Here is a 115,343-nt window from a genome sequence, read left to right as displayed (position 1 = left end):
AATTGTGGTATCGGTGAAGACGCCGATTACCCGCAACGGGACGGAAAGACCCCATGCACCTTCACTATAGCTTAACATTGAGATTGGGTACAGGATGTGTAGGATAGGCGGGAGATGTTGAAGTGGCTTCGCCAGGAGTCATGGAATCAACCTTGAAATACCGCCCTTTCTGTATTCGGTTTCTAACTCGGTCTTACCGAGGACATTGTTTGGTGGGTAGTTTGACTGGGGTGGTCGCCTCCAAAAAGGTAACGGAGGCTTTCAAAGGTAAGCTCAGTACGCTTGGTAACCGTACGCGGAGTGCAATGGCATAAGCTTGCTTGACTGTGAGACCGACAAGTCGAACAGGGTCGAAAGACGGACATAGTGATCCGGTGGTTCTGTATGGAAGGGCCATCGCTCAAAGGATAAAAGGTACGCTGGGGATAACAGGCTGATCTCCCCCAAGAGCTCATATCGACGGGGAGGTTTGGCACCTCGATGTCGGCTCGTCACATCCTGGGGCTGGAGAAGGTCCCAAGGGTTGGGCTGTTCGCCCATTAAAGTGGCACGCGAGCTGGGTTCAGAACGTCGCGAGACAGTTCGGTCCCTATCTGTTGTGGGCGTTGGAAGTTTGAGTGGATCTGACCTTAGTACGAGAGGACCGGGTTGGACAGACCTCTGGTGAACCTGTTATGCCGCCAGGTGTACGGCAGGGTAGCTACGTCTGGAATAGATAAGCGCTGAAAGCATCTAAGTGCGAAACTAGCCACGAGATGAGACTTCCTTATAGGGTCGTAGAAGATGACTACGTTGATAGGCCATAGGTGTAAAGGTTGAGAGACCAAAGCCAAGTGGTACTAATAGCCCGAAGCTTTCTCAAGCAGACAGACACTGTTGTCTTCCTCTTTAATTTTTAAAATGATCTTTCAATATATATGTCAGTTGGTCTGATGTTCCGATAAGGAATCAGCCAATAAAGATTTTTAGGTGCCTATATCGGCGGTGTCTACCTCTTCCCATTCCGAACAGAGCAGTCAAGCCCGCCAGAGCCGATGGTATTGCCGTAACAGGTGGGAGAGTAGGTCGGTGCCTTTTTTTACACGGAAGCCCTTGCTGGAAACAGTCAAGGGCTTCTTTCGTTTATGTACTCCCGTACTTCCTTGTCTCTATCTTCTGTAATCTCCCCCTGATCCAGCACAGTACTAAGAAAGCAATGTAATGCCTCTTTATAGAAGTATGTCGATCAATTTAGCTCCAAATAGCAAGTGGTTATTGTTCATAGCTGAAATTGAAGTAAAGGAGCTCTCTTAGCCAATAGACAGCCTCCATCTCCATATTGCTTTTCTATAATTCTTGTATCTGTGTTTTTTGTATATTGCTGTAAATATTACTTACCGGCCATATGAGAAATTGTTTGATCATTGTTTTTCTTCTATTGTTTAATTTGAGATCAGGTATTTGCCAAGACGGACAGGATTACATTTTTATTTCTTATGAAAATTACCTTCCAACCCCCAAGATAGGTATTGTTGATTTTTATAGGCAGTTAAATGAAAAGTGGAAAGGCAATTGGCCTAATCTCAATTATGAAGCTCATGTTGGATTCGAGGTTTATAAGGATAGCACTGTCAAAGTTGTTTCCAGTAAAATTGGGCATATGGATAAGACAGATGAGATGAATCAGAAATTTTCGTCCATATCAAAGTGGATACCGGCAAATAAAGATGGTAGATCTGCCAATATAGCCCGCGAATATATTATTCATCTCGGGGAAAGATCTTATATAGGGGAGTTTGGTGCATATACAGGGAGTAAGGACACAATGGTCGTGATCGATCCAGGGCATGTCCGATTTACCGGCGGTAAATGGTTGAATGCACTGTATTATCAAACACTTGATTATTTTTATACAGATGGCAGGCTAAAGAAAATTGAAATATTGATTTCAAGAAATAAGAATAAGTTTTACCACTATTTGTCATTTAAAGAATTTGAACAATTTTTCGTTTTCTATTACGGTTTACCTACTTATTATGACAATTCTCCCAATTTAGCCGTTAAAAGGAGTTACTTTGATTTGGAGGATGCAGTTAAGCATAGTTCGTATAAATTATCTTGGAAAGATTTTCGTGATGGCCGGATCAGTTTAACATTTGATCCTGAGAAAGTAATGGTCACATATGATTTTTATTGAGTAACTTTGCAGCGCAATGGGTACATTATTGGACAACGGAATTAAACCGTATAATCATTACGGGGCTTATTTAAAGCAAAAGTATAACGGGCAGAAAGTGTTTAAAGTGATTGTGGATGGTAATTTTACTTGTCCCAATCGTGACGGTAGTAAGGGCTATGGCGGTTGTACTTACTGTAATGTGGACTCTTTTACACCGGATACTGCCCGCAAGATTCCTTCGATACGGGAACAGGTAGAATCGGGTATTGAAAGGGCACGTAATAGCTATGGTGCTGAGAAGTTTATTATTTATTTCCAGCCAAATACAAATACATATGCGCCGACTCATCTACTGAAGATGATGTATGATGAGGCTTTGAGTATCGATCCTGAAAATACCTTAGGTCTTTCTGTGGGTACGCGTCCTGATTGTTTGGATTTTGAAAAGATTGCATTGTTAGAGTCTTATACAGATCGTTACGATGTGGATTTGGAGATGGGGATGGAATCGATCTACAACGATACATTGGAGAGGATTAATAGAGGTTGTTCCCACGACGAATTTGTTCAGGCGATGGACATGCTGAAGGATACGCCATTGGAGCTTTGTGTGCATACCATCTTTGGCTTCCCATGGGAATCTGAGGAGATGATGTTAAAATATGCAGATGAAATCAACCGGTTTCCGCAGATCAAATTTGTGAAATTACATCACCTACATATTGTGGAGGGCTCCATTATGGGGGTCAAATATAAAAGGGAACCTTTTGAACTTTTCTCGATGGAAGGTTACACCGAATTCTTAGCCAAATTTATTCCTCGATTGCGTCCTGATCTAATCATTCAGCGTATTTTCGGGATTGCAGATAAAGAATTGTTAATCGCACCAAATTGGGGGTTTCCGAAGTCAGGTATTCAAACGTATATAGATAAAGGATTGGAAGCACGGCAGGTTGTGCAAGGAAGTCTTTTTGAATAAGGAGCTTCTTCTATATTTACCATATTATAGAGAGCAGTAGAGCAATTGATCTATCGCTGCAAAAACAAAATAAGGCTTCTTAAAAGAAGCCTTATTTTGTTTTCTGCAAGGAAAATTATAAGCTAGTTTTCCAGTTTTATTTATCCCTCAACAATCGTTTTTAGATCCGCTGGAGAGTAATTGATAGATTTTAACGTTTTATTGTCAGCTGTTCTGAATACCAGGAATTTCCCGTCAACTTCTTTGTAATAGGATTCTACACCTTTTAATTTATAGTGCTCCTGTGTAGCGATTGCTTCTGCCTCGTCTTTACATGCTTTGCTCATATTGGAACGTTGAACTTCATCAAAAAGTGCTGAGAATTTATCTTTTAAGCCAAATTCTAATACCGCTCCAGCAAGTACATATTGAATGTCACATAGTGCATCTGCAATCTCGACCAAATCTTTATCCTGGATGGCTTCTTCTAATTCTTTTAATTCCTCAGCGATCAACGATACCCGTAAGGCACATCTTTGTTCAGATGGGATAGTAGGCGTGTCTAGGATTGGATGTTGGAATGTTTTATGGAATTCCGCAACGGATGAAAGTGTTTTCGGATCAGTCATATTCTTTGTTTTATTATTTGAATGAGCAAATATAAAAAATAAAGGACGGTTAACTGAATGACCGTCCTTTATTTTTATTTATTATTAAGGAATTAAATCAGGTGCTTTAATTGCACGATTTCACGCTCCTCTAAATATCTCCAACGGCCACGTGGAAGATCTTTTTTCGTTAAGTTTGCATAAACTACACGGTCCAATTTAACGACTTCATATCCTAGTGACTCAAAAATACGACGTACAATACGATTTTTTCCAGAGTGGATTTGGATACCAACTTCACGTTTCGATCCGCCTTGAACATAGCTCAAGTCATCTGGTTTGATTACACCATCCTCTAATTCGATACCAAAGTTGATTTTGTTAAAATCGCCTTGTGTAAGGCTTTTGTTTAACTCGACATTATAGATTTTGCTGATGCTGTTGCGCGGGTGTGAAAGTTTTTCAGCAAGACTACCATCATTTGTCATTAGAAGTAGCCCCGTCGTGTTTCTGTCAAGACGACCAACAGGATAGATTCTTTCCTTTGTCGCTTTAGAAACAAGTTCCATTACGGTATGACGCTCCTGCGGATCATCTGTAGTCGTGATATAATCTTTTGGTTTGTTCAACAAAACATAAACATTTTTTTCACGTTTTAGACGTTCGTTGTTGTAACGGATTTCATCTGTTGCAGGATCTACCTTTGTACCCAATTCCGTAACAGGTTCTCCATTTACCCAAATGACACCAGCAGTGATAAGCTCATCAGCTTTACGTCTTGAACAGATACCAGCATTGGCGATATAGCGATTTAAACGAACTAAGCCGTCATCTTCTGCATCTTCTGCTTTTTTCTTTGGACGTTTAATATATTGTTTATCACCAAAGTTTTTGTTGTCGTCAAAATTTCTACTTCTTTCGCCGTCAAACTTTCTGTCAGTACGTTTGAAATTGTCTCTTTTATCAAAAGAACGCTCTGATCTATCGAATGATCTTGGGGAGTCATTTCTGTCTGAACGTTTAAAGTTATCTTTTTTGTCAAAAGAACGCTCTGATCTATCAAAAGATCTTGGGGCGTCATTTCTGTCTGAACGTTTGAAATTGTCTCTTTTATCAAAAGAACGCTCTGATCTGTCAAAAGATCTTGGGGCGTCTTTTCTGTCTGAACGTTTGAAGTTATCTTTTTTGTCGAAAGAACGCTCTGATCTATCAAAAGATCTTGGGGAGTCATTTCTGTCTGAACGTTTGAAACTATCTCTTTTTTCAAAAGGACGGTCAGATCTATCAAAAGATCTTGAGGAATCATTTCTGTCTGAACGTTTGAAGTTATCTTTTTTGTCGAAAGAACGTTCTGATCTATCAAATTTATTAAAGGAATCTTTTTTGTCAAAAGATCTTGAAGAATCATTTTTATCAAATGAGCGGCCTCCTCTACCAAAGGATTTTTCTGAATTATCTTTTGACCGGAAGGAATTGTTATCTCCTCGGAAGGAAGGTTTGTCTGAGAATTTTTTAGATCCGAATGATCTGTTCTCACGATTATCATCTTTTCTGAAAGAGCCTCTTTCAGATTGGTCATTTGACCCATATGATTTTTTTCCGAAACTATTGTTCTTATCGCCTCTAGATTTGAAGCTATCTGAGTTGCCTCGTGACTTTCTGGAGTTGTCATCACGACTGTTCCTTTTATTGCTGAATGGCATTGTGTTTTGCTAAAATGTGAACTACAAAGTTAGGGATAATTTTGGGTTTTGCGAAAAAATCCTTATCTTTTTGTCTTTTCTTAAATTTGCTGCGTTTTTACGCTAAAAAAGCCGCTTTAAGTTGTCTAGAATGTAACTATTTGTTTTTTAAATAAATAGTGTTTACCTTTGTACCCTTGAATTTGAACCAAGCTATTTTTTGATCGATTGGAGTCGTGGATAGGATAGCATTAAGGGAGTGAATGATAAGAAAGAAAGTTTTATGTAGTAGTTTGATTTTGTTTGCTTTATTGCTATCAAAATTATACTCAACCCCACACAACAACGCTTCAAACGGCGATAAGATCGTTGGACCGAAGCTCGTAGTAGTTCCCGCTCATCATGGGGACGAAGAAGAAAAAAAAGAAAAAAGCAATTCGTTTGAATCTTATATGAATTCATTGACATTTGCTGAAGATTCATTACCGATGGATCGTCCGCTAGTGGAGAGTAAATTGCGCAAATTTTTCAGTCGATTCTCGTTTAAAAAAACAGGATCATACGATATGCACAAAAAGGCAGAGACCTATTTGCCGATGATTGCAAAGATTCTTAAATCACATGGTATTCCGGAAGATTTCAAGTACATTCCATTGGTGGAAAGCGGCCTTAGTAAAGCTGTTGTTTCATCTAAGGGAGCTGGTGGCTATTGGCAATTTATGCCTGCAACAGCGCGTTTGTATGGGTTGAAAGTCAATGGTACGGTAGATGACCGGAAAGATCTTGTCAAATCTACGCATGCAGCTGCCAGATATCTCAAATACCTGTATGGTCAATTCGGGAATTGGACATTAGTTGCTGCAGCATATAATGTCGGTGACGGAAGTCTGAGAGGTTCCATAAGAAGACAGAAAAAAGACGATTATTTTGCATTGAAATTGAATAATGAAACGGGTTCGTATGTGTACAAACTTGTTTCAATGAAGGAAATTATCGAACATCCACAGAAGCATGGCTATTCGCGTTATGCAAACAAAGAAAGTGAGACGTTGGATAAAGAACCTAACATGCTGTAAAATGCTGTACTTCACAATAAAAAGGGCTTTCCACTAGTGGAAAGCCCTTTTTATTGTGAAGCCTTTAATCAGTCCTGTAGTATATGCTATATTTTTACCTCAGATCGACAACGTCGAAACCTTTGTAATCGTTTTTGTTGAATACGAATAGACTACTAGAAAGCGCTTTATTACCTTCCTGCGAAGTTAATGTATACGTATAGCGATTACCACTTTTATCAAATACAGTGGTATCATAGATCAAATTGCTTGCTTTGTTGATGCGCAGTTTTATTTTTGAATAGTTTTTCTTGCTATCAACTGGGCTTAATTCAACGACACTCAGTGTAAGCCCCTTTACCTTTTCTGTATTGGCCATGGCATATTTAAAACCAGTGGTATAGAAGCTGAATATGTTTGTTGGATTGATCTCGTTGGTTGAATTGCTTGCTTCTGAGATTTCAACTTCCTTTTCGGCTTTCATGATATTCCACTGTGTCTTGGAATCTGATATCAATACTTGATTTTTGGTATTGACCTGGTACTTGTTGTTACTCTTGTCCAGGTATATTGTTCCGGCGTCAGTATGCGAGCCACCATTAGCTTGTTTAATATCTAATGAGAAATTGGCCTGTATTGTTTTGTATGCATTGTACTTTTGGCTTACTTTCGTCAGTAGTGCTTTGGCAGCGGCATCATTTTGTGCATAACTGTTTTGGCTGTATGCCATGATTAGCAGACCTACAATAAACCATACTTGTTTTTTCATCTTAGTTGTCCTTTCTTAACGTCTCCAAAAATTGTTCTAATGAATATTCATCTGGATAAAGCACCTCGCGTGCCTTACTTCCTTCAAATGGACCTACAATTCCTGCAGCTTCCAATTGATCGATGATTCGTCCTGCTCTGTTATAACCCAATTTTAATTTACGTTGGATTAATGAAGTAGAGCCTTGCTGATGCATGACAATCAATCGGGCAGCTTCTTCGAACAACTGATCGCGGTCTTTGGGATCAAAATCTACACTACCAGAACCATCTCCGTTTTCGTCTACGTATTCCGGAAGCATAAATGCCGAAGGATAACCTCGTTGCGCACCGATGTAATCGGAAATCTGTTCAACTTCTGGTGTATCCACAAACGCACATTGAATACGTATCAAATCACTTCCAGTTGCTAGAAGCATGTCACCACGACCGATTAACTGATCTGCACCGCCTGTATCTAGAATGGTCCGTGAATCGACTTTCGATAATACACGGAATGCCAGACGTGCAGGGAAGTTGGCCTTGATTGTACCGGTAATGATATTGACGGAAGGACGTTGTGTCGCGATAACCAAGTGTATACCTACCGCACGAGCCAATTGGGCTAAACGTGCAATTGGTGTTTCGACCTCTTTTCCTGCTGTCATCATTAAGTCGGCAAACTCATCAACAATAAGAACGATATATGGTAAGAATCGATGACCCTCCTCAGGGTTTAATCTGCGATTGATAAATTTTGCATTATATTCCTTTAAATTCCGTACCTGCGCATTTTTTAACAAATCATAACGTTGATCCATTTCTATACACAGAGAATTTAAGGTGTTGATAACCTTCTTCGTATCGGTGATGATTGCATCTCCGTCGTCAGGCAATTTTGCGAGGAAGTGGCGCTCTACTTTTTTGAATAGAGAAAGTTCCACCTTCTTAGGGTCAACAAGGACAAATTTTAGTTCGGCCGGATGTTTTTTATACAGTAAGGAGGTCAGAATCGCGTTAATACCTACTGATTTACCTTGCCCGGTAGCCCCCGCAACTAGAAGGTGGGGCATTTTAGCTAAATCGGCAATATACACTTCATTGGAAATCGTTTTACCTAAAGCGATCGGAAGGTCCATGTCTGTTTTCTGGAACTTCTCCGTAGCAAGTACCGATCGCATGGATACCATTTCCGGATTGGAGTTTGGTACCTCAATACCAATGGTTCCCTTTCCAGGCATAGGTGCAATAATCCGTATACCCAATGCCGCAAGACTTAAAGCAATGTCATCTTCCAGATTTTTGATTTTTGAAATCCGTACACCTGGTTTTGGTATAATTTCATACAAAGTTACCGTTGGACCTATCGTTGCTTTGATGCTTTCGATCTCGATGCTATAGTTCCTCAGCGTATCAACAATCTTGTTTTTGTTCGCTTCGAGTTCCTGTTGATTGATCGTTATTTTACCTCCACCATAGTCTCTCAGTAAATCTAATGCAGGGTGTTGATAGCCAGAAAGGTCTAATTTGGGATCATACTGGCCAAATTGGGCCACGAGATCACTGGCGGTAATTTCTTTTTCCTCTTTAATATCTTCCACGACAAGGCCTGGAACCACATCATGTTCAATTGGCGGTTCCGGTTCTTGTTGGGGTGGAGTTACCACGACCGGTGGCTGATATTCGCGAATTAGTGGTAAGTCTTCGTCTTCAAAGTCTTCATTCGGCTGATCAATTGTAAAACTGATTGAAGGTGTATTCTCTGTTCGCTCCAGTGGACTGTCGTCGAATGAGAGTACCACTTTGTCTTTCGGATCAATTTGCACTTCAGGTACGGGGTGATGCGTAAAGGCGGGGCGCTGAAGTTCTTCCTGTACATCTTTGTCACGAGCAGCTTGAAATCGTTCATTGATTGATGTTGGCCGTTGAATAGATTCCCGTACAGATTGGATGGAATCATCTTCAATATGAATTTTGTTTCTGAGATTATGTGGAGCGTATTCATCCTCATCCTCTTCATCCATATCTTCGGAGAACGACTTGGATTTTCTGTTACTGAAGAGGACAAATTTAAAATCGAGGTTGTAGAGTAAAATTAATGTCGTCAGGTAAGCAAAAGCCAATATACAGCCAACGCCGACAATGCCAACTTGTGCTTCTAATAATTTATTGGTCCAAAAGCCAAATTTACCCTCGAGCATATGCGGAGTATCGGCCATAAATCCATGCAGAAAGCCCAATGTTACAGAGATAAAAACGATTGCAACAAAAGAATAAACGACTGTACGGTATAATGGAAGCAATGACTTTTTGAATAACAAACGATATCCTAAAATGAATAGTACGGGGATAAAAAGAAAGGATGCGACGCCAAACCATTCGTACATGAATTGATTGGCAAGCAATGCGCCAAATTTCCCTAGTTTATTATCGACCACAGGTAGATCAACAGCTTCGTCATGAATTTCTTCTGCAGATCTGAATAATGTCGACCAGCCGCCATTGGTCTTTGCGATATAGCTTTGGTCGTCTTCCCACGTGAATAAGTAGGAGACGAAAGCTGTCGCAAATGCCAATGAAAGTAAGATCAATAAAATCCCTAATATCTTGACAGCCTTTTGCTGTGCATCCGAATAATCTCTTGGTACACTGTTTTTTTGACTTTTTTCTTTTTTAAATGTTGTCGATTCCTTTTGAGGGGCACGTTTGCCGGAAACTGAATTCCCTGTCTGCCTAAATGTATTTCCTTTATTTGACATTGAAAAGCTCACAATTATACTGCTTACAAACTTAGTTATTTTGATAGTATTTTAAAGATGCTGATAGCCTATTATTTTAAGTTTGTCGTTTTTTATGAATGAATAAATTTAGATATAGCTAAAAAGCTTGATAGGTATAATGACTAGCAAATACTATGCCCTGCAAATAGGTTTGATCAAAGAATGTGGATATCTGTAGCGATTGTTGCTGTTTTGGTGTATTCTTTGGAGTTGCTGCAAAATATGTAGTTTTACGAATAAAAATAAGAGATAGGATGAACAAGTTTGAAATACGAAAAGCGACATTAGCTGATAAAGGACGGATTTGGGAAATTATACAACAAGCAATTGCCCTCAGGAAAGAACAAGGTAGCCGACAATGGCAAGATGGTTATCCGAATGAAGATGTCGTTCAATCGGATCTTGATAAAGGGTATGGACATGTCGTTGAAGTCGAGAATAGGATTGTAGGTTATGTAGCTATTATTTTTGATATCGAACCAGCTTATAATGATATTGACGGGAAGTGGTTAAGTGATGGTCAATATGTAGGTATACATAGACTGGCTTCCGCTCAGGATCCGCATGTTAAAGGTGTTGGCACAGGCGTTATGCAGGGGGTAGAGAAAATTGCGATCGATCATGGTGTCTATAGTATCAAGGTGGATACTAATTTTGATAACGGCGGTATGCTGCATGTATTTGACAAATTAGGTTATCAATATTGCGGTGAGGTACATTTTAGAGGAGCGTCGAGGAAAGCATTTGAAAAATTATTAAACTAATCAATGGTTGCAGCTGTAGAAGAATGGAAGCTGGCTGCATAAAAAAGTCCCTTTTGATTTGTTTAAAAGGGACTTTTTTATAGTTATGGATTATTAAATCAGGATACTGCTGATCATTAATCTGCGATTATCAAGTAGTAATTCTTTTTACCGCGTTGTGCAACAATATATTTATTGTTTACAAGGTGATTCTCCGTAATCGACTCTTCAATATCAGTTACTTTTTCTCGGTTGATCGAAACACCGCCGCCCTGAAGCATTTTACGAGCTTCACCTTTGGATGGGAATACCTGGGTCTGAACAGCAAGTAAATCAAGGATATTGATACCAGCCGCCAGTTCAGCTTTAGCGATCTGAAACTGCGGAATACCTTCAAACACCTCCAAAACAGCATCATGATCTAGGTTGTTCAAGAACTCTAAAGAACCGTTACCAAAAAGAAATTCAGAAGTTTTGATGGCAGTTTCGTATGCTTCTTCGGAGTGGGTACGAATGGTAATATCTTTTGCCAGTGCTTTTTGGACTAAACGTAAGTGTGGTGCTGCATCATGTTCTACAATGATGGACTCAATTTCTTCCTGAGGTTTTAACGTAAAGATTTTGATCCAGTTTTTCGCATCATCATCTGACGTATTCAACCAAAATTGATAATATTTATATGGAGAAGTTTTCTTTGGATCTAACCATACAGCACCAGATTCGGTCTTTCCAAATTTCTGCCCATCGGCTTTTTTGATTAATTGTGTCGTGATGGCATAGGCTGTTCCTTGATCCTGACGACGGATCATTTCGCTTCCCGTAACGATGTTACCCCATTGATCGGAGCCACCCATTTGAACTTTACAGTTGTGGTGCTTCCAAAGGTAGTAGAAGTCATACCCTTGAATCAATTGATAGGTAAATTCCGTAAAAGAAAGACCATTGTCGCCTTCCAGACGTTTTTTTACAGAATCTTTTGCCATCATATAGTTAACGGTAATCATTTTACCGATATCACGAATAAAATCCAAAAATTTAAAATCTTTGAACCAGTCGTAATTATTAACCATTTGGGCGTCATTTTCACCTTCTCCAAATTCAAGAAATTTGCCTAACTGTTTTTTCAGACAAGCTACATTATGTTGTAGGGTAGCTTCGTCCAACAAGTTACGCTCTGCAGATTTGAAAGAAGGGTCTCCGATCATTCCTGTTGCTCCTCCAACCAGGGCAACTGGTTTGTGGCCTGCATTTTGGAAGTGGATCAACGTCATGATTTGAGTCAAGTGTCCTACGTGTAGAGAGTCTCCTGTGGGGTCAAAACCGATATAACCAGCGACTTTTTCTTTATTTAGTAAGTCTTCAGTTCCTGGCATAATGTCTTGTAACATGCCTCTCCAACGTAATTCTTCTACAAAGCTCATTGTTAAATGGATTTAATTTTTTAATTTACAAGATGCAAAGATAGGAGATTAAGCGTATATTGAGCGAATAATTCCGTATAAAAGCACACGCTAATAAGCTGGTATGAATTTTTTATCACATTTCTATTTTGAGCGGTTTGCAACCAATCCCGAACGTATTGTGGGCGGATTGTTACCCGATCTATTAAAAAATGCTGATAAATCCTTTATGCTAAAGCCACGCCAGTATGAAGATGAGCTCTTGGACAATCCTTTACTGGAGCAATTGTATATAGGCTGGAACCGTCATATCGAGGTCGATCGCCTGTTTCACAATTCACCTTATTTTTTTCATCATACACATCAACTGAAATTAAAAATACAGTCTAGTTTAGTGGGACTGCCTATCCGGCCGTCTTTTATGGCCCATATCGCGTTGGAGCTATTGCTAGATCATATCCTAACACAAAACAAAGCTGTTTCGATTGATAAATTCTATGCTGCTTTGACCCATGTGGACGAAGATGCTATGCGGAAGTTTTTGAAAATAAATCAGCTGGATGATATTCCTAAGTTTGAAAAATTTTATCATCAGTTTATTGAGTGGGAATATATTTATGACTATGCACAGGTGGAAAAAATTGCTGGTGCACTTTTCAATATTTGTAAGCGATTGTGGCAATTTGAAGTTTCATCCGAGCAAAGACAGCTACTGACAGAACAGTTGATTTCCTATCTGCATACAGAGATGGCCGATTATCAAGAAATTTACCAGTATATTCAATATGAGTTGGTGGACTTTAATTAGTCTATCAGAAAATACCAATAGTATAAGACCTTGAAAATATTTATTTTCGCATAATTTTAAGTATCAAAAACTAATTTTACATGTCACATAGACTTTTTCGGAAGAAAAGTGTTGATCAGATTCTGCATGACACTCAAAAAGAGGGGGGGACAGGCCTTGCAAAGGTATTGGGGGTAACAGATCTGGTTTCGTTGGGTATCGCCGCTATTGTAGGGGCTGGAATCTTTAGCACAATTGGATTGGCGAGTTATGAAGGTGGGCCGGCAGTGTCACTTCTCTTTGTTTTTACGGCTTTTGCCTGTGTTTTTACGGCATTGGCCTACGCCCAATTTGCCAGTACAGTTCCGGTTTCGGGATCGGCATATACGTATGCATATGTGGCTTTTGGTGAGTTGTTTGCATGGATTATAGGTTGGGCATTGGTCCTAGAGTATGCTGTTTCCAATACGGTTATCGCTATTTCATGGTCGCAGTATTTTGTCTCCATGCTGGAGGGCTTTGGTCTTCATATACCGGCTTGGTTATCTATGGCCCCAGGCTATGCGTACGATGCTGTAGACAAGATGAACCAACATGGCGCGGCTGCCCTGACCGCAATCGACCAGCATGGTCTTGATGCTTTTAATAGTGCGCCACGAATTGGAGGACTGCCCATTATTTTCGATTTACCAGCAGGTGTCATTACATTTTTGGTCACTTGGTTGGTTTATATCGGAATCAAGGAGTCCCAGAAAGCGAGTATGATCATGGTGATGATCAAGGTGGCGATTATTCTGGCGGTAATTTTTGGCGGTATCTTTTTTATCAAACCCGAAAATTGGACACCTTTTGCACCGAATGGACTCAAAGGTGTACTCGGAAGTGTAGCTGCCGTTTTCTTTGCTTTTATTGGCTTTGATTCGATCTCCACAACTGCGGAAGAGTGTAAAAACCCACAACGCGATCTACCTAAGGCGATGATCTATTGTCTGTTGATTTGTACTGTATTGTATGTTGCTATTACCTTGGTATTGACGGGGATGGTTAACTATACCGAATTAAATGTAAAGGATCCGCTTGCTTTTGTGTTTAAATATGTCGGCTTTGACCATATGGCCGGAATTATATCCGTGACCTCCGTGATTGCTATTACTAGCGCCTTGCTGGTTTATCAATTGGCTCAACCAAGAATTTGGATGACGATGAGTCGGGATGGCTTGTTGTGGAAGAAATTTGCGACGATCCACCCGAAATATAAAACGCCTTCTTTTGCGACTATTGTAACAGGTTTGGTGGTTGCTATCCCTTCGTTATTTTTTAAAATGGACTTCTTTGTTGATCTAACGAGCGTCGGTACCTTTTTTGCCTTCATCCTTGTTTGTGCCGGTGTATTGTATATGGATTATTCGGGTTTATCTGCAAAATCCAAATTTAAAGTTCCTTACATCAATGGTAAGTATTTAGTTGGTGCAGGGCTACTGATCGCTATTGTGTTCATTTTTATCTATGCACAAGAGACGATACAGGAGTGGAAATCGCTTTCCATCCTTGAAATTATAGAACATAAAATGTTGGTCATTATATTTTGGTTAACCTGGCTTGGACTGGGTATTTATAGCTTTAAAATGAACTTTTCCTTATTGCCTGTCATAGGTATCCTGATCAATTTGTATTTGATGACGGAATTGGGTGCAAGTAACTGGATAATATTTGTGATCTGGCTGGTGATTGGATTGGCTGTGTATTTTATGTATGGCTATAAACATTCAAAGTTAAATAAACAGGCGCAGGCATAGTATAGGGAAGCGTCGTAAATAATGGATCAAAGAAAAGGAGCTATCTGATAAAAGATAGCTCCTTTTTTGAATATCATGGACTTATTAGAATCTCCATAAAAGGATCCGGCTTACCTTATTGCCTTGTTCCATGCGGATCACTTCGGTCTCTTTTACATTTATTTTCTTTAGTTTGTGTTGCAGAAAACGAATATCTTCACGATGGGCAACTAATGTAGTGAACCATTTTACCTGATCTTTGTGAAATTGGCTTTCAAAGATCATGCGTGACAAGAAAGCTTTCTCGCCACCATCGCACCACAATTCGCTTCCCTGTCCAGAAAACGCTTGTGTCACCGGTTTTTCGTCTATTTTAGCGTCTTTAATGCCTGTAGTTTTACGGATGGACTGTTGTAAAGCTTCGGTTTGAGAGCTAAAAAATGGTGGGTTACAGATCACCACGTCATATTTCTCACCAGGAAGGATAATATCTTTAAATATGGCTTTCGGATTATTTTGGAGACGGATTTGTATGCTCTTTTTTAAGCTCATATTTGTCCGTGTTATCTCGATCGCATTTTTGTATGCGCTTTTGATAATTTCAGATCCTACAAAACTCCATCCATACTCCTGATGCCCGATGATGGGGTAGATGCAATTTGCACCAACACCGATGTCGAGGACATGGATATTCCCACCTTTTGGAATTTCACCATTATTGTCTCTTGCAAGAACGTCTGCGATATAATGAATATAATCTGCCCGGCCCGGGATAGGGGGGCAAAGATTCTCTTTGGGAATATCCCAGTGTTGAATGTGGTAATATTTTTTTAAAAGTGCCTTGTTTAACGTTTTAACAGCATCGGGATTGTTAAAATCGATGGATTTTACTTTATAAGCATTTTCTATAACATAATCTTTGAGCGAAGGTTCCACTTTGCTCAATTCTTCAAAATTGTAGTTATCGAGATGTCTATTTCTAGGATGTAATTTCTTTTTTGGATTAGCGTCTGCCATGATGTATTATTTGCAACAAAAGTAATGCAATTCTATTGAATAAAAAAGGTGATGCTTTAGCATCACCTTGAGGAATATAAATCTTTTGAAGGGTATTAATCTTTACGTATGAGATGAACCTCTGAAGTTTGTGGAAAATTGAGCGGAACACGCTCAATTGTAACAAAGCTAGAATCCAATCCGAATCCTTTTTCTTCGGATAAACTCATTTTCTTGAGGTAGCCATAGATGTCCATAATAACCTTTTCTATCCATGTCATCTGATTGGTTTTGGAGAGTACTTTTTCCAAAACAACAAATTTAAAGTCGCCGGGGATATTGTGTTTACGTAAAGTGTCGTATTGACTTGTAATGTCAATTTCGCCTTTTTTTACCATTTCCTCAACTACTTTTCTGAACAATAGACTGATGCGCTGTTCTTCTCTAAAGCCAAGTTTAAAATCAACCCGTATTAATTTGCCCGGGATAAGCTGATCGATCGAATATTCTTTTGTATGTGGATGATCCATTACATCAACGTGGACGAGCCAATATACATCCGCACGTTTCGGTTTTTTATTAATAATTGAATAAATAATTTTAGCCTCTATCTCGGATTTGAAATTTGCACTTGTCAGATATACCAAATGCGATGCATAAGGAGGAACCGATTTGTCCTCGCTCAATTCGGAGATAATGGGGTAGTATTTATTGATATTGATGAAGTTAACGAAGCGATTTTTAATTTTTCGTGCCGTATACCAGCAATACATTGTTCCAAATAACGCCGTGGCAAGCAAAAGGGTTAACCAACCACCATGGGCTATTTTGACACCATTTCCTATTAAGAACGTTAATTCAATAACAAAATAAGCGATCAAAAATACTGCAATAAGTACACGGTTGACTTTTTTCATGGCGAGGAAGTATCCCATTAAGATTGTTGTCATCAATACCGTTAAATTGATCGCGAGACCATAGGCTGCATCCATTCGGCTTGATTCTTCAAAAACCCAGATGACAATCATACAGCCGACCCATAAAATTAAATTGATGGATGGTACATACAACTGTCCTTTATGTTCGCTTGGGTAGCGGATAGCCACCTTAGGCCATATATTCAAACGGACTGCTTCCGAAATTAGGGTATAAGATCCGGATATCATGGCTTGACTGGCGATGACCGCTGCAATTGTCGCGATGGCGATACCGTAACCGATAAACCAATCAGGCATAATTGAGTAGAAGGGATTTTCGCCACCAAGGACACGTCCTTCCTGTGTTAATAGCCAGGCTCCTTGTCCGAAATAATTTAGTATAAGTGTGATTTTTACGTAGATCCAGCTGATGCGGATATTGTTTTTACCACAGTGTCCCATATCCGAATACAAAGCTTCGGCACCAGTCGTACATAAAAATACAGCACCGATCAATAATAATGAATGGGGGTAGGTAATTAAAATATGGAAAGCATAGTAGGGGTTGATTGCTTTCATCACTTCCGGTGCAAGGTGAAGATGAGACAAACCGATAACCCCAATGATCGTAAACCAGATTGTCATCAACGGACCAAAAACTTTTCCTACAACAGATGTTCCAAATCGTTGAATAATAAACAATAAGGAAATAATAGTAACTACAATAGGTACTGTAGGTAATCCTGGGAATTTGAGATCCAAACCTTCAATAGCCGAGGATATGGTGATGGCAGGGGTGATCATTCCGTCCGCTAATAAGGTCGCTGCACCGATCATCGCCGGGAATATTAACCAAGGGGCTCGCTTGCGTACCAATGAATAAAGGGATAGGATACCGCCTTCACCCTTATTGTCCGCCCGGAGTGTGATCCAAACATACTTTACTGTTGTCTGGAGCGTCAGTGTCCAAAAAACACAGGATAGCCCGCCCAAGACTAAGTCTTTTTGAATGGCTCCTTGTCCCATGATTGCTTTGAAAACATACAATGGAGAAGTTCCGATATCTCCAAAAACGATTCCTAAACTGATCAATAATCCGGCGAAACTCACCTTATTGATACTGTTGTGATGACTGTTATCTGCCATTTATCAATTATTTTATTTCAAAATATACTGCAAAAATATACTTTTTGCCTGTACTTTAAGTAGGTACATTTCCTGCGCCAAATTTTAGCATTTCATTTGACATGCGCAAGAGCTGTTAAAATTTGTTAAAAGAAACTTAGAATGAATCTATTTGCTGAAAAACTTTTAAACAAAATACTAACTTTGTTGTTGATAATTCAAATAGTTAGCGTTATATTTGATTAAACCGTAACCAGTATTTGAAGTCTAATTTAACACTATGGGGAGAAATCTACTTAAAGCAGCTTGTTTAACACTTTTATCCGCACTGACATTGTGCAGCGGGGTGACTCGGGTGTATGCAAAGTCTCCTTATGACCATACTATTTCGCAACATATTTGGGACGGCAGTGAGGCATTCGGAGAAGACAACAATATCAAGGACACAGAGAAACTTATCAATAATGTAAAGGTTTTCTATAATCCTATTGCCGAACAAATAAATCTTTCTTTTAAGTTGGCAAAATCGTCGAGTGTGTCTATCAAAGTAATGGATGCATTGGGCAATGAGATTCTCCAATTAATGAATGGTAATCTGGATTCAGGAATTCAAAATCTTTCCTTTGAGCATGGCGGAAAATTAACTACAGGATTTTACTTTGTACGCGTAGTCGCTGGTTCAGAAACTGTGGTGAAAAGATTTTCTGTTCGATAAGAAGGTAACATATTTCGATTAAAAGGTAACTCGTCATGTAAGTTGACTCGTATACATAAAACAGCAAAGGGAATCATTTGATTCCCTTTGCTGTTTTATGTAAAGCTTCATTTGTTAATTCTAGTCTTGTTGTATTTCTTCGATCCACAGTCCATCATCTTGGATGATCTTGATCAATTCGTCTAAGGCATGTGCGGAACTCACATTTTTCTTAACGATCTGCTGACCTCTATATAGCGTCACTTTATCAGGCCCCGCCCCAACATAACCATAGTCAGCATCGGCCATCTCTCCAGGACCATTAACGATACAGCCCATGATACCAATTTTTAAGCCTTTTAAGTGATTTGTACGGCTTCGGATCATCTGGGTGGTTTCTTGCAAATCAAATAAAGTTCTGCCACAGCTTGGGCAGGAAATATATTCTGTTTTGGATATTCTGGATCGTGTTGCCTGTAAGATACCGAAAGAAAGTGAGGCGATGTTTTCCAATGCTGTTGCCGGAGAGTCAATCCAGATTCCCGAACCCAGACCATCGATTAATAATGCACCTAGATCTGTAGAAGCGTACAGTTGTATTTTTGATATCGGTTCTTCGGGATTCATAAAATCACCAATAGGTCCTGAGAAATCTTCTTCCAAATAAGAACGTTTGATAATGACAGGATTGTCGATGCCGATTTCTTGCAGATTTCGAAAGAACTGCCTTTGATCTGCCATACCATGCAAGTAATTGGTTTCTACTATGAATACGACAGTTTTGTCTAGCTGTAAGGATTCAAACAATGGGGTTAATAAATCTGAATTACTGATTTTGACCATATTCAGAACTTTATCCTTATTGTCTGATTTTACGAATTCGTCTAAGGTAAAGAGGGGATGGATATTGGTTTGATCGGTAAGTTTTGACCAGGTGTTATAGTTATATACTTGCTTCAGATTTGCCGGCATCGTAAAGGACGGCAAATTGTCTGCGAGATAGACAAAGTCTACAGACTGCTCACCCATGTGGTATTTATCTAATAGGATATCATAGCGATAGCCAACTTTGGAAAGGATCTGAGCGTCTTTCAGATTTTCTTTAGAAATGTCGACCACAATCCTTGGTACCAAAGAGCCTCCGATAAAGGTATTTACTTCTTGGCTGGAATAAGGAACATGTGGTGTCTCTGGAGAGAGCTGAACAATTTCTTGTTTGGGCTGATTCTCGATGTTTGCCTTTCTTTTGCTATATCTATTGACGAGTGCTATAGCGACCGGAGCTTCCCGTTCAGGCTCTTCGGTTAACGATACACGTACAGTATCGCCCAGTCCATCTTCTAACAGTGTTCCGATACCAACGGCAGATTTTACACGACCATCTTCACCGTCTCCAGCTTCGGTTACACCGAGATGTAGGGGATAGTTCATGTTTTCGGAAACCATTTTTTCGACCAGCAATCGATAGGCTTTGACCATGACCTGCGGGTTGGATGATTTCATTGAGATACAGAGATTGTAGAAACTCAGATCTTCACACATCCGGATAAACTCCATGGCAGATTCGACCATCCCTTCAGGGGTGTCACCATAATGACTCATGATCCTATCCGAAAGTGAACCATGGTTGGTGCCAATACGCATGGCGGTTCCATTTTCCTTACAGATATTTACGAGTGGAGTGAATTTTTGATAGATGCGCTCTAACTCGCGCTTGTATTCAGCATCGGTATAAGATAACTGATCAAACTTCTTCTTGTCTGCATAGTTACCGGGATTGACCCTTACTTTCTCGACGATGCGAGCAGCAACCTCGGCAGCATTTGGTGTAAAATGAATATCAGCAACTAAAGGGACCTTATAACCTCTTCTGCGAAGTTCATTTTTTATGTTAGCTAAATTTTGTGCTTCTTTAATACTAGGAGCGGTAATACGAACGTATTCGCAGCCCGCCTCAACCATTCGAATGGTCTGCTCAACTGAGCCCATCGTATCCATTGTATCTACCGTCGTCATACTTTGAATACGGATGGGATTATCGCCACCCATTGGGATATCACCGATCTGAATTTCCCTCGTTTTCCATCTCGAATAATCTACCTTGGAATTGCAATAGATTCCAGGTAATGTCAACATATTACTTGTGTCCATATCTAACACAAAGTTAGCTTTTCTTGACTAAAAATCGGGTGTCAATTAATATCTTCTAATTTTTATTGACGCGATGCCACCGTTGATGTCGAAATCGAATTTTTGAGCGGCAGAGTCGTAATTTGTCGATTTTACTTCGCCTTCACTTTTTAGGAAATCGCCCTCATAATCTGTCGATGACAATGCATTGTCACTTGTAATGCGACAAGCTGCATTTTTAGGGATTAAAATTTCAATAGAGGAAGCTCCTGCGTCCATAGAAATTTTAGTCATCGCTTGTGGCTGGCCTAATTTTAGTTTTAAACTTGTTGCGCCTGCATCAATATCTAACGTTTCGATTTTGTAAGGTGAGAGATCCAAATTCGCGTCGATAGCACCGACATCGAAATTTAAATTCCAGCGTATATTTGGATTTAAAGCGATGTAGGTGTTGTTATTTTTGCTGTTAAAATCCTTGTTTTTGAATTTCCCTTTCAGGTTGATATCGAGCTTGTCCGCAGACTCATCGTGCACGGTAACACCCAATAGGTATTCTTTTGAGGTGTTAAAGGCTGTAAAGATTTCTGATGTCGTACTGCTGTCATTTCGCAATGAAGTGGCTCCTAAATCCAGGTTTAAAGTCGCGCTATGGATTTTATCGTTAAGCGGTACCGTGAGTTTTTCTGTTGAATAGTTTGTTTTGTCATTGGGGTCGTCAATATTGATATTGACTCCTTTGTTTTTTAAGAGCTGTGTTAGCAGTGGCTCCTTTGGTGTCGACAATCCTATGTAAGTCAAAAAACCTAAAATCACTACGGTAGAACCGATGGCGACGAACTGACCGATCTGCTGATCTTTCGGAACCAGCATACGTATTCCAGCAAGGACAATAAATAAAGGCCAGTATCTAAAAATACCTACCCAGTTAAATGAGATTGTATTGAGCTGTGATAATAATAAAACAACTCCTATAAAGAGAATGGTGATACCAGTTGTTATTCTTCGTGTATTCATAACTAATTCCGTTTGTTAATATATCTCAAAAGTAAGTCGCTTTGGGAGATACCGTATGAATGTTTAGGCTATTATACATAAAAAATCGGTAAATGTGACTAATTGATCGGTAAGTAATTTTGTTTTTCGTATACTTTTTGGGTTTTAGCTTGTTTATATATTTGCTGGAATTAATTACCTTTAATGGATAGCTTGGCTTCGTATAGCTGTATAATTGGCGTAATACATTGAAAATAAATAGATAATATGATCTTTCATCACATTGGTGCATATCTCATACTCCTGAAATCAGTTTTTAAAAGACCGGAGAAAGGTCGAATTTATTGGAAGGAAACCGTGTTGGCAATGACCGATATTGGTATAGGATCTCTGGGGCTTATCGTCATTATTTCCACCTTCATTGGAGCTGTTATGACTATGCAAATTGCCTTTCAGATGGTTTCCGACTTGATTCCAAATTCTATTATAGGTTCGATCAACCGGGATTCAAATATTTTGGAATTGGGACCGACGATCTCGGGATTGGTCTTAATGGGGAAAATTGGGTCGTCTATATCTTCACAGATCGGGTCCATGCGTGTTACAGAGCAGATTGATGCCTTAGAAATTATGGGGATCAATGCTCCTGGTTATTTGATATTGCCCAAAATATTGGCGGGTATCACCATGATTCCGATGTTGGTGATTATTTCCATCGTGTGCGCCTTAGTGGGTGGTTTGTTAGGTGGATCCCTTTCGGGCGCTGTGACACAGGCAGATTATATTTTAGGAATTCAAGATGGCTTCAACGGCTTCACGGTGACCGTTGCCCTTGTTAAAGCTGTTGTGTTTGGGTTTATTATTACCTCGATATCAGCTTATAAAGGGTATAATGTGAAGGGCGGAGCGTTGGAAGTTGGGCAAGCTAGTACGGAAGCAGTTGTCGTTGGCTGTATAACCATTCTTGCTGCGGATTATGTGATAACGGCATTAATGCTTTAAAAAGATTTTATGATTCAAATCGAAGATATTAACAAGTCGTTTGGTGACAACCATGTTCTGAAGGGTATCAGTGCAAATTTCGAACCCGGGAAGGTGAGTCTGATTATTGGAGGGTCGGGTTCGGGAAAGAGTACTTTATTGAAATGTATCGTGGGCCTGCACCAGCCGGAAAAAGGAAAGGTGATTTTTGATGGCAAGGATTTTACTCGGATGAATTTTGAAGAGCGTGTTCCTATTCGAAAAGAAATAGGTATGCTTTTTCAAAATTCAGCGCTGTTTGATTCGATGACGGTTGAACAAAATATCATGTTTTCGTTGGACATGTTTACGGATATGTCCAAGGCGGAGAAATTAGACCGGGCAAATCATTGCCTGGAACAGGTTAATCTGGAGGGAAGAAATAAATTGTTCCCTGCGGAGCTTTCGGGAGGGATGAAGAAGCGGGTTGGAATTGCACGTGCAATTAGTATGAACCCTAAATATCTTTTTTGTGATGAACCCAATTCGGGATTGGACCCGGAGACTTCGATTGTTATTGATGAATTGGTGCTAAAAATTACGCAAGAATTGAAATGTACGACAGTCGTTGTTACACATGATATGAATTCTGTGATGGGGATCGGTGAATATATTTTGTTTCTCTATAAGGGAGAGAAATTCTGGGAAGGCTCCAATAAGGATATGATGCGGTCGGATGTAGACGAATTGAACAACTTTGTTTTTGCAAGTCCATTAATGAAAAGTGCGAAAGCTTCTATGGGGCAATAAGGGGTGAGAACAGGGCTTTATTGCGCGTAATTTTATGTGTTTGATCTAGGTTAGCATCATGTAGATTTCTTTTATATTGAAATTTAGCTTAGTTTTGTCGGAAAATTTTGATTTTGGCAGCAACAAATATACAACTATTGACCCCACAGCATTGGAAGGATTATGAACTCATTGATTGTGGTGATTTTGAAAAACTGGAACGTTTTGGTGATTTAATTTTAATCCGGCCAGAACCTCAGGCTGTATGGCCTAAGGCATTGAGTGATGCGGAGTGGAACAAGCGTTATCATATCAAATTCAAAGGTCGTTCGGCTACTTCTGGAGAATGGTTGAAGAAAAATCCTAAGGTCCAAGACCGTTGGCATATCGAATATAAAAATGAGGATGTGGCCATCAAATTTAGATTGGGCTTGACATCTTTTAAACACGTCGGGATATTTCCGGAACAGGCTGTAAATTGGGACTATATTTCGGAATCTGTTCGTTCATTTAAGACGGAAAAACCGAAGGTTCTAAATCTTTTTGCTTACACTGGTGGAGCATCTTTAATAGCAAAGGCTGCAGGCGCGGACACAACTCACGTAGATTCAATTAAACAGGTTGTTACCTGGGCGAATGAAAATATGGAAATTTCCAATTTGGATAACATTCGCTGGGTGGTTGAAGATGCTTTGAAATTTGTAAAGCGTGAGCTGAAAAGAGGCAATACGTATAATGGGATTATTTTGGATCCACCCGCATATGGGCATGGGCCGAAAGGTGAGAAATGGAAATTGGAAGATCACATTATGGAAATGATGACAGAGGTCGTTCAACTATTGGATCCTAAAGAACATTTCTTGATTTTGAATACGTATTCATTAGGGTTTTCCTCTGTTATTGTTGAGAATTTAATTAAGACCGCTTTTCCAAAAGTGGAAAACTTAGAAATAGGCGAGTTGTTTTTACAAGCAACGGCAGGACCAAAACTTCCACTTGGCGTATTTGGTAAATTCCGCAAAATAGCGAAGTAAGACTTGTCAAAAGATTCCTGATAACAACACGGGGCGCTTAATTAAGCGCCCCGTGTTTGTTTAAAATTATATTGGGGTTACATGTGTATGTTTTTTAAACGTAGTGATGCCAATTCAAGCTGTCTGGGTATCGCTGTGCTGATGTTGTTTGGAATAAGCGATAAGTGCTGGGTAAGTTCGTTGTAATAGGCTATTCCAGCTTGTAATTGTGCTTTAAATTTGGCTACATATTTTATCTTTTTATCGTTCATGATGTTTTTATTGTCTGTGACATATTTTTGAATATGATCGATGTACAGGTTGAGTTCGTTAATCATAACAAAAGGTCTGTTGTCATTTTCAAAAACTGAAATACGGCCATAGATGTGGTCGATCATTTCCCGTAGAGAATATTGTTTTTTGAACCAGACAAGATTTGGGCCCGGACAGATGGATACGGCGGTCTGTTCTTTGCTATTTTGGATATTGTACTTAAGATAGGCTGGTGCTGCAAGCCCTTCACAAAGACAGGTTTTTTCTGTAATGGCGTCAAAGGCTTTATCGTATTCCGCAGCGGACAGGTTTTGTTTTTGTAGTTCCTGGATCTTTTGATGTTGATATACGCGTGATGCGGTGCAGATCGGTTTATCACCAAACTCTGTGTTCGAAATAAGGTATTCTTTCTTACAAGGGCTACCCGGTCGACCTTTTTTTATACGTTCCAATCGTAAGTACTCCGCGCTACTTTGTCTGAAGTTATTAAAGGGAATTCCCAAGGGAGATGCTCCGCTACAGTAGAAGTCTTCTTTCTTGGCAAGTTCCAATGCTTTCAAGGTTTCTTGATCTACTGTGGTTGCTTCGGGGACCATCAGGAATGGAGATCCCCATCCTACGGCGTCAAATCCATAATAGTCTAACAAGAATTGATGTTCTGATGCAGTCCCTACACCTCCTTGGACTGTATATTTGATACGGGGAGGAGTTGTTAATGAGCGCTCTTGGGAAGTCCAATATTCGCGGTATAACTCGAAAAGTTCGGTTTTCAAACTTTCTTTTTTCTCTTTAAACTCTTGAAGGATTGGTCCTAGAAGAAAACCATCGGTTGCGAAAGCATGACCACCGCAGTTCAAACCGGATTCTATTCTGAATTCAGACACCCATACTCCGCGCTTAGCGAGATACTTTGCCTGGATGAGCGCCGACCGAAAGTCACTTACTTTCAAAACGACCTTTTTGTTAAATAAACCTCCATTATTCGGGAAGAAAGCTGGTAATTCAGCGAGGTAAGCATAGAGGTGTGGATTCATGCCTGCGGAAAGGATAAGAGAGGAATGCAAGTTGGAATTTGCAAAACCCCGCAAGGCTGCTAAAGCATCAGAATAACGCTGATCCAATAGGTGACCATCCTTGTAATTCATTTTGTCTACCTTGGACATGATATTGACATCGATGTCTCCCGGTTTCAGGTAATTGATCAATAGATCTTGAAGCTCCGTTTTAATAGCGAGATTGGTTTCAATCTCCATCGCATGATAGATCGGTTTTGAAGGGTGTGAATCGGGTAGAAGCTGAAAGTATTTGGTTACTTCTGAACTTTCGGTAAAAGGTTGTTGCTTTAAGACTGCTATTTGCCTGTTAACGACAAACTGTACAAGATTGAGATAGGCTGTAATTCTTTTTGCCCGGTAATCTTCTTCTGTTTTAGCAATCGGATGATAGGGGATTTGATATTGTCCGCAGTAATATTGGCGCATGCGCTCTATGAGTTCATCGTCAACAATAGACATTACGGAGGAAATTCCGTATTGTGCGACTTTGACTGCGGAGTCTATAGAGAAAGCCAGGCCTAGTACGGGGATATGAAAAGTATGCGTCATTCTTAAATATTTCTTTTACGAAATAATTGAGAATAACGCTAAAAAAAAGTAATGGTTGTTTTGCTTGGAGATGATTGTAATCACTATTCAAAGACGATTGTCTTGTAATCGTTGCGCATGACCCGATCTTCACTAAGTAGACGAATTGCCCTGCTCAAAACAGCTTTTTCTATTTCCTTTCCTGCGGTTACCATATCTTTTACGGTGTAGGTGTGATTGACATGTCGTATATCCTGGACAATGATGGGGCCTTCATCGAGCTGGTCTGTAACAAAATGGGCTGTAGCACCAATAATCTTGACACCGCGAGCATGGGCCTGTTTATAAGGGTTGGCACCAATAAATGCGGGTAGAAATGAATGGTGGATGTTGACCAGCTTATTCTCAAAGGTACTGACAAATTGGGGAGATAAGATCCGCATGAACTTCGCCAGAATAATGTAATCGAAATTATAGTTCTGGATTTGTGCGATCAGCTGTTTTTCAAATGTTTCCTTAGTCAGGTTCTCATGAGAAATACAATGGAATGGAATATCGAATTTTTCAGTAAACGAACGCAGTGACTCATAATTTCCAATGACTGCCTGAACTTCGGCACCCCAAGTTTCGAAATGTTGGCGTACCAGGATGTCGGCAAGACAATGATGTTCTTTGGTGACGAGAACAACGATTTTTTTACGGTTGTTGGGGTTGATCTGTATTTGAGCGGATGGCGGAAGTACTTCGGACAGGGAATCGGATAGTAGTTTTTGTTCAGCTACTAGGCCGTTGCAGACAACACGCACGAAGAATTTGTTGGCTTCTTCATCCACATATTCGCGCATGGTGACGATATTGAGCTGATATTTTGCTAGGGTATTTGATATGTTGGCGACCAGTCCAACGGCATCTTGACATTGGATCAGAATTAAGGTTTGGTTGTGCATGAAAGGTGGTTGTAGGTTGCGAAAAAAGCGGGTTATTTTAACCCGCTTTTTTTGTTAGTTCTTCTTCTAGGTCAACTTCAACACGTAGATTTTCGACGATATGTTTTTGTCTGTCTGGTGTGTTTTTACCCATGTAATATTCTAATAGCTGTTGAATTTTATTGTCTTTAGACAAGATAACAGGATCTAGACGGATATCTTTTCCGATAAATAAACCAAATTCTGAAGGTGATATTTCACCCAAACCTTTGAATCGGGTGATTTCAGGCTTGGCTCCCAACTTTGCAATGGCTTTTTGTCTTTCTTCATCGGAATAGCAATAGATCGTTTCTTTTTTGTTACGGACACGGAAAAGTGGTGTCTGTAAGATGGAAACATGTCCTGCTTTGACTAGATCTGGGAAAAACTGCAAGAAAAATGTCAATAACAGCAGACGGATGTGCATACCATCGACATCGGCATCGGTAGCGATTACGATATTGTTGTAGCGTAATCCATCAAGACCGTCTTCAATATTAAGTGCATGCTGCAAGAGATTGAATTCTTCATTTTCATAAACGATTTTTTTGGACATACCGTAAGAGTTTAACGGTTTTCCTTTGAGACTGAATACGGCCTGGGTCTGTACATCGCGCGATTTGGTAATGGAACCAGATGCCGAATCCCCTTCAGTGATAAACAAAGTTGTCTCTTGGTTACGTTCATTTTTATCACTGAAATGCACTTTGCAGTCACGTAGTTTACGGTTGTGCAAAGAGGCTTTCTTCGCTCTTTCGTTGGCGAGTTTTTTGATACCGGCGATATCCTTACGCTCACGTTCAGATTGCAGGATACGTTTTTGAAGTGCATCTGCCGTGGCAGGATTTTTATGTAGGTAATCGTCTAATGCTTTTTTGACAAAGTCATTGATAAAACCTCTTACTGTAGGGCCTTCTGGGCCTACACTTTGAGATCCTAATTTTGTTTTAGTCTGCGATTCAAAAACAGGTTCTTGCACTTTGATAGCGATAGCACCGATGATTGATGAGCGAATATCCGAAGCGTCAAATTCTTTTTTGTAGAACTCGCGGATTGTTTTGACTAGTGCTTCACGGAAGGCTGCCTGGTGTGTTCCACCCTGTGTAGTATGCTGACCGTTGACAAAAGAATAATATTCTTCTCCATATTGCTGGCCGTGAGTCATGGCAATTTCAATATCATCCCCCCGTAAGTGGATAATTGGATAGCGCATGGATTCGGCATCAATATTCCGTTCCAATAGATCTTTTAGCCCGTGCTCAGAAATAAACTTTTGCCCATTAAAGTTGATCGTCAGACCTGAGTTTAGAAAAACATAGTTCCAGATCATATTTTCTACAAATTCGGGACGGTATTTGTAATTTCTGAAAATAGAATCGTCAGGATAGAATGTTACAGATGTACCATTTCGCTGCGTTGTGTCTTTTTGTTCATCATTGACTAATTCCCCTTTAGAGAATTGGGCAATGCGTGTTATATTTTGACGGTATGACTGGACGGTGAACTGGCTGGACAAAGCATTCACAGCTTTGGTACCGACACCATTTAAACCGACGGACTTTTGGAAGGCCTTACTATCATATTTACCACCCGTATTGATTTTAGAAACAACATCAACCACAGAACCAATTGGGATTCCACGGCCATAATCGCGTACCGAAACTTTATTTTCGTTTACAGTGATATCAATAGTTTTACCGGCGCCCATAACAAACTCATCAATCGAGTTGTCAACGACTTCCTTCAGTAAAACATAGATCCCATCATCATAGGCCGAACCGTCCCCCAACTTTCCAATGTACATTCCCGGACGGAGGCGAATATGCTCTTTCCAATCCAGGGACCTAATGCTGTCTTCGTTATATGTACTCATAAATTAATGTTGAACTTAGCTAACAAAAGTAAAAAAAATAAACTACGATAAGTAGTTTAAAAGGCTAAATTTTTTAGATATCGATAGTTTGCGTGCTGCTGGGGAAAATTGCTGGTTTGCGGGGAAATGTTTACATTTAGTGTAAGTAATTGTAAAGAGAATAATTTATGGGATTATTTGATAAAATCAGGAATGAATTTGTCGATATTATCGAATGGGTCGATAATAGCACAGATACGATTGTGTGGAAGTTTCCACGGTATCAGAATGAAATAAAAATGGGTGCACAGTTGACTGTGCGGGAAGGGCAGGCTGCGGTATTTTTGAATGAAGGTGTGATTGCGGATGTCTTTCAGCCTGGTCGCTACGAATTGACGACCCAGAATATGCCGATCATGACAACCCTCAGAGGTTGGAAATATGGGTTCAATAGTCCATTCAAAGCCGATGTTTATTTTGTCAACCTTCGACAATTTGTCAACCAGAAATGGGGAACTAAAAATCCAATCATGCTACGGGATCCTGAATTTGGACCAATCCGGCTTCGGGCTTTTGGGAACTTTTCCTTTCAGGTGAAAGATGTTCCTGTTTTTATGAAACAGCTTGTTGCAACAACTCCTGTGTTTACCGTTGAAGATATTACAGAGCAGCTTCGGAACATTGCTGTGTCGCGAGGGATGGATGCTATTGCAGAGTCTAAGATTCCAGCGTTAGATCTTGCCTCAAATTATGATGAAGTTTCGGCTTTGATACAGCAAAAAATCGGCATTGATTTTGAGGAGATTGGTTTGAGCTTAACGAAATTCTTAATCGAAAATATTTCATTTCCCGAGGAGGTGGAGAAAGCACTTGATAAACGGAGCAGTATGGGAGTAGTCGGTAATCTGGGAGCGTATGCGCAATTCCAAGCAGCGAATTCCATGGAAAAGGCTGCTGAAAACCCAAATAGCGGCGGGATTGTAGGAGCAGGGTTCGGTGCTGGCCTTGGTGCTGGGATGGTCGGCCAAATGGGGAACGTGTTTCAGCAAAATAGCTTTGATGGAAATAATCCTACTGGTACGGGATCTGCTGCTGCGGCATCTTCTGCAGGGCCTGTTGGACCGCCTCCATTGCCCAAAACGGTAGCTTATTACCTGGCCATTAAAGGTAAACAGGAAGGGCCATTTGATCCGGAACAGCTGCGTGGTCTGATAAAAGAGGGGACGATGACACTTGCTACCCTAGTCTGGAAAGAGGGGCTTGAAAACTGGATTGAGGCTGAAAAGGTAAGCGAATTAAAGGATCTGTTTTCGCAGAACCCGCCACCGATACCAGGAGTTTAGGGTAAAATGCAGGACCGAGTTTTATGAGTTTTGAAGAAAAAACCTCCGAAATAGAGCAGGGGTTAAAATGTCAGGGTTGTGGTGCTATTTTGACTTATCAGCCAGGTACTTCCTATTTAGAATGTTCCTATTGTGGAACCAGAAATGAAATAGCCGATCAGCTACCAGAAGATGGGCATATTGAATCTACAGATTATAAAGTCTTTGGACAAGCAATGGAAGGACTCGCCGATGAGCGCTATAGCTATCTGGCAGAAGTTGTGCATTGTAGTAACTGTGGGGCAAACTCGCGTTTGAATCCTCATGTTACCGCAGATTTATGTGCTTTTTGTGCTTCACCGTTGGTAATTGACCATCAGCAAAAGCGTATTGTGAAGCCACATGGTCTTGTTCCCTTTTCCGTTGATTACAAAAATGCTTTTGGGCTATTGACACAATGGGCTGGTAAAATATGGTTCGCTCCGAATGACTTTAAGCGAATTTTTAATTCACGTAATGATCGTTTAAAAGGGGTGTATGTGCCATTTTGGTCCTATGATGCAGATGTACATTCTGATTACGTCGGGTCACGTGGAGAGTATTATTATGTGACGCGTACAAGACGCAATTCGGATGGTGAGACGGAAGAATACGAAGAAAGACGAACAAATTGGTATCCAGCTTCAGGTAGTATCTATAGTCAATTTAAGGATATTGTCATATCGGGCTCAACATCTCTTCCCGAAAAGTTCTCTGATAAAATAGGGCCTTGGAATTTGGGCTATCTGAAACCTTTCAATGAGCAGTATTTAAGTGGCTTTATCGCTGAAACTTTTAGTGTGGATCATGTAAAAGCGGCGGCAACTGCCCGGACTATTATGGATCGGGAAATCGAACGTCAGGTGGAGAATGATATAGGAGGTGATACACAGGATATCGATTCTATTGATAGTGATTTTAAATCCATTAAATTGAAATATATTCTCTTACCGGTATGGTTGTCTGCATATCAATACAAGGGAAAAAGTTATCAGATTATGGTCAATGCATTTAACGGTAAAGTTTATGGACAACGACCTTATAGCTTTTGGAAAATTGCTTTTTTGGTATTGGCGATCATTATTGTTTTATATCTCTTGAGTTTTATGGGATAACAAAAAAGGTTATAAAAAAGCGCTGTTCTCAACAAAAGAGAACAGCGCTTTTTTTATGCTAATCGTCTTGACTATTTGTTTAGTGAAAGCAGGAACCCAATCGTGAAATTGGCATCCCAATCAAACACGAAGGTGTCGCAATTGGTTGCATCTTTAATTGCTTTATAGATGTTGACGCCGCTTTTTGTTTTTATTTTATCTGCTTTGTAGGATGCTGGATCGTTCAAAACCGTAAAACGCTCTTCACCTTGGCGTGTCTGCGATGCTAGTTCAAAAGGAACCCCGCCTATAATAAAACAAACTTCTCTTTTATTTTCCGGAATTTTCTCGCCTAGTTTTTTTACTTCTGTATAGACAGCATCATCTTTAAGGTCTTTTTCATAATATTTTGCACCAGGTGCTTCTACCGATTTTGTGTCACCATCAATCCAGGAGATTTTGGTGTTACCGGAGCCAATATCAACAACAAATGAATTATCTTCGTAAGCTTTCGGCAGGACAGATTTTAACGCTAATTTTCCTTCTTGCTCTGCTGTGACCAAGTTGACCACAAAGCCCATTTTTCTTAGTTCAGCACTGATAACTGAAGTTTTAGGTTCTTTCTGGGCTCCGGAGCTAATGACGAAATGTATGTTTTTGGATTTAACGCCTTTATCGAGCATCATGCCTATATAATCTTTTAATCCTTTACGGATGTCTTCCGTATTTGCCAATCCTTCATATGCAAATGACTTTCCAAAGTCTTTGGAAATGATCTCCCAGCGATTTTCTTTGTCCATATTGACGACAAAGGAATTGAAACCCGAAGCGCCAACTTCAACTACACCCTTGTATTCGCCGTCGACTGGTTTTTCGGGTTGATAGTTGAATGAACGTGTCGTTTCTGAGCCTGATGAAGGTGCGATCGCATGACCATTATTGCTTGTTGAATCTGTTGTTTGGACTGTCGAATTAGCATCAAATTTGCCCGATTGAATGGCCCAATAACCGATTGCGAGAATAGGTAAGGCGATGATAATTGCTTTGATTGGCCATCTTAATCTTGCCCATGTTGATTTTTCTTCCATAATGTTCGTATAATAAGTTTGATTTTAGTTAATATTAATCGAGTAATGTAAATCCTTTATCTACTTTTTCTTCGGGTTTGAGTTCATAGCTTGCATCGGCCATTTGCGTTACGTTTAATACATTGAGATTACGTTCGTCAACTTTGCGGATAAACTCTTCCAGTTCACCTTGAGTAGGCGTGCCACCCACGGTGATGTTGTTGTTTTGATCCAGGAAATCCAGATTGGATCGGATAGAGGCAATATTTTGACTGATCGCACCTGTTGCTGCATTCATGGCCTCTTGAAATGCCCAGCCATCTTTAATATTGAACACATCGGCTAGGCCATCGGTAGCATTTTTCATCTTTTGAGTGGCTTCTAGCTTCTTGGAAATAATGGAAATGCTGCTATCCAAGGTGCTGACATAGATACGCGCTGCGCTTTCATTATCTTTTAGGACTTCCAATACTTTTGCAAATTGATTGGCATATTGGACATAACTGCGCGCATTTTGTTCTTCAGATTCACCTTCTTTTCCCAATAGAAATGCTTTGGTACGTGTTTCTTTGGCATCTCTTGCATAGGCATTTGCCTTCTCTGCATTATTTTTGCTCGTTTCTTCCTTTGATTTCTCGTCGAGATTGGCCGCCTCTGTGGTAAAACGTTTCGCATAAGTGTATTTTTCTTCTGCTGTTTTTTGAGCAGTTTCACCGCTTTGAATCATGTCGATGCGGACACCGTCTACATTACTGATTTTTTCCTTCACACGTTTCAGGGTGTCTTTTGCATCTCTTGATAACAGTTGTAAAGTTTCAATTGGGTTATTTCTAATGATGGATTTTTCACCTTTAAAAAGTAGGACGGTTCCCAATCGGTGCAATAGCGCAATGATCTTTGGCGCTAGCAATAATAAGGTAATCAAGATTATACTGAATATCACAAAAAGTATACTTTTTCCGGCATATTCCAACATAATCGGTAAGTACTTAAAAAAAGCAAAGGCTCCGCCCAGTAAAAGTGCCCAAAAGAAGATCGACGAAGCTGTCTTCTTCGCTTCTGGTGATTTTAATTGCGCAGGCAAATGGTCGCCCAGTACTTGAAATATCGGAAGTTGCGTTTTTATCTCAGCGGGAATATTAACATACTTATCTTTTCTTTCCATTGATTTATTTTTATGTTATTGATTGATTAATCATACGTAATGCAGTGTTGATTTCGGTGACCACTTCATCAACGGCCGCGTTGCCGATGTTTATTTTTTGTTCGATATCTTTAATTCTTGGTTCGTACTTTTCATTAATTTGTCCCAAAGCGAGCTGTTTTTTCTGTAGGTCATCTTGCAATTTGGCGATATTCTCCGTTATTGTTTTGATTTCGGTGTTCAGATTTGCAATCTCCATGGTTCGGTCCTGTTCAGTCTTTTTCTTTTCAGCCTGTTTTTGTTCCGATTCTTTGGCAATGGTTTCTTTCAATTTATTAGCATAATTTGTGCCAGTTGCTACCAGTTTATCCTTGGTCAACGAACTGTCTACAAATTTCAGTGAAGTATAGGCTGCTTTTAATGTGTTTTCCTCTACTTTTCCCATTGCAGCAGCAGCGTTCCACACTTCGAAAAAATCTACACCTTGCTCGTTGAGTTTTTCAAGAATGGCATAGACCTTTAATTTCATTTCTTTGAGGTCGGTTGTTCCGTCATTGGCTGTTATAGGGATTGGGGGCGGTGTTTTTCCAGTTGGAGCCTGGGCCGTCGGCGATGAATATGCCGGTGGTACATGCGGTCTTTCAGGAGCGGCATTAGTGGTTGGAGCCGGTGGGGCTTGTACCGGCGGATTTTGCTGCGGCTGATCGTCCTCAAAAATTAATTTCTTCAGACTGTTTAATATACTGGATCCTCTTTTAGTATCGTCGTTGCTCATCATGTCATAGTTGATTATATCTTTACTAAAATAATAAAAATTAATATTCTCTTCTAATGGATTGTGTTATGGTAAGCCTAGGGAGGTAGTCAACTGGAATAAAGCCATGAAATAGTCTTTGGAGCTTAGGATGCATTGATGGCCTGGTGTTTCAAATAGGGTATAAAAAATAAAGATTCCCAATTGTTGATTGGGAATCTTTGTTTTGGCGTTAACGGTCTTGTGGGACTATTATCTGCCAAAATCATCTTGTACGCGAACAATATCGTCTTCATCAGAAGGATTGTTGGCATCTGTGTGCTGCCAGATCTCGGCTAAAATACCGAAGCCATCCAATCCAATTAAACGGTGACGTTGCCCTTGACGCAATCTAATCGTTTCGCCTTCTTTCAATGTTGAAACAACCGATTCTTCATCGGTGTCAGAAACCATAACGCCTACGTTACCTTGGATAACACGCCAGATTTCGGCACGACGGTGGTGATATTGCCATGAAAGTCTTTTCTCTGGTGCAACAATTAAAATTTTTGGACTTAATTTCCCTGAGATTCTTAATTCTTGTACATCCATTCCGCCGAAGTACTCATCGGCAAATTCTTGTGCTTGGGATTCGTCGATAACGAAAAATCCTCCCCAAGGGCGTGCAGCATCTGATTTATCAATGCGAAAACCTTTGGATGTCAGCATTTCCTGTACTTTTTCAAACAATGCGATTTTATCTATAGCCATATTAAAAATTCTAAAAATTTGTTATCCGTTAATTCAGTTGCTAAATATAAAAAAAATCCATTAATATTTTAAGTTAACCGTTTTAGCGTTATCTAAATACGTTATAATGGAGCTGTTTTGGATATCCCTCGCTATAATATGTCGCGTGAAGTTAAAAATGAAATCGCTAATTTTGTGGTCAATCTAATTTCAGGATATGTCAAACTTTCAAGTCGATCGGGAAAATACTGCATTTATGCAGGCTGTTGCTTTCGTTAACCAAACGAACCAAAACCTATTTATTACAGGTAAGGCGGGTACAGGGAAAACGACGTTCTTGAAGTATATCCGTGAGCATAGCTATAAGAAAATGGCTGTTACGGCACCTACGGGCGTTGCTGCAATGAACGCGGGTGGAACGACTTTGCACTCGTTGTTTTGGCTTCCTTTTGGGACCTTTATTGAAGATTATGAATTGCGTTGGGACGAACAGGATAGCCATATTTACAATAAATCACGTCTATTCAGTACCATTAAACTGACCAAGCAGCGTCGGGCTATTTTGCAGGAACTTGAATTATTGGTGATCGATGAGGTCTCGATGGTTCGGGCTGATACGTTGGACGCAATCAATGTCATCTTACAATCGGTTCGTCGTGATATGCGGCCTTTCGGCGGTTTACAGGTGTTATTTATTGGTGATTTATACCAGTTACCACCTGTAGTCAAGGATGCCGAGTGGAATATTTTACGGGATCATTATTCTTCTGTTTTCTTCTTTAATGCCAAAATTTTGAGAGATAGTCCAGTGGTGATGCTAGAGCTCAATAAAATTTATCGTCAGCAAGACGAGGGGTTTATTTCTATCCTGAATGCCATACGAAACAATCAATGTACAAGTGATATGCTCAAGACCTTAAATGGTTATTATCAACAAGACTTTGTTCCGAATGAAGAGGAGCAGTATATTACATTGACCTCCCATAATCGAAATGCCGATGAGATCAACGGCGCTAAGTTGGCTTCATTGTCAGGTAAAATGTTAAACCTTAAGGCAGTTGTAAAGGACGATTTTGCACAGGGTTCCTATCCTGCTGAAGAAACGTTGTCTTTAAAGATCGGGGCACAGGTGATGTTTATTCGAAACGATTCCGGAGATGAACGTAAGTATTACAATGGAAAGATCGGTACGGTAAAGGACATCGATACGGTGCAGGGCACAGTAACGGTTACATTTCCTGATGGATCGGAGTCTGTAACCGTTAAAAGGGAGACCTGGGAAAATATCCGCTATAATTACGATAAGGGGCAAGACCAGATTAAGGAAGAGATATTGGGGACATTTTCACAATTTCCACTTCGACTCGCTTGGGCTATCACTATTCATAAAAGCCAGGGTTTAACTTTTCAAAAAGCGATCATTGACGCGGGAACCTCATTTGCCGCGGGACAGGTGTACGTTGCATTGAGCCGTTTAACGAGTTTAGATGGACTTGTATTAAAATCGATTATCCCCTCTTATGCCATTCGTACAGATTACCAAGTTGTCGAATTTGCGCAGCGTGCTCAAGGGCAGGCTGATGTCAATGAGGTTCTGGAGCAATGCCAAAGGAATTATCTTGGCCAGATTTTAATGCACGGTTTCCGTTGGGACGGTCTATTGGCCGAGACTTCGGAGTTACTGAAATCACTTGAAGAGCGTAATATTGATGGAAAGGAACAAGCCGTATTATTTTTTCAACAATTAGTCAAGCACCTTCAGACCCAAGAGAAAGTTGCACATAAGTTTATTATTGTACTGTATGATTTGTTGCGGGATAAAAACGCGATCGATTATGACGTAATCTGTGAACGTTCTACTGCGGCGGTCAATTGGTTTTTACCGAAAATGGATGTAGATCTGATTGAGGCTTTAACCAAACATATTGAAGAGTATCAGATACGAAAACGTACAAAGAAATACATTGACGAATTAAAAGCATTATTGCTTGATTACAAACGAAAGCGCGAGCAGTTACAGCACTGTTTGCTCATTGCGGAAACGCTTTCAAAACGGGATGATTTTCAAACGGCTATGCTTGATGTTGCAGCCAGCGCGAAAACCAGAGAAAAAGATGAACTGGCAGCGCAAAGTGCGGATGAGGAAGGTCCTAAGAAGTTGGATACAAAAGAAATTTCCCTAGAAATGTTTAAAGAAGGGATGAGCATTGCTGATATAGCGGGTAAGCGCGGGATGGTTGCCGGTACAATTTATGGACATTTAATTAACTTTGTTGGCACGGAAGTGGAAGCGACAGAGTTGATCGAGCAGGAGAAGTTGGATCGTATTCTTGGTGTGATACGTGCAAACCCTGATAAATCATCATCGGAACTTAAGATGCTTTTGGGTGCGGATATTGACTATCCAGATATTAAAATTGGACAAAAAGTTTTGGGATTGTAGGCAATAAAAATTTATAGCGTATATTTGTAACAAATTGTGTGATATAGTTTGTTGAAAGCCCATTGATAACCTTAAGATTGCTTATGGAAGACAAGAAAGATCCTAACAAGTGGCTTGTGCTGACGACTATTTCAACCCAGATGGTTTTTACCATTTACGTATTTTATTTATTGGGGGATTGGCTGGACGATAAGTTTCATGCGGAGAACCAACTATGGATGAAGATCTGTACCCTTGGAGGGATTGGAGTTTCTCTATATCAAGTCATTAGGCAAGTGAATCGATTAAACGATAGATGATAGTATATATAAAGCAGGTTCTTATTTTATTTTTTGTTGCGGTATTGATTTTTGCCGTTCATTTCTTTTTGTTAAAATCTTTTGATGGAATACATCAGTTAGACGATCTGGGTTTTCCGCTGTACGAGATTTATATTTTTCAATTAATTTTATCCATCATCATCATGGTGGGAATAAGCTACTGTTCGCAGCAATTTCCGCAATATGTCGGTTTTGTTTTTTTAGGATTATTGACGTTAAAGTTTGTCCTAAATTATTTATTTATCCATAATGGGCTGGCAAAACCGCAGGCTGATATTTTAAAATATAACTATTTGATCGTTGTCGTTTTATTCCTTTTTTACGATGTTGTATTTGCTTATAAGGCTTTAAACAAATCCTAAGGGAGAAAACGATAGTTTTTTCAAAAAAATGTAATATTAAAGTAGCTTTTGTGCTTTATATGTAGTATTTTCGCAAAAAATTTTAAATAACATAATAGTAGTATCGTGAGTCTTAAAAGAACACTTCAATTTTTAGCAGTTATTCTGTTTGCAGTTGCGCCATTTTTAACAAAGGCGAATGAGGATGCACACGGAGAAAAATCGCAGGCTGAGGAAATCAATAGCCATATTGAGCATCACTTACAAGATGATTATTATTTTAGCTTCTTTTCGGATGAAGAGACAGGTAAACACTATGGTTTTTCATTACCCGTCATTTTGATTGATAACGGCTTGAAAGTTTTTATGGCTTCGGCATTTGATCATGGCAATAAGGTTGCTGAGGTTGATGGTCAATATTATGCATTATACCAGGGGAAAATTTATAAAACTGATGCTGCTGGTAATTTGACTGGTCATGAGTATCGTAAAAATGCTGATGGTAGTTATGTTATGACTATAAATGAGGACGGAAAAGAAGCTAAAAAGGAATTTGAAACTTCTTATGTGATTGGTTCTCATGAAATTCATGAAGCAACAGATTTTCATCCATCTGTAGCGATGCCTTTGGATTTTTCGATCACTAAAAGTGTTGTCGGTTTGTTTTTGGCAGCGTTTTTAATGTTCTGGGCATTTATCAGTTTGGCTAAAACTTATAAAAAAGGGGCTAACAATTTGCCTAAAGGTGTTGGTCGTGTATTGGAGCCTTTGGTTATCTACGTGCGTGACGAGATGGCTATTCCAAACATTGGTCATCGTTACAAGGAATTCATGCCTTATTTATTGTCTGTATTCTTTTTGATCTGGATTTTAAACTTGGTTGGTTTGACGCCACTAGGGTTTAACGTTACAGGAAACATTACAGTAACTTTATGTTTGGCTCTTTTTACATTCCTAATTGTAAATATCAAAGCAAATGCAAATTATTGGAAGCATATTTTCTGGATGCCAGGTGTTCCAGTTCCATTTAAATTTGTTTTAGCACCAATTGAGGTGTTGGGATTGTTTACAAAGCCATTTTCATTGATGGTGCGTTTGTTTGCAAATATCACCGCTGGTCACACTGTCGTTATGGGATTGATCGCAATTGTTTATTTATTGCAGCATCAATTGACGGTAGTAGGTAGTATTGGTGTTTCCATGTTCTTAACAATCTTTTTGATGGTTATTGAATTATTGGTTGCTTTCTTACAAGCGTTTATTTTTACGATGTTGTCATCCCTGTTTATCGGTATGGCTGTTGAAGAGCATCACGATCATTAATTAGTAAATTTTTTAATTATTCAAATCATACATTATGTACAATTTAATTGGAGCCGGTTTAATCGTTATCGGTGCAGGTTTAGGTTTAGGTAAAATTGGTGGTTCTGCAATGGAAGCTATCGCTCGTCAACCAGAAGCAGCATCTAAAATCCAAACTGCAATGATTATCATTGGTGCCTTACTTGAAGGTTTAGCATTCGGTGCTTTATTATTAGGTAAATAGTCACAACGGTTTTATGGTATAACCTGCAACGGTTGGTTGCAGGTTATATTATTCCTGAATCTTAAAAAATAAGAATTATCATTATATAGTATAACAATGGATAAATTAATACATTCGTTTTCGTACGGTTTGTTTTTTTGGATGGTCATCGTCCTTGTGGTTATTATCTTTTTATTAGGTAAATTCGCATGGAAACCAATTGTTGATGCCCTAGACGAACGTGAAAAAGGTATTGCAAGTGCTTTGGAGGCTGCCGAAAAAGCTAAATTAGAAATGGCTCGTTTAACAAATGAGAACGAACAATTACTAAAAGAGGCGCGCGCAGAACGCGATGTTATCCTTAAGGAAGCAAAAGAACTTAAAGATAAGATTGTAGCTGAGGCAAAAACTCAGGCACAGGCTGAAGGTGCAAAATTGATTGCACAAGCAAAAATCGAGATCAACGAACAAAAGAACAAAGCTTTGGCTGAGGTTAAAAATCAAGTTTCTTCTTTGTCTTTGGATATCGCTCGTAAAGTGTTAAACAAAGAATTTGAGGACCAAGGAAAGCAAGAGGCGCTAGTAGCAGATTTGCTTAATGACGTTAAATTGAACTAATCCGGTCACTCAAATTACGAAATAGAATTATGTCAGTATTTAAAGTAGCATCAAGATATGCTAAGTCATTAATTGACTTGGCTAGCGAGCAAGGCTCACTGGAAACAATGAAGGCGGATATGGATTCATTCATTGCTGTTTTAAAATCCAGTACAGAATTGCAAGCAGTTTTTGCCAATCCTATTGTTCCTTTGGACAAGAAGAAAAACATATTGGATGCGCTATTTAAAGATAAGATCAATCCAAATATCTTGGCATTCTTTAAGATCATGATCAACAAAGGTCGTGGCGAGATTGTATATGCCACTGCTCAAGAATTTATTCGTGAGTATAACGAGGTAAAAGGAATTGTGAAAGCTACAGTTACATCTGCAGCGCCGCTTTCTGAAGCTAATTTGGCAGCGATGAAAGATGTACTTGCGAAAGAAACCAACGCTCAAGTGATATTGATCAATAAAGTTGATCATAGTTTGATCGGTGGATTTGTAGTCAATATCGGCGATCGCCAAATTGATGCAAGTATTGCTGGTAAGTTGAATAAATTGGAAAGATATTTGAATCAGAATAATTAATTTGTTCTGATACTTGAAGTAAAATAAATCAAAAAACCCCTTATAATAATTAAAATGATAGAGGTAAGACCAGATGAAGTTTCGGCAATTCTAAGAGAGCAATTGTCGGGCTTTAAATCAGAAGCCGAACTAGAGGAAGTGGGTACCGTACTTGCTGTAGGTGACGGTATTGCTCGTATTTACGGCTTAACTAAAGTTCAGTCCGGTGAGTTGGTTGAATTTGATAACGGATTACAAGGTATTGTATTAAACTTAGAAGAAGACAACGTTGGTGTTGTACTTTTAGGTCCTTCTGATGAGATCAAAGAAGGAGATACTATTAAACGTACCAACCGTATTGCATCCATCAAAGTTGGTGAAGGCTTGTTGGGACGTGTTGTAAATACTTTAGGTCAACCAATCGATGGTAAAGGACCTATTCAAGGTGATTTGTATGAAATGCCTATCGAGCGTAAAGCTCCAGGTGTTATCTACCGTCAACCCGTAACTGAGCCATTACAAACAGGTATCAAAGCGATCGATGCGATGATTCCAGTTGGTCGTGGTCAACGTGAGTTGGTTATTGGTGACCGTCAAACAGGTAAAACAGCTGTTTGTATCGATACAATCTTGAACCAAAAAGAATTCTATGATGCAGGAGAACCTGTATTTTGTATCTACGTTGCCGTAGGTCAAAAGAATTCTACAGTTGCGAATATCGTGCGTACATTGGAGGAAAGAGGTGCTATGGCTTATACAGTAGTAGTTGCTGCATCTGCTGCTGACCCTGCTCCACTTCAGTTCTATGCGCCAATGGCAGGTGCTGCTATCGGAGAGTTTTTCCGTGATACTGGTCGTCCAGCATTGATCGTTTATGATGATTTGTCTAAACAAGCGGTAGCTTACCGTGAGGTTTCATTATTGTTACGTCGCCCACCGGGCCGCGAAGCATACCCAGGTGACGTATTTTATCTACACAGCCGTTTGTTGGAGCGTGCAGCGAAAATCAACTCTTCAGATGATATCGCACGCAACATGAATGATCTACCTGAGTCTATCAAACACTTGGTGAAAGGTGGTGGTTCATTAACTGCGCTTCCGATCATTGAAACCCAAGCTGGTGACGTTTCAGCGTATATCCCAACCAACGTAATTTCAATTACAGATGGTCAGATCTTCTTGGAGTCTAACTTGTTTAACGCAGGTATTCGTCCAGCGATCAACGTAGGTATCTCTGTATCTCGTGTAGGTGGTAATGCGCAGATCAAACCGATGAAAAAAGTATCTGGTACATTAAAGTTAGATCAAGCTCAGTACCGTGAATTGGAAGCTTTTGCGAAATTCGGTTCTGATCTAGATGCTGCTACTAAATCTGTTTTGGATAAAGGTGTTCGTAACGTTGAGATCTTGAAACAAGGTCAATACTCTCCGGTTTCTGTTGAGAAGCAAGTGGCGATCATTTATATCGGAACCAAAGGTTTATTGCGTAATGTTCCTGTAAACAAAGTGAGAGAATTTGAAGAAGAATTCTTAACGCATTTGGAACAACGTCATCCAGAAGTATTGTCAGCTTTTAAAGCTAATAAGTTCTCCGATGAATTAACTGCAGTGTTAGAAACAGTAGCTAAGGATTTAGCATCAAAATATTAATAGTAATGAGTATTTGGTATTGAGTCTATTGACCAGGCTCGATACTCAATACTAGGTACTTAATACTTAAAACAAATATGGCAAATTTAAAAGAAGTAAGAAACCGGATTACCTCGGTATCATCAACACAGCAGATCACGAAAGCTATGAAAATGGTTTCGGCTGCTAAATTGAAGCGCGCTACTAACGCTATCTTACAATTGCGCCCATATGCGAATAAACTAAGAGATATTTTGGCGGATGTTTCTGCGAGTGTTGAGGGAAGTAACTCTCCTTTTACAGTGGATCGCGAGCCAAATAAGGTATTGATCGTTGTTGTTTCTTCTAATAGAGGTTTGGCTGGAGCATTCAACGCAAATGTTATCAAAACGACTAATAACTTGATCTTCAACAAATATGCCGAGCAACATGCAAAGGGTAATTTGAGTATCATTGGTATTGGTAAAAAGGGTTATGACTTCTATTCGAAACGTAACTTCAATGTGGTAGCTAATCACTCTGATTTGTTTTCTGATTTAAATTTTGGTTCTGTATCTGTGGTGACTGAATTTATCATGGAACAATTCAAAGAAGGTAATTTTGATCGTGTTGAAGTGGTTTATAATCAGTTCAAAAATGCAGCAGTTCAAGAGCTGACTGCCGAGCAGATTTTACCATTATTACCTGCGGAGGAAAACAAACAACATACGCATAAAGCAAAAATAGAAGCTGAGGTGGATTATATCATCGAGCCTTCCAAAGAGAAGATTATCGAGGAATTGATTCCTAAAGCAATCAAGATTCAATTATACAAAGCTGTTTTAGACTCGAATGCTTCTGAGCATGGAGCACGTATGACGGCAATGGATAAAGCTACAGAGAATGCTGGTGACTTAATAAAATCACTTAAGCTATCTTACAACCAGGCACGTCAAGCTGCAATTACAACAGAATTGACGGAGATTGTATCTGGTGCAGCAGCATTATCAAACGGATAATTTTTTATTCTGAAGAACAAAAAAAAGGTGCTTATCATACGATTAGCACCTTTTTTATTGGGGGAGCTTCTACCATCGAATCAAGGCTGAACCCCATGTAAATCCTGCTCCAAAAGCTGCCAAACATACGAGATCACCCTCTTTAATCTTTCCTTCTTCCCAAGCCTCGCATAAAGCGATCGGTATAGAGGCGGCAGTTGTGTTCCCATATTTTTGGATATTGTTGAATACTTGATCCTCCCTTAATCCGAGTGTTTTCTGTACAAATTGTGAAATGCGCAGATTGGCCTGATGTGGAATCAATAAATCGATATCACTGGTTTTTAAATTATTTTTTGCTAGCGCTTCATGAATGACCTCCGGAAATTTGACAACAGCTTTTTTGAAAACGGCTTGTCCATCCATATTTGGAAATGCAGTCCCATCTTCAAGCATCTCCTTGGTCATCAATAGTCCTCCCAATTCCTGATCCGGCCAATCGGGCATTTTATCCAGCCAAATTCCACTGGATGCACCGGGGTAATACATAGCAAGCTTTTCGGCGTCGGCTCCATCTGAATGTAGATGGGTACTCAGAATCCCTCTGCCATCTTCCGCTGTCGGCTGCACAACTACGGCTCCTGCTCCATCACCAAAGATAACGGAGACTGCACGGCCCCTGGTGGAAAAATCGAGTGCAAAAGAGTGTTTTTCAGATCCTACAACAAGCACATTTTTATACATTCCCGTTTTGACAAATTGATCTGCGATGGACAGGGCATATATGAAGCCTGAACATTGGTTTCTAATATCCAGCGCTCCCACCTCTTTCATTCCCATTTCTCGTTGGAGTAAGACCGCGCAGCCCGGGAAGTAATAATCCGGCGATAAGGTTGCAAAGATGATAAAATCTACCTCTTCATTTGTAATATGCGCGCGCTCGATAGCAATTTTAGCAGCTTCGACCCCCATCGTGGTGGTGGTTTCGCCGATTCGGTCTGCATATCTACGCTCTTTAATACCTGTCCGTTCCTGAATCCATTCGTCACTGGTATCCATAAAGCGTGTGAGGTCGTTATTGGTATATACGTTTTTTGGAACATAATAGCCAATTCCAGCAATTTTTGACTGTAACATAATAAATTCCGCTAATTGATTGTATTCTTCCCTTTTATATTATCGTTAATTTAGAAAAAAATATTCTATTTTTGCAGCATGGGTACCCAAACTGCTGAAGAAACCTTTACGTTAGAAGAGATATTAGCCTCTGTGAAAGAGTCTAATCGACTCATTTTGTGGAATGATGAAACCAATACGTTTGAACATGTGATTCATTGTCTCATCTACCATTTGCAATATACAGAGAAGCAAGCTGAGAAGATTGCCTGGAAGGTTCATACCGAAGGTAAATGTGCTGTATTGGAGGGGACCTATACAGAAATGGAAATCTATCGTAAGATCCTGAAAGCGGAAGGATTAACGGTCTCTGTGGAGTAATTTGCCATTCTTTTGTTACCGTAATAATATGGTTACGCTTCAATTTTGTCTATAAGTTTTAGTTTTCTTTGCACTATAACTATAAACTAAGCTGAAGCATGTTTTTTAACGCTAAATCGTTTAAATCTTTCTTATTTTTATTCTTTTTGCCTTTTGTTCTTTTTGCTCAAACAGGCCAGATCAAAGCTATTTTAGTCGATAGCGAAACTTCTAAACCTATTTCATCGGCTAGTGCCGCACTTTTGGATGCCAGCAATAATGCCCTTGTTAAAGGCGCTCAGTCCGTGGATCAAGGATTTCTTTTGTTATCTGATATTAAACCTGGCAAATATAATGTTCGTATTACTTATATCGGTTACGAGACACAAACTATCGAAGGTGTGGAGGTTGTTGCTACTAAAAGCAAAGATCTGGGTCGAATTGCTTTGAAATCTACTGGTAATTTACTGAATGAAGTTGTTATCGAGGCGAGAGCTCCGGCAATGCAAATCGGTATAGACCGTAAAACCTTTAATGTAGGGGAGAGTCTGGTGAGTGCGGGTGGGACAGCAACGGATGTGCTCGCGAATGTTCCCACTTTGCAAGTTGATCAGGACGGATCGGTCAGTTTGCGTGGATCAAGTAGTGTGAAGATCCTGATTGATGGGCGGGAATCAGCCCTCGCTGGGAGTGATGTTAATTCTTTGCTACAAAGTCTACCAGCCAATTCAATCGATAAAGTTGAGGTTATTACCAACCCATCCTCTAAATATGATGCGGAAGGTCAGACAGGGATAATCAATATTGTTCTTAAGAAAAATGTGAGGACTGGATTAAATGGATCTGTAAATACTTCTGCTGGGTCGTATGATAATTATATGGCCGGATTGACTTTGAATTATCGAGACCGGAAGTTTAATTATTTTGGATCTTATAATTTCAACAAGCGCAATATGGTCGGAAGTGGCGCAGTGGATAACATATTTAAAAACAATAATAGCCAGATATCGAATAATTCTGAATCGTCAAGAAAAGGTAATAGCCATACGATAAAAGCTGGAGTGGATTATAATCTTTCCGATAAGACTTCATTGAGTCTTTCTGGTAATGTTAGCGTAAGGGATAATAATCGTGGAGAGGACTTATGGTATCGTTATATTAATCACCCAACCTTATCTGGTACGAGTACAAGAACCTCTAGACAGCTCGAAGATGATTTGGGCTACGAGTTTACGATGGACTTTAGACATCAATTTAAAAGGTCTGGAGAGGAACTCACGGCAAATGCGAGTTATGGAAGGGATAAAGAAGATGGTACGAATGTTTTTTTACAGCAATTTGATTCTGGAACTCCCAGTACGGGCCGGAATAATGTGAGCTCAGAAGATGGAAAAAATATAAATATCCAGGCAGATTATGTTTTACCTTTCTCGGAAGATAGTAAGTTTGAGGCCGGCTATCGCTCTCAGATCAGGAAATCATTTGATACCCAGCTTTCAGATACTTTGGCTGTTACCAGTGGGAAATATTTAACAGACTACGGTATCAGCAATGACTTTGATTTTACTTCTACTGTTCATGCCTTATATGCAAATTATCAGGGCAAACTGTCGGATAAGATCGGTTATCAAGTCGGTCTACGTGCAGAACAGTTTAACCTGAGTTCTACCTATTTTTCAAAAGATCCGGATGTGGCCGATAAGGAGACGAAAGCAAAACAAGATTTCTTTAGGTTATACCCTACCGTATTTTTGACCTATAATGTAGGTGAAGATGGGGATAAGATTCAATTGAGTTATTCTAGACGGGTGCAGCGTGCGAGAGGCTGGCAAGTTAACCCATTTTTGAATGTGTCGGATGATATGAACAGACGACAGGGGAATCCAAATCTGAAACCCGAGGACGTGCACGGATTTGAACTTAGTTTTGCCAAAACCTTTGGGAAGGTGAATTTGATTTCCTCGGCATATTTTAATCATACAAGTGAGGTGATGCAGCCTTATGTTTATTTTGTTGACACATTGAGTAGCGTAACCTATAGTAGATGGGAAAACTTGACAAGCAGAAATCTCTCCGGATTTGAATTTATTTCTAAAGTCAATGCAACAAAGGACTTTGATTTTACATTCAATCTTAATCTAATCAATATTAATTATAAGGCTAATGAGGCTTATAACGTTAAAGCGTCCAATGGATTTGCATACAATACCAACTTAACGGCTAATTATCGTTTCACGCCAACGTTCTCCGCTCAGGTTCGTGGCGAATATAATTCCTCACGGGTGATGGCACAAGGAAAGATGAATGCAATGAAAGGTGTTGACATAGCTTTGAAAAAAGATGTGCTAAATAAGAAAGCGTCTATCATGTTTAATGTCAGGGATGTATTTAACACACGAAAAATGCAGGGCTTTACTGAAACACCGCAATTAAGTTCTAATTTTGAGCATCGTTGGATGAAGAGAATGTTCACACTATCACTTTCTTACAGATTCGGTAGCCAAGATTTAAACAAATCAAAAAAGAAAGTGTCAAATACAAATGAAATGGGTGGCGGAGAGGAATATTAAAAAATATTCCTCTTTATAAGCCCAAATGCTTAAATTTAATTTTAAAACAAACCTAAAACTAAAAAGAATGAAGTTATTAAAAACAGTTCTTGCGGTGTCGGTGATTGCTTTTTCAGCACATCTTAATACGGCCGTAGCGCAAGCCAAAAAAGAGGTTCCTGCTTACAAAATCTTAGATTTACCACGTGTAGATATCAAGAAATTTAAAAAGAATAAAGCTGGTGCTTATGTTATTTTTGATGGTACTTCTATGGAAGGATGGAGAGGCTACGACAAGACTGTGGTCCCCAAAAGATGGGTAATTAATGAAGGAGCGATCAAATTTGACAGCCAAGCCAATGTTGGTAAAGAAGAAGGCGGAGATTTGGTCTTTGCACATGATTTCAAGAATTTCGAATTGGAATTGGAGTGGAAAGTTGCTAAAGGAGCAAACTCAGGTATTTTCTTTTTAGCAAAAGAAGTTGAAGGGCAACCGATTTATATCTCGTCTCCAGAGTGCCAAGTCTTGGACAATGAAAACCACCCTGATGCTAAAATGGGGGTAGATGGAAACCGTAAATCGACTTCATTGTATGATATGATTCCTGCCAAGCCACAGAATGGTAAACCGTATGGCGAGTGGAATAAGGTTAAGATCAGAGTAAACAATGGCAAGGTAGAGCATTTTCAAAACGGTGTAAAGGTTGTGGAATATACTTTATGGGATAAGTCGTGGATCGATCTATTGCAAAAAAGTAAATTCAGCGAAGAGAAATGGCCTCTAGCTTTTGAATTGTTGAGTCATGTTGGTGGGGATAGCAAATCAGGACTTATCGGTCTTCAGGATCACGGAAATGATGTCTGGTTTAAGAATATTACCGTAAAGGTTCTAAAATAGAAAAAGCAGCTTTAAGCTGCTTTTTCTATTTTCTATAGTATCGATTGCAGTTCTTTTAAATCGATGATCATATGAGATACGTCTGCTGGTTTTTCGATGACATTTGGATTAAAGAAAATGGCATCCATGCCTACATTTACAGCTCCACGGATGTCTGCATCAAGGTTGTCTCCAATCATCAGTGATTGATGCGCCTGTGCTTGAGCAGTCGTCATAGCAAACTCAAATATTCGGGGATCGGGTTTGTTCACACCGATGACCTCCGAAATAAAAATATTTTTGAAATATTTTTTTAGGTTGCTCTTTTCCAGTTTGGTCTCACAAGCCTCTTTAAAACCATTAGATATCAAGTGAAGATTGTATCTGTTACCTAAATAAGTTAGCGTTTCATGTGCGTGGGGAAACAGGTTTGTTTTCTGGGGGCAGATAGCGAGATATTCCAGTTCAAATTCCTCTGGAAATAATTCAGGATCCACACCGAGTTCGGTAAATGTATCTGCAAACCGTGCTTTCCTTAATTCCGGTTTTGAGATCTTTCCGTGATGATAGAGTCCCCAAAGTCGATGATTATTAATCGTATAAGTTTCTATAAAACGAGTGGATGAATCTTGGTTGAACAAGTGATCAAACTTGTATTTAAAATATAGCTCGTGCAGACTTTCTTCGGCATTTTTATCGAAATCCCATATTGTATGATCGAGGTCGAAGAAAATGTCTTTTTTCTCGTGATTAAACATATGCAAAATTAAAACAAATTAACCTGAAATTCCAAGTCAGTTAGGTTACCTAGTGATGAAATTAAAGGTTACTTTTATCGATATCGGGTCTCCGATGGTTTATATGACTGTTTGGTGATTTTAGTCTTATTGCGAATCGGTTAATTTTCTTCTTTGTGTCATAATCCTTCGGATATTTCCGAATACATGGGTGAATACCTATTTTTGTCACATGAAGAAAGCGCTGTTACTCTTTTATTTTCTATTGTTCTACGCGGTTATGCAACTGATATGGTGGGGAGTGATGTTTATTCGCTTTGACCCGAGTAAAAAGAACATGATTATAGGAGAAGGAATATTCTTTTTGATTATCTTTTTATGGGGAGCATGGCGCTTGAAGCGACTGGTTGAAAGAGAACAAAAATTATTACAGCAACAGCAGAATTTTCTTTTGGCTATTACACACGAACTGAAATCACCGTTGGCTTCTGTCAAATTGTATATTCAAACGATTTTGAGACGCGATCTGGATAAGGAACAGCAGCAGACATTTTTGAGGAATTCACTAAAGGATATTGAACGTTTAGATGATTTAGTGGAAAATGTATTGATGACCACCAAATTGGACAGCCGCAATTACAGTATGCCGAAAGAAGATTTTAATTTTACTTCTTTGGTAGAGCAGATCGTTGATAGACTTCAAAAGAATTCTTGTAGTTCGCAAGTTTTGAAACCTTATTTGGAAGCGGATATTATTATTCATGCTGATAAGTTTGCGATAAGTAATGTAGTTACCAATCTAATTGAAAATGCTATTAAGTATTCACCGGCTTGTGCTATGGTGGATGTGAAATTATATACGGAGAATAATAAAATAATTTTTTCTGTTGCTGACCATGGTATCGGTATCAGTGATGAGGAGAAAAAACTTATCTTTAATAAGTTTTATCGCGTGGGTAGTGAAGCGACACGGAAAACCAAAGGTACAGGTTTGGGGTTATATATCGTGAAAACTGTGTTGCAGAAACACGACGCGACCATAAAAGTTAAAGATAACACTCCTAAAGGGAGTATTTTTGAAGTAACATTTGAAAGAAATGCAAAGTAAACAAAGAATATTACTTGTCGAAGATGAAGAACACTTGTTAGAAGCTATCAAGTTGAATCTCGAAATGGAAGGTTACCGTGTTACTACGGCTACTGACGGAAAAAAAGCATTAAAAGTATTCAAGGAAGAACGATTCAACTTGGTGGTTTTAGATGTGATGATTCCGGAAATTGATGGATTCCAAGTGGCTGAAACTATTCGACTGCAAAACACTGAAGTTCCTATCATGTTTTTAACGGCGAAAAATAGCAGCGAGGATCGAATTACAGGTCTTAAGAAGGGAGCTGATGACTATTTGGTAAAACCTTTCAACTTGGAGGAACTGATCCTTCGTGTTGGAAATTTGGTGCGTCGTGGCATGAAACCAGACGATTTGAAAGAACTAAATTCTTATCAAATTGGTGATAAAACGATCTATTTTAATTCGTATGAGCTACATCATGCAGATGGTACTATCACCTCTTTGACAAAGAAAGAAACCATGTTGTTGAAGCTGTTGATTGAACGACGTAATGAGGCTGTATCACGGGAACAAATATTAGAGACCGTATGGAATTATGATGTTTACCCATCTACACGTACCATCGACAATTTTATCTTAACCTTCCGAAAGTATTTCGAACCAGATCAAAAGCATCCGATTTATTTCCATTCTATCAGAGGTGTTGGTTATAAGTTTACCGACAATAACGCATAGGTAGAAAGAGATGATGACAATCAGGGCTAGAATAGCCGTTATTTTTATTGCTGCATTATTTTTGGGTTATGGCTTATACCAGGGGCATTATCAAACTTCTGTGCTGATAGCAGGTGGGATAGGCTACTTGATTTGGAGTCATTTTAGAGAAGGGTCCGTTTTTTTGGCAACGCAGGCTTTTCATAGGCAAGATTATGAAAAGACAAAAAGCTTGCTAGCTGAGATAAAGAATCCGGATGCACTTCGTAAAGGCAGACGCAATTTCTATGAATTTATGATGGGAAATATTGCGCTTAAAGAGGAACGTGTCGATGAGGCTGAATATCATTTTCAGCTAGCTTCGCGTCTGCCTTGGAAAAAAGATAATGAAAAGGGTATGGTTATGATTAATTTGGCAAATATAGCATTGCGAAAGTTGGATTATGAAAGAGCTAGAGCTTATACAGATGTTGCCAATAAGTTACATCTGACGGCTAGACAGAACAGCATTATTACAAAAATAGAAAACGAAATTTCAAAACATTTATAGTGAGTACTACTTTACAAAACGACTTATTGATTAGAGCTGCATTTTCGCAGCAAACGGAAAGACCTCCTGTGTGGATGATGCGTCAAGCTGGACGCTTTATGAAGGAATACTGGGATATCAAGAATAAATATTCCTTTTTGGAGATGTGCAAAACACCAGAAATTGCTGCGGATGTTACTATGCTCCCGGTAGATTTGCTAGGCATTGATGCTGCTATTTTATTCTCTGATATTTTAGTTACGGCTGAAGCGATGGGAGGAGATCTATCCTTTGAGCAAGGTGTTGGTCCTCGTTTTTCTAATCCAGTTCGTTCTGTAAAGGATGCAGAAGCTTTGTCCACCGATTGTTTGGATAAATTGCAGTATGTCGCTGATGCCATCAAAGTAATCCAGCAGCGTCTTGATAATCGTATTCCCCTAATCGGATTTGCAGGAGCTCCATTTACAATCTTGAGTTATTTGGTTGAGGGTGGATCTTCAAAAGATTTTAAGCTGACTAAGTTGATGTTGAATAATCAACCTGAATTGGCGCATATGATTCTTCAAAAGATCGCTGATGTAACGGTTGAATATCTGAACATGCAGATTGCTGCTGGGGTAAATGCGATTCAATTATTTGATAGCTGGGCCTTGGCCTTGTCGTGGAATGATTACCGTGATTTTTCACATTATTATAATAAGCAGATTATCGCTAAGTTGAATCGTAAGGATATTCCAGTCATTTCCTTTTGTAAAGGATCTTCTGTTTTTGCACCAATGATGGTCGAAGCGCAACCTGATGTTGTCTCTATCGATTGGAATGCAGATTTAAAAAATATGAAGCAATCTCTGCCACAAGGTATTGCTGTCCAAGGGAATTTGGATCCATTTGTTCTATACGCCGATAAATCTGTGATCAAAAAGAAAATCATAGACTTATTTGAACGCATGAGAGGCGAAAATGGCTTTATTTTCAACTTGGGGCACGGTATTATGCCGGATATTCCTTTTGACAATGTAAAATATGCCATTGAAGTGGTGAAAGAGTTTCGCTATTAGTGTGCTATATTCAAAAAAAAGACCTGCCAACGGCGGGTCTTTTTTTTGAAGCCTATGCTGGAATTTGGGGAACGATTTTATAAAATAAGGTGAAAATCCGTGCAAAATATGTTAAGATGATCACACTTGCTTTTTTTGTAAATCCTGTTTTATTTTATAGCTTAGTCCCAAAACCTAATAAATGAATAAAAATAACCCAATTGATGAACTGCTGATTACTGAAGAAGCACTTAAGGAGGTGTTTCATCATTATTTTGATGAGCTCTGTCATTTCTTGGGGTATTACACTCGCGATATTCAGTTAATTGAAGATTGTCTACAGGATGTATTCGTAAAATTGTGGGAGGACAGAGGACAAATACATATTTTTCATGTAAAGACTTATCTCTATCGAGCGTCTCGCAATCGCGTGCTAAATGCTCTTCGAAACGAAAGTACACGTTCAGCCCATCTAGAACGTTGGTTTAAAGAGGAAATAATCCGCCAAGAAGCGGAAGAGTGTGTCAATATGGAAGAATTTGCTTTGGTCTACCATGAGGCAATTGAAAGATTACCTGAAAAATGTAGGCTCATTTATCAGTATTGCAAAGAAGAACAGAAGACTTACCAGCAAGTCTCACAGGAGCTTAAAATATCAATAAAAACGGTAGAGAATCAAATGTCAATAGCCTTAAAAAAAATAAGAATACATATTCTTGAGCGATACCAGATTCTTTATCCTGATTCGATTTTATTGGTATTAGCTATGTGTGGAGCTAGTATACCGGTGCTTTCCTAAATTTTTAAAAAAAAGATAAAAATCGTTTAGGGGTTTTGTTCAGCTTAGGTGTCTATTTGTCGTAAACCCAAAATGATGAATAACAATTATAAGCCGTCGCTGGAAGAACTTGTCCGATATTTAAGGAAAGAAAGTGATGTAGAAGAAAATGATCGTATTGATGCTTGGCTCATGGCAGATGAGGAGCATCGTCATTATCTTTTGCAGTTAAAAGCGGAGTGGAAGCACCTCCATGAACCAGCTATCAGCATCGATCGGTTAAATCGTACGAAAATATGGGAAAGGATTCAAGAACGTATAGTCCCTGTTGTTAGGACTATTTCATTTGAACGTCGTCGTTTTTTGTGGTTAGGTAGTATTGCCGCTATTCTCATTTTTATGCTTGGTCTTGTGGGAGCCTATTTTATTCAGGCAAATATTGCACTAAAAAAATCCTTAGAAGAACATACAATTGTTTATACGGCGCCCGGACAGAAGTCTTCGATTACTCTCCCAGATGGTTCCAAAGCATGGTTGAATGCAGGGACTAGGCTTACTTATACACAGGCATTTAATCAGTATGACCGAAAAGTTGAGCTGGAAGGCGAGGCTTTTTTTGATGTGGTAAAAAAAGAGAATCTTCCTTTTGTTGTACAAACTTCCCATCTCGATGTTGTTGTTAAGGGAACAGCTTTTGATGTTTCCGCTTATCCTGATGATACAAAGATAGAAGTTTCTTTATTGCGGGGAAAAGTTGCGATAAATGATAAAGAGGGAAAACTTGTAGGCGAGTTGTTGCCAAATAATTGGATCCAATTGGATAAAACCACTGGCAAATATACGCGTGTAGGGCAGAAAGATGCAGTACAATACAGTATGTGGAAGTCTGAAGAATTAGATTTTGAAAATGAACCGTTGGATTTGGTTTTGAAAAAGTTAGAGCGCTGGTATGGAGTGGATATTGATTGGAAAGGCCTAGATACTGGCCGCCGTTATACCTTCAAAGTTAAAACCGAAAGCTTACGGGAGATTTTGGAATTGATCAATGTCATTACGCCAATTCATTATAAGATTGCAGGAAAATCCGTTGTTATCGTTTCAAAAAAATAATAACCTCAAATTGATGATGTAAACTACTTAAAAAATATACCATAAATTATGAAAAAGAAACCTATTCTGATGAGTTTTTTACTCCTCAGCCAGACCTTCTTTGCCGTAAATGCACAGCAGATGGCGAATAAGAAGGAGCTTTCAACTCTCAAATCTCTAATTGAAATTGTTGAAAGGAAGTATGGCTATTCATTTATGTTTAGTAATTCGGATGTGGACATTAAGACTCCGCTTACATTCGATGCACAAGCAACGAGTCTGGAGGCACTGTTAAAAGATGCATTGCAACGGAGTGTAATAGCCTATGATATTTCCGGTAAACGGATTCTACTGAAACGAAAAGAAGCAAATAAACAGCAGACAAGTGAGATAAAAGGTGTGGTTTTGAATCAACAGGGAGAAGCATTGGCTGGTGTAAGTATACATGCACTAAGTAGTGGGAAGACCGTAGCGACAGATCTGTCCGGAAAATTTTCCATAGATATCACTATGAAGGACCAACTTCAAGTCAGCTACGTTGGATATCAAAATCAGCAGATTGAAGTTCAAAGTGGGAAAGATGTTAAAATTACTTTAGTGACTAGCAATAAGGAACTTGAAGAGGTGGTTGTGATCGGATATGGTACCTTGAAAAAATCGGATGTTACCGGCGCGATCGCTAGTATCAATACAAAGGATCTTGCCAAGCGTGCGACAACTAATCCGGCAGAAGCATTACAAGGAGTAGCCGCAGGAGTAAATGTGCAAAAGAATAGCGGTATCGCTGGGGCAGGAGTTCAGGTTAAGATACGTGGGGTTAATACGTTTGGTAGCAATGATCCGCTTTATATTATTGACGGTTTTCCGGGGACGATTAGTAACGTAAACCCCAATGATATTGAGAGTATGGAGATCTTGAAAGATGGTGCCGCAGCTGCAATATATGGCTCCGTAGCTGCCAACGGTGTTGTTATTGTGACAACGAAAGCAGGTAAAGCCGGTAAAATTCTTGTTGATATCAATAGTTTTACGAATGTAACGCAAACATCAAATAGACTTAAAGTCCTCGATGCCGAAGGTTACGTGAAGGTACATCGTCAAATGTATGATGAATATAATAAGTACGTGACGACACCTGTCAAGCTACCCGACTATATCAACAATCCAGGGACTCATAATACGGATTGGCAGGATGAAGTATTCCGCAAAGGCTTATCGACTTCCAACAGTTTGGCTATTCGGGGTGGGCAGGACAATACGCGTTATTCGCTTTCCGCTAATTTAAGCAACGATAAAGGAGTCGTCATAGCAAACGATTTTAAAAAGGAGAATGTCCGAATGAAATTGGCTACGAAGAAGAATATTTTTACCGTGGAGGGAAATATGGCGTACACGAATTCCAAGTATCATGGCCCAAATTTTAGCCTTAAAGAAGCCTATATGATTTCACCTTTGGTTCCGGTTTATGATGAGTCAGAAAAAGGCGGGTTTGGTCTAACGAACTGGGGTGGAATTCCGAATAATGTGAATGTCGTGGCAGACGAACATTTTAAAACAAGCTGGACAAAAAAGCAGGATTTTGCAGGGAATGCTTTTGTCAGTGTCGATATTATGAAAGGGCTGAGTTTTAAGACAAGCTATGCATTTAACGCGATCAATACACAAAACTACTATCATTATCCACCATTTGCTTCGGATGAGAAGAATCCCTATGAATACCCATTCTACAGTGAGGGACGTAGTTATTGGCAGGAACAGGTTTTTGATAATCTCTTGAACTATAAAGGAGAATTTGGTAAACATAGCATTAATGGGCTCTTGGGAACCTCTTTGAACATGCAGGAGTCAAACTGGAATAATGTGGGGGTTGAGGGTAAGAAGATTGTTTACTCAGTAGAGAACGGTGCTTTGGTAACAAAAGAAAATGCAGAAGGCTTTTTGGATCCTAATTTTATGACCATCAGTTCAGGTCAGGGGGGGACGTTTTCGGCCGATGGAACCAAATATGACTATAACCGCATGTCTATATTTGGCCGTGTCAATTATTCTTACGCTAATCGTTACTTGGTTCAGCTGACCTTACGTCGTGATGGGTCCTCCAAATTTGGTAAAGATAGTCGTTATGGAAATTTTCCCTCCATAGCTTTGGGCTGGAAAATTGACGAAGAATCATTTTTTCCGAAGGAAACTTTTCTTTCAAATCTGAAATTACGGGCAAGCTGGGGGAAATTGGGAAATGAAGTAGCATTGGGTTATTATGATCATCAGGCACTTATCAGTACCTATAATAATTTGTACATGGGCTATGTGAGAGGAAGTGGTAATCCCTGGCCAGGAAGTATCGCTATGGGACTCGAAAATCGTCTATTGAGTTGGGAGACGACGGAATCGAAGAATTTAGGCGCCGACTTTGGTTTATTTAATAATAAGCTAAAAGGTTCGGTGAACTATTTTATCAAAACCACAAATGATCTATTGATTACCAAGAAAGTGGCGCCCTCATCGGGCTTGGAAGATCCAACATTAAATGTTGGTAAAATCAGAAACTCAGGTTTTGAACTAGAACTGAAGTATGGGGATCGGAAAAATGACTTCCAATACGATATCGGTTTAAACCTATCTACTTTGAAAAATAAGGTGGTAAGCTTAGCAAATGAAGATCAGATTCTGCTGGGGAATGGCTTGAAGTTCGATACGGAGCATTTTCCAAACCAAACACGTGTAGGTTATCCAATTGGTGCGTTTTTCCTATACCAGACGGATGGAATTTTCCAAAGTATGGAAGAGGTTAATAAGTACGTGAATAAGGATGGTAAATTGTTACAGGAAAATGCCAAGCCAGGTGATATACGTTTTGTTGACGTTGATGGAAATGGGGTGATCGATGATGAGGATAAGAAATACAGTGGTACGGGAATACCGAAATTGGAAGTGGGGTTAAACCTTGGCGCTTCTTATAAAGGTTTTGATTTTTCGGCTTTAATCGGTAGTGGCTGGGGACATAAACTCTATAATGGCAATCGTTACTTTTTTGAGGCGATGAGCTCAGGATCAAATTTTTTGAGCAGTACCTTAAATGCTTGGACAGAAAGTAACCGGAATACCGATATTCCTCGTGCTGTGTTACAGGATCCCAATGGAAATAGCCGTGAGTCAACACGGTTTTTGGAATCGGGTGACTTTATTAGACTTCGTCAGGTACAAATCGGATATACTTTGCCTAAAAACCTGGTGCATGCTATCCGTTCCGAAAGTTTGAGATTCTACATTAGTGGACAAAATATCTATACATGGACAAAATATAAGGGAATTGATCCTGAATTTGCACCATCGGGTGTGAATTCGAAGCCAAGTGTATTGAATACCGGGGTGGATCGTTATATTTTTCCATTTACCAAGTCTTATTCAATAGGGGTACAATATACATTTTAAGACCTGAAAATTTATTGTATAAAAATCAAAGAAACAGAAAATGAAAAAGAATATAAATACGCTTAGATGGATCATTTGTATAGCTTGTACATTAAGTACAACCTTATCCTGCAGTGATAGATTGGATTTATCCTCCCCAGATAAACTTACTTCAACAAACTTTTGGCGTAATGCAGAAGATGCTGAGGCGGGTTTGGCAGCGGCTTATTCTCAATTGGAAGCGGCTACAGATGTCTGGGAGTTTGCTGAGGTAAAATTCCCTGTGGAAGCTTATCGTGAGGATATATGTGAAATCGGTAGTGATGCGCTGAACTATCAGACCTGGGTGGAACTCTATAATTTTACCTATACGAATGGAAATAGTCAATTTACGAGCTATTGGAGCAAGGCTTATAAAGGGATAACTTATGCAAATCAGGTCATTGAGAAAACCGCAGCTATTGAAATGGATGCTACTAAGAAAGGACAGATTATTGCAGAGGCGAGATTCTTGCGAGCCTATTATCATTTGAAATTAATCCTTAACTGGGAGAAAATTATTATCCGCGACCAATATATAACAAGCGAGAGTCAGATCAATAAAGCCTTGTCTACTCGTGAGGAGGCTTGGGATTTTATTATAAAAGATTTGGAGGCAGCAGTAGGAAATTTACCGTTAAAACAGGAATCCGTAAATATCGGACGTGCAACAAAAGGGGCCGCAAATGCATATCTCGGTTATAGTTATCTGACTTTGGCTTATGAGAACACAGCGAAAAAGGATGAATTGCTTGCTAAGGCAGAGCTTGCCTTCAAGGCTGTGTCCGGTTATAGTTTGGAAAAGAATTTCTTATCGATGTTTGATGGAACAAATAAAAACAGTAAGGAATCTATTTTTGAACTTCAATTTACGGATAATACGGCAAATGGTGCGAATTATCGAACCGCGCTTCATAAATGGATTGCCACAGGAGAGCTGGGGGGATGGGATGAAATTTTGCCCAGTAAGATGTTATTGAGTGAATTTAGAAAAGAAGGAAAGATTGCTACGACAGGACGTTATGATTCACGCATGTACCAGACTGTATTTTGTGAAGATCCGTTCTTTAATGATATTCAGCAAGGAGGTGTTTACGGTTATAGCTATGATGAGATTTTTGGTAAAGGTTCTGGTCGCGCTAGTTTTAGAAAATACCTGCCAAAAACGCTTACAGATTTGAACAAATCGAGAACATCGGTTAATCTGCCATTGATGCGGTATGCGGATGTTCTGTTGTTGCTTGCCGAAACGTTAAATGAGCGGAACCGACCTGCGGATGCCATTCCGTTGGTTAATCAAGTAAGGCAACGTGCAGATATGCCCGCGCTCCCTTTGAATCTTTCTGCAACTGACGTGAAGCAGCGCATTGAACACGAACGTATTGTTGAGTTTGCCTTAGAAAATACACGTTTTTATGATCTACGGAGATGGGGAAAGGCGAAAGAGGCCTTACAGGCCGTTGGAAGAAATAGCTTCGATCCAACGAAAAATAATTTTTATCCTGTTCCATTGTTGGAAGTCAAATCGAATGACAAAATTAATTAGGTTAATGCTTACGGTTTTTTTTATTATGCTTTTAGGTGTGGGAATAGGAATTGGGCTACGGTCCGTTCCTATTCTTAAACATACGAGTCATTTAATTCGTATAGTGATTTTTACACTGCTATTTCTCTTAGGACGAGAAGTGGGACAAAATCCAAGAATAGTTGCTAACCTTGATACATTGGGCTTGCAGGCTCTTTTGATAACCTTGGCAGGAGTAGTTGGGAGTGCATTTTTTTCATGGCTCATTTATGGTCTATTCTTTAGTAAGTATGAAAGGTAGTTTGATTATTCTGGCTTTCTTTGCTGTTGGCGTTCTCTCGGGCCTGTGGGATATAATCCCCTCTGATTTATTAAAGGATGAATGGAATACCTATGTTCTCTATGTTTTGATGTTTTTCGTCGGAATTACCATTGGTTATGACCGTGAGTTGCTTTTATCGTTAAAAAGGGTGAACCTAAACATCGTTCTTGTTCCTTTGGGAACCATCGTTGGCACCTTGTTAGGTACTTTAATCCTTAGTCTGGTTATGCAAGATTGGAGCGCTTCGGAGAGCATGGCCGTAGGATCCGGATTCGGATATTATTCTTTGTCCAGTATATTTATTACACAGTATAAGGGAGTAGCACTGGGGACAATAGCGCTTATGTCAAATCTTATGCGTGAGTTAATAGCACTATTGACAGCACCTTTGTCGAGACGCTGGTTTGGTCCACTGGCACCAATTTCAGTTGCAGGGGCGACAAGCATGGATACAGCCTTACCCATTATCACACAATACGCTGGCAAAAATTATGTTGTCATCGCTATTGTACATGGTATTATCGTGGACTTAAGTGTTCCGTTTTTAGTTACATTTTTTTGTTATTTATGAGAAAAAGAATAGATAGTATATTAATTGTTATTATTGTTTGTTTAATACTAGGTAGTTGCAAGTCTATGAAGACTAGTCAACTAGATAATTATGGTGGTTTGCTTCAAGTTGAGCAGAAACCGGAAGGATCGTCCCGTAGAACTAAACCTTTTTATACCGATCGAGGAGCATGGATTGGCTTTGGAATTCATGAAGATAAGCAGGTAACAGGTTTCTGTGGCCCTTTTGATTTAGATGCTCGTTCTTGGCTGAGTAATGCGATCATTCAAATAAGGACCACTTCAATGAAAGAGAAGGAAGAGTTTTCTTTGACTCGTGACAGTAGCTGTTATTACCCTGATCGATTATGGATGCGTTTAAGAAACCAAGATATGGAAGTGGAGCAGACAATAAAACTGGTGTCATCTACCACAGCAATTCTTCATGTGCGCAATAAATCTTCGAAAATCCTCTGGGCCTGTGGTGAACTCAGTAGAGGAATATGGAATCTGGATGGTAATACATTGTGGAGCAAACTGCCTACAGGGGAGCTTTTAATCTTAGCTTTTAAGGATCGTTTAAAAATTTATTCTGATCAGAGTAAATATGAAGTCTGTTTGGATAAAGGGGATGCCGATATTGTCCTTGCTCATTATGCAAACCCCATCGACTTAAAGAAGGCAATATCGGACGCAAATGTCGCACTTCAGCATATAAAACAATTGAGCGGGCAACACACAGATCGCTGGACCAAATATATCATGACAAATATCCGTCCGGAATTAACGATGAAAGAGCATCGTATTATGGTAAAAAGTATGATTACGCTGATGAGCAATTGGCGAAGTGCAAAAAAAGAGCTGAAACACGATGGAGTTGTACCTTCCCATGTTGCGGATTACTTCGTTGGTTTTTGGGCCTGGGATTCATGGAAACACGCTGTGGCACTTGCACATATCGATCCAACGCTAGCAAAAAACCAAGTGCGTGCAATGTTTGACTTTCAAGATAGTGTAGGGATGATTGCCGACTGTATTTATACAGATCACCGGGAGAATAACTACCGCGACTCGAAACCTCCGTTAGCCGCATGGGCTGTCAATGAAATTTATGAAGCTGATCATGATCTTACTTTTGTTAGGGAGATGTACGATAAGCTTATTAAATATCATAATTGGTGGTTCCAATATCGCGATCATAATAAAAATGGTATCTGTGAATATGGAGCTACAGACGGTACATTAGAGGCAGCAAAATGGGAAAGCGGCATGGACAATGCGATCCGCTATGATAGTACAGAAATGCTTTATAACCGGGAAGGAGCGTGGAGTATGAACCAGGAATCTGTGGAATTACATGCTTACCTTGAGTTGGAACGCCGATATTTAGCACGTTTTTCAGCACTTCTGCATGTCCCATTTGGTCAAAGCGGAAAACCTTACCCAGCCATGGACTACTTTTTTAATAAGGAGAAAGGGTATTATTTTGATCGCAAACTAGATGGGGAGTTTATTGTCTGTTTTGGCCCCGAAGGATGGTCTCCATTGTGGACAGGGCTGGCTGATGCACAACAAGCTCAGGCTGTAATTCATGTGATGCAAGATTCTGCGAAATTTGCATCATTTATCCCTTTTCCTACTGCGGCCCTGGACAATCCTAAATTTATGGACCGTGGATACTGGCGGGGACCCATCTGGTTTGACCAAGTCTATTTTGCTATTTCCGGATTAAGGAAATATGGGTATGAAGAAGAGGCGGATATGTACACAAAACAGGTTTTCGAACGGCTTGATGGGCTGTCCACGAATGAACCAATTCATGAAAATTATGAGGCTCGTACAGGTAAGCGACTAAAAGCACCGCACTTTAGTTGGTCTGCGGCACATCTTTTTATGTTATATAAAGAATTAAAAACTACTTCACAAAGAAAATAAGACGTCAAATCTCACAAATCGTTCGCTTTTTGTGGGATCTGTCGTTTTTTAGCCATCCTTTTTGATCTCGTTTAAAAACCCGCTTCAATAGGTGGAAAATTCAATTTTTGTGTATTGGATGTAAGATTTATGCAATTGGCAATTGAACGTCTTGTTTGCTATTAACTTTTCTTATTTTTGTAACTATGGTCTATTTGTATGCGAAAGCGGTTCATATTATCTTTGTAATCTGTTGGATGTCGGGTCTCTTTTATATGCCTCGACTTTTTATATATCATACGGAAGCTAAGGATAAGAGTCAGGAAGCTTTTGATGTTTTGCATAAAGAATTCAGTAAGATGGAAAAATTATTGTGGTGGGTTATTACTACTCCTGCAATGTACATCACAGTTTTTTCCGCACTAGTTATGTTATGCTACTCCCCTGGTTTATTATCCATGGGCTGGATGCATGTAAAACTGACATTCGTTCTGGGAATGATTATCTATCATTTTACCTGTCAGAAGATCATGTTCAAATTAAGTCGTAAAGAATCCAAATTAACTTCAACAAATCTCCGTTTGTTTAATGAAGTTGCGACAGTTTTATTATTCGCAATTGTTTTTACTGTTGTCTTAAAATCAGCCCTGAACTGGATTTTTGGTGTTTTGGGGCTCTTAATTTTATCTATCGCTTTAATGATGGCCGTAAAACTTTATAAGAAGTACCGGAACAAGAAAGCATAACAAAATGTTAAATTCTCTGTTTTCTTAATCCTTTTATATTCTTTGTAGTCGAACGATTATAAATTGAAGAGGATTATGTACAGAAAAATTTTGGTTATGGTCTTGTTGCTCGTTGTCGCAACAGCTGGATTTGCACAGCGATATAGGCCTGTCGGCGGAGCTCTAAATATCTATTCTACAGATGCTCCTTTTTTTCTTTATATCAATAACGTTTTGTACAATAATAGAGCTTCTGCGGATCTCCGTGTGGCCAATTTGACAAGTCCACGTTATGATTTACGGATCGTATTTGCTGATCGTCAGCGGCGTACGCTCAATGGAAGCGGTGTTCAGCTTGTTAATCGAAATGGACAATATATGGATGTTGTATTTTCTGTCAGCAGCAGACGTGGAAATAGAGGAATTATTTTAGAATCTATGAATCCTATTGGACGTTATAATAAGGACAATTATCGGCAAGATTTACCCTATAATAACCGGGATGGATCGGATAATGTACAGGGGAACGACGATGAATATCGACAATCAGGAGATCGTGAGATTTATCGCAACCGTGCAGAAAACGACAGCGGATATCTGGAGAATGAGGATAACAATCAATTTGACAGTAATCAGATGAATAAAACAGATTCCAATCGATTAAACGATTTGTTGAATCAGAAAGAAAATGATCAAGATCGACTCGCAATAGCCGCTCAGGAGTTAAAAGATATGCGGCTTCGTGTTTCCGAAATTGTCGATTTAATGGAATTGTTTATACGGGATGATAATAAGCTCACCTTTGCAAAATATGCTTATCCGACTTGTGTAGATAAGCAAAATTATGAGAAAGTAGGGGATGCTTTATCATTTAGTTCAACACGGGAAAAATTAATGGATTTTCTAAAAAAATAAAAGGAGCATTCGCTCCTTTTATTCTCCACCGAAGCAGATATATTTTAACTCCATATATTCATCCAAGCCATGTTTCGATCCCTCTCGACCGACACCTGATTGTTTTACCCCACCAAAAGGTGCGGCTGCGTTTGAAATAAGACCTGTATTGACACCTACCATACCGGCTTCAAGTTGTTCAGCAACCCGAAAACAGCGATTTACATTTGTACTATAAAAATAGGAGGCCAGACCAAATTCGGTGTTGTTGGCCATTGCTATCCCATCTTCTTCTGTTTTGAAACTGAAAAGGGCACAGATTGGGCCAAAGGTCTCTTCCCGGAATATAAGTGCTTCTTTGGGAATGTTGGTCAGAACAGTAGGCTGGAAGAACAGGCCTTTGATTAACTTACCTCCTGTAGCCAATTCTGCGCCGTGATTTAAGGCATCTTGTACATGATGTTGTACTTTTTCTAATCCTTTTGCATTGATGAGCGGACCGACCTGAACACCTTTATCAAGCCCATTGCCAACTTTCAGTTTACTAACGGCCTGTGTAAGTTTCATCGCAAACTCATCATAAACATCTTCTTGAACTAGAAATCTATTAATAGATACACATGTCTGCCCGGAGTTTCTAAACTTGCCGGCGAGAGCACCTTCTACAGCAGTGTCAATATCGGCATCATTAAAAACTAGGAATGGGGCATTACCACCGAGCTCCATAGATACTTTTTTGATGTTTGAGGCTGACTGTTCAATAAGTGTTTTCCCTACTTCGGTTGAACCTGTAAAGGACAATTTTCTGACTAGATCATTCGTTGCTAGTTCCTTTCCGATACCAGCGCTGTCTTTTCCCGTAATGACATTAAACACACCCTTAGGTACGCCTGCATCTTCCGCTAGTTTGGCTAATGCAATAGCAGAAAATGGGGTTTGGGAGGCTGGTTTTAGAACAACAGTACAGCCTGCGACCAATGCTGGAGCGACTTTTCTGGTAATCATGGCTAAAGGGAAATTCCATGGCGTGATTGCAGCTACGACGCCAACACCTTGTCTAATTGTCAGCATTCTATTTCCCTTTTTAAGAGAAGGTATCGTTTCTCCATAAGCTCTTTTTCCTTCCTCCGAAAACCATTCTATGAAGGAACTGCCGTAATCAACCTCAACTTTAGATTCGTTCAAAGGCTTACCACTTTCTAAGGTCATGATCTCTGCAAGATCATCTTTATGTTGTTGAATAAGATCGTACCATTTACGGACGATGTTGCAACGTTCCGTTACCGTTATGTTTTTCCAGCTTCTCCAAGCTTTGTCCGCAGCAATTATAGCCTTCGTACAATCAATTACTTTTAGATCGGGCAACGAAGCAATAACTTTTCCTGTTGCAGGATTTACCACGTCAAAAGTATGTTTTGATGTAATAAATTTCCCATTGATATAGGCACTGTCAATTAAAAGTGTATTTTTCATCGATGTAAATTTAATGGTCACAAATAAAATTTGAAGTTTGCTAAACTTCACCTTCATATGATTGTTGCCTTGTTAAATGAATCTTTGTCGCTCAGACTTCGTCGGTATGGCACAAGATTCATTCTTTCCAAACCATCGATAACGGTTTTTGGCAAAGTAATCGTAAAGTGCATCTCTCCACTTGAGTGGTAAGATCTTGAATAAATAGCATGCAGTGTAAGGGAAGCCCAATTGATTACAGATCTTGAGAACAGCTTCACTTTTGATATAGCAACCTGCTGAAGAGAAGTAAACGATGGAGTCAATGTTTTTGGGAATATTTGTTAGCGCACGCTGTGCTAATTCAGATTGCAAGGAACTAAATAAGAATTTCTTTTTGCGATCTATCCTTAATAGTATTTGAACAAAGCGATTACAAATCAAGCAATCACCATCGAAAAAGATGATATGTCTTCCTTGTTGTTCCATAGTATAAAGTTACTTCTATTTATTGAAAGTACTGCCATTGCAAGATCATAAAAAGAGAACAATTGTTACTATGAGGGAAGCTTGTTCAGCTATAGTCCAAAGAAAAAGCGGTGTTTTTTTGACACCGCTTTTTTGAAAGTTTTTATAGATTTTTCATGATTGTATGCCCCATACGATCCCTTTTAGTTTTTAAATATTCTTCGTTAAAAGGATTTGCAGTTATTTCAATGGGCACATTTTCTACGATTTCAAGACCATAGCCAACTAAGCCTGCTCGTTTTGTTGGGTTATTTGACATCAGGCGCATCTTGGTGACACCAAGATTTCTAAGAATCTGGGCTCCTACACCGTAGTCTCTTAAATCAGCCTTGAATCCTAATTGCACATTGGCATCTACCGTATCCAAGCCGCTCTCTTGTAATTTGTAAGCATGTAGCTTATTGATCAGTCCGATACCGCGACCTTCTTGATTCATATAGACAATAACACCTTTGCCTTCTTGCTGGATCATTTCCATTGCTTTGTGCAATTGAGGGCCACAGTCACAACGGCAAGAACCAAAAATATCACCTGTAACACAAGAGCTGTGCACCCGTACTAAAATAGGCTCATCTTCATTCCACTCTCCCTTGTAAAGCGCTAAATGTTGTTCGCCAGTGTCCTTTTGTGTAAAGGCTTTCATTTTAAAATCACCAAATTGCGTTGGCATATTAACAGTGACTTCTTCATTGATTAAAGAATCGTGCTTAAGACGATATTCAATGAGATCTTCAATACTAATGATCTTTAAATCAAATTTTTTAGCAACTTCCATTAGTTCCGGAAGTCTGGCCATTTCACCATCTTCTTTTAGAATTTCAACCAATACACCCGCTGGTTCAAATCCTGCTAATCGAGCAAGGTCAACTGTAGCTTCAGTGTGTCCTGTACGACGTAATACGCCACCATCTTTTGCTATTAGCGGGAAAATATGTCCTGGTCTACCTAATTCTTCATAATGAATATTAGGATCGATCATTGCTTTAATTGTTTTTGAGCGATCTGATGCAGAAATTCCAGTTGTACAGCCATATCCCTGCAGGTCAATGGAAACTGTAAAGTTCGTTTCATATACTGCGGTATTTTGTCCCACCATTAAATCGAGGTGTAAAGCATCTGCTCTTTCTTTGGTAATTGGTGCGCATACTAATCCACGGCCGTGGGTTGCCATAAAGTTGATGATTTCGGGAGTCGCATTGCGGGCAGCAGTGACAAAATCTCCTTCATTTTCGCGATCTTCGTCATCCACGACGATTACTACTTTTCCTGCTTGTATATCAGCGATCGCTTCTTCGATCGTGTTTAATTTGAAATCCATTTATTGATATATTGTAATTGGTACAAAGTTAGTGTAGAATCTAAATTTATTTATAATAGCGTTGTCACAATCTAATGTGACTCTTTTAATTTATTCTTTTTTGCAAGCTTTTCCTTAATCCATTTCCAAGCGGCTTCTACTTTTAATTTATATTGATCAATATCAAATAAGGCGGAATCTGTTGTTGACTTGTATGTTAGAAAAGCGGCCAATGGTGTTAAGACAATAATAGCCATCCACATGCCTACGGCTGATGATATGGCACCATCTTTAGCCGTTTTTTCTGCTACTGTCGAGATAATATGGTAGATCAAAAAGAAAATAATGGCCATAACAACAGGAAGACCGAGGCCGCCCTTTCTGATGATGGCTCCTAGCGGTGCTCCTATAGCAAATAATAAAAGACAGGAGACAGCTAGGGTAAATTTGCGATGCCATTCAATACGATAGCGAATATCTTTCGATTTGTAATCTTTAAACTCAAGTGTACGGCCATTTAGATCTTCTTTTAAATAATTAAGCTGGTTTAACGCATTCATCGTGATCTGAGAACGCTGCTCCTGGGGTACCAGGTCTGTGAGCAAATTTTTAAAAGGCTTGATTTTAGCTTCTTTGACTTTTGGCTGTCCGGGTTGATTGGCACTAAAATATTTCGAATAGATATTATATCGGGTATCTAATGTACGGGTGATTGCTTTGCCCATACTGTCTATTTTGATATGGTTGGAGTCGATGTACATATCCAACTGTTTCAAATTTAACATGGCATGATGGCTCTTGAAAAGATTTTCATCTGTTTTGCCCTGTTGGAAACTGCCCATATCAAATTTTTGTTCCGTTTCCTTGAACTTAAATCGGGTAAATTGCTGACGTGGGTCGTAGGTTTTGGAGTTTTTTGTCCGAGCTTCCTCATAACGTATACCATCCTTAAGTTTTAGGATCATATAATTGTTGTCTGGGGAGTTATAGATATAGCCCTCTTTAGCTATAAGCACATTGTTGGCCGTATTGCCACCACGATGGTCATAGATCATCAGGTCGTAAAGAATTGTTCCTTCTTTGTTTTTTCCTTTGGCGCGAATGGAGTAACCTGGAATAGTATTGTTAAAGATTCCGGGCTTAATCAGGAAATCCGCCTTTTTATTACGGACATCTGTAAGTAAGGTTCCCATTTTCAAATTCACGACGGGAAGAATATAGTCAGAGAATAGGAAAGAACTTGTTGCGAAGATGGCAACGAGGACAAATAGTGGAGTCATCGCTTTGCGCAGAGATACCCCAGCCGCCTTGATCGCAACCAATTCATAGCTTTCACCCAGATTTCCGAAAGTCATAATGGAAGAGAGAAGCATGGATAAAGGCATTGCCATCTGAATTTGAACAACGCACTGATAACCAATTAACTCCATGATTGTATACCATTCAAATCCTTTGCCAATCAAATCATCAATGTATTTGAATAGGAAAAGCATTAATAAGACAAACATCACAATAAAGAATGTGACAATGAATGGTTTTATGAAAGCTTGAAGAATAAGTAAATGAACTTTTTTCATCCGTGACGCAAAGCAAATTGATGCCTTTACATTAAAGCATCTTCCAGAGAAGAAGCTCCTATAGGAGCCCTTCCTAGAAATATATTGCAAAGATAGGCTTTTTTATGCACCTATAACACTTTGAAGATAGACTATTGAATTTTTCCAAATTAATTTTCTATTTTCAAGGTCTTCTTCTTTAGCGTAATCTGTTATTTTAAGAGCAACATCATTCGTTAGCTCGTCTTGATCGATCTCCAGATCGAAATAATAGGGATCGTCATCGAGCCATTTAAAGCGTACAGATTTATTTTCTCTCGATGCCACAATTTTTGCTCGATGAGGTTCATCATCCCAAATGAAAGTATAAACGGTGTCTTTATAGTTTACATCATCTGCAAACCATTGCGCCAATTCGTTTGGTTCTTGCAAATACGGAAATAAAATTCTAGGTGAAGAGTTGATGATATATTCTAGATGGAATTTTATTTTATCTGCCATATAAATGTTTTTTTAAATTTTAGTTTGTTTAAATCAAAAATAAGCTATATTTGCATTCCCAAAATGGCGGGGTAGCTCAGATGGTTAGAGCGTTGGATTCATAACCCAAAGGTCGGCAGTTCGATTCTGCTCCCCGCTACAAATCTCTTCCAAAATTGCTTTTTACTGCATCAACTTATTATTTGTAATAATACATATTTATTTTGTTATTGCAAGTTTTTTTGTGAAAAGTTGCCCCGTTTTTTGATAAATATCTTGTTTTTAGTTTCACCAACTTTTTTGGCTTTATATTCTGTTTTTTGGCAATAAATTTACTTAGTTAAAAATGAGTTTGTTGCGTTTAGCAAAGGGTTTTAAAGTGACATAATTAGTAAAAAAATAAAAAAATCTTTTGAATTGACGCATGAAGTGGTATATTTGCATACCGAAACGGCGGGGTAGCTCAGATGGTTAGAGCGTTGGATTCATAACCCAAAGGTCGGCAGTTCGATTCTGCTCCCCGCTACTAAAAGCATCAGTCTGTTAAGACTGGTGCTTTTTTTATGATTGAATGTATTTCCTTTTTACCGCAATACCTTTTTTTCGCCGTTGACAAGAGTACATCGATCTTTGTATTGTTTCCTGGGTAAATATTTTAATGAATGAATATAAGATCTATACTGACCCTATTTTGCTATTTTATCTGCTATCATGTTTTGGCACAACAGGCAATAACAAGCCATGTCATCACACATCAACGTAAGACTATTGTCTGTGATGCACAAAAAGGTGAGAATTCCTATCCAGCCTGGGGCGTGTTTCCAAAAGATAACGATCGCATAAGAAAGATAACCATGTTTGTCACATTAGGGAGTCCAGATAGTTTACGCACGGCGCATTGGGATTATTTGGATCATATTATACTGCGTCGTAAAGGAGGTAAGGATGGACCTGCGCTAAATTATGAATTAGGAAGAATGCTTACGCCATATGGTAGCATCTACAATAAAGGTTGGAGTTGGAAGTGGCAAGTCGATGTAACTGATTTTGCTCCTTTTCTACGGGATAGTGTGGAAATTGTCTATACCCATTCTGGTTTTGAGGACAAAACTGTCGGTTGGGCGCTTACCGTGGATTTTGAAATTTTGTCAGGCCCACCAGTTGTTACACCCCTTGGTATCACACCCCTTTGGAATAAAGCTTATAAATATGGAAATGCCAACGAGAAGATCGAGGAGCATTTGTTGCCGATAACATATACCTTGAATCCGGGAGCTGCATTGAGCAGAATACGTATTCAGCATACAGGACACGGTATGGATAAACCGCGTGGCTGTAGCGAATTCTGTAGCCGATGGCGCGAACTAACGTTAGATGGAAAGACAGTGGATCGGCGTGATATGTGGAAGAAATGCGGTGGTAATCCCCTTTATCCACAAGGTGGTACCTGGGTACATGATCGCGCATATTGGTGCCCTGGAGATTTGCAGCAACCTGATTTTATTGATGTATTTACCAAGGTTGGTACGCATAAAGTTGCCCTGCAGATGGAACCCTATACGGCGACAGATAATGTACAGGCTGTCGAAAATATATCTGCTTATCTGTTTCAATATTCAGCACCCAAAGAAAAAGTAGATGTTGCAGTAGAGTCAATAATGGTTCCAAGTGATGAACAGCGTTTTTCTAGATTAAATCCGGCGAGTGCTGGCCCAAGGATCTCTTTTAGAAATTTGGGTTCTGATCCGATTCGATCCTTAACCATTGTTTATGGAACAAATGGATTTCCATCCAAAACTTTTCATTGGAAAGGTAATCTTTCTTTTAATCAAGTTGCCGAAGTGATCTTGCCTGGTGAAATAGCTGAAAAGGATGGCAAGAATGTGTTTTCGGTATCACTTTTAAAACCTAATGGCAAGACCGATGCATGGTCCGCAGATAATAAGGCACAAAGTGTCTTTTCAGCTCCACAAAAATTCCCGACTGATTTTGTTTTAGAGTTTCTTACGAACAATAAACCTGCAGATAACCATATCTTTCTGGTCGATGCAAAGCAGGATACAGTTTTTCGCAAAAATGCATCGCAATTGACTGCCGCAACGATTTATAGAGATACTTTACACCTGACGGAGGGGAATTATTCGCTCTCCCTAATTGATACGGCCGGAAATGGACTGCAATTTTGGGCGCAGCCCGAAAATGGCGATGGCCATCTACGTATTTTTGATCTGAAAGGTAACCTTATCCATAGTTTTGAAAGTGACTGTGGCAATGGTGAAATGTTCAGCTTCAACGCGAAGCGTGGATTTGAGCTAGACACGACTTCGGCACAGTATGCATTTTCACTTTATCCTAGATCGGTTGTCGATAAGACTCAGTTAAGCGTAGTGTCTAATAAAAAAAGTGAGATGACTGTGCTGATTATGGTCGATGGTGTATTGTGGCAAAAGCACGTATACAAATCCATCCAGCAGGCTGTCCTGAACTATGATCTGAATGACTTACCTTCGGGAAGAATAATCGTTGAAGTTTTCATGGATGGTGTTAGCCAATTTAAAGGACGAATAAATAAGAGATAACAGAATAGAAGCTTGAATACATTTTGTGCTCAGATTTTTAAAGATCTAGAAAAAAAGCTCCACCAGTGGAGCTTTTTTTTCTAGATTGTTAATTGTCTTCGTAAGCTAGGCTTTTCCAATCCTCTTTCTGTAAGTATTTTAACATTAAAAAGAACACGACCCAACCGAGTCCGGCTAAGACCCAAATTAAAGTTTCATAATGGAAGATTGTTTTATGTAAATAGCCCAAAATCCCCAATAGCCCTAATATCAGTAGATTTGTTACTGTTTTTGAGTTGGATTGATTTGCTTTTGAAAATGGATAATTTTTAACAAGGAAAAGCATAACTAGAATGCTTTCTATGCCACCGATTGCAGATGACAATAATAGATCATTAAGAGAAGAGATCCCAAATAGGGGTATGCAGATACAAAGAAACAGGATATTGAATGGCAAAACATATTTAATAAGACATGCTTTAAGAACGCCAGTCATTAATTGCCCCGGTTTTTGTATAGGTGTTATGTGGTATATCCAGGCGGCTTTATATTTATTACTTTGGGTAATAAGGTGAAAGACGGTTAATATCGTGAGTAAAGAAAGATAAAACATAACGATATACAGGCCTGAATCCCTGAGTTTTAGTATTTTTCCGGTCATGGGAAGATCATCTCCTGCACGTAGAAATAGAAAAACAAAGTAAATAGGCAGATAGGCCAATGAGGGATAAAGCTGCTGTTTAAATTCTCTTGTTTTCGAACTTATAAGCCACACAATACTAAATCCGGCCTCTTCAACCGGAGATGAACATACTTTTGCAGCAAACTTTTTATATAAAGGCAATTTGATTGTATTATCCCGGGGTATCGGCGGAGTATCGTTCGGAAGGTTATCGGCACTTGCGAGCGCAGCTATTTTGGCATTAAATCCTCGTGAAAATAGTTTGCTACAAGCATAGATGCCTCCAAGAGGAGCTAATATACCTAGTGCTGATAAGACGATAATTGGCAAACTGCTGTCCCCAAAGATCAGCGGCTGAAAAGATGCGATCCATGTGCTTGGGAATAGCCAAAGGAATCGAAGCTGTTCCATGGTTAAATGTGATTCTACAATAGATTGGATCAAATTTGGACCGACATAATAGGAGAGGAAAAGAACCAGCGAGAGACCGATCTGTATATAAGTAATAACATCTTTAAACTTTTGTATGGGGAGATATTTGATGCTAATCAGATAAAATCCATTGACAAATATTAGCGCGATTAATGTACTTAGTATAAGCTGTAAGCATAAAATAAGGACAGCGCCTATATCCCAGTCGAATGCGACATAGATAAGTACCGGCAAAGTTAAAGCTATGACTTGATTAAAGAGCTTAATTGCAATAAAAGTAATTCGAGAAATAGCTAAGGTCTTATCATCGACCGGTCTTTGCATAATGATATATTGATCCCGCGTATCTAACAGTATAGGAGAAAAATCGGAAACCAACGTAATGCTCAGCATGCTGATAAAACTTAGTAGCATAATCGAAACGGACAAGTATCTATCTGGAATTGATAAAATAATGACCATGAATATCAAGCCGAATATGAGATATAATACAAATTGTAAAATGGAGGAGGAAGAAGAGGATTTGCCTGAGTTGCGCTTCCGGAAGCTAATAGGTTTTCTATTTTCTAAAGTCATTTTCGTTTCTAAAATGACCTTAAATTGTTCATAGTTAATTCCTAAACTTTTCCAGATGCCACGGAAAAGAAGAATAAACCGTAAGATGAATTTTTCCATGTTATTGTATTGCTGTAATGATATTTGAAGCATCTAACGCGCTACTGTCATTATTGGTTAATTTCGCAAATATATGTTCTAACGATTCGTTGGGGTCGGATTTTAATTCCTCAATAGTACCATCGGCAATAATACTTCCCTGGCTTATCAGTAAAATTCGATCGGAGACCTTTTCAACAACGTCCATCATATGCGAGCAATAGAAAATTGTCTTTCCTTCCTTTGCAAGCAAAGAAATGAGTTCCTTAACAAATATAACCGCATTGGCATCAAGGCCAGATAGTGGTTCGTCCAGAATGATAATTTGGGGATTGTGTATAATACCTGAAATAAGAAGTACTTTTTGGCGCATTCCTTTGGAGAAGGTATCCATTCTATTATTTGCATTGGGTTCAAGACCGAAGGCACCCAATAACTTTAGTGAGCGTTCCTGAATGATTTTGTCTTCCATTCCGTACAGCTTACCTACAAAATCTAAATATTCGATAGGAGTCAGGACTTCATACAACTCAGCATTTTCAGGGACATAGCCCAGCAATGCCTTCACCGCAAGTGGATCTTTTTGAATATTGATGCCCTTAATCTCTACAGTACCCGTGAAATCTTCGATCAGCCCTGTTAGTATTTTAACAGTAGTGGACTTGCCGGCGCCATTTGGGCCTATATATCCGATGACTTGGCCTGGGAATATATCTAAATTGATTCCTCTTAATATTTCCTTTGTTCCGTATGATTTTTTTAGGTCAACAATACGAATGAGGGGTAATATACTTTCCATATAATTATAATCTTCAAAGTAAACTTACATAAAAATCTGGAGTTATTAGTTTATAATTGAATGGTACATAGATTGAATATCTGAAAAAAGTCTAATTGATTACCTAATAGAAAAGGGACCTTTTGGTCCCTTTTTTCGCAATATTTATTTTTGGAAAACTACCTGTCATTTTTTGGATATCCTTCTTCATCGAGGTCATCTCTCAAATCTTCTTCATTCTCGGCCAATTTCTTATCTAATGGCGAGAGCTTTTCATGGCTAAAAGTCTCGATTCGCATATTTGCATCATCAAGATCGTCCTCTTCGAGTTCATCTTGAGTTGCATATTCGTCTCCGACAAAAGGATTTGAATCGTCATAGGTTGAATCGTCATCGACAGCGCCTTCAGCTATTGTATCGTAATCAGCGGGGTGATCATAGTCTGGATCATTGTCATCGACGTCCATTTCATAACTGTCAAGCTCTTCATTAAAAGCAAGGTCCTGTTCCATATCAGGATAATCTTCTTCGACTTTCCCATTTTTACGTTCTTTTTTCGACATAATCCTGCTAATTTTTATTCATATGTAAAACAGTTCTCAAAATAAAAAGTTTTGGATTTATTTGTCAAAACGATTACTCCTGCTGTATTAGACGATTCGATTAGAAATCTGAGGGCTTATTTGAAAAATAAAAACACAAAAAAATGATCGAAGTACCCAAACAATGTAATTGTATCTTTGTTCTATTTTAAAATAGGAATTATGATCTTCAAGCGTTTAAATTATCAGACTTTACAGAGTTTACGCCTACAAGGCTACAATATTTTATTGACCATCGGGCGCGCTGAAGATGAGAATCCAATTTATTTCCCCATGAAATTAGAGTCTTTGAATGCTGACCGTTCAAAATTTGATAGTAATGATACTGCTACCTTTCAAGGGAAGAAGATTCTTATATTAGACGACGCTATTCAACGTTCTTTAAATCATGATCTTAATGGTATAATCCAACTTGACAATTAGGCACTATTTTTAGATTTTTTATAAGAGCTGGGTGTAATATTCCTCTTTTTCTTATAGAAATTGGTCAGGTGACTTTCATCGTTGAACCCTAGCTCCTCTACAATTTGTCTCATGCTGTATCTATTCGAAGCTAATCTGTCTTCAATTAGTTCAATACGAATATCATCTATGTAGATTTTGTAGCTTTTTGAATATCTTTTCTTAAAAAATGCACCAAAATAATTTGCCGATATCTGAAACTGATCTGCGATAGATTTTATTTGCAGTTTATCGGGAAAATAAATATTCTGTTGGATGTATTGCTCGATCTCTTGAGACATTTCAGAAGACTCGTTAATAGATAGCTCCAGATCCTTCAATATATTTTCGATTAAAGCGAAAAGGGACATTGTCTGGTGAAAAACAAAGCTAGAAACCACTGCTTCCTCATGTTCATATTGTTGAATCAGGGAAATTACGCGTTCAATTATTTTTTTATTTTCCTTTTTTAGTGAAAGACTTTTATTTAATAAAGTCTTTGAATGAAAGATATCGACTGGGTTGTGGGACAATCTAAAATTTTGCTGTATATAGTGGAGGTCTTTAAAATAGGAACTGGAGAAATAAAGTGCGGATACAATTGAATCTTTTTTTGTTTCAAGTATTTCGGAATCTCTGTTCATAAAAAGCAGATTTTCTTTCGGGAATTTTAAATTATTTCCCTTCGAGACGAGTGTTCCTTCGGAAATATAAACTAGCGCAAAATCAAAGCCCGCTTTGGCTAGTTCTATTTTTTGTTTGTGCTTGATTTTTTGAGAAGCGATAGATAAATTCATACGTATGAGCCTATTTGAGAAATAATCATTACAAACCTAAGCAAAATGGATCAAAGGCTTTGCTTTTTCCCTCCTAAATATTGTTACATTATATTATATATAAACTATTTGTTACCAGAATATCTACTAGGTGCTTTTTGCATTTCTGGTCATCTTTTCAATATTATCCCATTGATCGTCGGGAATAATATCCAGCCCATTGAACTCTCCAGCTCCTTTAAGCCACTCGCCGCCATCTATTGTGATAACGTCACCGTTAATATAACTGGCATAATCGGATACCAGATAGGCCGCGAGGTTAGTCAGTTCCTCCAGTTTGCCCAAGCGGCCCAAGGGGATACGTTTGGTAGGTGAGAGAAGTTCGCCTAGCTCGCCCGGGAGCAGACGCTCCATGGCACCTGAGGTTTGAAATGGACCAGGGGCTATCGCATTGAGGCGTATTCCTTTTTTACCCCATTCTACTGCGAGAGATCTAGTGAGTGCAAGAACACCAGCTTTAGCTGTCGCAGAGGGCACCACATAGCCTGAGCCGGTCCAGGCATAGGTTGTTACGATACTAAGTATCGCCTTATTCTGCTCGTTGGCTTCAATCCAGCGTTTGCCCAGCGCCAGGGTATAGTTTATGCTACCTTGGAGAACAATACCAATCACAGATTCGAAGGCTCTGTGACTTAAACGTTCTGTTGGCGAGATAAAATTTCCGGCTGCATTGTTGATGAGGACATCTATTCCACCCAAGTGCTCATAGCCATAGGAAACTATCCGTTCGACATCTTCATAATTGCGGACATCCCCAGCAACGGCAAGACATTGTGCTTGATGTTTTTCGGACAATTCGTTTGCTGTATGTTGGATAACGTCATCTTTACGACTTGTGATCAGACAGGATGCTCCAAGCTCGAGGAAATAATCTGTCATCGCTTTTCCTAGGCCAGTGCCGCCACCTGTAATTAAAATGCGTTTTCCTTTTAATGCGTTTTCCTTTAACATGCCCATATGTTATCCAGTTTTTATGTATCCTTAAGTTACACAAATTTGGAATAAAATGAAAGGCGCGGTGAAGCGTGGGAAAATAGCTTGGAAATAGTTGGTGGGGAGATATAAACAAAAACAGGAGCTATTCGGTGAATAGCTCCTGTTTTAAAATTTCCATTCTGAATAGAATGGTTGTAAACTTATGCGCCTAATTGTACGCGTTTGAAAGCAGTTACAGTTAATCCTTTGGAAACTGAATCCAAGAATTGAGCGATGTTTTTAGAAGAATCTTTTACGAATTCTTGGTTTAACAAAGTTGTATCTTTGAAGAATTTGTTCAATTTACCTTGAGCGATTTTCTCCGCCATTTCAGCAGGTTTGCCTTCAGCAATGATTTGCTCTTTAGCAATAGCGATTTCACGCTCGATTGTGTTTTGATCAACACCATCTTTGTCAATTGCAATTGGGTTCATTGCAGCAATTTGCATTGCTACATCTTTACCAGCTTCTTCAGCGCCAGCTGCATCAGCAGAAAGACCTACTAATACACCTAAACGATAGTTACCGTGGATATAAGCGATAACTTTTTCAGCAGTGATAGTTTCGTATTTAGAAACGTCAATTTTCTCACCAATTACACCAGTTTGCTCGATTAAAGAATCAGCGATGTTTTTTCCATCAAGTTCCAAACCTTTTAATTCTTCCAAAGAAGCAGGTTTATTGTTTAATGCAAGATCTGCAATTTTTTCAGCGAAAGCTACGAAGTCTGCGTTTTTAGCTACGAAGTCAGTTTCACAGTTAACTTCAACTACGATACCTGATTTACCATCAGCAGTAGCTTTAGCGATGATAACACCTTCGTTAGAGTCGCGATCTTGACGGCTAGCAGCTACTTTAGCGCCTTTTTTACGCAAGTAATCTACAGCAGCTTCAAAGTCACCATTAGACTCAACTAAAGCTTTTTTACAATCCATCATACCAGCGCCAGTTTGTTGACGCAATTTGTTTACATCTGATGCAGAAATTTGTACTGACATGTTTATTTCTTTTTATTATTATTTACGACTGAAATTTGTACAATATTAACTTAAAACATGTTAAGCTAATATGAAGTTTAACATTCCTTGATAAACGAGTGTTGTTAAACCAAAAAACCGGACAGAGAGGCTAGCTCAAGAAAAGTAAACTTTTCCAGAAACTAACGCTACGCCATCCGGTTTGGAATAAAAATATTATTCTCCGTCTTTCGCTTTGCGAGGACGTTTAGCTTCTGAAGCTTCTCCATTGTCAGCTTTTGCTTTAGCAGCAGCAGCATCTTTTTCAGCTTCTTCTTCTTTGTCGCGTTTGCGCTCGTCCAAACCTTCTTGGATTGCTTGACCAATGATACCTGCGATTAAGCTAATCGATTTGCTAGCGTCATCATTTGCAGGGATTGGGAAATCAATGTTTGAAGGGTCAGAGTTTGTATCTACCATTGCAAAAGTAGGGATGTTCAATTTCATTGCTTCAGAAACAGCGATGTGTTCTTTTTTCACATCGATGATGAATAAAGCTGCTGGTAAACGGTTCAAATCAGCGATACCTCCTAAAAGGTTTTCTAATTTGATACGTTCACGTTGAATCATCAATTTCTCTTTTTTAGACAATACATCGTATGTACCATCTTTTTGCATTTTGTCAATGTTAGACATTTTTTTGATAGACTTACGCACTGTAGCGAAGTTTGTAAGCATACCTCCTAACCAGCGCTCAGTCACGAAAGGCATGTTAACCTCTTTTGCTTGTTGTGCGATGATCTCTTTTGCTTGTTTTTTCGTAGCTACGAATAAAACTTTGCGACCTGATTTTACGATTTGTTTGATAGCTGAAGCAGCTTCTTCTAATTTCGTAAGAGTTTTGTTCAAGTCAATGATGTGGATACCGTTGCGCTCCATGAAAATGTACTTAGCCATTTTCGGATCCCATTTACGTGTAAGGTGACCAAAGTGCACACCTGCATCCAATAAATCTTGATAAGTAGTTCTTGCCATTTTTTGATCCTCCTTTGATTAACGTTTACTGAATTGGAATCTTCTACGAGCTTTACGACGTCCTGGTTTCTTACGCTCAACCATACGGTCATCACGTGTTACTAAACCTTTAGCGCGTAATGCAGGTTTAACTTCTGGGTTAAGCTCAACCAAAGCTTTTGAGATCGCTAAGCGAACAGCTTCTGCTTGACCTTTAACACCACCTCCGTTAACGTTTACTTTTACATCAAAGTTTGCTAATTCACCAGCTACGTTCAATGACTGTGTAGCGATGTATTGCAAAGGTAATGTTGGGAAATACTCTTTGTAGTCTTTACCGTTTATGATAATGTTTCCGCTACCAGCAGTTAAGTAAATGCGGGCAACAGCAGTTTTTCTTCTTCCTGAAGTGTTAGTTGTTGACATGTCGATTCTCCTTAAAATTTAACTGGTTTTGGATTTTGTGCTTCATGCTTGTGCTCAGTACCAGCATAAACGTAAAGGTTTTTAAACAATTGACGGCCTAAACGGTTTTTAGGAAGCATACCACGAACAGCTTTTTCAATAATGCGCTCCGGGAATTTAGCCATTAACTCTTTTGGAGAAACAAAACGTTGACCACCTGGGTATCCAGTGTAGCGAACGTAAACTTTGTCGCCCAATTTGTTTCCTGTCAATTTGATTTTGTCCGCATTGATAACAATCACGTTATCTCCGCAGTCTACGTGAGGGGTGAATGTAGGCTTATGCTTACCACGAATTACTTTCGCGATGTTGCTCGCCAAGCGCCCCAAAATCTCTCCTTCAGCGTCAACAACGATCCACTCTTTGTTAACGGTGTTCTTGTTGGCAGAGACAGTTTTGTAACTTAACGTATTCACTTGCTTTTGTTTAAATAATTTATTAAAATATTTTTCCTTCCCTTATCACAAGGGTCTGCAAAGGTACATCTATTATTCTATATTTTAAAATCTATTTTACTTATTTTATTGAAAACGAGGTGAATTTAAAACGAACCCCGCTAATCTCAATATTTTTACAACTTCCTCGAATGAATATTGTTACATTAGTTAGTATATTGCAGGAAGAATTTTTAAATTATTATAGCGGAAGTAGATGAGATTGAATTTTTTAGATAAACGAGTTTTTTTAAGTTTTATTGGTTTATTCATTGTGGCTCTGGGCTCATTGCACGCACAGTCTACGGATAAGAAGCCTAAACCGTACGATGCACGATTCAAAAACGTACAGGAGATATTGAAGCAAGGGAAAATTGGTCCTGGAATGGACTCTCTGGACGCCATAATCGCAGATTATCCGCAAGCCGATGATATCTATTTTACAAAAGCAATTCTGCTTGCGCAGATGAGAAATCAAGATGGTGCGATCGAAGCCATAAAAGAAGCTTTGGGAATCCAATCTAAACCCGAATACCTCAGTTTTGCTGTCGATGCTTTTAAAAGTAAAAACGACGCTGATAGTGCATTAATCTATCTCGATAAGCTGATTGATCAGGATGATAATAATACCGCTTCGCTCAAACGTGAACGTATTATGCTTCTTTTCAACGGTGGCTACAAGGATGTCGCGCTGGAGTATTTCTATAAAACAAAAGAAATTGCAACGGCGTCAGATACATTGGATATGGTTGGTAGCGTGTTATTAAACGATGCCGGGAATTATAAGGCCGTAATTGATCTGTTAAAACCTTGGGCAGATAAGGGGACTTCTCTTGCGCAAGTGTATGGTCAGCTGGCTCAGGCTTACAATCTTTCTAAAAATTCGAAGCTTGCATTGGACTATATTAATAAAGGTATTCAGACGACAAAGGAGGATTTTCTTTATTTTGATTTGGCAGATCTTTATCGATTTGATAAAAAGATAAAATTATCTTTCGATGCCCTTAAACAAGGATTTCAATCTAAGAAAGTTGACTTCGCAGATAAGAATCGAATTATAATGACCTTGTTGAATCCGAAAGGCCCCTATACAAAAGACCAACTTTTGGAATTGGCCAATATCTTGGTTGAAGTTCATCCGCGGATTGCGGAAAGCCATATGGCCAAGGGACAAGTACTCTGGTTGAAAGACGATAAGTCTGCGGCACAAAGTTCCCTAGCCGTAGCTGTCAGTATGAATCCCTATCAGATTGATGCTTGGCGAATGTTGATGAGCTTGGATATGGACAAGGGAGAATTTGATCAGGCAATTGCTCATGGTGGTGAGGCATTACATTATGTCGCCAACAATGCAACTATACTTTATTTTACAAGTATGGCTTATCTGATGAAAAAGGATATGGATAATAGCCGTAAGTTTATGGAAGCCGCGCTTAATAATGCGCAGGATGATTCTCCTTTTCTACAAGCTAATATTTATGGGGGATTAGGCGATATTTATAACTCCCTTAAAATGTATAAAGCTTCTGACGCTGCTTATATCGAAGCTATTCGGCTGGATAGCACAAATGTGACGGCTATGAACAATTTAGCATACTATTTGTCGTTAAGAAAAGAACGGCTTGATGACGCAACAAAGTATGCAGCAATGGCGACGAAGTTGCAGCCTAATAATGGAACTTTTGAAGATACGTATGCTTGGGTGCTGTTCGCGAATGGAAAATATGAGGATGCGCTTGTATGGATTCAAAAAGCATTGAAGAACACAAATCCTCAAACTTCGGTTTTGCTGGAACACTACGGTGACATTTTAATGAAACTGGGAAAAACAACCGAGGCTATTAAACAATGGAACTTAGCTTTAGAAAAAGGGGGGGATACGGAGGAAAATAAGCTGAAATTGAAAAAGAAGATTGAGACTAAAAGTTATGTGGAATAAAATTGTTTGGGTATGTGCGGTGGTCTTTTTGCTTTCTTCTTGTAGTTCTAAGAAGAAGCTGCTAAAAGGTGCTGACCTCAAAGCTGAAAATGAATTGATCATAAAGGATAATACAAGGGAAGCAAAAAAAAATAGCTTACGAAATCTTTTTTTGACCAATTTGAATTATTCTACTTTTTCCGGAAAAGCTAAAATGCGTCTTGATCTTGGAAAGGACAATTACGATGTCACTTCGAATATTAGAATAGAGAAAGACAAGAGAATCTGGATTTCCATTTCTGCTACATTAGGTATCGAAGTGGCACGCGTGCTGATAACGCCCGATAGTGTACAGATCTTAAATAAATTCCAAAGTGAATATATGGTTAAACCATTTGATTATCTATATCGTTTTGCCAGTCCAGATCTGACTTTTGGAAACTTACAGGATCTATTGCTTGCCAACCTGTCCATGAATCTACTGTCCGATATCGATCAGGTAAACTTTAAACAGGATTCGATGTCTGTTCAGCTTGATGGTAAACTGAATGAGCTGGATTTCCTATATAAATTAAACAATAACAATAGACCTTATCAATTTAGATTAGCGCAACTCTCCAAAAAACAGTTGCTGGAGGCTAATTATGGTGAATATGCCATGGCTTCCGGACAGGAATTTCCGATGCTGTTAAAAATGATTATCTCCGATGGCCGCCAAGAGATAAAAACAGAGATAAATTTCAACAAAGTGACTTTTAATGAACCAGTCGAAATGCCTTTTTCAGTATCGTCACGTTATAAAGTAATCCGATGAGAAGCTGTCTATTTCCATTAGATTTATTACTTTCGCAATTAGTTTGCTAAAGTTAGGCGTAAACTGATAGGGTAGAAAGATGGCAAACACAAAAAAATAGTACTGTAAATGAACTTTAAAAAGACGATACTTAGTATAGCTGCTTTCCTATTCATGATTGGAATTTCATCGGCACAGACTCGGGCTGAACTTGAAAAACAGCGCGAGAAGCTCAATCGTGAAATTGCTGAATTACAGAATACGGTCAAAGAGATTGCAAAAGAAAAATCACTGACCCAACAACAAGTGACAGCATTGAGTAAGCAGATTAATTTGCGCGAGCAGAAGATAAATACCATTACTTCGGAAGTCGCTGTCATCAATAAGCATATCAACGCAAATACGGCTGCCGTAAGTAAGTTGAAGGCTGAGTTGGAAAAGATGAAACGTGACTATGAGAAGATGGTGATGTTTGCGTTCAGAAACCGAAATGCATACAATAAATTGATGTTTATTTTTGCGTCGAAGGATTTCAATCAAGGGTTCAGACGGGTAAAGTACCTACAACAGTTTAACGATTCCAGAAAGCTGAAAGCTGCTGATATTGAAAACACCAAGAAGCAGATTGAACAAAAAATCGCTCAATTGCAGGCGGATCGAAATAAACAGGTTGCCTTGATGAAAGAGCAGGAAAATGAAAAGAGAACCATATCACAGCAACGATCTGTTTTTTCAGGACAATTGAGCGATCTGATTGTTACAGAACGTGGGGTGAAAAAAGATATTACGCAAAAGCAAAAAGAAGAACGTCGTATTAATGCAGCCATTAAAGAAATCATTAGAAGAGAGATTGAAGCTGAACGTCGACGAGCTGAGGCGGCACGTCGTGCGGCAGAAGCAGCAGCGGAGCGTAACCGCAAAGCGAATGAATCTACATCGAATACAAAAGGTAAGAGTAATACAAAAACGAATAGTTCGAAAATGTCGGAATCAGAAGTGCTCCGTAGTACACCAGAGGCGGTAAAGCTTTCGAATGATTTTAGATCCAATCGTGGTAGTTTACCTTGGCCTGTTTCTAATGCGAAGATCATGCAGGATTTTGGAGGAGAAAGCGTTGGAAGGAATGTGAATGTGGAACATATATCTGTGAAGATTCAAACTTCTAGTGGCGCAGCCGTTAAAGCAGTTTTCGCAGGAGAGGTAAGTAGTGTTTTAACAATGTACGGTCAGCGAATAATCATGATTAAACACGGTGAGTACTATACTGTCTACAATAATATGGGAAGTGTAAGTGTTTCTAAAGGACAGAAGGTAAGTACAGGTCAGACTATAGGAACGGCAGATGTGGACTCAGATACAGGTGTACCAATGGTCGATTTCTCTGTTTATCAAGGGTCAACACCACTGAATCCGATGTCGTGGTTGGCGAGATAAGAAATAATTACTATATTTAATAATTATCATTACATTTGTAAAGAGAGAGAAAAGTTTTAGTTTAAAAGAATTGAAAAACAAGAAATTATAGTTATGTCAACATCATTATTAATCATGGGAATCGGGGGGCAAGAGTTAATTGTCATTGTAGTAATATTGTTACTATTATTTGGTGGCAAGAAGATTCCTGAATTGATGCGCGGATTGGGTAAAGGAGTAAAGGAATTTAAAGAAGGCCAAAAAGATGAGTCTTCACCTGAAAAAAAATCTGAAGTAGAAGATAACAAATAAGGGAGATTTTGATCCCATATAGTATAGATACGATTTTGTGAGGAACAAAATCGTATTTTGTTTTATACTCGACCTGTTGCAAAATAGGACGAAAACCATTTTTATACTAAAATCCATTTCTAAGCGTTTAGATTATTGTTGATTTTTCAGCAGATGAATCAAACTCGGATTTAACAGTAAATTTATGATCGGAAAACAGACGTTAATTTCAATACTAGGAGGGGTATGCTATGTGCTGCCACTCATGGCCCAAGAAAGCGCTGTAGAAGGCATGAAAGAAGCCGCCCATACCTTCTTTCAAAAAAGCATCGAAAAAGAAAAACAAGAGATTTACCAGTACCTAGACAGTATAAAATCTTCCGGAAATAACCGACAGCATGATGGCGAAATTACAGATGAAGATATACAGCTCGTACGGAAATTAAAGGCAATAGAACGTGAGGTTCCATTGGAATACTCGCCACGAGTGAAAGATCTGGTTGCTAAATATACGTCGGATAATTATAATCCTTATATGTGTAGGATGATGGGACTAGGACAATACTATTTCCCATTGTTTGATAAAATCATGGATGAAGTCGGCGTGCCACGCGAACTTAAATATTTAAGTGTCGTTGAATCATCTTTAAATCCACGTGATATCTCTAGCGCCGGAGCAACAGGCTTATGGCAATTGATGTACTATGAGGCCAAAACCTATCATCTTACTGTAGACAGTTATACTGACCAACGTATGGATCCGATTGCTTCAAGTTATGCGATCGCAAAGATCTTGAAAGAAGCTTACGATGAGTATGGTGATTGGTTATTAGCGATAGCATCCTATAATGGTGGTAAAGGCGCTGTTAGCCGTGCGATTCAACGCTCGGGCAAGGATAAGGCTACCTTTTGGGATATCGCTCCATATCTGACGCAACAGACGCAAAACTATATCCCTAAATTTATTGCAATGACATATGCGATGAGATATGCGGATGAAAATGATATTAATGCGGCGGATACCGAACTTTCATTGCGGACGCAGGCATTAGATATCAATAAACGGATTTCACTGAATCAAATAGCGGATGCTTTGCATGTGTCGAAAGAGACATTACGCGCATTGAACCCTAGTTTTAAAAAGAATGTATTAAACGGTACTGAAGACTCTCCATTACGACTAGTTTTACCTGTAGTAGATAAAAAGATAGCCACAGAGGAATTGTATGCCGCTCTTAATACGCCAGTACCTTCGGCAGATATCAGTCAGACTGAAAATTTAGGAGAGTCCCTTCGAAATGGCAGATATAAGGTTAAAGTTGGGGAGACATTTGCTTCCATCGCTGATAAGTTTGAGGTAACCGTACAGGATATAAAATCCTGGAATAATCTGCGTGGCAATCAGATTGTCCCTGGGCAAAATCTACTGATAAAAAAGGAGGATGATTTCGTAAATGCTAAATTAGCTCGTAACACAGAAAGATCTTCAAAGAAGAGCCAACAACGTGCCTCTAATGCTACGCGTACAGCGTATTATGTTGTGAAGAAAGGCGATACATTATCTGATATTGCAGAGAAAAATGGTACGTCGGTCGGTCGGCTTAAAAATGAAAACGATTTAAGTGGAAACCGGATAAAACCGGGGATGAAATTGAAAGTCTCAAAAAAATAACAGCATGGTTAAATTAACCATGCTGCATCTTCTTCTTTGTCAAATTCTTCAAGAGTAACAGTAACATGTTCTCTTAATATCGTGGAAAGCTTCGTGCCATAGTAGTCACTAAATATTGGAAACTTATGGTGGCTTCTGTCAATTAATACAGCCGTTCTCATTTTCTTAAGCGGAACATTCAGGAATACCCCTAATCCATAAGCTAATGCTCTGCCGCTATTCAGTACATCATCAACGAGGATAATCGTCTTATCTTTTGCGATATCAACAGGCAAGTCTGTGCTTGCACTTAACGATCTACTGGTTTTTTTCATAGTGACCTTAATCAACAGGATTTCCTTGTTTGAAATGTCCTGCAAGATTGCTTGTAGACGTTTTGCAAATACATAACCCCGGTCAGCAATACCTACTAATACGAGTGTTTCATCTTCAAAATTGTCTTCCAAAATTTGATAGGCAATTCGAATAGATTTTTGTTTTATTTGTTCTTTATTTAAGATGAGCGTTTTCTTTGAAGACATAATAGTATTCCAATGATTATAGAGTAAAAATAGGATATTATATTGTATAAAAAAAGTCCAAAACGAGTTAAACGCTTTGGACTTTTCCGAGATCAAATCAATTTTTATTAATTCAATTTGTTATCTTTTTCTGCTTTTAATATTTCCGCAGTAAGCGATCTATTATCTTCTGGTAAACGACCTCCATTGTAATAATAACGTCGCCAGTAAGGTTCATCTAAGTTGCTGATCATGACGCCTTTGCTTGAAGATGCATGTGCAAATTTATTGTCCCCGATATAAACACCCACATGGGTGATACTTTTACTTCTAATTTTGAAAAATACCAAATCGCCTGCTTTAAGTTCATTCTTTTCGACAGTTTTGACTTGAGAATACTGATTTCTGCTATTATAACCTAATGAAGTGTTAAACACTTTATCGTATAATTCATAAGAAAATTTAGAACAATCAATGCCTCTTTTTGAATCTCCCCCTAAACGGTATGGAGTACCTAGCCATTCGTAAACAAATTGATAGAGTTTGGTATTTGTTGTTGCTGAGACTGCAACTCCCATGATTTGTGAAAAGTATTCTTTCGCTAGGTTATCAGGATCTGATTCTGGTTTGGAGTTTCTGTTGGTTTGTGCCTGCGACACTAGACATAAGCCGATAAATAGCATTGACGCTATAAATTTCTTTGTTTTCATTAAATCGCTTTTTTGTACAACATTTAACTTTTAAAAATTCAACACTGTCATCTATTTTGGACAGCACTGTTGCGAATATAATACAATATCAGTTTAAGGTCAAATTTATTTTAAGCTATTTAACGAAATTTTAACAATTTTAACATCTTGGTAAGGCTGTTTTGGGCATATTGTGAATTAATAGTACTGTCAATCATTGACTACATAAAGTAGATCCTTTGCTACATATAAAAACAATGCTATTATGATAGAATGCCACTTTATTGGGGTTCCTGTTGTGAATCTTAAAAAAAATATTAATTTTCTTTGGTAAAGTGATAATATTTGTTCTATATTTACAAAACATAAGCAAAAGCAATGAACACAAATACAATTATTACATCGATTATTATTACCACCGGGATAAAACTTAGGAGGAAGTAGTTTCGTTGTATATAATTGTAGACACAATATTTAGAAGCGCTTTCCTCAACAAAGGAAAGCGCTTCTTTTTTATCACAAAAATCATCAATCTAAACAAACAGTATAAAACAGTATGAAAGTTTTAAAATTTGGAGGAACATCGGTTGGAACGGTAGAAAGTCTCAAGGCGGTCCTGAGCATTGTTAAAAAATCTTATGATGCAAAGGAAAAGCCATTAGTTGTATTGTCAGCCATGTCAGGTGTAACAAACTTGCTTACTCAGTTGGCTGAGGACGCAGCGGAAGGAAAGTCCTTTTCCGATGGCCTAAAGTCCTTAGAGGATAAGCATTTTACGGTTGTGAAAGAGCTTCTGGCTGTGAAATACCAAAATCCTGTATTTACAAAGCTGAAACTATTTTTTAATGAAATAGAGGACCTTCTCCAGGGAATTTTTGCACTAAAGGAACTAAGTAATCAGAGTAAGGATTTGATCCTTAGTTATGGAGAACGTTGTTCGAATTACATGGTATCCAAGGTCATGGAGCAATATATTCCTGAGTCTCTATTTGTAGAAGCCTCTCATTACGTGAAAACTGATTCAAATTTTGGTAATGCTCATTTAAATGAAACGCTAACCGAACAATTGGTGAAATCGCTGTACATCACGCATGGCGATAAACTTCTGTTTGTCACTGGTTTCATTGGTAGTAATGAAAATGGCCGTATCACAACATTAGGACGAGGGGGCTCGGATTATACCGCAGCTATTTTCGGATCAATACTGGATGCGACAGCGATCGAAATTTGGACCGATGTAAATGGCATGCTAACTGCTGATCCGCGGATTGTGAAGAAAGCTTTTTCGCTACCTGTATTATCTTATACAGAGGCCATGGAACTATCATATTTTGGTGCGAAGGTGATTTACCCGCCGACAATGATTCCGGCCTTTTTAAAGAAAATACCGATTGTTATTCGTAATACCTTTGAACCTGATTTCTCCGGGACAGTGATTCAGTTTGATAGTGGAAAAACTGCGCTACCAATAAAAGGAATTTCTTCAATATCAGATATTTCGGTAATTAACCTGAGTGGATCAGGTATGATTGGTAAATCGGGCTTTAGTGGACGTCTTTTTACACTCTTGGCTAGAGAACAGATCAATGTTGTATTGATCACACAGTCTTCTTCAGAACATAGTATCACATTTGCCGTCAATCCATCGGAAGCCAAACGCGCTATACAATTGATCGAAGTTGAATTTGAACTGGAAATTCAAGCTAATAAACTGGTCGTTCCGGCGATCGAAGATAATCTATCTGTTTTGGCCATTGTGGGTGAAAATATGAAAAGAACACCAGGTATGTCTGGGCGGTTATTTGCCGCTTTGGGCCGTAATGGGATCAATGTTCGTGCTATTGCTCAAGGATCATCTGAATACAATATATCTGTTATTATTGGTAAAGGTGATTTGGCTAAGGCGCTCAACGCTGTGCACGACGCTTTTTTTGCGGAATTAAAGAAAACGCTGCATGTATTTAATATCGGTACAGGTAATATCGGTGCAACGCTATTTAAACAATTGGAAAATCAACACGATTTCCTACTGGATAAGAATGATATTGAAATTAAGGTTGTCGGAATTTCAAATAGCCGTAAGATGCTTTTTAATACCGAAGGTGTCGACTTAAGCAATTGGTCCGATGAGCTTGCTAAGAATGGAACCGAATCAGACTTAGCATTATTTGTTGAGCGGATGAAAACGCTGAATTTACCAAACTGTGTATTTATTGATAATACGGCTAGTAAACTTCCAGCAACCTACTACGAAGATATTTTTAAATCCAATATTTCGATTGTCACTTGTAATAAAATTGCCAATTCAGGCAAATATGAACAATACAAAAACCTCCGGGATACTGCGCATAAACATGGTGTAGATTTCTTTTATGAAACCAATGTAGGGGCAGGGTTACCTATTGTCAGAGTTCTTAAAGATTTGATGTTGAGTGGTGACCGTATAGTGAAGATTGAAGCGATTCTCTCCGGAACAATATCGTATATTTTTAACAATTTTAAAGCGGATGCTTCCTTCTATAATGTGGTAAAACAAGCGCAAGAACTGGGATATACCGAACCAGATCCAAGGGATGATTTAGGTGGTATAGATTTTATGCGTAAAATGCTAATCTTAGCAAGAGATGCAGGATATGCTATTGAAGCAGAAGATGTGGACCTTGGTGCAATTTTACCTCCAGCTTGTTTGAAAGCGGATACAGTCGATTCTTTTTATACAGAACTGCAAAGGGAAAATGGATATTTCGAAGAAATGAAGAAGAAAGCTGCCGATGAAAATAAAGTAATCCGTTACATCGGAAAGCTGGAAAGTGGAAAGGTTTCTATTTCAATTCAGTTTGTTGATGAAAACCACCCTTTTTATGCATTATCAGGTAGCGATAATATTATATCATTTACTACAGAACGCTATAAAGAACGTCCTCTTGTAGTGAAGGGGCCTGGAGCAGGGGCTGAGGTGACGGCCGCAGGTGTATTTGCAGATTTGGTAAATGTTGGAGCATAAAAGAACAAGGGAAAATAATTATTACGTGATGGCCAATAATTTAAATGTAGAATATCTGAAGGGTAAAGTAATCAATTTAGACAGCATGCTGTCGGAAGTTCGTGTCTTTGCACCTGCAACTGTCGCAAATATGATTTGTGGTTTTGATATATTGGGATTTGCTGTTGAAGAACCCGGCGATGAAGTGATTATGCGGCGAACGCAACAGCCCGGAGTTACAATCCGGACAATTACAGGTGACGATGGAAGACTACCGCTGGATCCTGGCAAGAATACTGTTTCCGCCTGTGTTCAATATCTACTACAGGCATTGAATATATCTTCAAAGGTAGGGGTCGAAATTGAGTTGCATAAACATATGCCTATTGGTTCTGGATTGGGATCCAGTGCGGCAAGTACCGTCGCAGGGCTTTTTGCCATAAATACCATGCTTGGCAATCCGTTGACTAAAGAAGAATTGTTGCCATTCTGTGTGGAAGGTGAGCGTTTGGCCTGTGGAACAGGACACGCTGATAACGTTGCTCCAGCGCTCTATGGCGGCATAACATTGATCCGGGGAAATGAACCCCTAGATGTTATCTCCATTCCTTCACCAAAAGAACTTGTTGCAGCAGTTGTTTTCCCCCAGGTGGATGTACCGACACGCGATGCGAGACAGCTTATAAAAGATAAAGTCTTATTAAAAGATGCTGTGACCCAATGGGGTAATATAGCCGGGTTAGTAGCTGCTTTATTCAAAGAAGACTACGGCCTCATTGCAAGAAGTATGAAAGATATTCTTATCGAACCTACCCGTGCAATTTTAATCCCCCAGTTTTATGAGATGAAAGAAATTGCTTTGAAAAACGGGGCATTGAGTTTCGGTATCTCTGGCTCAGGACCTTCTGTCGTAGCAATAACACGGGACGAAAAAATTGCGAAGGATATTGCAGACAAAATTCAAGCTCATCTCAAAGAAAATGAGATTGAAAGCTTTGGATATGTTTCCCGAGTCAATGTGGAGGGCCCTAGAATATTGGATTAAAAATTATTTATAGAATCGAGGTCTATAACTCTGAGGTTAAATTGATACTTACCTCATAGAAGATAACAAAGTGAAATATTCATGTTCTAAAAACACAAGTACGAATGAAGATACCTGGATATTCCATATGACCTTTAAAAAACAGATTATTAGCATATGAAATTTTATAGCACAAATAATAAAACATTAGAAGTTTCTTTTAAAGATGCGGTCTTCAATTCTCTTCCTGCAGATAAAGGATTGTATATGCCAGAAATGATCCCTCAATTGGATCCGCTATTCATTAAAAATATTCAACAGTATTCCTTGCAAGAGATTGCATTCGAAGTCGCCAATACTCTATTGGGAAATGATATCCCCAAAGAAGATTTAAAGCAGATCGTGAACGCTGCCATTAACTTTGATGCTCCAGTAAAATTCTTGACCGACAGCACAGCTGTACTTGAACTATTTCATGGACCGTCTTACGCCTTTAAGGATTTTGGAGCTCGGTTTATGAGTAGGGTCATGGGCTATTTTTCAAAGACGGATGATAAATTACTGGATGTTCTTGTCGCGACATCCGGCGATACCGGTGGTGCTGTAGCTTTAGGCTTCCTTGGTGTAGAGGGGACTCGCGTAACGATCTTATACCCCAAAGGTAAAGTCTCTGATGTGCAGGAATTACAGCTAACTACAAATGGTCAGAATATAAGGGCGATTGAAGTAGAGGGAACGTTTGACGATTGCCAGGCATTAGTAAAACAGGCTTTTAGTGATGCCGAACTCAATGCCGTGTTGCGTTTGACCTCCGCCAATTCAATCAATATAGCACGGCTGATCCCACAGACATTCTATTATTTTTATGCGTATGCACAATTGAAATCACAGGGAATTAATGAAGTCGTGTTTACGGTGCCTAGTGGTAATTTTGGTAATATTGGAGCAGGTCTATTGGCTTATAAAATGGGACTTCCTGTAAAGCATTTTGTCGCTGCAACAAACGTCAATGATACCGTGCCCAGATTCCTTTCTTCTGGTAAATATGAGCCATTGCCTTCAATTCAGACATTAAGCAATGCCATGGATGTTGGGAATCCGAGTAACTGGGTACGTATCCAGGATCTCTTTGGTGGTCAAATGGCCAAATTAAAAAATATGCTCTCTTCCTATACTTTTACAGATGAAGAAACAAAAGAAGGAATGCAAGAACTGTTTGAAGAATTCGGGTATATCGGCTGTCCCCATACGGCAATCGCATGGCTTGGTGCCCGATCTTATGCGAAAGAAAATCCTGGCCAGTATGCGTCGGTGTTCTTATCCACAGCACATCCCTGCAAATTCCCTGATGCAATAGCTGCAGATGTATTCGGAAAAATAGTGTTGCCTGTCGGTGCAGAAACATTGCAAGGAAAAGAAAAATTAGCGGAACCTTTGAAAGTGGATTTTGAAGCGTTCAAAAAATATTTAATCAACCATAACTAAACGCCGAGGGCTCCTTTAGGAGCCCTTTTTTATACCAAGATAGGCATCAATGTAATTCTTTAATTCAATTTTTTTGTCTTTATTCGAGATTAAATCATAGATCGGTAAGGGGGTATATCTGTCAAAACTGACGAAATCTCCATTCTCTTCGGTTAATGTGTTTAACCATGCGCTGACATCAATGTTATTTTTTATCGGATGCATATCAAATAATCTAAGATCAGCACCTGAAACAAAAGCTAGAATTTTCCAATCTTTAATGACTTTGTCTTCAAGTACAGTTTTTTTGTCTAAATATTTTATGAGATTTACGGATGCTCCCTTTGAACAACTCAAAATAACATGTGTCCCGTACTTTTTTATAATAAGTTCAGGGCTGTTGTTTTGAACAAAATCAATGAAGTTTTGATTTTGAAATTTCGACTCTTCCGCTGCAGAGAAAATAGCACTGTATTGAAATCTTTCAGAATAATAGTTTGTTAGTTGCACTGTCTGGTCTGAGGGAATGCGTGCCAATGCATCTGATTCAGTTGTAGTGAGTTGCTCCCCGTCAAAATCAAATTTTAATCTCAGATTTCTCAATAGTCTTTCCTTACTAATATCTTCGATAAATGTTCCTCCGCCTGTAGAGCCTGTTGTTCTGAAGATATAGGAAGATTGTTTTAGTTTTTCGGTATCAAGGATTTTCGCGCGTAGCCCCTTGTTGACAAAAAGTAGGTTTTCTTTTGCATCATATCCGTAACCAACCAGAAAATAAGGCTCAGCTTTAATTTCTTGGCTGACTTTCATCTCTATTTTGTCAAATGTAGATGAATTAACAAGCTCGAGATCTTCCTCATTTTTAATTTTGAGTTCATGATCTGATTTTTTACACGAAAATAATAGGGTAATAATTGTTGTGGTTAAAAATAAGTGTTTTAAATTCATTTTGTAAATATACGAGAATAATTGTTTCTTTTGTTTTTTATGACAAATTAAGAAGCATGGTTTTGCAATTAATAAGTTAATTTTGCAACAATGAAATCAGTTTATTTGAATAAGGGTAAGGATAAAGCTGCCTGGCAATTGCATCCTTGGGTATTTTCTGGAGCAATTAAATCATTGTCCGATAAAATTGAAGATGGCGAAGTTGTTGGCGTTTACAATGCTGAACGTGAATTTATCGCCTATGGTCTATTTCACAATAGCTCACGTGTAGCCATTCGTCTATTGGAATGGAATCCTCAAACACAGATTGATGCAGATTGGTGGCGTGCCCGTATTCAAAAGGCAGTAGCTGCTAGACAGCATCTGCTACAAGACGGCGTTACGAATACTGTACGTATGATTTTTGCAGAAGCAGATTTCCTTCCAGGACTGATTGCAGATAAATATGCTGATTTTATTTCCATTCAAGTTCACTCCGTAGGAGTTGAAAAAGTCAAATCAATTATTATCGATGAACTGAATGCTTTATTGCAACCTAAAGGAATCTACGAGCGGAGCGACCTGAAATCGCGCGAACATGAGGGGCTTCCCGATACAAATGGTCTTTTGCATGGCGAGCTTCCGTCTGAGTTTGTCGATGTTATCGAAAATGGTATTCATTATAAGGTTAACATTATTGATGGACAAAAATCCGGATTCTATTGCGACCAACGTGAAAACCGCCAGCTGACAGCCAATTACGTTTCAAATAAACGAGTCCTAGACTGTTTTTGCTATTCTGGAGGCTTTACGTTAAATAGCTTGAAAAATGGAGCATCAGAAGTGGTATCCGTTGATAGTTCGGCTCTGGCTATTGAAACACTGGAAAAGAATATTACTGAAAACGGTTTTGAACCGGAGCGGCACAAAGCAATATTGTCTGATGTAAATAAACAATTGCGGAAATTCATCGATGAGGGTGAGAAATTTGATCTGATCGTTTTGGACCCCCCAAAATATGCGCCTTCCCGATCTGCTTTGGAGAGAGCATCACGGGCTTATAAAGACTTGAACCGTCGTGGGTTGATGCTGCTAAACAGTGGTGGGTTATTAGCGACTTTTTCTTGCTCAGGTGCGATGGATATGGATACCTTTAAACAGGTACTCGCTTGGGCAGCATTGGATGCCGGTAAGGAAATTCAGTTTATCAGACAATTTCATCAACCTGAAGATCATCCTGTGCGGGCATCATTTCCCGAAGGCGAGTATCTGAAGGGATTATTGGTACGTGTAGTATAGATATATGAAGATAGTTTGGGTTGGTTTGTGAAAATCAACCTTTTTAATTTTTGAATGACGTTATGATCCAAGAGAAAGCGAGTAGACCTATTTTTTCGATTTTGTTTGCCGTGAGCATGGTGCATCTGTTGAATGACATGATTCAGGGAGTGATACCAGCAACCTATCCTTTACTCAAAGAAGAGCATCATTTGAGCTTTTCTCAAGTGGGGATGATTACAATGGTTTATCAGATAGCCGCTTCAATATTCCAGCCTGTTGTAGGCTCATTTACAGACAAACATCCTGTGCCATATTCGCAGATTATAGGGATGTCTTTTTCACTCCTTGGTATGCTTTTGTTTTCGAAAGCACATAGCTACGAATGGATCTTATTTTCTGTATTTCTGGTAGGGATTGGATCTTCAATCTTTCATCCCGAATCTTCGCGCGTTGCCTATATGGCATCGGGTGGACGGAGAAGTATGGCGCAGTCTATTTTTCAGATCGGTGGAAATGCGGGTACCGCTATGGCGCCCATCATTGTCGCTTTCTTAGTTTTGCCGAGAGGCCAGCAAGCAATCGCTTGGATGTGTTTATTCACGATTCTCGGTCAATTTATATCTTATTATATTGGCACCTGGTATAAAAAGAGACTTCAAAGTACAGCAAGATCAATGAAGCGAACGATACGAGTCCCCGATTTATCCAATAGTCGGATTGTTATGACTGTTATTATCCTCTTATTATTGATCGTGTCGAAATACTTCTATATAGCAAGTATCACAAACTATTTTCAGTTTTATACAATCAAAAAATTTGGGATTAATGAAGTAGAAGCTCAGGTTTATCTCTTTTATTTTCTTATTGCAGTTGCTGTTGGAACTTTGTTGGGAGGGGCATTTGGGGATCGATTTGGCCGCAAATATGTCATCTGGTTCTCGGTCTTGGGCGTTGCACCATTTGCATTGGCATTACCCTATGTAGGACTTACGATGACGGGTGTATTAATTGTAGTGATCGGTTTAATATTATCTTCGGCCTTTCCGGCAATTATCGTTTACGCACAAGAACTGTTACCTAAAAAGTTAGGTATGGTATCAGGCTTATTTTACGGTTTTGCGTTTGGAATGGGAGGGATTGGCTCTGCTGTACTTGGCTGGCAGGCAGATCATACTTCCATTGAGTTTATTTATCACCTATGTTCCTATCTGCCATTGATTGGTATTGTGGCATATTTTCTTCCCAATCTACAAAAAACATCTTACAAAGAAATTTAGATTTGACATACAGGCACATATTAACGAAAGAGCGGATGGTCAAAATATCCGCTCTTTTTCTTCTTGTTATCTCTACTATTTGATACAGTCCATCCATGCGGATGCCATCATTTGTGCCCCAGCGAGTGTCGGATGTACGCCGTCCGCAGCCCAATAGGCACCAGAGGCGTTCTTTTGGGCATTGTCAAATACTTTTTGATAAGGGATTAGAATTGCTCCAAATTCTTTGGCGATCTCACGAGCGGATTCTTGGTAAGCCAAGAATTTTGGATACCAAGCTTCAGTAATGTGACCTACACCCTTTACTGCAAAAGGTTCCCCAATGATTAGTTTGACATTTGGAAGCTTTTGAAGTGTTTCCTGTAGTAACTGTTGGTATTGGGATTTATATTCCTCAACGGTCGTTTGCGCTCCCCGGTCGATTGTTCGCCAGAAATCGTTTACACCGATCAAGATGCTTAATACAGTTGGTTTAATAGCTAAAGTGTCTTCCGACCAACGCTTTTGAAGATCGGGTACACGATTTCCACTAATACCTGTATTATATACCTTTAGTTTCTTTGCCGGATATTTATTTAAAAGTTGACTGGCCGCCAATAAAGCATAACCATGCCCCAGTGCTGCGGTGTCATTGGCATTTTTGTTATTTCTATCACGGCCTACATCTGTAATGGAATCGCCCTGAAATAAAATAATGTCGTCGTTATTTAAACTGATTTTTGAGGAATTAGCTGCTGATTCGTGCGCGAATACATCGTTTCCCAGTAAATTGGCGCCAGTCAATAGACCAGTGCCAATAATGCTTTTTTTGATAAAAGATCTGCGGTTTGTGTTCATTATTAGGTTTTTGTTATGTTTAAAGTTACATACTTTAAGCATATTTTTCCAAACCTTTTATAATGATGTTACAAGCTTTTTCGATTTCAGAGTCTGTAATCGTCAATGGAGGTGCCACACGCAGTGCTGTTTCACAATGCAGATACCAGTCTATCATAACACCGTTTTCTGCACAGTACTTGCTGACATTGTAAACTTGATCAAAAGAATCCAACTGTAGACACATCATAAGGCCCAATCCTCGGATTTCTTTGATTGCAGGGTGCTTGAGCTTCTCTTTAAATAAAAGTGCTTTTCGTTCTACTTGTTCAACCAGTTTTTCTTCTTTGATGACCGCTAGTGAAGCCCGTGCTGCTGCACAACTCACAGGATGGCCCCCAAAAGTCGTGATGTGTCCAAGCATAGGATTATCCTTAATAACGTCCATCACTTCTTTGGCTGCAACAAATGCGCCCAAGGGCATACCGCCACCGATGCCTTTGGCAAGCATCAGAATATCCGGAACGATAGCAAAATGCTCAAAAGCGAATAAACGACCCGTGCGGCCAAAACCAGTTTGGATTTCATCAAAGATCAGTAGAGTACCTGTTTCATCACAACGTTTTCTGACGGCTTGCATATAATCGATATCAGGTACCCGAACACCAGCTTCCCCCTGAATAGCTTCAAGGATAACAGCAGCAGTTTGTTCGGTAATCTTTGTTAGATCTTCCAGGTCATTAAACTGGATAAAATCTATTTCGGGTAGGAGTGGAGCATACGCTTTACGATACTCGTCGTTTCCGATAAGACTGAGTGCACCCTGGGTACTTCCGTGGTATGCTTTTTTCGCCGCGATAATCTGTTTGCGACCCGTATATTTCTTTGCTATTTTCATGGATCCTTCTACCGCTTCAGTTCCACTGTTGGTGAGGTAGACCGATTGAAAATTAGTAGGAAGTTCTGCTAATAATTCTGTGGCAAATTGTACTTGTGGAGCCTGCACAAATTCACCATAAACGGTGACATGTAAGTACTGGTCCAATTGTGATTTTATAGCTTCTAAAACCTTCGGATGACGATGGCCTATATTGCTGACATTAAAACCGGAGACCAGGTCCATGTATTCTTCTCCATTGGGGCCGTAGAGGTAGACCCCCTCCGCCTTGACCACTTCAACTAATCTAGGTGAGCTAGACGTTTGAGCGGTATTCATTAAAAATAATTCTCTGTTGCTTAACATGATCTTACAAATGTCCGAAAATAAAAAAGAAGTCTTCAAGACTTCTTTTTTATTTTCGGATTATTTTCTTCTATTCTGTAGGGATTTGTATAGATGTTCTCTAAATTCCTGTTCTACTTCAAAAAATTGGGATGCCCGGGCATTGCCTATGACCTTTGCAAATTTGGCGCGGTATTCTTTTTTGATTTCCACTTCCTTTGCATCATATTGCAATACATCCCTGGAACCGCCTCTGAAACTATTTTTAGGAGCGCCATTCAATTTCTCTTTCCTGATATCCCACAATGTCTGGCTATACTCGTTATAGAGCGGAAAGAATTGCTGCGCCTCTCTTGGAGTTAAATCTAGTTCTTTAGTAATGTAAGCTATCTTTTCATTTTCTATAGCTTGAAATCGATTTTTGTCTTGCGCAAAGCCCAAGGCAATAGAAAATATACTAAAGAACAATGTTATCCATATGTTTTTTCTATTGAACATCATTATAAGGTATAGTTTAGATAATCTTCTATTTCTTGTTTAGATATATTGCTCCCAAATCCTTTTGTAGGGAGATTTGCTTCATCAGTATACTGAGACATATAGATCATATCGTCACCAGAGGCTGATGCTGCAAGGTAATTGATAATTTCCTGCTTAGGAATTTCTGATAAATGCTGGCTCAATTGCTCTTCTGCAATAGTTTCTACAGGAGCTGTATTTTGTTGTTGATACTGATAGCCCCAATATCCTCCTATACTTAACATGGCTGCAAAAGATGCTGCAACAGCATAGCGTGCATACCACTTTTTCGGTCTACCTATTTGATGGACAGGCGTATTACCTTTTTCAGGTTCCTGTACAGTATTAATAATTCTGTCCGAAAGCGTTTCAAAATAATATTGTGGTAGGTCAAAACCTGGCTCAACAATCGATTCTTTTAATTTTTCTTCAGCAATACGCGCAAAAATAGCAGATTCTAATGTTTGCTCATAGCCAGCTGCAACTGAGAAACCATCTTTAGGAGTAGTTTCCTTTAATTTTTGCTCAGCGATACGGGCGAAGATGGAGTTTTCAAGAGAATGACTGTAATCAGAAGGTAGAGTAAATCCTTCCGATGTAATCATTTCTTTTAATTTATATTCAGAAATGCGATTGAAGATGGAGTTTTCAAGAGATTGATTATAATCAGAAGGTATTGTAAATCCATCCGATGCAATCGTTTCTTTTAATCTGTCTTCAGAAATGCGGCTGAATATCGTTGAAGATAATTCGGAAGTATACTGTGATGGAATTTCGAAACCGTCAGAAGAGACTTGATTTTTAAAATTGTCTTCTGCTATTTTGCACATGATGGCATCAGACAGGTTATCAAAATATCCTTCTGGAACCTCAAAGATGGATTCGTCCTTGCATTCAATCAATTTGACTTGTGTAATTATTTTTGATTCTAAATCGTTGAAATAATTTTCAGGTAAGCCAAATGGATTTTCACGCAATGATGCTGGAAGATTGGTAGGCTCCAGCCCATCATGATATGTGCCATTTTCCTTCATAGTATCTGTTAGAACCTAATTTCGCTAAAAGGTTTAATCATGATTGTTAAAAAAAGACTCTATTTTTTTGACGGCCAAATGATAGGAGGCTTTTAGCGCACCAACACTTGTTCCGAGTACTTCTGAAATCTCTTCATATTTCATGTCTTCAAAATATTTCATATTAAAGACCAATTTCTGCTTCTCTGGTAAGGTAAGTAAAGCCTGTTGTAATTTCATTTGGGCTCTATCACCATTAAAGTAGTTGCCATCTGCAAGTGTCTCTGCCAGATAAGCAGTCGTGTCGTCATCCAACGACACGTTCTGCTTTTGCTTTTTCTTATTTAAGAAGGTGATACATTCATTTGTCGCAATACGATAAAGCCACGTGTATAGTTGTGAATCTTCACGAAAGTTCCCAAGGTTCTTCCATACTTTCACAAAGATGTCCTGTACTACATCGTCTGCATCGTCATGATCGATGACCATTCTTCGCACATGCCAATAAATCTTTTGTTGATATTTCTTCAACAATAAACGGAAAGCTTCTTCTCGCGTACTCTCTTCGGCGAATTTTGCTATAATTAAAGCGTCATCCATATATTGACCTGCGTAGTTTTGTTATTTTCTTTTGATTACTTTTTGAGCTGCAGCGACAATCGCATTTGCATTCAAACCGTATTTTTCCATCAATTGAGCTGGTGTACCTGATTCTCCAAAGCTGTCATTTACAGCTACATACTCTTGTGGAGTAGGTAGCTCTCTTGTAAGTACCTGGGCAACGCTATCACCTAAACCGCCTAGACGATTGTGCTCCTCTGCCGTTACGACACACTTTGTCTTCGCAACAGATTTCAAAATAGCCTCCTCATCCAAAGGTTTGATCGTATGAATATTGATAATTTCAGCATTGATTCCTAATTCAGCTAATTTTTCACCAGCTTGAATAGCTTCCCATACTAAGTGACCGGTAGCAATGATTGTTACATCTGTTCCTTCGTTTAACAACACTGCTTTGCCAATGATAAACTCCTGATCAGCAGGTGTAAAGTTAGGGACTACAGGGCGACCAAAACGTAAATAAACGGGTCCTTCATATTTTGCAGCCGCAATTGTAGCCGCTTTTGTTTGATTGAAATCACAAGGATTGATTACCGTCATTCCTGGTAGCATTTTCATCAATCCGATATCCTCTAAAATTTGGTGAGTTGCACCATCTTCACCTAAGGTTAGACCAGCATGCGACGCTGCAATTTTTACATTTTTGTCCGAATATGCAATCGATTGGCGAATCTGATCATAAACACGTCCTGTTGAAAAATTTGCGAATGTACCTGTGAATGGTATTTTACCACCGATCGTAAGTCCGGCAGCAATTCCCATCATATTAGCTTCCGCAATACCGATTTGAAAAAAACGTTCTGGAAATTCTTTGATAAAATCGTTCATTTTTAATGAACCGATCAAATCAGCACATAATGCAACCACATTCTCATCTTGCTTTCCTGCTTCCAATAAGCCTGCACCAAATCCCGAACGTGTATCTTTTGACTCTGTATAAGTATATTTTTTCATTCTAGTAATCTCCTAAAGTTTCTGTAAGCTGATTCAACGCCGACGCCAATTGTTCGTCATTTGGAGCAACACCATGCCATTTATGAGAACCCATCATAAAATCAACACCGCTTCCCATTTCTGTATGCATCAGAATAATGACCGGTTTGCCTTTTCCTGTACGTGATTTAGCTTCTGCTAGACCAGCAACAACAGCATTCATGTCATTGCCTTTGGCAATTTCCATGACATCCCATCCAAAAGCTTCCCATTTTGCACGTAGATCACCAAGAGATAATACTTGATCTGTAGATCCGTCAATTTGTGCTTTGTTATAGTCAACGGTAGCAATCAAATTGTCGATTTTGTTGTGTGGTGCGTACATTGCAGCTTCCCAAACTTGGCCCTCTTGCAATTCGCCATCACCCATTAATACATAAACTAGATTATTGTCTTTATTCAATTTTTTTGCCTGTGCGGCTCCAATTGCAACAGATAATCCTTGGCCCAATGACCCCGAAGCAATACGGATGCCTGGAAGGCCTTCGTGTGTTGTTGGGTGACCTTGAAGTCTGGAATTGATTTTTCTGAACGTTGCTAATTCGCTCACTTCAAAATATCCCGCACGCGCCAATGTACTGTAGAATACAGGAGAGATGTGTCCATTTGACAGGAAAAATAGATCTTCTCCTTTTCCATTCATGTCAAAGGAAGGATTGCGTTTCATTGCATTGAAATAAAGCGCCACAAAGTAATCTGTACAACCTAACGAACCACCTGGGTGTCCTGATTGACAAGCGTGTACCATACGTACGATATCACGTCTTACCTGTGATGCAATTTGTTCTAGTTTGTTAATATCTGCACTCATTTTTTTTGTTGGTTTCACAATTGGACGTAAAGTTAACTATTTTTAAGCTAGATGCTTGTTAAAAAATGAATTTATATTGACTTATTCCGAAACGATGATGTGTTTGATCTTGGATTTTTAATTTTTTTGTACCTTGCTTCACTTTATAAAACCAACAATTTTCAGCATAATGCCTAATCAACTCAAAAGCTACCTTATTATTTCAGCACTCTCGGCCCTTTATTTGCCTTCTTCTGCGCAGCATAGCAACATTTACCATAAGGACTGGATCGATTTTAACAAAAATGGGAAAAAAGATATTTATGAAGACTCCAAACAGAACATAGCCAACCGCGTGGAAGATCTGTTGAGTCAGATGACTGTCCAAGAGAAGGCCAATCAGACGGTTACGCTCTACGGCTACGGAAGGGTCTTGAAGGATGAACAGCCTACAGCGGCTTGGGATAAAGAGATCTGGAAATATGGCTTGGCCAATATCGACGAAATGTTAAATAGCTTAGCTTATAATAAATCTGCAAAAAGTTCATTTTCATACCCTTTTAGCCGTCACGCGCAAGCGCTGAATAATGTTCAAAAATGGTTTGTTGAAAATACAAGGCTTGGTATTCCCGTCGACTTTACAAACGAAGGTATTCATGGACTCAATCACGATCGGGCAACCTCTTTACCAGCACCGATCAATATCGGAAGTACATGGAATACGACACTTGTACGTAAAGCTGGGGAGACAATAGGAAGAGAAGCCAAGTATTTAGGTTATACCAATGTCTATACACCTATTCTTGATGTTTCTAGAGACCCACGCTGGGGAAGAGTTGTTGAAACCTATGGCGAAGATCCATTTCATATCGCCGAGATGGGTAAACAGGTTGTTTTAGGAATCCAGCAAAATGGTGTCGCCTCTACATTGAAACACTATGCGGTCTATTCTGTACCCAAAGGCGGAAGAGATGGAAATGCACGCACGGATCCTCATGTTGGCTTTCGTGAAATGCATTCTCTGCATTTGTACCCCTTTAAAAGAGTCATAAAGGAAGCCAAACCGCTGGGAGTCATGAGTAGTTATAATGATTATGATGGTGTACCTGTATCAGCTAGCAGCTATTTCTTACAGGATCTATTACGCAAAGATTATGGTTTTGAAGGTTATGTGGTGTCCGATAGTGAGGCCTTGGAGTTTATTAACAATAAACACCATGTTGCGGCAAGTTATAAAGAGGCTATTAAACAGGCACTAGAGGCTGGGCTGAATGTGCGGACGAATTTCGATCCGCCAAGTACCTATTTAACGCCATTAATGGAATTGATCAACGAGGGAGGCCTCGATATTAAAATATTGGATCAGCGGGTTCGTGAAGTACTGACCGTGAAATTTAAACTGGGTTTATTTGACCATCCATTGCGAGAAGATACAGCGATTGCTGATAAAAAAGTGCATACACCCGCAGATGAAGAGGTTTCGTTTCAAATGAATAGGGAGTCTATTGTTCTTCTGAAAAATGAACAGAATCTACTTCCAATAGACGTGAATAAATACAAACGGATTTTGGTTACCGGACCAATGGCAGAAGCAACAAATTATACGACAAGTCGGTACGGACCTTCCAATAACCCGATTACAACCATTAAAGATGGGATCATAAACTATGCAAAAACAAAGGCACTTCGGGTTGATTATACCAAAGGAGTAGACGTAGTGGATAAAAATTGGCCCGAGAGCGAGATTATTCCAACAGCCTTGTCAAGCGAGGAAATGGATAATATGGCGGAGGGCGTTCGTCTCGGCAAGGAATCTGACCTGATCATAGCAGTAATGGGCGAGTCAGAAAGAGAGGTTGGTGAAAGTCGATCAAGATCAGATCTAAATTTGCCAGGTAAGCAACGCGACTATTTGATGAAATTGAAAGAAACAGGTAAACCTATTGTGCTGGTACTCGTCAATGGTCGTCCACTTACTGTCAATTGGGAAAACAAGTATCTACCAGCAATTGTGGAAAGCTGGTTTCTGAGCAATCAATCTGGAAATGTGCTCGCTGGAATGTTGTTTGGGGAGTATAATCCTAGCGGAAAATTGCCTATTTCTTTCCCAAAGTCCGTCGGACAAATTGAAATGAATTTTCCGACAAAGCCTGCGGCACAGGCCGGACAGCCCGGGGTTGGCCCCAATGGATGGGGGAATAGTCGGGTTGTTGGGTTTTTATACCCTTTTGGTTATGGCCTTAGCTATACAGATTTTAGTTTCTCTAATTTGAAACTCACAAAGAAACAGATTAAACCAACAGATTCTCTCACAGTTTCGGTTGATGTTGAAAACGTAGGGAAGAGAAAAGGTGCTGAAGTTGTGCAGCTCTATATCAAAGATGTGTTGTCTTCAGTAACGACGTATGAAATGGATTTGCGTGGATTCGAAAAAGTTGAACTTAATCCAGGGGAGAAGAAGACCGTACAATTTTCTATTTTACCTGCCCACCTAGAACTTTTGGATAAGCACAATAATTGGACAGTTGAGCCCGGTAAATTTGAAGTATTTATCGGCAATTCTTCTGTTCATCTTCCACTTAAAGATTCATTTGATGTTATCAATTAGGAACAGAGTAATTGTAACTCTCTGTCGCTTGGTATGAAAAAAAAGGATCCAGCAAAATACAATGCTGAATCCTTTTTTATGCTGTTGAATAACAGTGATTACATGGCTTCAGCAACAACTTCAGTCACTTCTGGGACCATGCGTTTCAATAATCCTTCAATACCTGCTTTTAAAGTGATTGTCGAAGATGGACAACCGCTGCAAGAGCCCTTTAATTCAACCGTTACAATACCTTCGTTGAAGGATTTATAATGGATAGCTCCGCCGTCTTGTTCAACAGCAGGTCTTACATAATCATGTAATACTTGTTGAATCTTGACTTCAGTTTCAGTACCCTCGAAATTAACTTCCGTGTCATGGTGGACTGTTTTTACAGCAAGCTCAGACTCTACAGCACCTTTTACAAAATCTTTTAGCAAGGCCTCAATGTCTTCCCATTCCGCATCTTCAGTTTTGGTGATGGTCACGAAGTTACTTGCAAAGAATACCCCATTGACAAAGTTAAATTTGAATAATTCAAGCGCAAACGGAGAATCTTGTGCTGCCTCTTTATTTGGAAAATCTACACTACCGTTGATCAACAATTTATTGACCAAAAACTTCATGGTAGAAGGGTTGGGTGTAGACTCTGTATATACGTTAATCGTAGCCATGTATTATCTATTTTTATTCCAAGCAAATATAGGTCAAAAGAAGCTTTCTTAAGGTCATCTATAAGTCAAAGCTTATAAACTGACACCCGTATAGTTAGCAGGGCTAATTGCTTTCAATTCCTCTTTCACCTCTTCTGATACATTTAGATTATCAACAAATGTTGCAATGGTCTCTTTCGTTACATGTGTATTTGTACGTGTGAGATCTTTTAATGCCTCATATGGTTTTGGATAGCCTTCTCTTCTTAATATAGTTTGCAAAGCTTCTGCAACCACAGCCCAATTATTTTCAAGGTCGTTGGCCAAAGCCTGTTCGTTTAAGATCAATTTACGTAAGCCTCTTAAAGTCGATTTAATGGCAATTAAAGTATGCGCAAAAGGGACACCGATATTACGTAATACCGTAGAGTCTGTTAAATCTCGTTGAAGTCGCGATATAGGTAACTTAGCAGCAAGATGTTCAAAAACAGCATTTGCAATTCCTAAGTTTCCTTCAGCATTTTCAAAGTCAATTGGGTTGACTTTATGTGGCATCGCCGATGAACCTATTTGACCAGCAGTAATTTTTTGCTTAAAGTATTCCATCGAAATATAAGTCCAGATATCACGACATAGATCGATGATAATATTATTGATCCGTTTCAATGCATCACAGCTTGCCGCAAAATTATCATAGTGTTCAATTTGTGTCGTCGTTTGTGAACGGTCCAAACCTAAAATATTGTTTACGAAGTTATTGCCAAAATCAACCCAATTGGTTGCTGGATAGGCAACATGATGTGCATTGAAATTGCCGGTTGCTCCACCAAATTTGGCTGAATAAGGTACTTGATGTAATAGTTGCAATTGACGTTCTATTCGTTCAATGAAAACATAAAACTCTTTACCCAAACGAGTAGGAGAGGCAGGTTGCCCATGGGTACGTGCCAACATTGGAATGTCTGACCACGAAGTTGCTAGCGATTTTAATTCATGAAGCAATTCTTCGATTGATGGCGTATAACTCTCATTGATGGCTTCTTTCCATGAAAGTGGAATCGCCGTGTTATTGATATCTTGTGAAGTCAAACCAAAATGGATGAATTCAAGATAATCCTGCAATCCTAATTTTTCAAACTGATCTTTTAGAAAATATTCAACAGCTTTAACATCGTGATTTGTAACTTTCTCCGTATTCTTGATCCAGATAGCATCTTCTTGAGAAAAATTTCTATAGATATCGCGCAATTTTTCATTTAATGTTTTGTCAAACTGTTGCAATTGAGCAATACCTGATTCACTTAATGCAATAAAATATTCGACTTCTACGCGTACTCGATATTTTATTAAGGCAAATTCAGAAAAAAAAGCTGAAAGTTCGTGAGTATTATTGTAATAGCGTCCGTCGATAGGCGTAACTGCTGTTAAAGATGATAAAGCCATAGATTGAATGATTTTTGGCAAAGGTAAAAAAATGCTTGGAGCTTAGCAATTTAATTGGTGTAGATATAAAAAAAGCCTCCTGGTTAAAGGAAGCTTTTATACGTTGTAAATTCTATTTCGAAGAATTAGTGAGCAGCTTGAGTTGAATCAACTTTAGCAGCAGCTGAATCTACAGCAGTTTTTGCTGAATCCAATTGAGTGTTTGCTGAATCTAAAGCAACATTAGCTGAATCAGTAGCAGCATCAGTTTTTTTAGCTGTTTCACCACATGATGCGAAAGCTAATGTTAAAGCTAAACCTAAGAAACCGAATTTGAATGCGTTTTTCATTTTATTAAAATTAAAATATTTTTAAATCTTGTTATTTAGGAGTTAATACCATTAAACCAAAAAGGTAACCCTACTTTTTCTCTTTTTTGAAAAAAAGAAAGGCCTTTCGTAAAAAAGGCCTTTCAAAAGCGTTATTCAGTCCTAAATTATTTTTTAGTAGCAGCTGAATCAACTTTAGCAGCAGCTGAATCAACTTTAGCAGCAGCTGAGTCAACTTTAGTAGCAGCTGAATCCAATGTGTTAGCAGCTGAATCAACTAAAGCAGAAGCTGAATCTGCAGCACCTTCAGCTTTTTTCTCTGAATTGTTACAAGATGCGAAAGCTACAGTTAAAGCTAAACCTAAGAAACCGAATTTTAATGCGTTTTTCATTTTCTAATTTTCTAATTTAAATTGAAATAATTTTCTTTTTCATCTGTTAATACACGTAACCAAAAAAGGTAACCCAAAAAAAAATATTTTTTTAAAAATATTTGTAAATCGTTGTTTTTTAGATGTTTAATTTATTCTAAGTAAGAAGATATATCTCAAGCTCTCTATTCAATCCGCTTGTGTTATCCTTTAGCTTAACAAGGGTGAAGGGAGGGTGATCGTCGATAAGATTAAGTTAGTAACAAACAATTTTACATTATTTTTCTTATTTTAAGAAGTGAACACTTAAAAAGAAATTGCAATTATGTTTGATAAAGTAAAGAATATAATGGATTTGGCAAAATCAATAGACTTTGGCAAATTGGAAGAAATATCGAAGAAAGTGGATTTGGGAGCAGTGATGGATGCCGTATCAAAAATGGATGATAAACAGCTTCATGGTCTAATGAAAATGTTGAGTGCAGGAAAAGAAAAAAAAGAATTACCTCCTATTAATGGTGATTTCTATGCTATGGATAGCAAATTAAACGATTCAGACCGTGCATTGCAATTGAAGGTGAGGGAATTTATGGAGACTGAAGTCAAACCAATTGTCAATAAATATTGGTTAAGAGATGAATTCCCTTTTGAAATTGTACCGAAACTAGCGGCTTTAAATATTTGTGGCTATACCTATGATGGATATGGCTGTATGGGTGGAAGTTCTTTAATGGAAGGGATCATAGCGGCTGAGATAGCACGTGTAGATGCTTCTGTAGCGACGTTCTTTGGCGTACAGAGTGGTTTGGCTATGGGATCAATTTATATTTGTGGATCCGAAGAACAAAAACAAGAGTGGCTGCCCAAAATGCAGCAGATGCAAGTGATTGGTGCTTTTGGTTTAACAGAGCCTGAAGTAGGATCGGGAGCAGCAGGTGGATTGACAACAACCTGTAAGAAGACAGCCGAAGGTTGGGTGTTAAATGGGCAAAAAAAATGGATCGGGAACTCCACCTTTTCTGATATCACCATTGTTTGGGCTAGGGATCTTGATGATGGAGAAGTTAAAGGTTTTATCGTACGAAAAGACAACCCAGGTTTTTCAGTTGAGAAAATTAAAGATAAGATGGCTTTGCGTATTGTACAGAATGGTCTTATTACTTTAACGAATTGTACTGTTCCAGAAAGCGATCGCCTGCAAAATGCAAACTCCTTCAAAGATACAGGAAAGGTTCTTCAGATGACTCGGGCAGGGGTCGCTTGGATGGCCGTAGGATGTGCGAGAGGTGCCTATGAAAATGCCTTGGATTATACGCGTAAAAGGAAGCAATTTGGTAAGCCAATCGCTTCTTTTCAACTTATTCAAAATCATCTGGTTGAAATGTTATCCAATTTAACAGCTATGCAAACGCTTGTCTTCAGATTATCTGAATTACAAGATGCGGGACGGCTAAGGGATGAACATGCCTCGCTGGCCAAAGTCTTCTGTTCTTTACGTACGAGAGATATTGTTTCCAAGGCTCGAGAGGTCATGGGCGGAAATGGTATTTTGCTGGAGTATAATGTTGCGCGGTTTTTGGCCGACGCCGAAGCAATTTATTCTTATGAAGGCACAAAAGAGATTAATTCATTGATTGTAGGTCGAAGCATAACCGGATTTAGTGCTTTTGTTTAACTGTGCCCTAGCTGATTTGGTGCCTTAGAAATAACACATATCGATAGATATAAAAAGGCTTTGTTTTTAACAAAGCCTTTTCAGTTGAATTTAGTATAAAAAAATCTTCTATTTACGTTTAAACCGCATGATCGCGATATCACCCATAATAAATGTCAGCGTATTTTCGTTAATACTGTAAGTATTTACCTTTTCTAACGTTGAAAAAAAGGTAGCTTCTCCATTCCCTTCGCAGGCCATTTTCGTCGACATAACCGGCCCGAAATTAATGGCGGTCCCGTTGGTTTTAAATGTCATATTGTAATTGTTGCAGCTGCTATTTCCGCTCACTTTGCTACTGGTAGCATCAAATGTCATTGTTGGTTTGCGATTGGGATATAAACCATCAAAAGCAATCCTCGGACCGGATATATAATCAAGTTCCCAGGTTCCGCTAAGTGCTTGCTTATTGTCCTGAATTAATTTAAATTTTGCCAGGGGAGCCATTTTGGCCTTGTTCAGGCTAAGAATACCATCCTTAACCGTATAATTATCTGCAGCAATAAGGTTTTTGGACAATGCTTGTTCAATCGACATATCCGGACAGGCCATCATCGTGGACATACCCTGAGCAAACTTAATTCGTCCATTGTTTGACAAAGTCAAATCTCCGCCTATGCCATTACAGCCTCCACTTGCACTGTAACTTTTTTCGTCCAGTTGAAGGTAAGGCATTTTGCCGTTGACCTGATCCGCAACAGCTTGACCATTAATCTCAATTAATTGCCATTTCTTTCCCGTCACGGCAGATAGAGTACTAGCTGATTTTTGCTCATCAGTGTTCTTTTTAATCACCGAGCAGCTTCCAAGACCAACGATCAACATGGCCAATATTCCGATATTTCTAAAGTTCATATTTTAAATTTAACCTATTAACATCCTTTCTAACGTTTGGTTTGACAAAGTGCTACAAAAGTTTATAAACAACGAAGGCCTCCTGTCTGGAAGCCTTCGTTTTCAATACGATAAAATCGCACTATTTATTTTTGTTTTGTTGTGCCTGTTGTTGCGCACGCATCATTTCCTCCATTTTCGATTGGAAACTCGATTTTTTATCTGCTTTTGGATTCTTTTTATTTTCCTCCAATTTAGCTAAGATTTTCTCATCATTCACCATGGTGCGAATAACCAACTGAGTTAAGAACGTAAATAACGCACTTAAGAAATAGTAGTAGTTCAAACCTGCAGGGAAGCTATTCAAAACAAAAAAGAAAATCAAAGGCATGATATAACCCATGTACTTCATTTGTCCTGTAGCACCGGATGTAGCGTTGTTATACCAAGTAGTTAACAATGTTGTCAATGTCATCAAGATACACATCAAAGAGATGTGATTGAATGATCCAAAAATAGGTGCAAATGTAAACAGCGTATCATAGGTTGACATATCCTTCATAAACAAGAAGCTTTGTCCTCTCAATTCAAATAAATTTGGAAAGAAGTAGAAGAACGCAATTGTAAATGGCATTTGTAAGACAAGTGGAAGACATCCACCAAGCGGATTCACACCAACCTGTTTGTACAGTTTCATTTGCTCCTGCTGCATCAACATTTGATTATCCTCACCCACTTTTGCTTTGATCTCATCCAGCTGCGGTTTCAATACACGCATTTTGGCCATAGAGACATAAGACTTGTAGGTCATTGGTGAAAGAACCAATTTTAACAGCAATGTAAGTAACAAGATGACAATACCATAACTCATATGGAAGCCATCCAGAAAGTTGAATGCAGGTACTGTAATCCACTGGTTGATCCAACGCATAGGGCCCCAACCCATATTGATGATCGATTGATAGTCATTACCCTCGGCTTTCAATACATTGTATTGGTTTGGACCAAAGAAGAAATTTAAAGAATAGTTGTTGTCCTTATGATTATCAAATGCTAATTCTGCATTGGTATTATAGAATTTGATGATGTCCGTTTCTGATGCATGTTTTACATCCACTTTTGCATTGACAAAACCATCTTTGGCATTTAGGATACTGGAAAAGTAATGTTGCTTAAATGCAATCCATTGCACTTTTTTCTCCAATGCTTCATCGGCATCTTTTGATTCGGACAAATGGTCTACTTTATTATCTTCTTTATAATAAAGAGTAGATTTCTGTCTTTCAGATTCTATGTTTTGTTCTTTTTGTCTCAACGTGGTGTTCCAGTTAAGGGTCAACGTTTTTTGACTCTGCGGAATTAAATTCTGTATTCCTTTTGTGTTAATGTCCAATCCTACATTATAGCCTTTACCTGCAATTGAGTATACATATTCAATATACTGGTCGGCACTGTAATTCAGTCTGAATTTTACAGATTGTTTACCTTCGCCAGAAACTTGAATATCCGAAGATTCGGTGTTGAAGTATAAATCATTTGTTGATACATTTTGACCTGCTGCATTAAACTGAAATCCAAACTTGTTGTCGTCGCCATCAAAAAGCATCAAAGGTTTTCCATTGAAATTCTTTTCACCTTTTAGTTCCACGGATTTAACTTTACCACCTTTTGTACTGATTTTGGCAATGATGGTTTCATTTTCAATCGTAACGACTTTCTCGGTTCCAAATTTTGTGGCGCCAAAAGGCTTTTTCAATTCCGCCGAATCAGCAATCACTGCTGTTTGTACTGCTTTGGCTTTAGCGGTAGAGTCACTTTCGGCAGGCAGTCCTTTTTCTGTACGCGCTTTAGCCTCTTGTCTCGCTTGTTCTTGTTTGATTTCTGATTCTGAAGGCTTCATCAGGTAAAATGAACCAGTGATGATAGCAAACATCAGGACCAAACCAATTAGGGTATTTCTATCCATTTTTAATAATTAAACTTAATTAATTGTATCCTTCTATTACTACTTTGATTTTTTGTTGGCCAAAGCAGCGGCTACAAAGCTAACAAAAAGTGGGTGAGGATTTGCAACAGTTGACTTTAATTCTGGATGAAATTGTCCGGCAACGAAAAATGGATGGTTTTTCAATTCCACAATTTCAACTAATCCAGTCTCCGGATTGAATCCTGAAGCAATCATTCCAGCTGCCTCATATTGTTTTAAATAGTCATTGTTAAATTCATAACGGTGACGGTGTCTTTCAGAAATTTTTGTTTTACCATAAATGGCAAAGGCTTTAGTTCCTTTTTTAATTTCACAGTCGTAAGCACCTAAACGCATTGTACCGCCCATATTGGTGATGTTTTTTTGTTCTTCCATCAAATTGATGACCGGATTGCTGGTGTTGGCATCCATTTCAAAACTGTTGGCATCTTTTAGTCCCAATACGTTTCTTCCGAATTCGATGACCGAACATTGCATGCCTAAACAGATACCAAAGAACGGAATATTATTTTCACGAACGTATTGAATAGCATTTAACTTGCCGTCCAAACCGCGTTCACCGAATCCCGGGGCAACCAAAACACCATCCATACCTTTCAGCTTTTCAGCAACATTTTCTTTTGTAACACTCTCAGCAGCAATATAGCTCACTTTTACTTTACATTCATTTGTTGCGCCCGCATGGATAAATCCTTCGATGATGGATTTATAAGCATCTGGCAGCTCAACATATTTTCCAACCAATGCAATATTAACTTCACTTGTTGGGTTTTTGAGCTTACCTAAAAAGTTTTTCCAGTTTTCTAGATCAGGCTCATTTTTGTTGGAAAGTTTCAGCTTCGTTAATGCCGTTTTATCCAGATTCTCCTTCAACATCAATAATGGCACATCATAAATAGTCGACGCATCGATAGATTCAACTACTGCATTGATATTGACATTACAGAATTGCGCTAATTTTTTGCGGATTTCTTGTGATAATTTATGTTCAGTACGGCATACCAGAATATCAGGTTGTACACCATATTCCAATAATGTTTTTACTGAATGTTGGGTAGGTTTGGTTTTAAGCTCACCAGCAGCAGCCAGGTAAGGGACTAAAGTCAAATGGATAACCAGCGAATTATTTGCGCCCAATTCCCAACGGAGCTGCCTTACCGCTTCCACAAATGGTAAAGACTCAATATCGCCAACAGTTCCGCCCAATTCAGTGATGATAATGTCATATTGACCAGACTCACCCAACAGTTGCATTCTGCGTTTTATCTCATCAGTAATATGAGGAATTACTTGAACGGTTTTTCCTAAATATGCACCTGCACGTTCTTGTTGGATAACGTGTTGATAGATGCGACCTGTCGTGACGTTGTTTGCTTGTGAGGTAGGGACATTCAGAAAACGCTCATAGTGGCCTAAGTCAAGATCAGTTTCAGCACCATCTTCTGTAACATAACATTCACCATGCTCATATGGATTTAATGTTCCTGGATCGATGTTAATGTAAGGGTCGAATTTTTGAATGGTAACTTTATAGCCACGCGCTTGGAGAAGTTTAGCAAGGGAGGCAGCAATAATACCTTTCCCCAACGACGAAGTAACGCCGCCCGTAACAAAAATATATTTAGTCATAACAATTAAAGGATTTTCAATTTTATGTGGTCAAAATGACCAATAATAGTTGCTCTATGTACGGGATACAAAGATAGCAATTTTTATTCAAAATCAGAATTGAAGATCGTTCGAATAATTAAATTAAAAATAGATATTACCGCGGCTATCTATTGTCGTCTTTAATGTAGGTTGCGTTTTTGACTTGATTTCAATGCGATAGAAATTATTGCTGTTTGAAAACACAATATCATAACTTTTACGTTCATTCATAATTTCAGGATATAATTTGCTCAATTCCTGAATTGACGTAGCGTAACGCTTTTGGTCGTTTCTATAGATCTGTTGCAAGTAAAAGATGTTCCAGGCCGTTCTTTCAAGAGATAGGAATTGCTCGTCGATCGGTTGCTGGTTTGCAGTATCAACAAATTTGATATGTCCCCATCGTTCCGGGTAGTGCATGTTGACAAGTCCAATAGGTGACCATACCCAATTCTCTTCAGGGAGCGTCCTACCGGTATCGTCTTTTCTCTTACTATATGCTGTTTCACTATTGTCATAATGCCATTGTACACGAGAGAAATTTATCTTCCAGATTTCATTCGGCTTAATTTGATTTCCTTCGCCAAAGTATTTCAGACTCTTTACGGGTATTTTCATTTCCACGGTCCAATATTCATCCTTGTCTTGTGGATTGTTGATGGAGCCAGCATGATAAACGGCACTTTCAAGATCTTTTGTGTCCCAGTTTAGATTCGCCCTGCCACCAAAGCGATAAGGTTTAGTCATCAAAAGATCCATTACTGTATTTAATGCGTTTATTTCAATCTCTATATATTCCGGAGATACTAGATTTGGTTTGAGAAAGATCTCAAAGTCATTGTCATGATAAATGATTGTATCTTTTTGTCTTAAATAACCTTTGATATGAGGTTCGTGAAGCTTCGCAAACAGATACAGGTTTTCCTTATCCCAAAGCATCTTGACTTTTGTTTCAAAGGCTGGGACAGGTTTAGTTGATCCCTCAATATCCTTAAAAGAATCTGTCCAAACCGCTTTAGACCAGCAAGCCTCATTGTCCTTTCCATCAATCGTGATTGTATCTGTTACCGGATGTACATAATACGTTTGAGGGTGCGACTGTAACTGAAGAAATTCATGCAGATTTCGTTGTGCAAAAGTAAAGGTCGGATAGATTATAAAAGTAAGGATAAAAGCTATAATTCTCATCAAGGTACAGTTTGATTTTTAACGGTAGTAAAGTTAGGATGAAACAATCTTAGGTTGTTTTTAGCTATTGTAATCATCTACGATTCTACCTTTCAGATACGCTGCTAAAAGTAAGTAAAATGTTTTAGCGGAGCAAAAGAAGGCCTGGGATTTTAAGGGACATTATATAATTGTCGTAAATTTATTACAGAAGGAGCTTAGTGATATTGCCTATGTTTTGAATGGGGCAAACGATAGGGCATAAAAAAAGGCTTTGAGTTTATTCAAAGCCTTTTTTTATGCCGTGGTAGTCGTAATTAGATTCTTTTCGATTTAATACGAGCAGCTTTACCAGTAAGGCCGCGTAAATAGAATAATTTCGCGCGACGAACTTTACCGTAGCTGTTTACTACAATTTTTTCAATGTTTGGTGAGTTTACAGGGAAAATACGTTCAACACCTACACCGTTTGAGATTTTACGAACGGTAAAAGTAGCGTTAGCACCTTCGCT

102 protein-coding genes, 2 tRNA genes and 2 rRNA genes (2 of these 106 running past the window's edge) are annotated in these 115,343 nt (G+C 39.0%); 55 read left to right on the top strand and 51 right to left on the bottom strand.

Annotation, left to right across the window (positions count from 1 at the left end):
• The 4 genes from AB1Z56_RS17215 to AB1Z56_RS17200 form a co-directional block, all read left to right on the top strand.
• Positions 1–862 (top strand): 23S ribosomal RNA (locus AB1Z56_RS17215) (it extends 2,018 nt beyond the left edge of the window).
• Between the two features lie 103 nt (positions 863–965).
• Positions 966–1,077 (top strand): 5S ribosomal RNA (rrf, locus tag AB1Z56_RS17210).
• A gap of 307 nt (positions 1,078–1,384) precedes the next feature.
• Complete coding sequence (locus AB1Z56_RS17205) at positions 1,385–2,176, top strand: hypothetical protein (protein ID WP_426789734.1); 792 nt, start codon at positions 1,385–1,387, stop codon at positions 2,174–2,176.
• A gap of 16 nt (positions 2,177–2,192) precedes the next feature.
• Positions 2,193–3,137: a TIGR01212 family radical SAM protein gene (locus AB1Z56_RS17200; protein ID WP_309367170.1), complete on the top strand. Its 945-nt coding sequence runs from the start codon at positions 2,193–2,195 to the stop codon at positions 3,135–3,137.
• A 140-nt stretch (positions 3,138–3,277) separates the two neighbouring features.
• On the opposite strand, the gene AB1Z56_RS17195 is transcribed toward AB1Z56_RS17200, so the two are convergent.
• Both AB1Z56_RS17195 and AB1Z56_RS17190 read right to left on the bottom strand, forming a co-directional pair.
• On the bottom strand, positions 3,278–3,745 hold the full coding sequence (locus AB1Z56_RS17195; RefSeq protein ID WP_046671593.1) for a nucleoside triphosphate pyrophosphohydrolase family protein: 468 nt from the start codon (positions 3,743–3,745) through the stop codon (positions 3,278–3,280).
• A 92-nt stretch (positions 3,746–3,837) separates the two neighbouring features.
• Complete coding sequence (locus tag AB1Z56_RS17190) at positions 3,838–5,427, bottom strand: pseudouridine synthase (RefSeq protein WP_309367169.1); 1,590 nt, start codon at positions 5,425–5,427, stop codon at positions 3,838–3,840.
• Between the two features lie 242 nt (positions 5,428–5,669).
• On the opposite strand from AB1Z56_RS17190, the gene AB1Z56_RS17185 reads away from it, so the two are divergent.
• A complete protein-coding gene (locus tag AB1Z56_RS17185; RefSeq protein WP_309367168.1) occupies positions 5,670–6,482 on the top strand; it encodes a lytic transglycosylase domain-containing protein in 813 nt (270 codons plus the stop codon).
• Between the two features lie 94 nt (positions 6,483–6,576).
• On the opposite strand, the gene AB1Z56_RS17180 is transcribed toward AB1Z56_RS17185, so the two are convergent.
• Positions 6,577–7,230 carry a LolA family protein gene (locus AB1Z56_RS17180; protein ID WP_313268293.1) on the bottom strand — a complete coding sequence of 218 codons (654 nt, stop codon included), beginning with the start codon at positions 7,228–7,230 and terminating at the stop codon, positions 6,577–6,579.
• A gap of 1 nt (position 7,231) precedes the next feature.
• A complete protein-coding gene (locus AB1Z56_RS17175; RefSeq protein WP_313268295.1) occupies positions 7,232–9,967 on the bottom strand; it encodes an FtsK/SpoIIIE family DNA translocase in 2,736 nt (911 codons plus the stop codon).
• 275 nt (positions 9,968–10,242) lie between these two features.
• Here AB1Z56_RS17175 and AB1Z56_RS17170 point away from each other — a divergent pair, with 275 nt between their 5' ends.
• A complete protein-coding gene (locus tag AB1Z56_RS17170; protein ID WP_426789733.1) occupies positions 10,243–10,752 on the top strand; it encodes an N-acetyltransferase family protein in 510 nt (169 codons plus the stop codon).
• A 116-nt stretch (positions 10,753–10,868) separates the two neighbouring features.
• Here the strand turns inward: AB1Z56_RS17170 and tyrS are convergent, their stop codons facing one another.
• Entirely contained in the window at positions 10,869–12,152 is a 1,284-nt protein-coding gene (gene tyrS / locus AB1Z56_RS17165; RefSeq protein WP_309367164.1) for a tyrosine--tRNA ligase, read from the bottom strand.
• Positions 12,153–12,255: 103 nt separating this feature from the next.
• On the opposite strand from tyrS, the gene AB1Z56_RS17160 reads away from it, so the two are divergent.
• Both AB1Z56_RS17160 and AB1Z56_RS17155 read left to right on the top strand, forming a co-directional pair.
• Positions 12,256–12,939, top strand: coding sequence for an ACP phosphodiesterase (locus tag AB1Z56_RS17160; protein WP_426789732.1), 684 nt, complete (start codon positions 12,256–12,258; stop codon positions 12,937–12,939).
• Positions 12,940–13,019: 80 nt separating this feature from the next.
• Positions 13,020–14,714 carry an amino acid permease gene (locus AB1Z56_RS17155; protein ID WP_309367162.1) on the top strand — a complete coding sequence of 565 codons (1,695 nt, stop codon included), beginning with the start codon at positions 13,020–13,022 and terminating at the stop codon, positions 14,712–14,714.
• Between the two features lie 84 nt (positions 14,715–14,798).
• On the opposite strand, the gene rlmF is transcribed toward AB1Z56_RS17155, so the two are convergent.
• Both rlmF and AB1Z56_RS17145 read right to left on the bottom strand, forming a co-directional pair.
• Positions 14,799–15,710: a 23S rRNA (adenine(1618)-N(6))-methyltransferase RlmF gene (gene rlmF, locus AB1Z56_RS17150; protein ID WP_426789731.1), complete on the bottom strand. Its 912-nt coding sequence runs from the start codon at positions 15,708–15,710 to the stop codon at positions 14,799–14,801.
• 95 nt (positions 15,711–15,805) lie between these two features.
• Complete coding sequence (locus AB1Z56_RS17145) at positions 15,806–17,752, bottom strand: KUP/HAK/KT family potassium transporter (protein WP_426789730.1); 1,947 nt, start codon at positions 17,750–17,752, stop codon at positions 15,806–15,808.
• 259 nt (positions 17,753–18,011) lie between these two features.
• Between AB1Z56_RS17145 and AB1Z56_RS17140 the strand changes: the two genes are divergently transcribed.
• A complete protein-coding gene (locus AB1Z56_RS17140) occupies positions 18,012–18,446 on the top strand; it encodes a T9SS type A sorting domain-containing protein (protein WP_313268306.1) in 435 nt (144 codons plus the stop codon).
• 120 nt (positions 18,447–18,566) lie between these two features.
• Here AB1Z56_RS17140 and ispG read toward each other — a convergent pair whose 3' ends face one another.
• Positions 18,567–20,576: a (E)-4-hydroxy-3-methylbut-2-enyl-diphosphate synthase gene (gene ispG, locus AB1Z56_RS17135; RefSeq protein ID WP_426789729.1), complete on the bottom strand. Its 2,010-nt coding sequence runs from the start codon at positions 20,574–20,576 to the stop codon at positions 18,567–18,569.
• A 45-nt stretch (positions 20,577–20,621) separates the two neighbouring features.
• Positions 20,622–21,569, bottom strand: coding sequence for a LiaI-LiaF-like domain-containing protein (locus tag AB1Z56_RS17130; protein WP_426789728.1), 948 nt, complete (start codon positions 21,567–21,569; stop codon positions 20,622–20,624).
• 246 nt (positions 21,570–21,815) lie between these two features.
• Here AB1Z56_RS17130 and AB1Z56_RS17125 point away from each other — a divergent pair, with 246 nt between their 5' ends.
• The 3 genes from AB1Z56_RS17125 to AB1Z56_RS17115 all read left to right on the top strand — a co-directional run bounded on the left by AB1Z56_RS17125 (position 21,816) and on the right by AB1Z56_RS17115 (position 24,331).
• Complete coding sequence (locus AB1Z56_RS17125) at positions 21,816–22,550, top strand: MlaE family ABC transporter permease (RefSeq protein ID WP_046671950.1); 735 nt, start codon at positions 21,816–21,818, stop codon at positions 22,548–22,550.
• A 9-nt stretch (positions 22,551–22,559) separates the two neighbouring features.
• Positions 22,560–23,318 (top strand): ABC transporter ATP-binding protein, encoded by a 759-nt coding sequence (locus AB1Z56_RS17120; protein WP_426789727.1) that lies wholly within the window; start codon positions 22,560–22,562, stop codon positions 23,316–23,318.
• A gap of 107 nt (positions 23,319–23,425) precedes the next feature.
• Complete coding sequence (locus AB1Z56_RS17115; protein ID WP_309367156.1) at positions 23,426–24,331, top strand: class I SAM-dependent methyltransferase; 906 nt, start codon at positions 23,426–23,428, stop codon at positions 24,329–24,331.
• Positions 24,332–24,408: 77 nt separating this feature from the next.
• Here AB1Z56_RS17115 and AB1Z56_RS17110 read toward each other — a convergent pair whose 3' ends face one another.
• From AB1Z56_RS17110 to AB1Z56_RS17100, 3 genes are all read right to left on the bottom strand, one after another.
• On the bottom strand, positions 24,409–26,187 hold the full coding sequence (locus AB1Z56_RS17110) for a hypothetical protein (protein ID WP_426789726.1): 1,779 nt from the start codon (positions 26,185–26,187) through the stop codon (positions 24,409–24,411).
• 83 nt (positions 26,188–26,270) lie between these two features.
• Positions 26,271–27,113, bottom strand: coding sequence for a formyltetrahydrofolate deformylase (purU, locus tag AB1Z56_RS17105; protein ID WP_426789725.1), 843 nt, complete (start codon positions 27,111–27,113; stop codon positions 26,271–26,273).
• 37 nt (positions 27,114–27,150) lie between these two features.
• Complete coding sequence (locus tag AB1Z56_RS17100; RefSeq protein WP_145327946.1) at positions 27,151–29,004, bottom strand: DNA topoisomerase IV subunit B; 1,854 nt, start codon at positions 29,002–29,004, stop codon at positions 27,151–27,153.
• A 167-nt stretch (positions 29,005–29,171) separates the two neighbouring features.
• Here AB1Z56_RS17100 and AB1Z56_RS17095 point away from each other — a divergent pair, with 167 nt between their 5' ends.
• Positions 29,172–30,326: an SPFH domain-containing protein gene (locus AB1Z56_RS17095; RefSeq protein WP_426789724.1), complete on the top strand. Its 1,155-nt coding sequence runs from the start codon at positions 29,172–29,174 to the stop codon at positions 30,324–30,326.
• Between the two features lie 23 nt (positions 30,327–30,349).
• Positions 30,350–31,459 (top strand): zinc finger domain-containing protein, encoded by a 1,110-nt coding sequence (locus tag AB1Z56_RS17090; protein ID WP_309367152.1) that lies wholly within the window; start codon positions 30,350–30,352, stop codon positions 31,457–31,459.
• Between the two features lie 71 nt (positions 31,460–31,530).
• Here the strand turns inward: AB1Z56_RS17090 and AB1Z56_RS17085 are convergent, their stop codons facing one another.
• From AB1Z56_RS17085 to AB1Z56_RS17070, 4 genes are all read right to left on the bottom strand, one after another.
• Positions 31,531–32,526 carry a hypothetical protein gene (locus tag AB1Z56_RS17085; RefSeq protein ID WP_426789723.1) on the bottom strand — a complete coding sequence of 332 codons (996 nt, stop codon included), beginning with the start codon at positions 32,524–32,526 and terminating at the stop codon, positions 31,531–31,533.
• 34 nt (positions 32,527–32,560) lie between these two features.
• A complete protein-coding gene (locus AB1Z56_RS17080) occupies positions 32,561–33,670 on the bottom strand; it encodes a hypothetical protein (RefSeq protein WP_426789722.1) in 1,110 nt (369 codons plus the stop codon).
• A gap of 10 nt (positions 33,671–33,680) precedes the next feature.
• Positions 33,681–34,427 carry a hypothetical protein gene (locus AB1Z56_RS17075; RefSeq protein WP_426789721.1) on the bottom strand — a complete coding sequence of 249 codons (747 nt, stop codon included), beginning with the start codon at positions 34,425–34,427 and terminating at the stop codon, positions 33,681–33,683.
• Positions 34,428–34,655: 228 nt separating this feature from the next.
• Positions 34,656–35,153 (bottom strand): cupin domain-containing protein, encoded by a 498-nt coding sequence (locus AB1Z56_RS17070; protein WP_046671961.1) that lies wholly within the window; start codon positions 35,151–35,153, stop codon positions 34,656–34,658.
• A gap of 196 nt (positions 35,154–35,349) precedes the next feature.
• On the opposite strand from AB1Z56_RS17070, the gene AB1Z56_RS17065 reads away from it, so the two are divergent.
• The 9 genes from AB1Z56_RS17065 (at position 35,350) to atpG (ending at position 43,557) form a co-directional block, all read left to right on the top strand.
• The gene (locus AB1Z56_RS17065; protein WP_426789720.1) at positions 35,350–37,575 is read left to right on the top strand and encodes a helix-turn-helix domain-containing protein; all 2,226 of its coding nucleotides are present in this window, start codon (positions 35,350–35,352) and stop codon (positions 37,573–37,575) included.
• Between the two features lie 83 nt (positions 37,576–37,658).
• A complete protein-coding gene (locus tag AB1Z56_RS17060; RefSeq protein WP_369012350.1) occupies positions 37,659–37,874 on the top strand; it encodes an AtpZ/AtpI family protein in 216 nt (71 codons plus the stop codon).
• Positions 37,871–38,257 (top strand): hypothetical protein, encoded by a 387-nt coding sequence (locus AB1Z56_RS17055; RefSeq protein ID WP_426789719.1) that lies wholly within the window; start codon positions 37,871–37,873, stop codon positions 38,255–38,257. Before AB1Z56_RS17060 ends, AB1Z56_RS17055 begins: the two co-directional genes overlap by 4 nt.
• A 105-nt stretch (positions 38,258–38,362) precedes the next feature.
• A complete protein-coding gene (gene atpB, locus AB1Z56_RS17050) occupies positions 38,363–39,559 on the top strand; it encodes a F0F1 ATP synthase subunit A (RefSeq protein ID WP_426789718.1) in 1,197 nt (398 codons plus the stop codon).
• A 34-nt stretch (positions 39,560–39,593) separates the two neighbouring features.
• Positions 39,594–39,782 (top strand): ATP synthase F0 subunit C, encoded by a 189-nt coding sequence (atpE, locus tag AB1Z56_RS17045; protein ID WP_021188666.1) that lies wholly within the window; start codon positions 39,594–39,596, stop codon positions 39,780–39,782.
• A gap of 96 nt (positions 39,783–39,878) precedes the next feature.
• Positions 39,879–40,379 (top strand): F0F1 ATP synthase subunit B, encoded by a 501-nt coding sequence (locus tag AB1Z56_RS17040; protein ID WP_426789717.1) that lies wholly within the window; start codon positions 39,879–39,881, stop codon positions 40,377–40,379.
• A 29-nt stretch (positions 40,380–40,408) separates the two neighbouring features.
• Positions 40,409–40,951, top strand: coding sequence for an ATP synthase F1 subunit delta (gene atpH / locus AB1Z56_RS17035; protein ID WP_313268342.1), 543 nt, complete (start codon positions 40,409–40,411; stop codon positions 40,949–40,951).
• A gap of 54 nt (positions 40,952–41,005) precedes the next feature.
• A complete protein-coding gene (gene atpA, locus AB1Z56_RS17030; RefSeq protein ID WP_426789716.1) occupies positions 41,006–42,580 on the top strand; it encodes a F0F1 ATP synthase subunit alpha in 1,575 nt (524 codons plus the stop codon).
• A gap of 77 nt (positions 42,581–42,657) precedes the next feature.
• Positions 42,658–43,557 carry an ATP synthase F1 subunit gamma gene (gene atpG / locus AB1Z56_RS17025; protein WP_070563149.1) on the top strand — a complete coding sequence of 300 codons (900 nt, stop codon included), beginning with the start codon at positions 42,658–42,660 and terminating at the stop codon, positions 43,555–43,557.
• A gap of 69 nt (positions 43,558–43,626) precedes the next feature.
• Here atpG and AB1Z56_RS17020 read toward each other — a convergent pair whose 3' ends face one another.
• Positions 43,627–44,673, bottom strand: coding sequence for a 3-oxoacyl-ACP synthase III family protein (locus AB1Z56_RS17020; protein WP_426789715.1), 1,047 nt, complete (start codon positions 44,671–44,673; stop codon positions 43,627–43,629).
• A gap of 78 nt (positions 44,674–44,751) precedes the next feature.
• On the opposite strand from AB1Z56_RS17020, the gene AB1Z56_RS17015 reads away from it, so the two are divergent.
• From AB1Z56_RS17015 to AB1Z56_RS17005, 3 genes are all read left to right on the top strand, one after another.
• Positions 44,752–45,033 carry an ATP-dependent Clp protease adaptor ClpS gene (locus tag AB1Z56_RS17015; protein ID WP_046671971.1) on the top strand — a complete coding sequence of 94 codons (282 nt, stop codon included), beginning with the start codon at positions 44,752–44,754 and terminating at the stop codon, positions 45,031–45,033.
• Positions 45,034–45,131: 98 nt separating this feature from the next.
• Positions 45,132–47,582, top strand: coding sequence for an outer membrane beta-barrel family protein (locus tag AB1Z56_RS17010; protein ID WP_309367141.1), 2,451 nt, complete (start codon positions 45,132–45,134; stop codon positions 47,580–47,582).
• A 67-nt stretch (positions 47,583–47,649) separates the two neighbouring features.
• Positions 47,650–48,459: a 3-keto-disaccharide hydrolase gene (locus tag AB1Z56_RS17005; RefSeq protein ID WP_309367140.1), complete on the top strand. Its 810-nt coding sequence runs from the start codon at positions 47,650–47,652 to the stop codon at positions 48,457–48,459.
• 32 nt (positions 48,460–48,491) lie between these two features.
• Here the strand turns inward: AB1Z56_RS17005 and AB1Z56_RS17000 are convergent, their stop codons facing one another.
• A complete protein-coding gene (locus AB1Z56_RS17000; RefSeq protein ID WP_309367139.1) occupies positions 48,492–49,196 on the bottom strand; it encodes a YjjG family noncanonical pyrimidine nucleotidase in 705 nt (234 codons plus the stop codon).
• 211 nt (positions 49,197–49,407) lie between these two features.
• Here AB1Z56_RS17000 and AB1Z56_RS16995 point away from each other — a divergent pair, with 211 nt between their 5' ends.
• The 13 genes from AB1Z56_RS16995 (at position 49,408) to AB1Z56_RS16935 (ending at position 63,792) form a co-directional block, all read left to right on the top strand.
• A complete protein-coding gene (locus AB1Z56_RS16995; protein WP_293903428.1) occupies positions 49,408–50,283 on the top strand; it encodes a sensor histidine kinase in 876 nt (291 codons plus the stop codon).
• A complete protein-coding gene (locus AB1Z56_RS16990; RefSeq protein WP_070563139.1) occupies positions 50,273–50,980 on the top strand; it encodes a response regulator transcription factor in 708 nt (235 codons plus the stop codon). The genes AB1Z56_RS16995 and AB1Z56_RS16990 overlap by 11 nt, the downstream gene beginning before the upstream one ends.
• A 10-nt stretch (positions 50,981–50,990) precedes the next feature.
• Positions 50,991–51,509 carry a hypothetical protein gene (locus AB1Z56_RS16985; RefSeq protein ID WP_309367138.1) on the top strand — a complete coding sequence of 173 codons (519 nt, stop codon included), beginning with the start codon at positions 50,991–50,993 and terminating at the stop codon, positions 51,507–51,509.
• Entirely contained in the window at positions 51,509–52,546 is a 1,038-nt protein-coding gene (gene hemE, locus AB1Z56_RS16980; RefSeq protein ID WP_309367137.1) for a uroporphyrinogen decarboxylase, read from the top strand. Before AB1Z56_RS16985 ends, hemE begins: the two co-directional genes overlap by 1 nt.
• Before the next feature lie 181 nt (positions 52,547–52,727).
• On the top strand, positions 52,728–53,324 hold the full coding sequence (locus AB1Z56_RS16975; protein WP_309367136.1) for an RNA polymerase sigma-70 factor: 597 nt from the start codon (positions 52,728–52,730) through the stop codon (positions 53,322–53,324).
• 72 nt (positions 53,325–53,396) lie between these two features.
• Positions 53,397–54,413 (top strand): FecR family protein, encoded by a 1,017-nt coding sequence (locus tag AB1Z56_RS16970; RefSeq protein WP_309367135.1) that lies wholly within the window; start codon positions 53,397–53,399, stop codon positions 54,411–54,413.
• A gap of 48 nt (positions 54,414–54,461) precedes the next feature.
• A complete protein-coding gene (locus tag AB1Z56_RS16965) occupies positions 54,462–57,824 on the top strand; it encodes a SusC/RagA family TonB-linked outer membrane protein (RefSeq protein ID WP_426789714.1) in 3,363 nt (1,120 codons plus the stop codon).
• 40 nt (positions 57,825–57,864) lie between these two features.
• Complete coding sequence (locus AB1Z56_RS16960; protein ID WP_309367133.1) at positions 57,865–59,388, top strand: RagB/SusD family nutrient uptake outer membrane protein; 1,524 nt, start codon at positions 57,865–57,867, stop codon at positions 59,386–59,388.
• The gene (locus AB1Z56_RS16955; protein ID WP_426789713.1) at positions 59,372–59,668 is read left to right on the top strand and encodes a LysO family transporter; all 297 of its coding nucleotides are present in this window, start codon (positions 59,372–59,374) and stop codon (positions 59,666–59,668) included. Before AB1Z56_RS16960 ends, AB1Z56_RS16955 begins: the two co-directional genes overlap by 17 nt.
• Positions 59,637–60,260: a lysine exporter LysO family protein gene (locus tag AB1Z56_RS16950; protein WP_426789712.1), complete on the top strand. Its 624-nt coding sequence runs from the start codon at positions 59,637–59,639 to the stop codon at positions 60,258–60,260. Before AB1Z56_RS16955 ends, AB1Z56_RS16950 begins: the two co-directional genes overlap by 32 nt.
• 65 nt (positions 60,261–60,325) lie before the next feature.
• Positions 60,326–62,173: an MGH1-like glycoside hydrolase domain-containing protein gene (locus AB1Z56_RS16945; RefSeq protein ID WP_426789711.1), complete on the top strand. Its 1,848-nt coding sequence runs from the start codon at positions 60,326–60,328 to the stop codon at positions 62,171–62,173.
• Between the two features lie 185 nt (positions 62,174–62,358).
• Positions 62,359–62,898: a CopD family protein gene (locus tag AB1Z56_RS16940; RefSeq protein ID WP_309367130.1), complete on the top strand. Its 540-nt coding sequence runs from the start codon at positions 62,359–62,361 to the stop codon at positions 62,896–62,898.
• 75 nt (positions 62,899–62,973) lie between these two features.
• Positions 62,974–63,792: a DUF4476 domain-containing protein gene (locus AB1Z56_RS16935; RefSeq protein WP_309367129.1), complete on the top strand. Its 819-nt coding sequence runs from the start codon at positions 62,974–62,976 to the stop codon at positions 63,790–63,792.
• 18 nt (positions 63,793–63,810) lie between these two features.
• On the opposite strand, the gene AB1Z56_RS16930 is transcribed toward AB1Z56_RS16935, so the two are convergent.
• The 5 genes from AB1Z56_RS16930 to AB1Z56_RS16910 form a co-directional block, all read right to left on the bottom strand.
• Complete coding sequence (locus AB1Z56_RS16930) at positions 63,811–65,244, bottom strand: NAD-dependent succinate-semialdehyde dehydrogenase (protein WP_309367128.1); 1,434 nt, start codon at positions 65,242–65,244, stop codon at positions 63,811–63,813.
• A gap of 72 nt (positions 65,245–65,316) precedes the next feature.
• Entirely contained in the window at positions 65,317–65,712 is a 396-nt protein-coding gene (locus AB1Z56_RS16925) for a thiol-disulfide oxidoreductase DCC family protein (RefSeq protein WP_309367127.1), read from the bottom strand.
• A gap of 142 nt (positions 65,713–65,854) precedes the next feature.
• The gene (locus AB1Z56_RS16920) at positions 65,855–67,069 is read right to left on the bottom strand and encodes a bifunctional 3,4-dihydroxy-2-butanone-4-phosphate synthase/GTP cyclohydrolase II (RefSeq protein WP_309367126.1); all 1,215 of its coding nucleotides are present in this window, start codon (positions 67,067–67,069) and stop codon (positions 65,855–65,857) included.
• A 71-nt stretch (positions 67,070–67,140) separates the two neighbouring features.
• Positions 67,141–68,625 (bottom strand): LptF/LptG family permease, encoded by a 1,485-nt coding sequence (locus tag AB1Z56_RS16915; RefSeq protein ID WP_309367125.1) that lies wholly within the window; start codon positions 68,623–68,625, stop codon positions 67,141–67,143.
• Between the two features lie 102 nt (positions 68,626–68,727).
• Positions 68,728–69,105: an START-like domain-containing protein gene (locus tag AB1Z56_RS16910; protein ID WP_309367124.1), complete on the bottom strand. Its 378-nt coding sequence runs from the start codon at positions 69,103–69,105 to the stop codon at positions 68,728–68,730.
• A 65-nt stretch (positions 69,106–69,170) separates the two neighbouring features.
• Here AB1Z56_RS16910 and AB1Z56_RS16905 point away from each other — a divergent pair.
• The 3 genes from AB1Z56_RS16905 (at position 69,171) to AB1Z56_RS16895 (ending at position 71,663) form a co-directional block, all read left to right on the top strand.
• Positions 69,171–69,244: transfer RNA gene (locus AB1Z56_RS16905), tRNA-Met, on the top strand.
• 292 nt (positions 69,245–69,536) lie between these two features.
• Positions 69,537–69,610 (top strand) — tRNA-Met (locus AB1Z56_RS16900).
• Between the two features lie 136 nt (positions 69,611–69,746).
• Complete coding sequence (locus AB1Z56_RS16895; protein ID WP_426789710.1) at positions 69,747–71,663, top strand: peptide-N-glycosidase F-related protein; 1,917 nt, start codon at positions 69,747–69,749, stop codon at positions 71,661–71,663.
• Between the two features lie 88 nt (positions 71,664–71,751).
• Here the strand turns inward: AB1Z56_RS16895 and AB1Z56_RS16890 are convergent, their stop codons facing one another.
• From AB1Z56_RS16890 to AB1Z56_RS16880, 3 genes are all read right to left on the bottom strand, one after another.
• Entirely contained in the window at positions 71,752–73,431 is a 1,680-nt protein-coding gene (locus tag AB1Z56_RS16890) for a hypothetical protein (protein ID WP_426789709.1), read from the bottom strand.
• Position 73,432: 1 nt separating this feature from the next.
• Positions 73,433–74,209, bottom strand: a complete 777-nt coding sequence (locus AB1Z56_RS16885) for an ABC transporter ATP-binding protein (protein ID WP_426789708.1) — start codon at positions 74,207–74,209, stop codon at positions 73,433–73,435.
• A gap of 158 nt (positions 74,210–74,367) precedes the next feature.
• The gene (locus AB1Z56_RS16880; RefSeq protein ID WP_426789707.1) at positions 74,368–74,751 is read right to left on the bottom strand and encodes a hypothetical protein; all 384 of its coding nucleotides are present in this window, start codon (positions 74,749–74,751) and stop codon (positions 74,368–74,370) included.
• 201 nt (positions 74,752–74,952) lie between these two features.
• On the opposite strand from AB1Z56_RS16880, the gene AB1Z56_RS16875 reads away from it, so the two are divergent.
• Complete coding sequence (locus AB1Z56_RS16875; RefSeq protein WP_309367119.1) at positions 74,953–75,213, top strand: hypothetical protein; 261 nt, start codon at positions 74,953–74,955, stop codon at positions 75,211–75,213.
• Here AB1Z56_RS16875 and AB1Z56_RS16870 read toward each other — a convergent pair.
• From AB1Z56_RS16870 to rplM, 6 genes are all read right to left on the bottom strand, one after another.
• Complete coding sequence (locus AB1Z56_RS16870; protein WP_426789706.1) at positions 75,210–76,028, bottom strand: helix-turn-helix domain-containing protein; 819 nt, start codon at positions 76,026–76,028, stop codon at positions 75,210–75,212. The two genes, AB1Z56_RS16875 and AB1Z56_RS16870, sit on opposite strands and share 4 nt — an antisense overlap.
• 126 nt (positions 76,029–76,154) lie before the next feature.
• The gene (locus tag AB1Z56_RS16865) at positions 76,155–77,018 is read right to left on the bottom strand and encodes an SDR family oxidoreductase (protein WP_309367174.1); all 864 of its coding nucleotides are present in this window, start codon (positions 77,016–77,018) and stop codon (positions 76,155–76,157) included.
• A 185-nt stretch (positions 77,019–77,203) separates the two neighbouring features.
• Positions 77,204–78,040 carry a translation elongation factor Ts gene (gene tsf, locus AB1Z56_RS16860; RefSeq protein ID WP_075994150.1) on the bottom strand — a complete coding sequence of 279 codons (837 nt, stop codon included), beginning with the start codon at positions 78,038–78,040 and terminating at the stop codon, positions 77,204–77,206.
• Between the two features lie 195 nt (positions 78,041–78,235).
• Positions 78,236–79,033 carry a 30S ribosomal protein S2 gene (gene rpsB, locus AB1Z56_RS16855; protein WP_075994149.1) on the bottom strand — a complete coding sequence of 266 codons (798 nt, stop codon included), beginning with the start codon at positions 79,031–79,033 and terminating at the stop codon, positions 78,236–78,238.
• An 18-nt stretch (positions 79,034–79,051) separates the two neighbouring features.
• Positions 79,052–79,438, bottom strand: coding sequence for a 30S ribosomal protein S9 (rpsI, locus tag AB1Z56_RS16850; protein WP_309367117.1), 387 nt, complete (start codon positions 79,436–79,438; stop codon positions 79,052–79,054).
• Between the two features lie 11 nt (positions 79,439–79,449).
• Entirely contained in the window at positions 79,450–79,893 is a 444-nt protein-coding gene (gene rplM, locus AB1Z56_RS16845; RefSeq protein WP_046671993.1) for a 50S ribosomal protein L13, read from the bottom strand.
• A 235-nt stretch (positions 79,894–80,128) separates the two neighbouring features.
• On the opposite strand from rplM, the gene AB1Z56_RS16840 reads away from it, so the two are divergent.
• The 5 genes from AB1Z56_RS16840 (at position 80,129) to AB1Z56_RS16820 (ending at position 85,998) form a co-directional block, all read left to right on the top strand.
• Positions 80,129–81,850, top strand: coding sequence for a tetratricopeptide repeat protein (locus tag AB1Z56_RS16840; RefSeq protein WP_309367116.1), 1,722 nt, complete (start codon positions 80,129–80,131; stop codon positions 81,848–81,850).
• The gene (locus AB1Z56_RS16835) at positions 81,840–82,643 is read left to right on the top strand and encodes a DUF4292 domain-containing protein (RefSeq protein WP_309367115.1); all 804 of its coding nucleotides are present in this window, start codon (positions 81,840–81,842) and stop codon (positions 82,641–82,643) included. Before AB1Z56_RS16840 ends, AB1Z56_RS16835 begins: the two co-directional genes overlap by 11 nt.
• Positions 82,644–82,751: 108 nt before the next feature.
• On the top strand, positions 82,752–84,056 hold the full coding sequence (locus AB1Z56_RS16830) for a murein hydrolase activator EnvC family protein (RefSeq protein WP_309367114.1): 1,305 nt from the start codon (positions 82,752–82,754) through the stop codon (positions 84,054–84,056).
• Positions 84,057–84,149: 93 nt separating this feature from the next.
• Positions 84,150–84,347 carry a twin-arginine translocase TatA/TatE family subunit gene (gene tatA, locus AB1Z56_RS16825; RefSeq protein WP_046671996.1) on the top strand — a complete coding sequence of 66 codons (198 nt, stop codon included), beginning with the start codon at positions 84,150–84,152 and terminating at the stop codon, positions 84,345–84,347.
• Positions 84,348–84,531: 184 nt separating this feature from the next.
• On the top strand, positions 84,532–85,998 hold the full coding sequence (locus AB1Z56_RS16820; RefSeq protein WP_426789705.1) for a LysM peptidoglycan-binding domain-containing protein: 1,467 nt from the start codon (positions 84,532–84,534) through the stop codon (positions 85,996–85,998).
• Positions 85,999–86,006: 8 nt separating this feature from the next.
• Here the strand turns inward: AB1Z56_RS16820 and AB1Z56_RS16815 are convergent, their stop codons facing one another.
• Together AB1Z56_RS16815 and AB1Z56_RS16810 are read right to left on the bottom strand one after the other, a co-directional pair.
• Positions 86,007–86,519: a phosphoribosyltransferase family protein gene (locus AB1Z56_RS16815; protein WP_309367112.1), complete on the bottom strand. Its 513-nt coding sequence runs from the start codon at positions 86,517–86,519 to the stop codon at positions 86,007–86,009.
• Positions 86,520–86,626: 107 nt separating this feature from the next.
• A complete protein-coding gene (locus AB1Z56_RS16810; protein WP_046671999.1) occupies positions 86,627–87,208 on the bottom strand; it encodes a C40 family peptidase in 582 nt (193 codons plus the stop codon).
• Positions 87,209–87,743: 535 nt separating this feature from the next.
• Here AB1Z56_RS16810 and thrA point away from each other — a divergent pair.
• The 3 genes from thrA (at position 87,744) to thrC (ending at position 92,679) form a co-directional block, all read left to right on the top strand.
• Entirely contained in the window at positions 87,744–90,191 is a 2,448-nt protein-coding gene (gene thrA, locus AB1Z56_RS16805; RefSeq protein ID WP_426789704.1) for a bifunctional aspartate kinase/homoserine dehydrogenase I, read from the top strand.
• Positions 90,192–90,276: 85 nt separating this feature from the next.
• Positions 90,277–91,215 (top strand): homoserine kinase, encoded by a 939-nt coding sequence (locus AB1Z56_RS16800; RefSeq protein WP_309367173.1) that lies wholly within the window; start codon positions 90,277–90,279, stop codon positions 91,213–91,215.
• Between the two features lie 156 nt (positions 91,216–91,371).
• Positions 91,372–92,679 (top strand): threonine synthase, encoded by a 1,308-nt coding sequence (thrC, locus tag AB1Z56_RS16795; protein ID WP_309367110.1) that lies wholly within the window; start codon positions 91,372–91,374, stop codon positions 92,677–92,679.
• 15 nt (positions 92,680–92,694) lie between these two features.
• Here thrC and AB1Z56_RS16790 read toward each other — a convergent pair whose 3' ends face one another.
• Positions 92,695–93,606: a hypothetical protein gene (locus tag AB1Z56_RS16790; protein WP_426789703.1), complete on the bottom strand. Its 912-nt coding sequence runs from the start codon at positions 93,604–93,606 to the stop codon at positions 92,695–92,697.
• 90 nt (positions 93,607–93,696) lie between these two features.
• Here AB1Z56_RS16790 and AB1Z56_RS16785 point away from each other — a divergent pair, with 90 nt between their 5' ends.
• Together AB1Z56_RS16785 and AB1Z56_RS16780 are read left to right on the top strand one after the other, a co-directional pair.
• Entirely contained in the window at positions 93,697–94,884 is a 1,188-nt protein-coding gene (locus AB1Z56_RS16785; RefSeq protein WP_426789702.1) for a class I SAM-dependent rRNA methyltransferase, read from the top strand.
• 62 nt (positions 94,885–94,946) lie between these two features.
• Positions 94,947–96,143 carry an MFS transporter gene (locus tag AB1Z56_RS16780; protein ID WP_309367107.1) on the top strand — a complete coding sequence of 399 codons (1,197 nt, stop codon included), beginning with the start codon at positions 94,947–94,949 and terminating at the stop codon, positions 96,141–96,143.
• Between the two features lie 75 nt (positions 96,144–96,218).
• Here the strand turns inward: AB1Z56_RS16780 and AB1Z56_RS16775 are convergent, their stop codons facing one another.
• Genes AB1Z56_RS16775 through AB1Z56_RS16745 form a run of 7 tightly spaced genes read right to left on the bottom strand, consistent with a single transcriptional unit; the run spans position 96,219 to position 102,138 of the window.
• On the bottom strand, positions 96,219–96,980 hold the full coding sequence (locus tag AB1Z56_RS16775) for an SGNH/GDSL hydrolase family protein (protein ID WP_313268420.1): 762 nt from the start codon (positions 96,978–96,980) through the stop codon (positions 96,219–96,221).
• A gap of 34 nt (positions 96,981–97,014) precedes the next feature.
• Complete coding sequence (locus AB1Z56_RS16770) at positions 97,015–98,202, bottom strand: aspartate aminotransferase family protein (protein WP_426789701.1); 1,188 nt, start codon at positions 98,200–98,202, stop codon at positions 97,015–97,017.
• Between the two features lie 60 nt (positions 98,203–98,262).
• Complete coding sequence (locus AB1Z56_RS16765; RefSeq protein WP_293903513.1) at positions 98,263–98,682, bottom strand: hypothetical protein; 420 nt, start codon at positions 98,680–98,682, stop codon at positions 98,263–98,265.
• On the bottom strand, positions 98,682–99,734 hold the full coding sequence (locus AB1Z56_RS16760) for a hypothetical protein (protein WP_426789700.1): 1,053 nt from the start codon (positions 99,732–99,734) through the stop codon (positions 98,682–98,684). The genes AB1Z56_RS16765 and AB1Z56_RS16760 overlap by 1 nt, the downstream gene beginning before the upstream one ends.
• Before the next feature lie 33 nt (positions 99,735–99,767).
• Positions 99,768–100,313, bottom strand: a complete 546-nt coding sequence (locus AB1Z56_RS16755) for an RNA polymerase sigma factor (RefSeq protein ID WP_309367103.1) — start codon at positions 100,311–100,313, stop codon at positions 99,768–99,770.
• Positions 100,314–100,334: 21 nt separating this feature from the next.
• Positions 100,335–101,288 carry a transketolase family protein gene (locus AB1Z56_RS16750; RefSeq protein ID WP_426789699.1) on the bottom strand — a complete coding sequence of 318 codons (954 nt, stop codon included), beginning with the start codon at positions 101,286–101,288 and terminating at the stop codon, positions 100,335–100,337.
• 1 nt (position 101,289) lies between these two features.
• A complete protein-coding gene (locus AB1Z56_RS16745) occupies positions 101,290–102,138 on the bottom strand; it encodes a transketolase (RefSeq protein WP_309367101.1) in 849 nt (282 codons plus the stop codon).
• A 169-nt stretch (positions 102,139–102,307) separates the two neighbouring features.
• Here AB1Z56_RS16745 and AB1Z56_RS16740 point away from each other — a divergent pair, with 169 nt between their 5' ends.
• Positions 102,308–104,725 (top strand): glycoside hydrolase family 3 N-terminal domain-containing protein, encoded by a 2,418-nt coding sequence (locus AB1Z56_RS16740; RefSeq protein ID WP_426789698.1) that lies wholly within the window; start codon positions 102,308–102,310, stop codon positions 104,723–104,725.
• A 98-nt stretch (positions 104,726–104,823) separates the two neighbouring features.
• On the opposite strand, the gene AB1Z56_RS16735 is transcribed toward AB1Z56_RS16740, so the two are convergent.
• The 4 genes from AB1Z56_RS16735 to AB1Z56_RS16720 form a co-directional block, all read right to left on the bottom strand.
• Positions 104,824–105,378: a NifU family protein gene (locus tag AB1Z56_RS16735; protein ID WP_088162909.1), complete on the bottom strand. Its 555-nt coding sequence runs from the start codon at positions 105,376–105,378 to the stop codon at positions 104,824–104,826.
• Between the two features lie 72 nt (positions 105,379–105,450).
• Positions 105,451–106,800, bottom strand: a complete 1,350-nt coding sequence (gene purB, locus AB1Z56_RS16730) for an adenylosuccinate lyase (protein WP_309367099.1) — start codon at positions 106,798–106,800, stop codon at positions 105,451–105,453.
• A gap of 125 nt (positions 106,801–106,925) precedes the next feature.
• A complete protein-coding gene (locus tag AB1Z56_RS16725; RefSeq protein ID WP_309367098.1) occupies positions 106,926–107,129 on the bottom strand; it encodes a PG1828 family lipoprotein in 204 nt (67 codons plus the stop codon).
• 146 nt (positions 107,130–107,275) lie between these two features.
• Positions 107,276–107,500: a PG1828 family lipoprotein gene (locus tag AB1Z56_RS16720; protein WP_046671848.1), complete on the bottom strand. Its 225-nt coding sequence runs from the start codon at positions 107,498–107,500 to the stop codon at positions 107,276–107,278.
• 304 nt (positions 107,501–107,804) lie between these two features.
• Here AB1Z56_RS16720 and AB1Z56_RS16715 point away from each other — a divergent pair, with 304 nt between their 5' ends.
• Positions 107,805–109,154 carry an acyl-CoA dehydrogenase family protein gene (locus AB1Z56_RS16715; protein WP_309367097.1) on the top strand — a complete coding sequence of 450 codons (1,350 nt, stop codon included), beginning with the start codon at positions 107,805–107,807 and terminating at the stop codon, positions 109,152–109,154.
• A 108-nt stretch (positions 109,155–109,262) separates the two neighbouring features.
• Here AB1Z56_RS16715 and AB1Z56_RS16710 read toward each other — a convergent pair whose 3' ends face one another.
• The 5 genes from AB1Z56_RS16710 to rplS all read right to left on the bottom strand — a co-directional run.
• Entirely contained in the window at positions 109,263–110,048 is a 786-nt protein-coding gene (locus tag AB1Z56_RS16710; protein WP_426789697.1) for an META domain-containing protein, read from the bottom strand.
• Positions 110,049–110,169: 121 nt separating this feature from the next.
• Positions 110,170–111,993: a membrane protein insertase YidC gene (yidC, locus tag AB1Z56_RS16705; protein ID WP_309367095.1), complete on the bottom strand. Its 1,824-nt coding sequence runs from the start codon at positions 111,991–111,993 to the stop codon at positions 110,170–110,172.
• 39 nt (positions 111,994–112,032) lie between these two features.
• Positions 112,033–113,643, bottom strand: a complete 1,611-nt coding sequence (locus tag AB1Z56_RS16700) for a CTP synthase (protein WP_309367094.1) — start codon at positions 113,641–113,643, stop codon at positions 112,033–112,035.
• A 123-nt stretch (positions 113,644–113,766) separates the two neighbouring features.
• Entirely contained in the window at positions 113,767–114,852 is a 1,086-nt protein-coding gene (locus tag AB1Z56_RS16695) for a carbohydrate-binding family 9-like protein (protein WP_309367093.1), read from the bottom strand.
• 296 nt (positions 114,853–115,148) lie between these two features.
• Positions 115,149–115,343 carry the 3' portion of a 50S ribosomal protein L19 gene (rplS, locus tag AB1Z56_RS16690; protein ID WP_159731148.1) on the bottom strand. Its footprint extends 153 nt past the window's final position, so only the last 195 of its 348 coding nucleotides appear in the window; its start codon lies beyond the right edge, outside the window; its stop codon occupies positions 115,149–115,151.

This window comes from Sphingobacterium sp. WOUb80 (genome assembly GCF_050058145.1).
Lineage (GTDB): Bacteria > Bacteroidota > Bacteroidia > Sphingobacteriales > Sphingobacteriaceae > Sphingobacterium.
This window is presented reverse-complemented; position numbering and strand designations above follow the sequence as displayed.

Excerpts from the sequence above, each read along its gene's own strand:
- AB1Z56_RS17080 (WP_426789722.1), bottom strand. The coding sequence starts at position 33,670 with ATGGAAAGAAAAGATAAGTATGTTAATATTCCCGCTGAGATAAAAACG.
- AB1Z56_RS16885 (WP_426789708.1), bottom strand. The coding sequence starts at position 74,209 with ATGGAAAGTATATTACCCCTCATTCGTATTGTTGACCTAAAAAAATCA.
- AB1Z56_RS16755 (WP_309367103.1), bottom strand. The coding sequence starts at position 100,313 with ATGGATGACGCTTTAATTATAGCAAAATTCGCCGAAGAGAGTACGCGA.
- AB1Z56_RS16710 (WP_426789697.1), bottom strand. The coding sequence starts at position 110,048 with ATGAACTTTAGAAATATCGGAATATTGGCCATGTTGATCGTTGGTCTT.
- ispG (WP_426789729.1), bottom strand. The coding sequence starts at position 20,576 with ATGGACACAAGTAATATGTTGACATTACCTGGAATCTATTGCAATTCC.
- AB1Z56_RS16800 (WP_309367173.1), top strand. The coding sequence starts at position 90,277 with ATGCTGTCGGAAGTTCGTGTCTTTGCACCTGCAACTGTCGCAAATATG.
- AB1Z56_RS17185 (WP_309367168.1), top strand. The coding sequence starts at position 5,670 with ATGATAAGAAAGAAAGTTTTATGTAGTAGTTTGATTTTGTTTGCTTTA.
- AB1Z56_RS17160 (WP_426789732.1), top strand. The coding sequence starts at position 12,256 with ATGAATTTTTTATCACATTTCTATTTTGAGCGGTTTGCAACCAATCCC.
- AB1Z56_RS16890 (WP_426789709.1), bottom strand. The coding sequence starts at position 73,431 with ATGGAAAAATTCATCTTACGGTTTATTCTTCTTTTCCGTGGCATCTGG.
- AB1Z56_RS17140 (WP_313268306.1), top strand. The coding sequence starts at position 18,012 with ATGGGGAGAAATCTACTTAAAGCAGCTTGTTTAACACTTTTATCCGCA.
- AB1Z56_RS16940 (WP_309367130.1), top strand. The coding sequence starts at position 62,359 with ATGGTCTATTTGTATGCGAAAGCGGTTCATATTATCTTTGTAATCTGT.
- AB1Z56_RS16920 (WP_309367126.1), bottom strand. The coding sequence starts at position 67,069 with ATGGATTTCAAATTAAACACGATCGAAGAAGCGATCGCTGATATACAA.
- AB1Z56_RS16895 (WP_426789710.1), top strand. The coding sequence starts at position 69,747 with ATGAATATAAGATCTATACTGACCCTATTTTGCTATTTTATCTGCTAT.
- AB1Z56_RS16990 (WP_070563139.1), top strand. The coding sequence starts at position 50,273 with ATGCAAAGTAAACAAAGAATATTACTTGTCGAAGATGAAGAACACTTG.
- AB1Z56_RS17070 (WP_046671961.1), bottom strand. The coding sequence starts at position 35,153 with ATGGCTATAGATAAAATCGCATTGTTTGAAAAAGTACAGGAAATGCTG.
- AB1Z56_RS16880 (WP_426789707.1), bottom strand. The coding sequence starts at position 74,751 with ATGTCGAAAAAAGAACGTAAAAATGGGAAAGTCGAAGAAGATTATCCT.
- AB1Z56_RS17155 (WP_309367162.1), top strand. The coding sequence starts at position 13,020 with ATGTCACATAGACTTTTTCGGAAGAAAAGTGTTGATCAGATTCTGCAT.
- AB1Z56_RS16740 (WP_426789698.1), top strand. The coding sequence starts at position 102,308 with ATGCCTAATCAACTCAAAAGCTACCTTATTATTTCAGCACTCTCGGCC.
- AB1Z56_RS16840 (WP_309367116.1), top strand. The coding sequence starts at position 80,129 with ATGAGATTGAATTTTTTAGATAAACGAGTTTTTTTAAGTTTTATTGGT.
- atpH (WP_313268342.1), top strand. The coding sequence starts at position 40,409 with ATGTCAGTATTTAAAGTAGCATCAAGATATGCTAAGTCATTAATTGAC.
- AB1Z56_RS17195 (WP_046671593.1), bottom strand. The coding sequence starts at position 3,745 with ATGACTGATCCGAAAACACTTTCATCCGTTGCGGAATTCCATAAAACA.
- AB1Z56_RS16945 (WP_426789711.1), top strand. The coding sequence starts at position 60,326 with ATGAAGACTAGTCAACTAGATAATTATGGTGGTTTGCTTCAAGTTGAG.
- AB1Z56_RS16765 (WP_293903513.1), bottom strand. The coding sequence starts at position 98,682 with ATGATGTTCAATAGAAAAAACATATGGATAACATTGTTCTTTAGTATA.
- AB1Z56_RS16775 (WP_313268420.1), bottom strand. The coding sequence starts at position 96,980 with ATGAACACAAACCGCAGATCTTTTATCAAAAAAAGCATTATTGGCACT.
- AB1Z56_RS16720 (WP_046671848.1), bottom strand. The coding sequence starts at position 107,500 with ATGAAAAACGCATTAAAATTCGGTTTCTTAGGTTTAGCTTTAACTGTA.
- AB1Z56_RS17130 (WP_426789728.1), bottom strand. The coding sequence starts at position 21,569 with ATGAATACACGAAGAATAACAACTGGTATCACCATTCTCTTTATAGGA.
- thrC (WP_309367110.1), top strand. The coding sequence starts at position 91,372 with ATGAAATTTTATAGCACAAATAATAAAACATTAGAAGTTTCTTTTAAA.
- AB1Z56_RS16870 (WP_426789706.1), bottom strand. The coding sequence starts at position 76,028 with ATGAATTTATCTATCGCTTCTCAAAAAATCAAGCACAAACAAAAAATA.
- AB1Z56_RS17170 (WP_426789733.1), top strand. The coding sequence starts at position 10,243 with ATGAACAAGTTTGAAATACGAAAAGCGACATTAGCTGATAAAGGACGG.
- AB1Z56_RS17060 (WP_369012350.1), top strand. The coding sequence starts at position 37,659 with ATGGAAGACAAGAAAGATCCTAACAAGTGGCTTGTGCTGACGACTATT.
- AB1Z56_RS16785 (WP_426789702.1), top strand. The coding sequence starts at position 93,697 with ATGAAATCAGTTTATTTGAATAAGGGTAAGGATAAAGCTGCCTGGCAA.
- purB (WP_309367099.1), bottom strand. The coding sequence starts at position 106,800 with ATGGCTTTATCATCTTTAACAGCAGTTACGCCTATCGACGGACGCTAT.
- AB1Z56_RS16975 (WP_309367136.1), top strand. The coding sequence starts at position 52,728 with ATGAATAAAAATAACCCAATTGATGAACTGCTGATTACTGAAGAAGCA.
- AB1Z56_RS16770 (WP_426789701.1), bottom strand. The coding sequence starts at position 98,202 with ATGTTAAGCAACAGAGAATTATTTTTAATGAATACCGCTCAAACGTCT.
- AB1Z56_RS16700 (WP_309367094.1), bottom strand. The coding sequence starts at position 113,643 with ATGACTAAATATATTTTTGTTACGGGCGGCGTTACTTCGTCGTTGGGG.
- AB1Z56_RS16955 (WP_426789713.1), top strand. The coding sequence starts at position 59,372 with ATGACAAAATTAATTAGGTTAATGCTTACGGTTTTTTTTATTATGCTT.
- AB1Z56_RS16875 (WP_309367119.1), top strand. The coding sequence starts at position 74,953 with ATGATCTTCAAGCGTTTAAATTATCAGACTTTACAGAGTTTACGCCTA.
- AB1Z56_RS16830 (WP_309367114.1), top strand. The coding sequence starts at position 82,752 with ATGAACTTTAAAAAGACGATACTTAGTATAGCTGCTTTCCTATTCATG.
- AB1Z56_RS17020 (WP_426789715.1), bottom strand. The coding sequence starts at position 44,673 with ATGTTACAGTCAAAAATTGCTGGAATTGGCTATTATGTTCCAAAAAAC.
- AB1Z56_RS16750 (WP_426789699.1), bottom strand. The coding sequence starts at position 101,288 with ATGAAAAAATATACTTATACAGAGTCAAAAGATACACGTTCGGGATTT.
- tyrS (WP_309367164.1), bottom strand. The coding sequence starts at position 12,152 with ATGAGCTTTGTAGAAGAATTACGTTGGAGAGGCATGTTACAAGACATT.
- AB1Z56_RS16910 (WP_309367124.1), bottom strand. The coding sequence starts at position 69,105 with ATGGCAGATAAAATAAAATTCCATCTAGAATATATCATCAACTCTTCA.
- AB1Z56_RS17125 (WP_046671950.1), top strand. The coding sequence starts at position 21,816 with ATGATCTTTCATCACATTGGTGCATATCTCATACTCCTGAAATCAGTT.
- AB1Z56_RS16790 (WP_426789703.1), bottom strand. The coding sequence starts at position 93,606 with ATGAATTTAAAACACTTATTTTTAACCACAACAATTATTACCCTATTA.
- AB1Z56_RS16950 (WP_426789712.1), top strand. The coding sequence starts at position 59,637 with ATGGTCTATTCTTTAGTAAGTATGAAAGGTAGTTTGATTATTCTGGCT.
- AB1Z56_RS16725 (WP_309367098.1), bottom strand. The coding sequence starts at position 107,129 with ATGAAAAACGCATTCAAATTCGGTTTCTTAGGTTTAGCTTTAACATTA.
- AB1Z56_RS17110 (WP_426789726.1), bottom strand. The coding sequence starts at position 26,187 with ATGACGCATACTTTTCATATCCCCGTACTAGGCCTGGCTTTCTCTATA.
- AB1Z56_RS16715 (WP_309367097.1), top strand. The coding sequence starts at position 107,805 with ATGTTTGATAAAGTAAAGAATATAATGGATTTGGCAAAATCAATAGAC.
- AB1Z56_RS17095 (WP_426789724.1), top strand. The coding sequence starts at position 29,172 with ATGGGATTATTTGATAAAATCAGGAATGAATTTGTCGATATTATCGAA.
- AB1Z56_RS16745 (WP_309367101.1), bottom strand. The coding sequence starts at position 102,138 with ATGAGTGCAGATATTAACAAACTAGAACAAATTGCATCACAGGTAAGA.
- AB1Z56_RS16915 (WP_309367125.1), bottom strand. The coding sequence starts at position 68,625 with ATGAAAAAAGTTCATTTACTTATTCTTCAAGCTTTCATAAAACCATTC.
- AB1Z56_RS17065 (WP_426789720.1), top strand. The coding sequence starts at position 35,350 with ATGTCAAACTTTCAAGTCGATCGGGAAAATACTGCATTTATGCAGGCT.
- rpsI (WP_309367117.1), bottom strand. The coding sequence starts at position 79,438 with ATGTCAACAACTAACACTTCAGGAAGAAGAAAAACTGCTGTTGCCCGC.
- tatA (WP_046671996.1), top strand. The coding sequence starts at position 84,150 with ATGTCAACATCATTATTAATCATGGGAATCGGGGGGCAAGAGTTAATT.
- AB1Z56_RS17040 (WP_426789717.1), top strand. The coding sequence starts at position 39,879 with ATGGATAAATTAATACATTCGTTTTCGTACGGTTTGTTTTTTTGGATG.
- rpsB (WP_075994149.1), bottom strand. The coding sequence starts at position 79,033 with ATGGCAAGAACTACTTATCAAGATTTATTGGATGCAGGTGTGCACTTT.
- AB1Z56_RS17200 (WP_309367170.1), top strand. The coding sequence starts at position 2,193 with ATGGGTACATTATTGGACAACGGAATTAAACCGTATAATCATTACGGG.
- AB1Z56_RS16965 (WP_426789714.1), top strand. The coding sequence starts at position 54,462 with ATGAAAAAGAAACCTATTCTGATGAGTTTTTTACTCCTCAGCCAGACC.
- AB1Z56_RS16820 (WP_426789705.1), top strand. The coding sequence starts at position 84,532 with ATGATCGGAAAACAGACGTTAATTTCAATACTAGGAGGGGTATGCTAT.
- AB1Z56_RS17085 (WP_426789723.1), bottom strand. The coding sequence starts at position 32,526 with ATGGAAGAAAAATCAACATGGGCAAGATTAAGATGGCCAATCAAAGCA.
- AB1Z56_RS17000 (WP_309367139.1), bottom strand. The coding sequence starts at position 49,196 with ATGTTTAATCACGAGAAAAAAGACATTTTCTTCGACCTCGATCATACA.
- AB1Z56_RS16695 (WP_309367093.1), bottom strand. The coding sequence starts at position 114,852 with ATGAGAATTATAGCTTTTATCCTTACTTTTATAATCTATCCGACCTTT.
- AB1Z56_RS17120 (WP_426789727.1), top strand. The coding sequence starts at position 22,560 with ATGATTCAAATCGAAGATATTAACAAGTCGTTTGGTGACAACCATGTT.
- atpG (WP_070563149.1), top strand. The coding sequence starts at position 42,658 with ATGGCAAATTTAAAAGAAGTAAGAAACCGGATTACCTCGGTATCATCA.
- AB1Z56_RS16970 (WP_309367135.1), top strand. The coding sequence starts at position 53,397 with ATGATGAATAACAATTATAAGCCGTCGCTGGAAGAACTTGTCCGATAT.
- AB1Z56_RS17015 (WP_046671971.1), top strand. The coding sequence starts at position 44,752 with ATGGGTACCCAAACTGCTGAAGAAACCTTTACGTTAGAAGAGATATTA.
- AB1Z56_RS17205 (WP_426789734.1), top strand. The coding sequence starts at position 1,385 with ATGAGAAATTGTTTGATCATTGTTTTTCTTCTATTGTTTAATTTGAGA.
- atpE (WP_021188666.1), top strand. The coding sequence starts at position 39,594 with ATGTACAATTTAATTGGAGCCGGTTTAATCGTTATCGGTGCAGGTTTA.
- tsf (WP_075994150.1), bottom strand. The coding sequence starts at position 78,040 with ATGTCAGTACAAATTTCTGCATCAGATGTAAACAAATTGCGTCAACAA.
- yidC (WP_309367095.1), bottom strand. The coding sequence starts at position 111,993 with ATGGATAGAAATACCCTAATTGGTTTGGTCCTGATGTTTGCTATCATC.
- purU (WP_426789725.1), bottom strand. The coding sequence starts at position 27,113 with ATGCACAACCAAACCTTAATTCTGATCCAATGTCAAGATGCCGTTGGA.
- AB1Z56_RS17100 (WP_145327946.1), bottom strand. The coding sequence starts at position 29,004 with ATGAGTACATATAACGAAGACAGCATTAGGTCCCTGGATTGGAAAGAG.
- AB1Z56_RS16925 (WP_309367127.1), bottom strand. The coding sequence starts at position 65,712 with ATGGAACAACAAGGAAGACATATCATCTTTTTCGATGGTGATTGCTTG.
- AB1Z56_RS17055 (WP_426789719.1), top strand. The coding sequence starts at position 37,871 with ATGATAGTATATATAAAGCAGGTTCTTATTTTATTTTTTGTTGCGGTA.
- AB1Z56_RS16780 (WP_309367107.1), top strand. The coding sequence starts at position 94,947 with ATGATCCAAGAGAAAGCGAGTAGACCTATTTTTTCGATTTTGTTTGCC.
- AB1Z56_RS16995 (WP_293903428.1), top strand. The coding sequence starts at position 49,408 with ATGAAGAAAGCGCTGTTACTCTTTTATTTTCTATTGTTCTACGCGGTT.
- AB1Z56_RS17180 (WP_313268293.1), bottom strand. The coding sequence starts at position 7,230 with ATGAAAAAACAAGTATGGTTTATTGTAGGTCTGCTAATCATGGCATAC.
- AB1Z56_RS17145 (WP_426789730.1), bottom strand. The coding sequence starts at position 17,752 with ATGGCAGATAACAGTCATCACAACAGTATCAATAAGGTGAGTTTCGCC.
- AB1Z56_RS16760 (WP_426789700.1), bottom strand. The coding sequence starts at position 99,734 with ATGAAGGAAAATGGCACATATCATGATGGGCTGGAGCCTACCAATCTT.
- AB1Z56_RS16935 (WP_309367129.1), top strand. The coding sequence starts at position 62,974 with ATGTACAGAAAAATTTTGGTTATGGTCTTGTTGCTCGTTGTCGCAACA.
- AB1Z56_RS16960 (WP_309367133.1), top strand. The coding sequence starts at position 57,865 with ATGAAAAAGAATATAAATACGCTTAGATGGATCATTTGTATAGCTTGT.
- AB1Z56_RS17090 (WP_309367152.1), top strand. The coding sequence starts at position 30,350 with ATGAGTTTTGAAGAAAAAACCTCCGAAATAGAGCAGGGGTTAAAATGT.
- AB1Z56_RS17075 (WP_426789721.1), bottom strand. The coding sequence starts at position 34,427 with ATGATGAGCAACGACGATACTAAAAGAGGATCCAGTATATTAAACAGT.
- AB1Z56_RS16735 (WP_088162909.1), bottom strand. The coding sequence starts at position 105,378 with ATGGCTACGATTAACGTATATACAGAGTCTACACCCAACCCTTCTACC.
- AB1Z56_RS16930 (WP_309367128.1), bottom strand. The coding sequence starts at position 65,244 with ATGAAAAATACACTTTTAATTGACAGTGCCTATATCAATGGGAAATTT.
- AB1Z56_RS17190 (WP_309367169.1), bottom strand. The coding sequence starts at position 5,427 with ATGCCATTCAGCAATAAAAGGAACAGTCGTGATGACAACTCCAGAAAG.
- AB1Z56_RS16810 (WP_046671999.1), bottom strand. The coding sequence starts at position 87,208 with ATGAAAACAAAGAAATTTATAGCGTCAATGCTATTTATCGGCTTATGT.
- AB1Z56_RS17010 (WP_309367141.1), top strand. The coding sequence starts at position 45,132 with ATGTTTTTTAACGCTAAATCGTTTAAATCTTTCTTATTTTTATTCTTT.
- AB1Z56_RS16835 (WP_309367115.1), top strand. The coding sequence starts at position 81,840 with ATGTGGAATAAAATTGTTTGGGTATGTGCGGTGGTCTTTTTGCTTTCT.
- atpA (WP_426789716.1), top strand. The coding sequence starts at position 41,006 with ATGATAGAGGTAAGACCAGATGAAGTTTCGGCAATTCTAAGAGAGCAA.
- AB1Z56_RS16865 (WP_309367174.1), bottom strand. The coding sequence starts at position 77,018 with ATGTTAAAGGAAAACGCATTAAAAGGAAAACGCATTTTAATTACAGGT.
- AB1Z56_RS17005 (WP_309367140.1), top strand. The coding sequence starts at position 47,650 with ATGAAGTTATTAAAAACAGTTCTTGCGGTGTCGGTGATTGCTTTTTCA.
- AB1Z56_RS17175 (WP_313268295.1), bottom strand. The coding sequence starts at position 9,967 with ATGTCAAATAAAGGAAATACATTTAGGCAGACAGGGAATTCAGTTTCC.
- thrA (WP_426789704.1), top strand. The coding sequence starts at position 87,744 with ATGAAAGTTTTAAAATTTGGAGGAACATCGGTTGGAACGGTAGAAAGT.
- AB1Z56_RS16985 (WP_309367138.1), top strand. The coding sequence starts at position 50,991 with ATGATGACAATCAGGGCTAGAATAGCCGTTATTTTTATTGCTGCATTA.
- AB1Z56_RS16815 (WP_309367112.1), bottom strand. The coding sequence starts at position 86,519 with ATGTCTTCAAAGAAAACGCTCATCTTAAATAAAGAACAAATAAAACAA.
- rlmF (WP_426789731.1), bottom strand. The coding sequence starts at position 15,710 with ATGGCAGACGCTAATCCAAAAAAGAAATTACATCCTAGAAATAGACAT.